Annotated in this window: 90 protein-coding genes, 1 tRNA gene and 2 pseudogenes (1 of these 93 running past the window's edge); 48 read left to right on the top strand and 45 right to left on the bottom strand. The window is 63.9% G+C overall.

Features of this window, described 5'->3' with window-relative positions:
* Window positions 1-289: 289 nt before the first annotated feature.
* From dnaN to rpsT, 3 genes are all read right to left on the bottom strand, one after another.
* On the bottom strand, window positions 290-1,408 hold the full coding sequence (gene dnaN, locus XH88_RS14940) for a DNA polymerase III subunit beta (RefSeq protein ID WP_271669045.1): 1,119 nt from the start codon (window positions 1,406-1,408) through the stop codon (window positions 290-292).
* A gap of 259 nt (window positions 1,409-1,667) precedes the next feature.
* A complete protein-coding gene (dnaA, locus tag XH88_RS14935) occupies window positions 1,668-3,080 on the bottom strand; it encodes a chromosomal replication initiator protein DnaA (protein ID WP_271669069.1) in 1,413 nt (470 codons plus the stop codon).
* A gap of 1,293 nt (window positions 3,081-4,373) precedes the next feature.
* Entirely contained in the window at window positions 4,374-4,640 is a 267-nt protein-coding gene (gene rpsT, locus XH88_RS14930; RefSeq protein WP_271669044.1) for a 30S ribosomal protein S20, read from the bottom strand.
* Between the two features lie 386 nt (window positions 4,641-5,026).
* On the opposite strand from rpsT, the gene XH88_RS14925 reads away from it, so the two are divergent.
* The 3 genes from XH88_RS14925 to XH88_RS14915 all read left to right on the top strand — a co-directional run bounded on the left by XH88_RS14925 (window position 5,027) and on the right by XH88_RS14915 (window position 7,011).
* The gene (locus XH88_RS14925) at window positions 5,027-5,344 is read left to right on the top strand and encodes a hypothetical protein (protein WP_271669043.1); all 318 of its coding nucleotides are present in this window, start codon (window positions 5,027-5,029) and stop codon (window positions 5,342-5,344) included.
* 156 nt (window positions 5,345-5,500) lie between these two features.
* Window positions 5,501-6,157, top strand: coding sequence for a peptide-methionine (S)-S-oxide reductase MsrA (gene msrA / locus XH88_RS14920; RefSeq protein ID WP_271669042.1), 657 nt, complete (start codon window positions 5,501-5,503; stop codon window positions 6,155-6,157).
* A 116-nt stretch (window positions 6,158-6,273) separates the two neighbouring features.
* The gene (locus tag XH88_RS14915; protein WP_271669041.1) at window positions 6,274-7,011 is read left to right on the top strand and encodes a polysaccharide biosynthesis/export family protein; all 738 of its coding nucleotides are present in this window, start codon (window positions 6,274-6,276) and stop codon (window positions 7,009-7,011) included.
* 95 nt (window positions 7,012-7,106) lie between these two features.
* On the opposite strand, the gene XH88_RS14910 is transcribed toward XH88_RS14915, so the two are convergent.
* From XH88_RS14910 to XH88_RS14895, 4 genes are all read right to left on the bottom strand, one after another.
* The gene (locus XH88_RS14910; protein ID WP_271669040.1) at window positions 7,107-7,589 is read right to left on the bottom strand and encodes a hypothetical protein; all 483 of its coding nucleotides are present in this window, start codon (window positions 7,587-7,589) and stop codon (window positions 7,107-7,109) included.
* Window positions 7,590-7,819: 230 nt separating this feature from the next.
* Window positions 7,820-8,494: a dienelactone hydrolase family protein gene (locus XH88_RS14905; protein ID WP_271669039.1), complete on the bottom strand. Its 675-nt coding sequence runs from the start codon at window positions 8,492-8,494 to the stop codon at window positions 7,820-7,822.
* Window positions 8,495-8,545: 51 nt separating this feature from the next.
* Window positions 8,546-8,887: a hypothetical protein gene (locus XH88_RS14900; protein WP_271669038.1), complete on the bottom strand. Its 342-nt coding sequence runs from the start codon at window positions 8,885-8,887 to the stop codon at window positions 8,546-8,548.
* Between the two features lie 23 nt (window positions 8,888-8,910).
* A complete protein-coding gene (locus XH88_RS14895) occupies window positions 8,911-9,675 on the bottom strand; it encodes an alpha/beta fold hydrolase (RefSeq protein WP_271669037.1) in 765 nt (254 codons plus the stop codon).
* A 320-nt stretch (window positions 9,676-9,995) separates the two neighbouring features.
* Here XH88_RS14895 and XH88_RS14890 point away from each other — a divergent pair, with 320 nt between their 5' ends.
* The 3 genes from XH88_RS14890 (at window position 9,996) to XH88_RS14880 (ending at window position 14,277) form a co-directional block, all read left to right on the top strand.
* Complete coding sequence (locus XH88_RS14890) at window positions 9,996-10,487, top strand: (2Fe-2S)-binding protein (protein WP_057754010.1); 492 nt, start codon at window positions 9,996-9,998, stop codon at window positions 10,485-10,487.
* Window positions 10,484-12,778: a xanthine dehydrogenase family protein molybdopterin-binding subunit gene (locus XH88_RS14885; protein ID WP_271669036.1), complete on the top strand. Its 2,295-nt coding sequence runs from the start codon at window positions 10,484-10,486 to the stop codon at window positions 12,776-12,778. The genes XH88_RS14890 and XH88_RS14885 overlap by 4 nt, the downstream gene beginning before the upstream one ends.
* A gap of 404 nt (window positions 12,779-13,182) precedes the next feature.
* Complete coding sequence (locus XH88_RS14880) at window positions 13,183-14,277, top strand: HD-GYP domain-containing protein (RefSeq protein ID WP_271669035.1); 1,095 nt, start codon at window positions 13,183-13,185, stop codon at window positions 14,275-14,277.
* Between the two features lie 13 nt (window positions 14,278-14,290).
* Here the strand turns inward: XH88_RS14880 and XH88_RS14875 are convergent, their stop codons facing one another.
* Together XH88_RS14875 and XH88_RS14870 are read right to left on the bottom strand one after the other, a co-directional pair.
* Window positions 14,291-15,871: an AMP-binding protein gene (locus XH88_RS14875; RefSeq protein ID WP_271669034.1), complete on the bottom strand. Its 1,581-nt coding sequence runs from the start codon at window positions 15,869-15,871 to the stop codon at window positions 14,291-14,293.
* A 251-nt stretch (window positions 15,872-16,122) separates the two neighbouring features.
* Complete coding sequence (locus tag XH88_RS14870) at window positions 16,123-16,533, bottom strand: VOC family protein (RefSeq protein WP_271669033.1); 411 nt, start codon at window positions 16,531-16,533, stop codon at window positions 16,123-16,125.
* A 108-nt stretch (window positions 16,534-16,641) separates the two neighbouring features.
* Between XH88_RS14870 and XH88_RS14865 the strand changes: the two genes are divergently transcribed.
* The 5 genes from XH88_RS14865 to XH88_RS14845 all read left to right on the top strand — a co-directional run bounded on the left by XH88_RS14865 (window position 16,642) and on the right by XH88_RS14845 (window position 19,680).
* Entirely contained in the window at window positions 16,642-17,616 is a 975-nt protein-coding gene (locus XH88_RS14865; protein ID WP_271669032.1) for a Bug family tripartite tricarboxylate transporter substrate binding protein, read from the top strand.
* Between the two features lie 148 nt (window positions 17,617-17,764).
* Complete coding sequence (locus XH88_RS14860; protein WP_271669031.1) at window positions 17,765-18,037, top strand: DUF3551 domain-containing protein; 273 nt, start codon at window positions 17,765-17,767, stop codon at window positions 18,035-18,037.
* 87 nt (window positions 18,038-18,124) lie between these two features.
* Window positions 18,125-18,577, top strand: coding sequence for an ArsR/SmtB family transcription factor (locus XH88_RS14855; protein ID WP_271669030.1), 453 nt, complete (start codon window positions 18,125-18,127; stop codon window positions 18,575-18,577).
* Window positions 18,577-18,921 carry an SRPBCC family protein gene (locus tag XH88_RS14850; protein WP_271669029.1) on the top strand — a complete coding sequence of 115 codons (345 nt, stop codon included), beginning with the start codon at window positions 18,577-18,579 and terminating at the stop codon, window positions 18,919-18,921. The genes XH88_RS14855 and XH88_RS14850 overlap by 1 nt, the downstream gene beginning before the upstream one ends.
* Window positions 18,922-18,945: 24 nt before the next feature.
* Window positions 18,946-19,680, top strand: coding sequence for a DUF899 domain-containing protein (locus tag XH88_RS14845; RefSeq protein WP_271669028.1), 735 nt, complete (start codon window positions 18,946-18,948; stop codon window positions 19,678-19,680).
* Between the two features lie 46 nt (window positions 19,681-19,726).
* On the opposite strand, the gene XH88_RS14840 is transcribed toward XH88_RS14845, so the two are convergent.
* Window positions 19,727-20,977: a S1C family serine protease gene (locus XH88_RS14840; RefSeq protein WP_271669027.1), complete on the bottom strand. Its 1,251-nt coding sequence runs from the start codon at window positions 20,975-20,977 to the stop codon at window positions 19,727-19,729.
* A 200-nt stretch (window positions 20,978-21,177) separates the two neighbouring features.
* Here XH88_RS14840 and XH88_RS14835 point away from each other — a divergent pair, with 200 nt between their 5' ends.
* The 8 genes and pseudogenes from XH88_RS14835 to XH88_RS14800 all read left to right on the top strand — a co-directional run bounded on the left by XH88_RS14835 (window position 21,178) and on the right by XH88_RS14800 (window position 28,187).
* Window positions 21,178-21,795: a hypothetical protein gene (locus tag XH88_RS14835; RefSeq protein WP_271669026.1), complete on the top strand. Its 618-nt coding sequence runs from the start codon at window positions 21,178-21,180 to the stop codon at window positions 21,793-21,795.
* Window positions 21,782-22,156, top strand: a complete 375-nt coding sequence (locus tag XH88_RS14830; RefSeq protein WP_271669025.1) for a transcriptional regulator — start codon at window positions 21,782-21,784, stop codon at window positions 22,154-22,156. Before XH88_RS14835 ends, XH88_RS14830 begins: the two co-directional genes overlap by 14 nt.
* Window positions 22,157-22,185: 29 nt before the next feature.
* Window positions 22,186-22,926 (top strand): di-trans,poly-cis-decaprenylcistransferase, encoded by a 741-nt coding sequence (locus XH88_RS14825; RefSeq protein WP_271669024.1) that lies wholly within the window; start codon window positions 22,186-22,188, stop codon window positions 22,924-22,926.
* Between the two features lie 79 nt (window positions 22,927-23,005).
* A complete protein-coding gene (locus tag XH88_RS14820; protein WP_271669023.1) occupies window positions 23,006-23,692 on the top strand; it encodes a DNA-3-methyladenine glycosylase I in 687 nt (228 codons plus the stop codon).
* A 202-nt stretch (window positions 23,693-23,894) separates the two neighbouring features.
* On the top strand, window positions 23,895-24,188 hold the full coding sequence (locus XH88_RS14815; protein WP_209964758.1) for a hypothetical protein: 294 nt from the start codon (window positions 23,895-23,897) through the stop codon (window positions 24,186-24,188).
* Between the two features lie 591 nt (window positions 24,189-24,779).
* Window positions 24,780-26,687 (top strand): autotransporter outer membrane beta-barrel domain-containing protein, encoded by a 1,908-nt coding sequence (locus tag XH88_RS14810; RefSeq protein WP_271669068.1) that lies wholly within the window; start codon window positions 24,780-24,782, stop codon window positions 26,685-26,687.
* A 51-nt stretch (window positions 26,688-26,738) separates the two neighbouring features.
* Window positions 26,739-26,965, top strand: a pseudogene (locus XH88_RS14805) (IS66 family transposase); the annotation flags it as partial.
* 139 nt (window positions 26,966-27,104) lie between these two features.
* A complete protein-coding gene (locus XH88_RS14800; RefSeq protein ID WP_271669022.1) occupies window positions 27,105-28,187 on the top strand; it encodes a helix-turn-helix transcriptional regulator in 1,083 nt (360 codons plus the stop codon).
* 290 nt (window positions 28,188-28,477) lie between these two features.
* Here XH88_RS14800 and XH88_RS14795 read toward each other — a convergent pair whose 3' ends face one another.
* Window positions 28,478-28,738, bottom strand: coding sequence for a (2Fe-2S)-binding protein (locus tag XH88_RS14795; RefSeq protein ID WP_271669021.1), 261 nt, complete (start codon window positions 28,736-28,738; stop codon window positions 28,478-28,480).
* Entirely contained in the window at window positions 28,735-29,571 is an 837-nt protein-coding gene (locus XH88_RS14790) for a xanthine dehydrogenase (RefSeq protein WP_271669020.1), read from the bottom strand. The genes XH88_RS14795 and XH88_RS14790 overlap by 4 nt, the downstream gene beginning before the upstream one ends.
* Before the next feature lie 301 nt (window positions 29,572-29,872).
* Here XH88_RS14790 and XH88_RS14785 point away from each other — a divergent pair, with 301 nt between their 5' ends.
* Window positions 29,873-30,712, top strand: coding sequence for an SDR family NAD(P)-dependent oxidoreductase (locus XH88_RS14785; RefSeq protein ID WP_442868441.1), 840 nt, complete (start codon window positions 29,873-29,875; stop codon window positions 30,710-30,712).
* 49 nt (window positions 30,713-30,761) lie between these two features.
* On the opposite strand, the gene XH88_RS14780 is transcribed toward XH88_RS14785, so the two are convergent.
* Window positions 30,762-31,100, bottom strand: coding sequence for a hypothetical protein (locus XH88_RS14780; protein WP_271669019.1), 339 nt, complete (start codon window positions 31,098-31,100; stop codon window positions 30,762-30,764).
* A gap of 174 nt (window positions 31,101-31,274) precedes the next feature.
* Here XH88_RS14780 and modD point away from each other — a divergent pair, with 174 nt between their 5' ends.
* Both modD and XH88_RS14770 read left to right on the top strand, forming a co-directional pair.
* Entirely contained in the window at window positions 31,275-32,144 is an 870-nt protein-coding gene (gene modD, locus XH88_RS14775; RefSeq protein WP_271669018.1) for a ModD protein, read from the top strand.
* Window positions 32,145-32,333: 189 nt separating this feature from the next.
* Window positions 32,334-32,525, top strand: a complete 192-nt coding sequence (locus XH88_RS14770; RefSeq protein ID WP_271669017.1) for a hypothetical protein — start codon at window positions 32,334-32,336, stop codon at window positions 32,523-32,525.
* Between the two features lie 164 nt (window positions 32,526-32,689).
* Here the strand turns inward: XH88_RS14770 and XH88_RS14765 are convergent.
* The 15 genes from XH88_RS14765 to XH88_RS14695 form a co-directional block, all read right to left on the bottom strand.
* Window positions 32,690-32,766 (bottom strand) — tRNA-Arg (locus tag XH88_RS14765).
* A 67-nt stretch (window positions 32,767-32,833) separates the two neighbouring features.
* Window positions 32,834-33,895 (bottom strand): sensor domain-containing diguanylate cyclase, encoded by a 1,062-nt coding sequence (locus tag XH88_RS14760; protein WP_271669016.1) that lies wholly within the window; start codon window positions 33,893-33,895, stop codon window positions 32,834-32,836.
* A 1-nt stretch (window position 33,896) separates the two neighbouring features.
* The gene (locus XH88_RS14755; RefSeq protein ID WP_271669015.1) at window positions 33,897-37,007 is read right to left on the bottom strand and encodes a bifunctional diguanylate cyclase/phosphodiesterase; all 3,111 of its coding nucleotides are present in this window, start codon (window positions 37,005-37,007) and stop codon (window positions 33,897-33,899) included.
* Between the two features lie 169 nt (window positions 37,008-37,176).
* Window positions 37,177-38,262 (bottom strand): branched-chain amino acid ABC transporter permease, encoded by a 1,086-nt coding sequence (locus tag XH88_RS14750; protein ID WP_271669014.1) that lies wholly within the window; start codon window positions 38,260-38,262, stop codon window positions 37,177-37,179.
* Window positions 38,259-39,269, bottom strand: coding sequence for a branched-chain amino acid ABC transporter permease (locus XH88_RS14745; RefSeq protein ID WP_271669013.1), 1,011 nt, complete (start codon window positions 39,267-39,269; stop codon window positions 38,259-38,261). The genes XH88_RS14750 and XH88_RS14745 overlap by 4 nt, the downstream gene beginning before the upstream one ends.
* Window positions 39,266-39,988, bottom strand: coding sequence for an ABC transporter ATP-binding protein (locus tag XH88_RS14740; RefSeq protein ID WP_271669012.1), 723 nt, complete (start codon window positions 39,986-39,988; stop codon window positions 39,266-39,268). Before XH88_RS14740 ends, XH88_RS14745 begins: the two co-directional genes overlap by 4 nt.
* Complete coding sequence (locus XH88_RS14735) at window positions 39,985-40,761, bottom strand: ABC transporter ATP-binding protein (RefSeq protein WP_271669011.1); 777 nt, start codon at window positions 40,759-40,761, stop codon at window positions 39,985-39,987. The genes XH88_RS14740 and XH88_RS14735 overlap by 4 nt, the downstream gene beginning before the upstream one ends.
* A 171-nt stretch (window positions 40,762-40,932) precedes the next feature.
* Window positions 40,933-42,117: a substrate-binding domain-containing protein gene (locus tag XH88_RS14730; protein ID WP_271669010.1), complete on the bottom strand. Its 1,185-nt coding sequence runs from the start codon at window positions 42,115-42,117 to the stop codon at window positions 40,933-40,935.
* Between the two features lie 111 nt (window positions 42,118-42,228).
* Window positions 42,229-44,277, bottom strand: coding sequence for an acyl CoA:acetate/3-ketoacid CoA transferase (locus XH88_RS14725; protein WP_271669009.1), 2,049 nt, complete (start codon window positions 44,275-44,277; stop codon window positions 42,229-42,231).
* A 108-nt stretch (window positions 44,278-44,385) separates the two neighbouring features.
* Complete coding sequence (locus XH88_RS14720) at window positions 44,386-45,696, bottom strand: MFS transporter (protein WP_271669008.1); 1,311 nt, start codon at window positions 45,694-45,696, stop codon at window positions 44,386-44,388.
* 195 nt (window positions 45,697-45,891) lie between these two features.
* A complete protein-coding gene (locus XH88_RS14715; RefSeq protein WP_271669007.1) occupies window positions 45,892-47,334 on the bottom strand; it encodes a sigma-54 interaction domain-containing protein in 1,443 nt (480 codons plus the stop codon).
* Window positions 47,335-47,557: 223 nt separating this feature from the next.
* Window positions 47,558-49,294: a putative bifunctional diguanylate cyclase/phosphodiesterase gene (locus XH88_RS14710; RefSeq protein WP_271669006.1), complete on the bottom strand. Its 1,737-nt coding sequence runs from the start codon at window positions 49,292-49,294 to the stop codon at window positions 47,558-47,560.
* Window positions 49,295-49,555: 261 nt separating this feature from the next.
* Window positions 49,556-50,521: a sensor histidine kinase gene (locus XH88_RS14705; RefSeq protein ID WP_271669005.1), complete on the bottom strand. Its 966-nt coding sequence runs from the start codon at window positions 50,519-50,521 to the stop codon at window positions 49,556-49,558.
* Between the two features lie 505 nt (window positions 50,522-51,026).
* Complete coding sequence (locus XH88_RS14700) at window positions 51,027-52,385, bottom strand: cytochrome P450 (protein WP_271669004.1); 1,359 nt, start codon at window positions 52,383-52,385, stop codon at window positions 51,027-51,029.
* Between the two features lie 131 nt (window positions 52,386-52,516).
* Window positions 52,517-53,752 (bottom strand): LLM class flavin-dependent oxidoreductase, encoded by a 1,236-nt coding sequence (locus tag XH88_RS14695; RefSeq protein ID WP_271669003.1) that lies wholly within the window; start codon window positions 53,750-53,752, stop codon window positions 52,517-52,519.
* Window positions 53,753-54,007: 255 nt separating this feature from the next.
* Here XH88_RS14695 and XH88_RS14690 point away from each other — a divergent pair, with 255 nt between their 5' ends.
* Window positions 54,008-55,420, top strand: a complete 1,413-nt coding sequence (locus XH88_RS14690; RefSeq protein WP_271669002.1) for an MFS transporter — start codon at window positions 54,008-54,010, stop codon at window positions 55,418-55,420.
* A gap of 141 nt (window positions 55,421-55,561) precedes the next feature.
* The gene (locus XH88_RS14685; protein WP_271669001.1) at window positions 55,562-56,716 is read left to right on the top strand and encodes an extracellular catalytic domain type 1 short-chain-length polyhydroxyalkanoate depolymerase; all 1,155 of its coding nucleotides are present in this window, start codon (window positions 55,562-55,564) and stop codon (window positions 56,714-56,716) included.
* Between the two features lie 2 nt (window positions 56,717-56,718).
* Here the strand turns inward: XH88_RS14685 and XH88_RS14680 are convergent, their stop codons facing one another.
* The gene (locus XH88_RS14680; RefSeq protein ID WP_271669000.1) at window positions 56,719-57,021 is read right to left on the bottom strand and encodes a hypothetical protein; all 303 of its coding nucleotides are present in this window, start codon (window positions 57,019-57,021) and stop codon (window positions 56,719-56,721) included.
* A 129-nt stretch (window positions 57,022-57,150) separates the two neighbouring features.
* Here XH88_RS14680 and XH88_RS14675 point away from each other — a divergent pair, with 129 nt between their 5' ends.
* Window positions 57,151-57,516, top strand: coding sequence for a winged helix-turn-helix transcriptional regulator (locus XH88_RS14675; RefSeq protein WP_271668999.1), 366 nt, complete (start codon window positions 57,151-57,153; stop codon window positions 57,514-57,516).
* A gap of 3 nt (window positions 57,517-57,519) precedes the next feature.
* Here the strand turns inward: XH88_RS14675 and XH88_RS14670 are convergent, their stop codons facing one another.
* Window positions 57,520-58,188, bottom strand: coding sequence for an MBL fold metallo-hydrolase (locus XH88_RS14670; RefSeq protein WP_271668998.1), 669 nt, complete (start codon window positions 58,186-58,188; stop codon window positions 57,520-57,522).
* A gap of 169 nt (window positions 58,189-58,357) precedes the next feature.
* On the opposite strand from XH88_RS14670, the gene XH88_RS14665 reads away from it, so the two are divergent.
* Window positions 58,358-59,959 carry an alpha-amylase family glycosyl hydrolase gene (locus XH88_RS14665; RefSeq protein WP_271668997.1) on the top strand — a complete coding sequence of 534 codons (1,602 nt, stop codon included), beginning with the start codon at window positions 58,358-58,360 and terminating at the stop codon, window positions 59,957-59,959.
* A 166-nt stretch (window positions 59,960-60,125) separates the two neighbouring features.
* Here XH88_RS14665 and XH88_RS14660 read toward each other — a convergent pair whose 3' ends face one another.
* Entirely contained in the window at window positions 60,126-61,823 is a 1,698-nt protein-coding gene (locus tag XH88_RS14660) for an alpha-amylase family protein (protein ID WP_271668996.1), read from the bottom strand.
* Window positions 61,824-61,969: 146 nt separating this feature from the next.
* Here XH88_RS14660 and XH88_RS14655 point away from each other — a divergent pair, with 146 nt between their 5' ends.
* The gene (locus tag XH88_RS14655) at window positions 61,970-62,458 is read left to right on the top strand and encodes an MmcB family DNA repair protein (protein WP_271668995.1); all 489 of its coding nucleotides are present in this window, start codon (window positions 61,970-61,972) and stop codon (window positions 62,456-62,458) included.
* Between the two features lie 146 nt (window positions 62,459-62,604).
* On the opposite strand, the gene XH88_RS14650 is transcribed toward XH88_RS14655, so the two are convergent.
* A complete protein-coding gene (locus XH88_RS14650) occupies window positions 62,605-63,159 on the bottom strand; it encodes an ActR/PrrA/RegA family redox response regulator transcription factor (protein ID WP_271668994.1) in 555 nt (184 codons plus the stop codon).
* Window positions 63,160-63,261: 102 nt separating this feature from the next.
* The gene (locus XH88_RS14645) at window positions 63,262-64,572 is read right to left on the bottom strand and encodes an ActS/PrrB/RegB family redox-sensitive histidine kinase (RefSeq protein ID WP_271668993.1); all 1,311 of its coding nucleotides are present in this window, start codon (window positions 64,570-64,572) and stop codon (window positions 63,262-63,264) included.
* A 140-nt stretch (window positions 64,573-64,712) separates the two neighbouring features.
* Here XH88_RS14645 and XH88_RS14640 point away from each other — a divergent pair, with 140 nt between their 5' ends.
* The 4 genes from XH88_RS14640 (at window position 64,713) to XH88_RS14625 (ending at window position 68,952) form a co-directional block, all read left to right on the top strand.
* Window positions 64,713-65,516: an ABC transporter ATP-binding protein gene (locus XH88_RS14640; protein WP_271668992.1), complete on the top strand. Its 804-nt coding sequence runs from the start codon at window positions 64,713-64,715 to the stop codon at window positions 65,514-65,516.
* Between the two features lie 109 nt (window positions 65,517-65,625).
* Complete coding sequence (locus XH88_RS14635; protein ID WP_271668991.1) at window positions 65,626-66,444, top strand: ABC transporter permease; 819 nt, start codon at window positions 65,626-65,628, stop codon at window positions 66,442-66,444.
* 121 nt (window positions 66,445-66,565) lie between these two features.
* Window positions 66,566-67,894 (top strand): polyhydroxyalkanoate depolymerase, encoded by a 1,329-nt coding sequence (locus XH88_RS14630; RefSeq protein ID WP_271668990.1) that lies wholly within the window; start codon window positions 66,566-66,568, stop codon window positions 67,892-67,894.
* 218 nt (window positions 67,895-68,112) lie between these two features.
* On the top strand, window positions 68,113-68,952 hold the full coding sequence (locus tag XH88_RS14625) for a M48 family metallopeptidase (RefSeq protein WP_271668989.1): 840 nt from the start codon (window positions 68,113-68,115) through the stop codon (window positions 68,950-68,952).
* Window positions 68,953-69,097: 145 nt separating this feature from the next.
* Here XH88_RS14625 and XH88_RS14620 read toward each other — a convergent pair whose 3' ends face one another.
* Window positions 69,098-71,320 (bottom strand): transglycosylase domain-containing protein, encoded by a 2,223-nt coding sequence (locus XH88_RS14620; RefSeq protein WP_271668988.1) that lies wholly within the window; start codon window positions 71,318-71,320, stop codon window positions 69,098-69,100.
* A 165-nt stretch (window positions 71,321-71,485) separates the two neighbouring features.
* On the opposite strand from XH88_RS14620, the gene XH88_RS14615 reads away from it, so the two are divergent.
* The gene (locus tag XH88_RS14615) at window positions 71,486-71,911 is read left to right on the top strand and encodes a DUF1330 domain-containing protein (protein WP_271668987.1); all 426 of its coding nucleotides are present in this window, start codon (window positions 71,486-71,488) and stop codon (window positions 71,909-71,911) included.
* 47 nt (window positions 71,912-71,958) lie between these two features.
* On the opposite strand, the gene XH88_RS14610 is transcribed toward XH88_RS14615, so the two are convergent.
* The gene (locus XH88_RS14610; RefSeq protein WP_271668986.1) at window positions 71,959-74,064 is read right to left on the bottom strand and encodes a WD40 repeat domain-containing protein; all 2,106 of its coding nucleotides are present in this window, start codon (window positions 74,062-74,064) and stop codon (window positions 71,959-71,961) included.
* Between the two features lie 83 nt (window positions 74,065-74,147).
* The gene (locus XH88_RS14605; protein WP_271668985.1) at window positions 74,148-74,960 is read right to left on the bottom strand and encodes a DUF4189 domain-containing protein; all 813 of its coding nucleotides are present in this window, start codon (window positions 74,958-74,960) and stop codon (window positions 74,148-74,150) included.
* Window positions 74,961-75,096: 136 nt separating this feature from the next.
* Here XH88_RS14605 and XH88_RS14600 point away from each other — a divergent pair, with 136 nt between their 5' ends.
* Window positions 75,097-76,554, top strand: a complete 1,458-nt coding sequence (locus XH88_RS14600) for a tetratricopeptide repeat protein (RefSeq protein ID WP_271668984.1) — start codon at window positions 75,097-75,099, stop codon at window positions 76,552-76,554.
* Window positions 76,555-76,724: 170 nt separating this feature from the next.
* On the top strand, window positions 76,725-77,837 hold the full coding sequence (locus tag XH88_RS14595) for a helix-turn-helix transcriptional regulator (protein ID WP_271668983.1): 1,113 nt from the start codon (window positions 76,725-76,727) through the stop codon (window positions 77,835-77,837).
* Between the two features lie 62 nt (window positions 77,838-77,899).
* Here XH88_RS14595 and XH88_RS14590 read toward each other — a convergent pair whose 3' ends face one another.
* Both XH88_RS14590 and XH88_RS14585 read right to left on the bottom strand, forming a co-directional pair.
* Window positions 77,900-79,126, bottom strand: a complete 1,227-nt coding sequence (locus XH88_RS14590; RefSeq protein ID WP_271668982.1) for an ABC transporter substrate-binding protein — start codon at window positions 79,124-79,126, stop codon at window positions 77,900-77,902.
* A 146-nt stretch (window positions 79,127-79,272) separates the two neighbouring features.
* The gene (locus tag XH88_RS14585; RefSeq protein ID WP_271668981.1) at window positions 79,273-79,680 is read right to left on the bottom strand and encodes a DUF1304 domain-containing protein; all 408 of its coding nucleotides are present in this window, start codon (window positions 79,678-79,680) and stop codon (window positions 79,273-79,275) included.
* Window positions 79,681-79,728: 48 nt separating this feature from the next.
* On the opposite strand from XH88_RS14585, the gene XH88_RS14580 reads away from it, so the two are divergent.
* Window positions 79,729-80,259: a methylated-DNA--[protein]-cysteine S-methyltransferase gene (locus tag XH88_RS14580; protein ID WP_271668980.1), complete on the top strand. Its 531-nt coding sequence runs from the start codon at window positions 79,729-79,731 to the stop codon at window positions 80,257-80,259.
* A 116-nt stretch (window positions 80,260-80,375) separates the two neighbouring features.
* Here the strand turns inward: XH88_RS14580 and XH88_RS14575 are convergent, their stop codons facing one another.
* Entirely contained in the window at window positions 80,376-83,165 is a 2,790-nt protein-coding gene (locus XH88_RS14575) for a [protein-PII] uridylyltransferase (protein WP_271668979.1), read from the bottom strand.
* A gap of 244 nt (window positions 83,166-83,409) precedes the next feature.
* On the opposite strand from XH88_RS14575, the gene XH88_RS14570 reads away from it, so the two are divergent.
* From XH88_RS14570 to XH88_RS14560, 3 genes and pseudogenes are all read left to right on the top strand, one after another.
* The gene (locus XH88_RS14570) at window positions 83,410-83,919 is read left to right on the top strand and encodes an OsmC family protein (RefSeq protein WP_271668978.1); all 510 of its coding nucleotides are present in this window, start codon (window positions 83,410-83,412) and stop codon (window positions 83,917-83,919) included.
* A 178-nt stretch (window positions 83,920-84,097) separates the two neighbouring features.
* Window positions 84,098-84,898, top strand: a complete 801-nt coding sequence (locus XH88_RS14565; protein ID WP_271668977.1) for a hypothetical protein — start codon at window positions 84,098-84,100, stop codon at window positions 84,896-84,898.
* Between the two features lie 118 nt (window positions 84,899-85,016).
* Window positions 85,017-85,238 (top strand): annotated as a pseudogene (locus XH88_RS14560) (histidine kinase); the annotation flags it as partial.
* 57 nt (window positions 85,239-85,295) lie between these two features.
* On the opposite strand, the gene mutS reads toward XH88_RS14560, so the two are convergent.
* Window positions 85,296-88,034 carry a DNA mismatch repair protein MutS gene (mutS, locus tag XH88_RS14555; protein ID WP_271668976.1) on the bottom strand — a complete coding sequence of 913 codons (2,739 nt, stop codon included), beginning with the start codon at window positions 88,032-88,034 and terminating at the stop codon, window positions 85,296-85,298.
* 216 nt (window positions 88,035-88,250) lie between these two features.
* On the opposite strand from mutS, the gene pcaF reads away from it, so the two are divergent.
* The 5 genes from pcaF to XH88_RS14530 all read left to right on the top strand — a co-directional run bounded on the left by pcaF (window position 88,251) and on the right by XH88_RS14530 (window position 92,999).
* Window positions 88,251-89,459, top strand: coding sequence for a 3-oxoadipyl-CoA thiolase (pcaF, locus tag XH88_RS14550; RefSeq protein ID WP_271668975.1), 1,209 nt, complete (start codon window positions 88,251-88,253; stop codon window positions 89,457-89,459).
* Window positions 89,460-89,526: 67 nt separating this feature from the next.
* Window positions 89,527-90,420 (top strand): dioxygenase family protein, encoded by an 894-nt coding sequence (locus XH88_RS14545; RefSeq protein ID WP_271668974.1) that lies wholly within the window; start codon window positions 89,527-89,529, stop codon window positions 90,418-90,420.
* Between the two features lie 120 nt (window positions 90,421-90,540).
* Entirely contained in the window at window positions 90,541-91,242 is a 702-nt protein-coding gene (pcaH, locus tag XH88_RS14540; RefSeq protein ID WP_271668973.1) for a protocatechuate 3,4-dioxygenase subunit beta, read from the top strand.
* A gap of 1 nt (window position 91,243) precedes the next feature.
* Complete coding sequence (gene pcaG / locus XH88_RS14535) at window positions 91,244-91,846, top strand: protocatechuate 3,4-dioxygenase subunit alpha (RefSeq protein WP_271668972.1); 603 nt, start codon at window positions 91,244-91,246, stop codon at window positions 91,844-91,846.
* Window positions 91,847-91,937: 91 nt separating this feature from the next.
* Window positions 91,938-92,999, top strand: coding sequence for a phosphotransferase family protein (locus XH88_RS14530; RefSeq protein WP_271668971.1), 1,062 nt, complete (start codon window positions 91,938-91,940; stop codon window positions 92,997-92,999).
* A gap of 131 nt (window positions 93,000-93,130) precedes the next feature.
* Here XH88_RS14530 and XH88_RS14525 read toward each other — a convergent pair whose 3' ends face one another.
* Genes XH88_RS14525 through XH88_RS14515 form a run of 3 tightly spaced genes read right to left on the bottom strand, consistent with a single transcriptional unit; the run spans window position 93,131 to window position 96,340 of the window.
* The gene (locus XH88_RS14525) at window positions 93,131-94,687 is read right to left on the bottom strand and encodes an MDR family MFS transporter (RefSeq protein WP_271668970.1); all 1,557 of its coding nucleotides are present in this window, start codon (window positions 94,685-94,687) and stop codon (window positions 93,131-93,133) included.
* 14 nt (window positions 94,688-94,701) lie between these two features.
* On the bottom strand, window positions 94,702-95,865 hold the full coding sequence (locus tag XH88_RS14520) for an HlyD family secretion protein (RefSeq protein ID WP_271668969.1): 1,164 nt from the start codon (window positions 95,863-95,865) through the stop codon (window positions 94,702-94,704).
* Complete coding sequence (locus tag XH88_RS14515; protein WP_271668968.1) at window positions 95,858-96,340, bottom strand: MarR family winged helix-turn-helix transcriptional regulator; 483 nt, start codon at window positions 96,338-96,340, stop codon at window positions 95,858-95,860. Before XH88_RS14515 ends, XH88_RS14520 begins: the two co-directional genes overlap by 8 nt.
* A 157-nt stretch (window positions 96,341-96,497) precedes the next feature.
* Here XH88_RS14515 and XH88_RS14510 point away from each other — a divergent pair, with 157 nt between their 5' ends.
* From XH88_RS14510 to XH88_RS14490, 5 genes are all read left to right on the top strand, one after another.
* Window positions 96,498-96,992 (top strand): Fur family transcriptional regulator, encoded by a 495-nt coding sequence (locus XH88_RS14510; RefSeq protein WP_271668967.1) that lies wholly within the window; start codon window positions 96,498-96,500, stop codon window positions 96,990-96,992.
* A 34-nt stretch (window positions 96,993-97,026) separates the two neighbouring features.
* A complete protein-coding gene (locus XH88_RS14505; protein WP_271669066.1) occupies window positions 97,027-97,980 on the top strand; it encodes a DMT family transporter in 954 nt (317 codons plus the stop codon).
* A gap of 12 nt (window positions 97,981-97,992) precedes the next feature.
* A complete protein-coding gene (gene ispG / locus XH88_RS14500; RefSeq protein ID WP_271668966.1) occupies window positions 97,993-99,276 on the top strand; it encodes a flavodoxin-dependent (E)-4-hydroxy-3-methylbut-2-enyl-diphosphate synthase in 1,284 nt (427 codons plus the stop codon).
* Window positions 99,277-99,416: 140 nt separating this feature from the next.
* Window positions 99,417-100,313: a TauD/TfdA dioxygenase family protein gene (locus tag XH88_RS14495; protein ID WP_271668965.1), complete on the top strand. Its 897-nt coding sequence runs from the start codon at window positions 99,417-99,419 to the stop codon at window positions 100,311-100,313.
* The gene (locus tag XH88_RS14490; protein WP_271668964.1) at window positions 100,310-101,182 is read left to right on the top strand and encodes an N-acetylmuramoyl-L-alanine amidase; all 873 of its coding nucleotides are present in this window, start codon (window positions 100,310-100,312) and stop codon (window positions 101,180-101,182) included. The genes XH88_RS14495 and XH88_RS14490 overlap by 4 nt, the downstream gene beginning before the upstream one ends.
* Here the strand turns inward: XH88_RS14490 and XH88_RS14485 are convergent.
* Window positions 101,164-102,774 (bottom strand): Na+/H+ antiporter, encoded by a 1,611-nt coding sequence (locus XH88_RS14485; RefSeq protein WP_442868440.1) that lies wholly within the window; start codon window positions 102,772-102,774, stop codon window positions 101,164-101,166. The genes XH88_RS14490 and XH88_RS14485 overlap by 19 nt on opposite strands.
* Before the next feature lie 46 nt (window positions 102,775-102,820).
* On the bottom strand, window positions 102,821-103,332 hold the 3' portion of the coding sequence (gene bla, locus XH88_RS14480; RefSeq protein ID WP_271668963.1) for a class A beta-lactamase. It continues 346 nt past the right edge of the window; 512 of the gene's 858 nt are visible here — the last part of the coding sequence; the start codon falls outside the window, past its right edge; the stop codon is at window positions 102,821-102,823.

The following is a 103,332-nucleotide window of genomic DNA, read 5'->3' as shown; positions in this document are numbered from 1 at the left end:
CCGAAAGCTTCTCGTTCGCCTCAACGCCAAAGCTCGCGATGCGCGTACCACCTACGCTAATGCAACTTGACAACAGAGATAGTCGCTCACCCGACCTAGTGCGTATCCGCTGGTGGAGATGCCCTCTCCCACAAGGGGAGAGGGCACAGCAACGTGCATCGCGCTTGTTTCAACAGGGAAAGCTGTCGCCTTACCCTCTCCCCTTGTGGGAGAGGGTCGCTTCGCGCAGCGAAGCCGGGTGAGGGGTTGTCTCCACGCAGAAAGTGTCGCGAGAGGAGGACCAAGTCCCTCACACCCGCATCGGCATCAGCACGTAGAGTGCGCTCTTGTCGTCCTTGTCTTGCACCAGGGTGGGCGAGCCGGGGTCGGCGAGGCGGAGCACTGCGACGTCGCCTTCGATCTGCGCGGCGATGTCGAGCAGGTAGCGGGAGTTGAAGCCGATATCGAGCGCGTCGGAGGCATATTCGACCTCGAGCTCTTCGGTCGCGCTGCCGGAATCGGGATTGGTCACCGACAACATCAGCTTGCCCGGCGACAGCGACAATTTCACCGCGCGGCCGCGCTCGCTGGAGATGGTGGAGACGCGGTCGACCGCGTTCTCGAAATCCTTCTTGTCGACGACGAGCTCCTTGTCATTGCCCTGCGGGATGACGCGGCCGTAATCGGGGAAGGTGCCGTCGATCAGTTTTGAGGTCAGCACGACGTTGCCGATCGTAAAGCGGATTTTCGCCTGCGACAGCTCGATCGTCATTTCGGCTTCGGCGTCCTCGATCAGGCGCTGCACCTCGCCGACGGTCTTGCGCGGCACGATCACGCCCGGCATGCCCTCGGCGCCTTTGGGCTGCACCAGGTCGAGCTGGGCAAGGCGGTGGCCGTCGGTGGCGACGCCGCGCAGGGTCGCGGCCTTCGCGGTGCCCGCGGCATGCAGATAGATGCCGTTGAGGTAATAGCGCGTCTCTTCGGTCGAGATCGCGAACTGGGTGCGGTCGATCAGCCGCTTGACGTCCTTGGCGGCGAGATTGAACGCGTGCGACAGATCGCCGGCGGCGAGGTCGGGGAAATCATTCTCCGGCAGGGTCTGCAGCGTAAAGCGCGAGCGGCCGGCGCGGATCGCCAGCACGGCGCGGTCGCCGTCGGCTTCCAGCACGATCTGCGAACCATCAGGCAGCTTGCGCACGATGTCGTAGAACATGTGCGCCGGCACGGTGGTCGAGCCGGCCGTGGCGGTTTCCGCCGGCAGCGTCTCGGTCACCTCGAGGTCGAGGTCGGTCGCCTTCAGCGACAATTTCGCGTTCTCGGCGCGGACCAGCACGTTGCCCAGGATCGGAATCGTGTTGCGGCGCTCGACCACGCGGTGAACATGGCCCAGCGATTTCAGGAGTTGCGCGCGTTCGACCGTAACCTTCATTGCACTACTCGCCCGATCCCCAAAGATGGAAAAAGCCGGGCGGAGGACAGCGCGCCGCGGCACCGAAGACCCCGGAAGGCCGGGGTCATCGAGCCGATATGACCAAAGCCGTCAGGGTCGCGCAAGGTGGCGCGGAAAGCCATCCGGTTCAAGGGATTGACGGCCGGTTCCGCACGATTCCCACGATTTACCGCCCAGACGAAAGCCGCCGCCCGGGCGAGGCCGGGCGGCGGCAGGATGGCAGGAGAGCCTTAGGCGTTTATTCCTGAAGCTGGCGCTTCAGCGACTCCACTTCCTCGGACAGCGCGTTGTCCCTGGAGACCAGGGCCTCGATCTTGCGCACGGCGTGCAGCACCGTGGTGTGGTCGCGGCCACCGAAGCGGCGGCCGATCTCGGGGAGCGAGCGCAGGGTCAGGGTCTTGGCGAGATACATCGCGACCTGGCGCGGGCGCACCACGTTCGCGGTGCGGCGCGAGGACAAGAGGTCGGAGCGGCTGACATTATACTGCCGCGCCACCACGCGCTGGATATCCTCGATCTTGATCCGCTTCGGCTCCGAGGGGCGGATCAAATCGCGTACCTCGCGCTCGGCCATCTCCAGCGTCACCGGCTGGTTGTTCAGTTTGGAATGCGCCAACAGGCGATTGATTGCGCCCTCGAGGTCGCGGCCGTTATGGGTGATGGCGCGCGCCAGATACTGCAGCACGTCTTCCGGTACGTCGAAAGTCGCATGATGGGTGCGGGCCGCTGCAACGCGCGACTTGAGAATGCCGTGGCGCAGCTCCTCGCCGAGCGAGCCCATCTCGACCACGAGGCCGCCGGCGAGCCGCGAGCGGACACGGTCGTCGAGGCTTTCGAGATCGGACGGGGGACGGTCGGCCGCGATCACGACCTGACGGCCGGCGTCGATCAGCGCATTCAGCGTGTGACAAAACTCGGCCTGTGTCGACTTGCCCTGCAGGAACTGGAGATCGTCGATCACGAGCACGTCGATGCCGCGCAGCGCTTCCTTGAAGGCCAGCGCCGTCTGCGTCTTCAGCGCGGCGACGAAGCCGTACATGAATTTTTCTGCGGTGAGATACAGCACCTTGCGCTCGTTGCCGGAATTGCCGGCCCAGGTCACCGCCTGGAGCAGATGCGTCTTGCCGAGGCCAACGCCGGCGTGGATGTAGAGCGGGTTGAACATGACGGGATCGCCGCGGCGTCCTTCGGCGACCTGACGCGCGGCCGCATGGGCCAGCGTGTTGGAGCGGCCGACGACGAAGCTCGCAAAGGTCAGGCGCGGATCGAGCGGCGAGCCGCCGAGTGCGTCATGATTGGCAGAGACCGGCGCGGTCGCGGTCGAGCGCAATTCCGGCGCAGGGGCGCGGCGGACTTCGACCGGCACGGGCGCTTCCTTCGCCTGCACCACGGGGCGCACCGCGGAGCGAACGGTGAGGTCGATGCGATGTACTTCCGGCATCTCGGCCTGCCAGCACGACAGCACGCGCTCGGCATAATGGGCCTGGATCCAGCTCTTCAGGAAGCGCGTGGGGACCGAGAGCCGCACGCTCTCGTCCTGCACGCCTTCGAGATCCATGCGCGCAAACCAGCTCGTATAGACGTCTTCGCCAACGTTCGAGCGCAAGCGATTCTTCACACGTGACCAGCGATCCTGTTCCGGGTTCGTCATCATTTGAAAACTTTTCTTGAGAGATAAGGTTGCGTGGTGAGCGCCATGCGGAGTTCCTCCAGGATCTCGGCCATGGCGCGACCTCAAGCGAGTCCATCTTTTCAGGCACAGCTCGACCGTTCGGCGCCAGCGCCGCGGGTCAGATCAGCGATGTCGAAGATGGAGGGTTCGCGAGGTCAGCGCGTACTCGATGCGCTCTCACACGGAGGATGGTCACAGGACGGATTGGAAACGGCATCGTTGCACGATGTAGCCACAGTCAATACCGCGTTGAATCCGTAGGACATGATACCTCCCCGTCCTGCCGTGATCGCTCACGGCAAGGTCCTGCGTAAAAGAACTCCCGCGCTATCCTTAAGTCGCGGATGTCCTGCCCGTCTGCTCGTGTCGTCCGCTCGGCTTCGTCTTCGCGTATGTCGGGGCAGCCTCGATGTGTCTCTCATTGCCGTCTGGCGCGAACGGGATCGCTAAAATCCCGTTTGGAGACATCAAGACAAAGACCTGCCGTTCCCATATTGCTATGGGCTTGATCCGACAATCGCTTGTTGAAGCGTCGCCTACGTGCTCACCGCCGCCGATTTGCACGCTCGCCCCGTTTCTTAAACCGCGCTGGTCTCAAGATCGTGGGCGCCGCGAACGACTTAAGGAATACACTAAGCGGAAAGACTCGCAACGAAATTGATTCACACTTGAGGCATCAAAAAACTTGACCAGCGTTAACGCCGCGCACGAGTTGTGCACAGGCTCGAGACCAAGTTTTTGGATTCGTGCACAGATTCGAAAACGCGGTGCGTCATGTGACAAAGACTCCCCCATCGCCAAAAAATTTTTACAAAATCGTCACGCGCGCGAGTTGTGGGCGAATTTTCCAAATGCTTGTCCGCGCTATGTCGATAAGTGATTAGCGAGACACCGTTTTTCGAGTCTCGTTTTGCAGGGTAACCCGTGTTCCGGGAAAACTACGGTGTGCAGAACTTCAGCGCCTGCAAATTCAACTTAAGCCCGTGCCGCAGCGGTTTTTCGCAGCGCAGTGAAAGTTTCCGCTGTTGCAAAAACACTGGCTGGTAGAACTACGGACGCAGCTTGGCGCAGGGGACGAGACTCTCCCAACGCAAGCTTGTCGCTCGGAGACCGCAAGCGTGAATTGTGACAGGCAACAAAAAAGCCCGGCGTGAAAGCCGGGCTGATTGACGTGTGCGATGTCCGATTGCTTCAACCGCGATCGAATGAGGCGACCGGGCCGCGCTGCGAACTTTACTTCGCGAAATGATCTCGCGAAGTTGCTTCGCAGACTTACTTGGCGAGCTTGGCGATCTGCGCGGTGAGGCGCGAGACTTTGCGGCTGGCGTTGTTCTTGTGAATGATGTTGCGCTGGGCGGCGCGCATCAGGGCGGGCTCGGCAGTGGCCAGCGCCTTGACGGCGGCGGCGCGATCGCCGGTCTTGATCGCTTCTTCGACGTTACGGACGGCGCCGCGCATCTGGGTACGGCGCGACTTGTTGACGGCGGTGCGGCGGGCGATCTTGCGCGTCGCTTTCTTGGCGGAAGTGGTATTGGCCATGGTCTCAATGTCCTTTGCGGGTACCGGTCGCGTCTTGGTCGGGTAGCGCCGGCAGCTTGACCGCGGAATCGACGCTCTGATTTAGGGTGTTCGGTTGCTGGGCCGTTCCCGGAACATGAGCGATAGGCCTTGCGGCTATCTCTGAGGCTCAAAAGAGCCTGCAACTGCTCAAAGAACAGCGGCGGCAGGATTGCGCCTGCCGCCAGTTGGCGCCCTTATAGAGGGGGTCTTTGGCACCGTCAACGCTTTAGGGGCTGGAAAAGCGGGCTCCCGGCGCGCCAGGGAGGGCCGTAACGCCCTGATGAGGTTGAATTTCTGCCGTCTCCCGGCTATTGGCTGGCGGCGTTTCGAAGATCGTCCGATCGGACGATCATCTGGGGTGGGCTATGATCCGCGGCTTTTTCCGACTGATTGGCTTGCTGCTGCTGGCCGGCGGGTTCTTCTTCATGGTCTATGACGGCGCCCGCTGGGTGGCCGACCAGACCCTGCGCTTCACCCGGTTCGGCCAGTTCTGGAACGACATCAACCAGGCCAGCCAATCGGCCTTCCGGACTTGGGTCGAGGCCAAGGCGCCCTGGCTCTGGACCTCGGTGATCCGCATCGTGCTGGACCAGCCGGTTTTTGCCGTCCTCGGCCTCCTCGGCATTGTGTTGATGATCCTGTTCCGTCCGCGCAAGCCGCTGATCGGCTATTCCCGGGATTGATCCTTCAGTTCCCGCCGGGATTGAGCGCCCGAACGAGGCCGCTGTAACAAGCCTGTCCCTTGCTGCGTAAAGACCTATATTCCCACTCGATCGCGAGCATGCCGCCTGAGCGCCTGGTTCAGGCGATGCACAGCTCGTTTTCCCGGAGATCCGATCATGCTGTTCACGCGCAAGCCCACCGCACTGCCTGATGCAGCCGACGCGCTGCCCGGCCGCTCCCAAGCCATTCCCACCGCGAGCACCCATTTCGTCAACGGCGCAAAATTGCAGCCGCCTTATCCGGCTGGCCTCGAGCAGGCCGTGTTCGGGCTCGGTTGCTTCTGGGGCGCCGAGCGCAAATTCTGGGAGCTTGGCGAAGGCATCTATACGACCGCGGTCGGCTATGCCGGCGGCCACACGCCGAACCCGACCTATGAAGAGACCTGTTCGGGACGCACCGGCCACACCGAAGTGGTGCTGGTCGTGTTCGACCCGACCAAGATCTCCTACGAGAAGCTCCTGAAGACGTTCTGGGAGAACCACAACCCGACGCAGGGCATGCGCCAAGGCAACGATGTCGGCACGCAGTACCGAAGCGCGATCTATACTTACTCCGATGCGCAGAAGAAGGCCGCCGAGGAGTCGAAGGCGCTCTATCAGAAGGCGCTCGCTGCAAGAGGCTTGGGGGCCATCACCACCGAAATCGCGCCCGCGGGTCCGTTCTATTTCGCCGAGGACTACCATCAGCAATATCTGGCGAAGAACCCCGCCGGCTATTGCGGCTTAGGTGGCACCGGCGTGTCGTGTCCGATCGGCGTCGGTGTGAGCGCGTAGTAAGTCGAAGCGACCCGCGTGCTTACCCTCCCCTCCAGGGGAGGGTGCCCCCTCAACCCTTTGTTAACCATAACCAGTGCATCACTGGAGCTGTCTCGTTTGTAGGGATGCTCCAAGTGCGGGTTCTGCGCGCGTTTCGATGGTCGATCCTGGCAGCGTCCGCCGCGCTGACCCTGGGCGGCTGCATGCAGACCGCGGGTCCCGTCGCCTACGGACAGCCCCGTCCCGATCTCGACGCCATGGCCTATGGCCAGCCCTATGGCGCGCCGCAGCCGGTTGTCGTTGCCAATGGCGGCGGCGCGATCGATGCGCTCACCAATTCCTTTGCCTCGGGTCCCGCGCCCGTGCCGGTCGCCTATGCGGGGCCGGCGGTGGTCGCGCCCATGCGCTACGATTCCTCCTATCACCTCGATGCCGGCGACAAGCTGCGCGTCGTGGTCTATGGCCAGGAAGGTCTCACCAACAGCTACGCCATCGATGCCGGCGGCTCCATCACCATGCCGTTGATCGGCACGGTGCCGGCGCGTGGCCGCACCACCGCCGGGCTGGCCGGCGAGATCGCCGCGCGGCTTCGCAACGGCTATATCCGCGAGCCTTCGGTCGCCGTGGAGATCGAATCCTATCGTCCGTTCTTCATTCTCGGTGAAGTCGCCGCCCCCGGCCAATATCCCTTTGTACCGAACATGACGGTCGAAAGCGCGGTGGCGATCGCCGGCGGCTTCTCGCCGCGCGCCAAGCGCGACATGGTCACCGTGACCCACACCGAAGCCGGCGGCGCCATGCGTGCCGTCGTGCCGCTCGGCACGCCCGTCAGCCCCGGCGACACCGTGTTCGTCGGCGAGCGCTGGTTCTAGACGTCAGCGCCCATCTCTCTCCTCGTCATTCCGGGCCCGCGCCTGCGGGCGCATCCCGGAATGACGAGAGCGGAGCGTGGGGCGCCGGGCCTTCCTCACCTCCTGAAATCAAGCCGTCCGTTCGGAAAGCATCCGTCGATGCGCGTGGTGTCGACCACGAGGCCGATCCACGGCCGCGTGATCGCGGGATCGGTCAGGTTGATGTACTTCCCGATCAGACGATTGCCGCTCTCGCTGATAGCATCGATCAGTCCGTGGCGTCGGCCGCCGTCCCAGTCGAAGCGCAGATAGATTCGGTCGCTCACCACACGAACCTCCGCGCGGCCTTGCTTCCATGTGTCGGGCGTATCGCCTGGTATGGTCGGATCGGCGCCGCCGTTCCAGCGGCTCGCCCAGGCGCCCTCGAGTGGATCGGATGCTGCGGGAATGGATGCCCAATGCGCCGCATTGCTATCGGCGGCATCGCCGGCGAGCGCGGCTGATATGGCATAGTGCAAGACTTCGGAATCATCAGGCGCCGGCACATCCATGGTGCCGAACGGGTTGCGAATGACGATATCCGTGTTGGCCTGCTGCATGACGCTCTCCCGGCGTGACCTCGCTTGATCAACCAGCTCTATCGCCGCGCGCGGTGATGCAGCCACCCGATTTCTGTTTCTGTCCGTCATTCCGGGCCGCGACGAAGTCGCGAGCTACGATGCGCAAATTGCGCATCTGAGAATCCATAACCCCGGCCCCGTGTTATGGATTCCGGGTCTGCACCGCTTCGCGGTGCATCCCGGAATGACGGTGGAGGGGGAGTTGTCCGCTACTTCGTCAAATGCTTGGTCAAGAACGCCATGCTGCGCGGCCAGGCGATATCCGAGCTGGTCTTGTCGTAGCTCGGCCGCTCGTCGCAATGGAACCCGTGCTGGGCGCCGGGATAGATGAACACTTCGACGTCAGGCCGTTTCGCCTTGACGGTCTCGACGTCGGAAAGGGGAATGCCGGCATCCTTCTCGCCGAAATGCAATTGCGTCGGCACCCTGGGCTTCTCGTCCGCAAAGCGCACGACGGCGCCGCCGTAATAGCCGATCGCGGCCTTCAGGCCGGTCAGGCGCGTTGCCGCGACATAGGCGATGCTGCCGCCAAGACAAAAGCCGATGATGCCGACCGGGCCGACGCTTCTGACCGCGTCGATCGCAGCCTGCGTGTCGCGCAGCATCGCCTCCCAGTCGGGATTGGCGACGAATTTGCGCGCTTGCGCGATCTCGTCGGGCGTGTAGCCCGACTGGAAGTTCGGCGTGGTGCGGTCGAAGATCGACGGCGCGATCGCGACATAGCCTTCGCCGGCGAGGCGGTCGCAGACCGAGCGGATGTGATGATTGACGCCGAAAATCTCCTGGATCACCACCACCGCGCCCTTCGCCCTGCCCGAGGGATCGGCGCGATAGGCGCCGAGCTGGAAATTGTCGGAGGCCGTCAGTTTGATGTCTTGTCCCACGCGGGTTGTCCTTCTTGGTTGATCGTCAATGCGAGAGCTCGCTCTTGCCCCTCACTCCCACATCCAGTTCTCGCCGTAATCCTCCTTCCATCCTGCCAGCCGTCCATGACGGAATTGCAGGAACAGGCGGTGACGTTGCGGCACCAATCCGCCACCGCCGATGTCGCGAAGGGCGAGATAGACCTCGTTGCCTGGGCGGCCCCGGACATATTGCAGGGGCTGACCGAGCGCATGCGCGGTCTGCTCCGCATCCATCCCGAATGCCAGCGGCGTGTTGTTGGACAGGGTGTCGACGAAGGGACGGCGCAGCGGCACCGTGCCCAACGGCTCGGCCTGCGCGGACGCCGCCATTGCGAGAAGCGCTGCGCTCGCTGCCAGGATTGCCCGTTTCATGGCCGTGACCCTCGTCTCGCCGTTTATTCCGGCAAGTTCTTCAGGAAAGGCACCACGGCGTCAACAAGAGCCTTGGGCTGATCGATGTTGACGGCGTGTCCGGCCGCGGGGATCACGACCTTTTGTGCGCCGGGGATCTTGGCCGCCATGTAGTCGGACGCCGCCAGGAACGGCGTGTCGTCGGCGCCGACCACGATCAGCGACGGCACTGTGATGTTGGGCAGCAGCTCCATCACCTTGGCATCGCGCTGGGTCAGCATGCCGCGCGCGGCCAGCGCCAATCCCTTCGCGTTGCGATGACTGGCGGTGGCACGCTCCCGCGTCGCCGCCTTCAGCACCTCGAGGCCTTCGCGATCGAGCCTGTCGGCGGTGGCGAGCGCCCGCGCATTCCAGGCCTCGCGCGCGTCGTCCTTCTTGAAGCCGGGGCCGGTGTCGATGATCAGCAGCGCGCGCGTGCGCGACGGATGGGCGCGATAGAACGCGAGCGACATGTAGCCGCCGAGCGACAATCCGCCGATGATGGCGCGCTTCGCGCCGACCGCGTCGAGGATCGCCGCCATGTCGCCGACGGTCAGCGTCTCGCTATAGGCTTCGGGGTCGTCAGGATAATCGGACTGGCCGTGACCGCGCATGTCCCACAGGATCAGCCTGTGGTCGCGCGCGAGCGCATCGACCTGGCCATGCCACATCGCCGAGGTCGAGGAATAGCCATGCGTGAGCAGCAGCGGCGGCCCATCGCCATGAATCTCGTAATAGATCCCGACGCCGTCCCGATCGATCCTCGGCATTGCTTTTGCCCTTTCGTGTTCTTTCATTCTAGTGACGCGGATGCACCTTACTCCGCCAAGTTACCTCGAAGAAACTGCCTGAGCGCTGTGGCACGCATGTCTGAATGCGCCAATTGTTGCGTTCACGCGCTAACGTCGGCACCGTTGTCGCAACGCAAAACATCCAGATGCCGAGATAGTTTCGATCGCTTCCAAATTGCATTTGCCTCCGCGCGTGAACGCGATCATTCTTCCGCGCAAGGTGGGCGCCGGCCCGGTGGGCGTCCGCTGTCCAAGTTGCCGCCGTAAGCGGCTTCATGCACCGGCAGGGGAAGACGCCTATGCCAACGCTCACGATCAACGGGCGGAGTATGTCCGTGGATGCGGCGAACGACACGCCGCTCCTTTGGGCCATCCGCGAACAATTGCAGATGACCGGCACGAAGTTCGGCTGCGGTGCCGGCCTGTGCGGTGCCTGCACCGTGCACGTCAACGGCGAAGCCGTGCGCTCGTGCCAGACCATGGTCGGCGACGTCGCCGGCAAGAAGATCACCACCATCGAAGGTCTGTCCGCCAAGGGTGATCATCCCTTGCAGAAGGCGTGGATCGCCGAGCAGGTGCCGCAATGCGGCTACTGCCAGTCCGGTCAGATCATGCAGGCGGCTTCGCTGCTGGCGAAGAATTCCAACCCGACCAAGGAAGAGGTCGTCGCGCATATGGACGGCAATCTCTGCCGTTGCATGACTTATTCGCGGATCCAGAAGGCAATCATGCGCGCCGCCACCGAGATGCGCACCGCATCCGCCGCCGGCAACGAGCGGAGGCCCACATGAACCAGCACGTGAAGAACGTCACCCCTGAGCCGACCGATCTCAGCCGCCGCTCCTTCCTGGTCGGCACCGCCGCGACCGGCCTCGTGCTCGGCTATGCCGGCGTGCCCGGTGTCGGTGAGGCGCTCGCTGCGGCGCCCGCCAATTTCGAGCCGAGCGTCTGGTACTCGATCTCGCCTGACGGCCTCGTCACCGTGACCTGCGGCAAGGCCGACATGGGCCAGCACATCGCCTCCACCATGGCGCAGATCGTCTGCGAGGAGCTCGGCGCGAAGTGGAGCGACATGCGGGTCAATCTCGCCTCCAACGACCCGAAGTTCAACGACCCCGTGCTGGGTGCGCAGATCACCGGCGGCAGCTGGTCGACCATGATGAACTTCGAGGCGATGAGCCGCGCAGGCGCCGCCGGCCGCATCGCGCTCGCCGAGGCGGCTGCCGCGGCGATGGGCCTGCCGCCTTATTTCAAGGACCAGCTCATCGTTCGCGATTCCATGGTCTCGCATCCGAAGTCGAAGAAGCAGATGTCGTTTGCCGACATCGTCAAGAGCGGCAAGGCGACAAAGACCTTCACACCTGACGAGCTCAAGGCCATCAAGCTTAAGACGCCGGATCAATACACCATGATCGGCGTGTCGGTGCCGCAGCTCGACATCCCCTCCAAGACCAACGGCACGGCCAAGTACGGTATCGACGTGATGCTTCCGGGCATGGTCTACGGCGCCATCGTGACGCCGCCGGTGCGCTTCGGCGCCACAGTGAAATCGGTCGACGATGCGGCCGCAAAGTCCGTGCCGGGATTCATCAAGGCCGTCATCCTCGACGACAAGACGCAGACGACTTCGGGCTGGGTGGTTGCGGTCGCAAACACCTATGCCAACGCCAAGAAGGCGGCGGCCGCGCTGAAGATCGCCTACGACGGTGGTCCGAATGCGAAACTGTCGAGCCAGTCGCTGCTCGACGAGGCCAAGCGGCTTCAGGGTCTCGATGATTCCGGTCAGTTCTTCGTCAAGGACGGCGATCCCGCAGCCGCCCTCGGCACCGCGGCCAAGGTGCTGGAGGCGGAGTACACCACCAGCATCAACATCCATGCGCCGATGGAGCCGATGAACGCCACTGCGGAGTTCAAGGGCGACATCCTCCACATCTATTCCGGCAACCAGTTCGCGACGCGCTCCGGCGCGATCGCGGCAGGGGCGGCCGGAATCGATCCGAAGTTCGTGGTGATGCACCAGATGTGGCTGGGCGGCGGCTTCGGCCGCAGGCTCGATGCCGACATGATGGTGCCGGCGGTGCAGGCGGCGAAGGCCGTCGGCAAGCCTGTGAAGGTGATCTACACGCGCGAGAACGACATGACGATGGATTTCTCGCGTCCGCTCACCTACCAGAAGGTGAAAGCCGGCGTGGACGGCGACGGCAAGCTCGTTGCGCTCAGCCACGATGTGGTGTCGGCCTGGCCGACCGCGCGCTGGGGAATTCCTGATTTCCTCACGCCCTCGGTCGACAAGAAGGGACCGCTCGACAGCTTCACGGTGAACGGATCGGACTTCTTCTACACCGTGCCGAACCATCACGTGCGGGCGATCAAGAACGAGATGGCGCACAACGCCACCCCGTCGGGTCAGCTCCGTTCGGTGGCGCCGGGTTGGACCTTCTGGGCGGTCGAGAGCATGATCGACGAGATTGCGGCTGCGACCGGCAAGGATCCGGCGCAGTTCCGCATCTCGCTGCTCGACGGTGCCGGCAAGAACGATGGCGGCGCGCAGCGGCTGCGCAACACCCTGCTCGCGGCGATGGGCCTTGCCGGTTATGGCACCAAGAAGCTGCCCAAGGGAGAAGGCATGGGCGTCGCCTGCGTGTCGTCGCAGGAACGTGCGACTGCAAGCTGGACCGCTTGCGTCGCGCACGTCGCCGTCGCGCCTTCGGGCGAGGTGACCGTGAAGAAGCTCACGGTCGCAACCGACGTCGGCACCCAGGTGCATCCCGACAACATCCGCGCCCAGGTCGAGGGCGCGGTGCTGTGGGGCCTGTCGCTGGCCTTGTATGAGAAGGCGACACTGAAGGACGGTGGCATCGAGCAGACCAATTTCGATAGCTACAGGCCCTTGCGGATGAGCCAGATGCCGGAGGTCGCGGTCGCCGTGATCGCCAATGGCGAGAAGGCCACCGGCGTCGGCGAGCCCGCGGTGACCGTCGTCGCCCCGGCCATCGGCAACGCCATCTTCAATGCCTCCGGCGCCCGCGTCCGGGCGCTGCCGATCACGGCGGAAGCCGTGAAGGGGGCGATGAAGGCGTAGGGCCGGGCTTCAGCGCAAGAACAACTGATCCGCCGGAGGGCCACCTCCGGCGGATTTGCTTTGGGCGTTTACACCCACACACTCGGTGTCATGCCCCGGCTTGACCGGGGCATCCAGCATGCCGCGGCTTCTCGGCCCCGGCCGCGCCGCCTCGGCCCCGGCCGCGCCGCCTCGGCGGACTGGGTCGCCCGGTCAAGCCGGGCGACGACAGCGGGGCAAAAATCCCCTTTGTTTTCAATGGCCGTTCTACTGTGCGTGGGGTTGTTTTCGCCGTCCGACGGGAACCATGATCCCTAAAATTGCGCTCAATTCCGACAGGTTCCATTGAGCACGCCTCTTAAGGGCCGGAGAACCTGATCCGGCTTAGGCTGATGCTGAAGACACTCCCGTGCTTTGGGGAAGCCATGAACGCGCCAGCCAAATCCGCCGCCAAACGCCGGCTTCTGCTCGCCTCCGACCGCAGCGATGCGAGCACCGAGCTTGCCGGCATCCTGAAGGCCGTCGGCGAGGTCTCGACGGTGACGACGGAGGGCATCCCCGAGCAGCCGTCGCGCGATCTCTCCGGCCTCGTGGTCGATATCAACCTGCGCTCGCCCGAGAGCGTGCAGCGGGTGCGCAACAAGCTGCGTGGCGACGCCTATCGTTCGATGCCGCGGCTGTTCGTGCTGGCCGACGCGCTGCATCACGGCACCATGCAGGCCTGGGCGCTTGGCGCGACCGACACCATCTCGCGGCCGCTGCAGGCGGAGGCGATCCTGCAGCGCATTCGCGCCGCGTTTCCCGATACTGCAAGCTATGACGCGACCGATCGCGGCAAGACGCTCAACCGCGGCGTCGAGGCGGCGCATGCGGTGCTCGCGAAGATGTTCGAGAAGCTGCCACTCGGCGTCCCCCTGACCTTCGACGACGTCATCGCCGCCGAGAACAGGATCCTGAAGGCGATCAAGCACTCCTCGCTGCGCGAGTGGCTCACCACGGTCGGCTGCCACCATGTCGGCAGCTATCGCCACTGCCTGTTCGTCACCGGCTTCGCGGTTGCCTTCGCGCAGCATCTCGGCATGCGCGAGGATGACCAGCGCCGCCTGACCCGCGCCGCGCTGCTGCACGATGTCGGCAAGGCCTTCGTTCCCTCCGCGCTGCTCGACAAGCCGGGCAAGCTTACCGACGAGGAGATGGAAGAAGTCCGCCAGCATCCGCGCCGCGGCTATGACGCGCTCGCAGCCCAGGGCGGCTTCCCGCCGGAGATGCTGGACGTGGTGCTGCATCACCACGAATTCCTCGACGGCAGCGGCTATCCCAACGGCCTGTCGTCGAACCAGATCAGCGACATCGTGCGGCTGACGACAATCGTCGATATCTATGCCGCCCTGGTGGAGAAGCGGGCCTACCGCATGCCCTTCACCCACGCGCGTGCGTTCACGATGATGGAAGGCATGGGCGGCAAGCTTGATCAGCAGCTGCTGCAGGCGTTCCGTCCCGTGGCGCTGGGCTCGTTCTGATCCGGCGCCGCTGCTACTCGATCATTTTCCGCAGCTCCGCCTTCGCCACCTTCTCCAGCGTCGAGCGCGGCATGTCGTCGACGAGCCTGATCTCGCGCGGCACCTTGAAATCGGCGAGGCTGTTGCGGCAAGCCGCCATGATGCGCTCGTGAAAATCAGGAGGAGCACCCGCGACCCCGCCATGTGGGATGACGAAGACGACCGGCACCTCGTCCAGCATCGGATGCTTCTTCGCCACCACCGCGGCCTCGCGCACGCCCGGCACCATCGCGATCACCTGCTCGATCTCGGAGGCCGCGACGTTCTCGCCGCCGACCTTCAGCATGTCCTTGGCGCGGTCGCCGAACTTGATGAAACCGTTCGCCAGCCGCTCGACGCGGTCGCCGGTGAGGAAGAAGCCGTGCTCGTCGAAGCTCTCGCGCGTCGCCGTCTCGTTGTGCAGATATTCGGCGAACAATGACAGGCCGCGGATGCCCCTGATCGCGAGATTGCCGGTGTCGCCGACTGCGGTCGGCTTTCCGTCATCATCGGTAATGCGGATCTGGTACTCGGGCGCGGCGCGGCCGATCGACATCGGGATATTGGGTTGGTCGATCTCGCCGACGATGCCGTGGGTGATGGTCTCGGTCATGCCCCACCAGCCGATGATCTTGACACCGAACGCGGCAAACGCCGGCGGCTCATTGATCGCGGTGCCCCAGAGGCGGAATTTGTGGTCCTTCGGGATCCCCTGCTCGAGCAGCGCTTTCATGCAGAACGGTATCGTCGAGGTCCAGGTCGAGCCGTGCTCGCGCGCAACGCTCCAGAACCTGCTGGCCGAGAATCGCGGCTGGATCACGCAGGTCGCCCCGACCCACAGCGTCGCCAGCATCGAATAGGCCAGCGCATTGGTGTGGAACAGCGGCAGATAGGTCTGGTGCACGTCGCTGGCGTGCAGGTCCTCATGTGCGGCATTGATCTTGGCGCCCCACAGAGCGTTGGCGTGAGTCCAGAGCACCGCCTTCGGGCGCGATGTCGTTCCCGACGTGTACTGCACGCTGCACGGCGCCAGCGGATCGCTTGCGCGCTTCGGGCGGTCCGCGCTGTCGGCGAACAGCGATTCAAAACGATCACCGCGCGAAACGCTCTGCGTGGGGGCGGCGCCGGCATCATGTGACGTCACTGCCATCCAGCGGATGTTGCGGCAGTTCTGCGCGACTGCTTCCGCATAGGCCGGCTGCGTGATCGCGGCGATCGCGCCGCAATGATCGGCAAAATATTCGATCTCCGCCGGCGCCGAGCGGGTATTGGTGGTCACCGCGATCGCTCCGCATTCGACGCAGGCGAACCAGGCCAGCAGCGCCTCGATGCAATTGTCCAGGTGAATGAGCACATACTCGCCCGGCTTCACGCCGCGCCGGGTGAGTCCCGCCGCAAGCGCGCCGACCCGCTCGTGAAATTCGCCATAGCTCCAATGCCGCGCCGCCGCGTCGAACGGCGCCCAGATCAGGAACGGATGATCGCGGCGCAGCTCGGCGCGCAGCTTGAGCAGCCACGGCACGTCAAGCCCGTCGAACGGGCCCACGATTCCGGCGGCGGTCTGTTGAATGGCCATGCATCCTCCCGTGCAGCTGCAATCTGACGTTGACTGCCCTTTAATGATTGCGTCTTCCTGCCACTACATGGCGCCACGCGCAAATCGGGGAGGAGGACGGCATGCTCTCTCCTTTGTCATTGCGAGCGCAGCGAAGCAATCCAGAATCCGTCTGCGAAGATAGTCTTGATTGCTTCGTCGCATCAGCACAAAATTGCTACGCAACCTTGTCGCGAGCTCCTCGCAATGAGGGTGTGGCTGGCGCCGTCGCGTCAATCCTCATAGGAGGAAATCTCGATCAGGCTCCCATCCGGATCCCGGCAATAGACCGAGCGCAGCGTGCCACGGGCGCCCTGCCGGAGCGAGGGGCCATCCTCGATCGCGACGCCGTGTGCTCTCAAATGCGCCACGACCTCGTCGGGAGTCGAAGCGGTGAGAAAGCACAGATCCTCGCTGCCGGGAGTCTCGTGCTTGGCGGTGAACCACTCCACCTTGTCGGCGTCGCGCGGCCGGACGTTGATCTTCTGTTGACCAAAATGAAGCGAGGTCCGCGGCGCTTTGCCGCCGCCGGGGTCGAACACCTTGACTTCCATGCCGAGGATCTTGCGATACCACTCGGCGGCGACAGCGACATCGGCGACGTTGATCACGAGGTGATCGAGGGCCTGAACCTTGACTGGCATGCCTTGTCCTTTCGTCACCATGGAACTTGCGCACTTTCCGCAGCAGGCGGGCTTTGTTACAACGCCGCCGACGCGACTATCAAGAACACACCTGGGAGAACCCTTGAGATGATCACCCGCCGTTCCGCGCTCGGCCTGCTCGCCGCCACCCCACTTGCAGCCGGCCCGCTGTCGAAAGCTTTTGCAGCGGATTATCCGTCCCGGCCGGTGAAGTTCGTGGTCGGCTATCCCCCCGGCGGCGCCACCGACATCCTGGCGCGTCTGGTCGGCCAACGTCTGTCGGAGCGGGTCGGTCAGCAGTTCGTGGTCGAGAACAAGCCGGGCGCCGGCAACAATATCGGTACCGAATCCGTCGTGAACGCGGAGCCCGACGGCTACACCGTGCTGCTGATCAATCCGGCGAACTACATCAACGCAACACTCTATGCCAACCTCAAGTTCAACTTCGTCCGCGACATCGCGCCGATCGCCGCATTCCAGCGCGTACCGAACGTGATGACCGTCAACAAGGACGTACCGGCCAAGACCGTTGCCGAGTTCATCGACTATGCGAAGGCCAATCCCGGCAAGGTGAACATGGCGTCCTCCGGTAACGGCACGTCGGTGCATCTGTCCGGTGAGATGTTCATGGCGATGACCGGCTGCAAGATGCAGCACGTACCCTATCGCGGCGCTGCGCCAGCGATCACCGACATGCTCGGCGGCCAGGTGCAGGTGATCTTCGACAACATGCCCTCGATCATCCAGCACATCCGCTCCGGCTCGCTTCGCGCGCTCGGAGTTACCACGGCGCAGCGCTCGCCGCAGCTGCCGGACGTGCCTGCGATAGGCGAGACCGTGAAGGACTACGAAGCGAGCGCGCTGTTCGGCATTGGTGCGCCGAAAAACATGCCCAAGGATTTGATCGCCAAGCTCAATAACGAGATCAACACGTTGATGAAAGAGCCCGACATGACCAAGCGCCTGGTCGAGCTCGGCGGCGATCCGCTGGTCGAGACGCCGGAAGCGTTCGGCAAGGAGATCGAGGCAGAGACCGCCAAATGGAAAAAGGTCGTCGAGTTCGCCGGCCTCAAGGTCGAGTAGCGATCTTGTGATCGCCGGGAATGGAGCCCTGCCGAATGGCCGGGCTTTTTCCTGCGTAGTCTTGTGCGGTGATCTGGAATAAGACGGCGCGGCGAAACCTAATGCTACATGGTGCGCATCTCGCGCCCTGAAGAGAGGAGTTGGGATCATGCGCACGACGCAATTGGCGCTGTTGACCCTGGGCGCGACGGTCCTTGCCGGCTTCGTCTCCGCGACACCTGCTGCGGCGCGGGACTACCCCTGGTGCGCGCAGGGCGGGGAATTCGATTATCCCGGCGAATGTGCCTACAGCACTTACGAGCAATGCCAGGCCAGCGTCTCCGGGCGGCTGCTGTATTGCGGTCCGAATCCGCGCTTCGCTTATGGACTGACGCCGCAGCCGCGACCGCCTCGTCGTGTGCGGCCTGTCACGCCGTATTGATCGCGCTCCGCTGAATTCGGCCTGACCGCGCAGCCGTCGTGCAGGTTCCTGCTTGACGCCGTGGCGTTCGGGTCTATACTAAACCTTATGGTTAAGTATCAGGACCAGGCGCTCGATCGCACCTTTGCTGCCCTGTCCGACCCGACGCGGCGAGCACTGCTCGCACGTCTCGGCGAGCGGGACAGCCTGTCGGTGAGCGAGCTGGCTGCGCCGTTTTCGATCTCGCTCCCGGCGATCATGAAGCATCTCGACGTGCTCACGGATGCCGGCCTGATCGTGCGCGAGAAGACCGGGCGCACCGTCTCCTGCCGGCTGACCGCGCAGCCGATGGAGCGGGCGATGAACTGGCTCAATCGCTACGCGCAATTCTGGTCCGAGAGCTTCGACCGCCTTGCCGCCTTTGTGGAGGACAATCCGTGGCCAACGCAGCCGTCAACGCCGCCGGACGACCAATCGAGGGCCCAAGCCTCACGCTCACGCGCCGGCTCCGCGCGCGGCCGGAAAAGGTCTTCGCCGCCTGGACGCAAGCCGAGCAGCTAGTGCAGTGGTTTGGACCGCCGAATATGAAGCCGGCGACGCTGAACGCCGAGCTCGACGTTCGCTCGGGCGGCCGCTACCGCATCTCGTTCACCCGTGACGACGGCGAATATTTCGAGGCTGGCGGCATCTACCGCGAGGTGGTGCCGAACGAGCGGCTGGTCTTCACCTGGGCCTGGCATTCGACGCCGGAGCGGGAATCGCTGGTGACGATCACGTTGAAGCCGGACAGCGCCGGCACGCTGATGATCTTCCATCACGCCCAGTTCTTCGACGAGATCGCGCGCGACAACCACCAGCGCGGATGGAGCTCGTTCTTCGACAAGCTCGATACCTTCGTCGCCTGACGCCATGTAGAAAAGGAGGATATCATGCAGCAACATCAGATCGTCTCGCGCGAGCAATGGATCGCAGCACGCAAAGTCCATCTGGCGCACGAGAAGGAGCTTTCGCAGGCGCGCGAGCGCCTCGCCGAGGAACGCCGCGCATTGCCCTGGGTGAAGGTCGACGAAAACTACGTATTCGACGGGCCTGACGGCAAGGTGACGCTCGGCGATCTCTTCAGGGGGCGGCCGCAGCTCGTGGTTCAGCACATCATGTTCGCGCCGGACTGGGAAGCAGCCTGCAAGAGCTGCTCGTTCTGGGCTGATGGTTTCGAGCGCATGGTGCCGCATCTGGCAGCTCGCGACACCACCATGGTGGCGATCTCGCTGGCGCCAGTCGCAAAGCTCGAGGCCTTCAAGAAGCGGATGGGCTGGACCTTCGATTGGGTGTCTTCAGGCGGCAACGACTTCAACTACGACTACGGAGTCTCGTTCACGCGCGAGCAGATCGAAGAGGGGGTGCCGAAATACAATTTCGGCACCACGCCGTTCTATGGGCCCGAGCTGCCCGGCATCAGCGTGTTCTATCGCAACGAGGCTGGTGAGATCTTCCACAGCTATTCCTGCTACGCCCGCGGCCTCGACATGATGAACGCGGCGTATCAGTATCTCGACCTCACCCCGCTCGGTCGTCACGAGGAGGACCTGCCCTATCCAATGGACTGGGTCCGCCTGCGCGATCAGTACGAGCCGCAGGCGAAGGGCGCGTGCTGCCACGGGTAAGGGGGCGTCCTTTTGTCAGGGCGGTGGGGAGACGCCGGTGGCGGCCTCACTTCTTCGCGTCGGCCTGCACCGTGCCGTTGCACGAGATCAGCATCGTGTAGGCGCGGGCGTTGCCGGCGATGTCGGTGGTCTTGAGCTCGCCCTTCGGCTCGGCCGTCTGGTACGGTACCACCGAATTGTCGAGGAAATCGCGCAGCGCGCCTGTTTTGATGGCAAAATTGATGTTTTCGGGGATGCTGCCGGTGGCGACTGCAATCCGCAATCCGTCCAGCTTGCCGGTGACCACGCCGACGACCTGCCCGGAGGTGTCGAACAGCGGGCCCCCGCTGTTGCCAGGCTGCACCGGCGCGCTGATTTGCAGAAAGCGCGAATCATTGTGCATGCCGCTGAGCGAGCTCACGATCCCGGTCGTCACGGTGAAGTCCGACGTCAGCAGCCCGTGAAAGGGAAAACCGATCGCGACAACGGAATCGCCTGAGCGGATGGAGCGGTCGCGGATTCGGGCGAACTCCCTGAACGTCGCCGTCGACGGTGCCTGCAAGAGAGCCAGGTCGTTGTTCGCATCGGTAGACACGACGCGCAACACCATGGCGGCTTCGCCTGTGAGATTGCCTTTGAGCTCGCTGCAACCGTCGACCACATGGTTGTTGGTGACGATGTGCCCGCTGGCGCTGACCACGAAGCCGGTGCCAAAGCCACTCTTGGTCCCTCTGCTGGATTTGGCGGGAGGCGGTGAGCCTTGCTTGTCCGCCGCAGCCGCCGGCTTCGCCGCGCCTTTGGTGAAGTCGCCGGCCTTGTCGAGCCCGTCGGCTTTCACGCGGGTCACGCAATTGGCCAAGGCGGAGATCGCTGGGCCGGTCGACCTGAGATCGAAGTTCAGGACAGCGTGGCCGGCCGTCGCGACCATCAGGCTCGCCTTCTGAAACGTATGCACGACATTCAGCGGCATGACGGCCGTGAGCATGTCGGGCCGGTACGCCGTGGCGTACAGCCTGGCTTGCTCCCGCCCGTCGAAGGTCACGTCAATCGCGGCGTTCTCGTCCTTGTTGAAGTGATAGCTGGGACTGGCAAAGGCGAGCGACCATATGCCGGCCGCGTTTTGGCTCACGACGAGGATGACGCCGTTCGCATAAGGCGCCGTCGCCGCGCAATGGGAGAAGGCGCCTGTCTCGTCGTTGCTGAAGGCGCCGCCGACCCAGCCGCCGACATTGACCGTGCCAAATGGTCCTTTCGCATCCGCTGCCCCAACAAGACACACCTGCAGCAGAGCTGCAGCGACGAATGACCTTAACCACATGACTTTCCCCCAAGGGCACTTTGGTCGCATCTTAGCTGGGATGGCGGCCGAGACGCAACCGACAGTTGTCTGCTTGGGCCTCGTGCGCGACAGGCGATTTCCCTGCTTGCCTTTACTTTGTAGCGCGGTATACTTTGCGATACAAAGTGACTGGGCAAGCGGGTCCGTGACTCGGGTGGAGCGGAGTTTTGGCGTTGCCGATGCGGGATCTCGACAAGGCGCTGGCCGACATCGTGGCGATCCGCAGCCAGATCGCGGCGGGCACCGCGTTCCGCGGATACGGTCCGGCGACGATGGTTGCCACCGGCGCGGTCGCGCTCGTTACTGCGATCCTGCAATTCTGGCTGCTCGGCGATCCCACGGGCGAGCCGCTCGGTTTCTTTTTCGGCTGGCTCGTCGCGGCTGCGCTGTCCGGCCTGATGATCTGGATCGAGATGCGCGCGCGTTCGCGGCGTCATCATTCCGGCCTTGCCGACGCCATGATCCACCAGGCGGTCGAGCAGTTCCTGCCCGCGGGCGTCGCCGGCGTGCTGCTTGCGGTGGTGATGTGGAAGTTCGCCGCCGAGACGCTGTGGCTGCTGCCGGGCTTGTGGCAGATCCTGGTGTCGCTCGGCATCTTTGCGTCCGTCCGCTCGCTGCCGCGCAGCGTGGCCTTCGCCGGAGCTTGGTACTTCATCTCCGGCTTTGTTGTGGTGGTGCTGGCGAGTCGGACCCACATGCTGTCGCCATGGACCATGGGACTGCCTTTCGTGGTTGGCCAGTCGATGATGGCGGCCATTCTATATTTCGCGTCCGGAGACAATGATGTCGAAGACTGACAGCGCGCCTTTCTCCTATGAGGGGCTCGACCGTGTAATCCACGAGAAGGCAAGGCTCGGGCTTCTGACCTCGCTGATGGCTCACCCGAAGGGTCTTGCCTTTGCCCATCTGAAACAGCTCTGCGGCCTTACTGACGGCAATCTCAGTCGGCACCTCGCCGTGCTCCAGGAGGCCGGCCTCGTCGAGGTGACCAAGGGCTACGAGGGCAACCGCCCGCACACCACCTGCCGTCTGACCAGGAGCGGCCGGCGCCGCTTCCTCGACTATCTCGCGGTGCTCGAGCGGCTGGTGCGCGATGCCGCCAGGGCCGCCGGCCGTGAGGCAGCGCCGCTCGGTCAGCTCGGCATTCTCCCGACTTGACCGCCCCCCTTTTGACTGGAGACTTTGCAATGCAAAGTGACGTCACGTTCCAAAATGACAAGCTTCATGTCGGCATCATCATGGACGGCAATGGACGATGGGCGACACGGCGAGGCCTCTCGCGCGTCCGCGGCCACGAGGCCGGCGTCGAGACGATCCGCCGCATCGTCGAGGCCGCACCCAAGCAGGGCATCGGCACACTGACGCTCTACGCGTTCTCGACCGACAATTGGCGCAGGCCGAAGGCCGAGGTCGCCGCGCTGATGACGCTGCTCCGCTTCTATCTCGCCAATGAAGTGCAGAGCCTGGTGAAGAATGGCGTGAAGCTCAACGTGATCGGGCGCCGTGACCGCCTGCCGGATGGTATCGCCACTGCCATCGCGCGCGCAGAGGACGCCACCGCACACGGCACCACGCTGCATTTGCGGATCGCCGTCGACTATTCTGCGCGCGATGCCATCCTGAACGCGGCGGCAAAGGCGGCCGCGCTGACCAGCTTGACCCGCGAAGCCTTCTCGCAGCTCGTCACCGGCGAGGCCGGCTTGCGCGATGTCGATCTCATCATCCGCACCTCAGGCGAAAAGCGGCTGTCGGACTTCCTGCTCTGGGAAGGCGCCTATGCGGAGCTGCATTTCACCGAGCGGATGTGGCCCGAATTCGATGCGGGCGATCTTGCGGCGGCGCTGGCCTCCTTCCACGGCCGCGAGCGCCGTTTCGGCGGTCTTCAGGCCATTCTGCCGGACGAGGTGCCGTCACTGTCGCGGGCGTGAGGCCGCCGCGTGAGACTGCGGGACTGGACCGGATTCTCGAATTCTGGTGTCATGGCGGTCCCTCAACGCGGGTGCCGGCATGATTTCCTTCAAGACCATTCGTGCTCGCGCCGAGAAGCGCAAGGGCGGTCCCAAGGCGCTCGACAGACTGATGCCGGAGAAGCCGGACCTGAAACGCCTGGCCAGGCTCGGCGATGATCGCATCCTCGCCGAGATGACGAAGCGGGTGTTTTGCGCAGGGTTCGCCTGGAGCGCGATCGACGCCAAATGGGACGGTTTCGAAGACGCCTTCCTGCGCTTCAAGCCGGCCAAGCTCAGCTTCCAGCCCGAGGATTATTGGGAAGGCCTGCTGCGCGACGCGCGGATCGTGCGCAACGGCGCCAAGATCATGTCGGTACGCGACAATGCTGCCTTCGTGCAGGAGATTGCAAAGGAGCACGGTAGCTTCGGCAAGTTTCTGGCGGCATGGCCGCCGTCCAACGAGACCGGCCTGCTCGATCTCCTCACCAAACGCGGCAGCCGGCTCGGCGGCAACACCGGCCAGATGCTGCTGCGTTTCGTCGGCTGGGATGGCTTTGTCACCTCGAAGGACGTCGTTGTCTGCCTGCGCGATGCCGGCCTCGACATCGCCGAAGAGGTCAAGTCGAAGGGCGATCTTGCCAAGGTGCAGGCGCAGTTCAACGCCTGGGCCGAGGAGACCGGCCTGCCCTACACCTATCTGTCACGCATCTGCGCGCTTTCGGTTGGCGAAAACCGGAGCGAGTAGCGAAGCCCGGCGGATCGTGGAGATCCTGCGGCGATCCCGCGACGTGACCGCGGCAGTTGCGGCGCGCGATCACGAAATGCATTTCGCAGGAACATTTGTGCGCAGCACCCGTTCGGGAGGTTGGGCCAGGCGAAAACAGGCGCGGGAACACGCGCGCTCCGGCTCAGTTCCATGAAACGCGAATGACAGAACGGAGCAGCTCATGAAGCTCACATCCGAACAGGTGAAGCAGACCGTCAACCAGCTCGGTGCGCAGGTGCTGCCCGACGAGCATCCGGCCATGCCGCAGCTCAACAGCATGTTCGGCGAACATACCTTCTTCGTCGACGAAATGGGACTGAAAGTCCTGGAGCCGACCCCGTCGCTCGGCGCCGACCGCGAGACCGGCGAAGTCGTCAGCCTCGCCGACTGGAGCGACGCGGATTTGACGCGCCTGATGGCGCACGAGCCCGAGCCGACCGGCGTGATCGTCGTGTTCGAGCATGTGAGGCATTGAATCCAGCAAGGACGAGGGCCGCATGCGGCCCTCCTCCGGATGCTGCGATGAGTTGAGATCGCGCGGTCATCAAGTCCCGCCAGCTCAGCTCTCTGAAGCCCGGAATGGAACTGGTCGCCGAACCATCGATCATCGGCCAAAGGAAAGGACCCAAGGTCGAAGCAGCCTGCTCATCCACGGCTTAGCCAAGCAAAGAAGGTGAAACGCGCAAAGCCAAATGGCGCGCCACCGCCGATGAAGATATTCGCCGTGGCGCTATGATGCTGCGGCCGCCCAAGCGATCCGGCCGGATAACCCGCGACGGACTGCGATGTTGCGCTATGCCTCACAGGCGGCTGTGTCCCGATTTCGCAGGTGGTCCGGTTACCCTTCGATACCGGTCCTTTTCGATCCACTGTAGCAGGACGCGTCGCTAGGCGCGGCTGGTCTCGCACCTCAGAGTAACTCGCCAAAGCCACCCATTTGGGGGATGCGGCACGAGGAGCGAAGCCGCATGCTAACTGAGTTGAATTTGGGGATTTGGAATGCGGGGCACTAAGTGTGGGTTGTCGATCGCCTTTTCGTTGATCGCGACGGCGGCGAGCGCGCAGAATTTTTCGAAGACCTTTTTTTTTCGGAGACAGCCTGACCGATAGCGGTTGGTTTTTGTACAAACCGTTGGGTGGGCCCCCATTCGGTCTTGCGCCGCCCGGTGCGGGAACGTGGACGACCAATCCGGATCCCGGCTGGGCCCAGATTTTCGCGAGCAGGTTCGGAGGATCGGCGACGCCTTCCGACACGCCCGGCGTCGGCGGAAACAATTACGCAATTGGCGGCGCGCGCGTCGTAGCGCAGAACGGCAACATTCTGTCGACGCAAACGCAGATCGCGACCTATTTGGCGGGCACCGGTGGCGTTGCTGATCCGAATGCATTCTACACCTACTGGGCCGGTAGCAACGATCTGAAGACCACGACGGTTGCCAGCGGCTCTTCGCCCGGCAATATCGTGAACCCACAAAACGTGCCCCAACTCCTTGCCGTAGCAGGGCAGGCGGCAAGCCAGGTCACCCAGCTCTGGAACGCGGGTGCCCGATACATTCTGGTGCCGAATACGCCGGCCTTGAATGCGGCAGCCTCGGCTGCAGCCGCTAGAGGTTATAGCTCCGTGCTTGTCGACTCGCGCTCCATCTACGACCATGCACTGTGGAATGACCTCTCGGCCGCGGGCATCAAGTTCATACCGGCGGATATTGCAAGTCTCTACAATTACGTCCTCACCAATCCCGGGTCGTTCGGAATCACGGTGACGAGCGCGTTGACCGCTGCCTGCGGCAACGTGAACTCCTATCAATGCACCCCGGCAAACTATGTCGCTCCGAATGCGAACAAGACCCATTTCTGGGCCGATGGCGCCGGGGCTCCTGACGGTGGCGGACATACGACCGGGGCCGTTCAGCAGATCGTGGCCGACTACTTCTACGGCCTCGTCGTTGCCCCCAGCGAGATATCGTTTCTCGCCGAAGCGCCCTTGAAGACGCGGCTCGGGGTCATCAGTTCGATCCAGAATCAGATCCCGCTTTCGTCTGACCAGGCTGGCGCATTCCACGGTTGGGTGAGTGGAGATGTGTCGTGGCTGAAGATGACAAACAACGTCAACGGATTTCCCGACGACCCGGGTACGCCGCTCGCAACCACGGCGGGCTTCGACTACGCGATCACGTCCAATTGGCTGGTTGGCGCAGCGTTCTCCGGCCAGGCGACCAAACAGTCCTTCAGCCTGGGCGGCGACTACAGGCAGCAAGAGTTCGCGGTCAGCCTCTACACGGCCTTTCGCCACAATGCCCTCTGGGCGGATGCGATCGGGAGCTGGGGAGCGCTGCGCGATACCGTCAATCGGCAGGTCCCGTTGGGAACGTCGATACAATCGAACCAGGGCAGCACGAACGGGAGCAACATCTCGTTCGCTGGTGAGGTTGGATACGATTTCCGCATGCCGTTTGGCCCGGCACCGGCCAACGCTGGCATCTCCTACAAGGCGCCCGTTGCGGCCGCCGCGCCTATCGTGCTGATGCACGGCCCGGTGGCCGGTATCATTCTCCAGCAGGTCTACGTTGACGGCTTCACCGAAGCCAATACAAGTGGGGCGCCAACCGCGCTCTCATTCACTTCGCAGACGCGCAACTCAGCGGTGACGGAACTTGGCTATCGGGCGAGCCTCAGGTTCGGGATTTGGGAGCCCTACGCAAAGCTGACGTGGGATCACGAATTCGCCGATCTCAATCGTCTGGTTGGTGCGTCCTTGACGTCAATCGTGGCGCCGGCTTTCTCGATGCCTGCAGTCGTCCTTGGACGCGACTGGGCGGCAGGAACGATCGGGACGAGGTTGAAACTGGCGAGTGACGTCAGTGGATATGTGGCCTTGACCGGTCAGTTGGGCCAGAACAACGCGATGACTTATGGCGGACAGGTCGGCTTGAATGTCGCCTTCAACCCACCTGGTGTTGTCGCGAAATTCTAGGACGTACTTGCCCTGACTTCCTCGTGGCCGTTGTTCCGGATCGACGATGACGACGAGCGCCGCCGCGTCCGCCAGCAGAAGAGCCGGCCGCTGGCGGAAGCCTTCGAACGATGGCTCCGCGCAAAGCTCACGTGATCAGCCAAAAGAGCAAGGTGGCCAACGCCCTCCGCTAAGCGCTCTCACGCTGGGAGGGCCTGACGCGCTTCATCGAGGATGGCCGGATCGAGCTCGACAACAATAACGGGTCGAGCGCTCCGTCCGATTTCGGCTCCGATCACACCTGCCGGCCATTGCGAGGTCTTCACCCGTTTGGGTTAAGGAGGGAGCGCAATTTCGAGATGGTTTATTGCCTTCCGGTTGACCCAAGGTTATTTTGTAAAGATGCTACGGATCTAAGTTCGTTGTGCGGGAGATTCCTTGCCGGCCCGGAATTTCGAACCTGTCGAGCAGGAGTTCGTCGAGGCAGGCGTTGACCCCGCGCGCTGGGTGAAGGCGCTCGATTCCATAGCCTTGGCCACCGGGAGCCGCGGCGCGATCCTGGTGCCCATTACGGGCGGCGTCCTTTCGAATGTTCCATTTACCGAAACGGTTTCGGGAGCGATGGACGAGTATTTTCGGGACGGATGGCATCTGCGCGATGAGCGAATGCGCGCCATTCCGATCATTACGAAACGCGGGGTCGCGGATGACTTCGACGGCCATAGCGCGGATACGATAGCTAAACATCCATTCTACCAGGAGTTCCTCGCACCGCATCGCCTGCGCTGGTACGCCGGCGTCAAGGTCGCTTGCGGCGATGATCTGTGGGCTGTGGCAATCCAGCGAACGATCGATCAAGGACCATTTTCGGCAGAGGAGAAGGACGAGTTGGCGCGATTATCAAGCCGGCTTTCGACCGGCGCCGCAATCGCTCGCGCTATGGGCGCTTCCGCCGCCGCCGGCGCGTTGGAAGCCTTTGAGATGAGCGGCACTGCGGTGGTTCTGGTCAACCGCCATGGCAACGTCTTCAAGGCCAATCGGTCGGCTGAACTCCTTTTGGTCGATGACGTCAAGATTGTAAGGGGCAAGCTGGTTGCAAAAGATACGCGGGCGACGACGGCCCTGGACGGTGCCATTCAGAGTCTGTTGTGGCGTTCGACAGGCGGGCTTTCCGCTCCGATCGCGTTGCCTCGTGCGTCACGCCGGCCCTTGCTGGCGTACCCCGCGAGGCTTTCAAACTCGACTGCCAATGCCCTGGCCGATTGCCAGGCCATGGTTATTCTGATCGATCCCGACTCCAGGCCTCGAACGCCTGAAATGACCCTGCGGTCGGCATTTCGCCTGACCGGCGCGGAAGCCAGGCTTGCGACCCAACTGGCTTTCGGCGAGCCTTTGGAAAAAGTCGCCGACCAATTCGGGATCGCAAAGGAAACCGCGCGGAGCCAGCTCCGCAGCATCTTCGCCAAGACCGGCGTGCACCGGCAGGCGGAACTGGTCGCGGTGCTGACAAAGCTGCTGTGAGCCATATGCCGGAAAGCGAGGCTTCAGTATTCCTCGGAATATCCGCTAATGGGATGGTCCGGCCGTGCTCCTGCCCCGCCAGCAAGCGAAGCTGGCAAGGGGGCGCCAAAAGACAAGGAGCACGCCATGCGCGATTTTCTACGCCAGACTGCTTTTTTGAACGATCGCGCGCGATAGCATTCGCGGATCCCCTGGCGCTCGATCCGGCCGCCGACGATGAAGGGGGCAACCTCAGAAAAATTGTCGGTTCAAGTGTGCACGGATAAAAGACACTCTGTCCGAGAGTCGGACTATATCCGAGAATCGATCATAGCCGGGATGACCGAGGAGTTTGATATCAGCGGGTCCGCGCCTGGGTACTTCGTGTATTCGACTCCACGAGGCGGCAACTCCTCGATGATCCGTCTCACGGATTGCGAGCATCGTCCGCAACTGACGGTGCATCCCAGGCAGTCGTAGACCTGAGCGGGCGAAAACAGTGCGTCGTCCGTCGCGACGACTACACCCCTGATGTCGTGATCGCTGATGATGTTGCAGGAACAGACAATCATGCCGGATCCCGTTGCGTGATACGTCGTGCGGCGTGGAGTCTGACGGCGACGATGGTGGCGTTGGCGATGGCGCGTCCGCGGTCGTCCGTTCCGGTCCATTGGGCATCACGGCCGCGCGGATCGACCTCCACCAGCTTGACGCCGGCCGGCACATCGGTGCCGTCGCGGGCGATGCCGCGCAGCATGCCGTCGCGCGGCGCGAGCACCGGAACGCCGGAGAGATGGCCGAGCACGAGGTCGCGATAGACGCGGGTGCCGATCTCGATCGGCGTGTGCCAGCGTCCCGAAAGCCGCGAGTAGACGAAGCGTTCCGCACCTACCTCGCCCAGCGAACTTGCGACGCCGTCGGCCGCATCGGTCCAGCGCGTGTCTGTGATGAGCCCGATCTTGCCGGGCCTTGTCTCCACTGCGACGTCGCAATTGAAGTTCGTCGAGAAGCCGGGGCCGAGCCCGATCGTCAAGCGAGCGAGCCGCCGAAGGTCGGGCGTGATCCGACGCTTCTGCAGGCGCGCATCGACCAGAAGGTCGATGTGACGTACCGGCAGCAGATCAAGCAGCCCGAGCCAGGTGACCATGACGTGCGGCGGCCGGCCCAGTGCCTGATAGACCTGCACGCCGTCGTCCACGCGTTCCGCCACGAACTCCTCGAGCTGTGCGGTGTCGGTGTAGAGCGCGTCGTGAAAGGCCATCTTGCGTCGGATTACAGGTGGATCGGGATCGTGGGACAGCACCACACAATATCCCGCGCGGACGAGTTGAATGCCGATCGCGGAGGCGATCTCGTTGGTGCCGAGGATAACAACAAAGAGTCGTTGGTCGTTCGGCTGGGACATTTGAAACCACGGTTGCAGAGAATTGTGCAGCAAGGCGCGAGCCGGCTCGGAACAGGAAGAGCAAGAGCCGGGCCATTTGGAACGATTGAAAAAGAGCTCTCAACTGCCGATCAACATTCACGAAGCCGTCGGGCGTCGATCTGGTCCGAAAGCACACGCGAGCGTGTTGCAAACCTTGCATCGTGTCGAAAAGCCGACATCAAGCTGGAAAAGCCTCAACGATTGGAGCATGGCCCAATTCCTGCAAAGTTGGCCCTGTCGTAATTGTCGGGCGTCCGATCGGACGCAGTGAGGAGCTGACGTGACGCTCGATCTGCTGGATCGCGATGCTGCGCCGGGCGGTAGGTCCGCGCCCGATGTTGCCCTGTGCCCGTTTCACGGCGACAAGTCGCGCGCACGAGGCAGCGAGCGGAAGACGCTCGTACTGACCGGTGCATCCCGGGGCATCGGCCATGCGACGGGAAAGCTCTTCTCCGAGGCCGGCTGGCGGATCATCACCTGCTCCCGGCAGCCCTTCGATGGCGAGCGATGTCCTTGGGATTCCGGGACGGACAACCATGTGCAGGTTGAATTGAGCGACCATCGCGCGCTGCCGCTCGCGGTGGCGGAGATCAAGGAGCGGCTCGAGGGCGGACCGCTGCATGCGTTGATCAACAACGCCGGCATCTCGCCCAAGTCCGCCGATGGCTCGCGGCTCAATTCGCTGACGACGCCGGTGGAAACCTGGATGAGCGTGTTCCACGTCAACCTGCTCGCACCGATCCTGTTTGCGCAGGGCCTCGTGGAGGAGTTGAAGCGCGCCGCCGGATCGATCGTCAACGTCACCTCGATCGTGGGATCGCGGGTGCATCCGTTTGCCGGCACCGCCTATGCGACGTCGAAAGCCGCCCTCGCGTGCCTCACTCGCGAGATGGCGCACGACTACGCGCCGTTCGGGATTCGCGTCAACGCCATTGCGCCCGGCGAGATCAAGACCGATATCCTGTCGCCGGAGACCGAGGCTCAACTGGCGCCGATCATCCCGCTGCATCGTGTCGGTACGCCGGACGAGGTTGCCAAGGTGATCTTCTTCCTGTGCTCGGATGCGGCCAGCTACGTCACAGGTGCGGAAGTACCGATCAACGGAGGGCAGCACGTGTGATCAGCGGCAGGTGCCGATCGCCAAAGAAACTTTGCCGATTTGCGCTGGATCAATGCGGTAATTCCACTTTCGTGCGTGACGCCCATTCCGAAGCCAAATTCCGCGAACCGGATGACAAAGCGTGCAAGTGCGACGGAATCTTTTTGCAGCGATGCTGACAAGTTGAGCGCGACTCGTGTCCCATCTTCTGCCTGAAGACGGCGGCGATCTCCTTCGCGGCATCGGTGAAGTTGGCGGCCACGGCGACGTTCGTCTGCGCGGCCTGCGCCTCGGCGCACGCGAGGAGCAACCCTGCGGCGGCGGTGATCGTACGAAACCGTTTCATGATGAACTCCAGCGGACGGTAACCACCTCCGCGCGAGCCCAATTGCCGCGAGGCGCCGATCATCATTGGCTCAGCAATCTGCGTGCCGGATAGGGCAGGCGGAGTCTGGTGTGCGCCTTGCAGAAATGATCGTCAAAAAGCGCAACTCCCTGTCCCTTGCGACGGCAGGGCCGACGATCCGTGTCGGGTTTGCGACAAATGGGTTGGCTAGCTGACACCAATGAAAGGAAGAGCGACATGACAACCGTCGCATCGCGTGCCGAGCTGGAACGCCTGCTGGAGGACGACGTCCCTTACGGCGATCTGACCACCGAAGCACTCGGAATCGGCGGGGCCATCGGCGTCATGCAATTTGCCGCACGCTCGCCCATGGTGCTGGCGCTCGCCGAGGATGCTGCCGCGATCATCGCGCTCGCCGGCTGCGAGGTCGAGCTGTTCGCCGCATCCGGTGCGACATTGGAGCAGGGTGCGCCGATCCTCGATGCCCACGGTCCGGCCGCTGGCCTGCTGCGGAGCTGGAAGGTCGCGCAGACCCTGATCGAAATCTGGTCGGGTGTCGCCAGCGAGACCCGCGCCATCGTCAACGCGGCGAGGACGGTCGCGCCGCAGATTGCGGTCGCTTGCACGCGCAAGAACGTGCCCGGCACCAAGCGCCTTGCCGTCGCGGCGGTGAAGGCCGGCGGCGCCGTAATGCATCGGCTCGGCCTGTCCGAGACCGTTCTGGTGTTTCCCGAGCACCGCGCGTTTCTCGGCGAGCTGCCGCTGTTTCAGGCGGTCGAACGTTTGCGCCAGGCCGCGCCGGAGAAGAAGCTCGTGATCGAGGTGAAGACGGCCGATGCCGCGCTTGCTGCGGCGGTCGCCGGTTTCGACGTGATCCAGGCGGAGAAGTTTTCACCGGCCGAGGTCGCTGCGTTGGTCAAGCGCATGGCGTCCATGGCCTATGCGCGCGAGCGCCCTGTCATCGCTGCTGCCGGCGGCGTCAATGCGGCGAATGCTGCAGCCTATGCCGCGGCCGGCGCCGATGTCCTGGTGACCTCAGCGCCTTATCTGGCCAAGCCAAGGGACGTGCAGGTACGGATTGCGGTCGCGGATGAAAGAGGTGCCTGACAGGCACTCGAACCGCCGGCCGTCCATACCGCATCCCGAAAAAACACAGCGACGGCAGGGATATACGCGAGAACAATGTCTGGCTCGTAGACGACAAATTCCTGTCCTACTCCAGCATCTACAGCGACGAGACCCTAGCGAAGATCGTCCGCGAGGTCGGCGTCGAGACGGAGGTCGCTAAGCGAACGGGTGGTCTATGACGACTTCGTCATTGGCTCAGACGACAATATCCCGTTGCACCTCCATGTGTTGCCGGCCGCCTCGCTGATTACCGACGCGAAGGCGCGCAACCGCGTTTTCGAGGAAGTGCTGCGGTTCAACATGATCCAAGCCGCATCGGCGGTCGTGGTTCCCGTGCCAGATCCCATGCCAGCCAAATAATCGCGCGGCAGCGTTCAGTATCGTCGTCAAAGGCGTCAGATTGGCTAGATTTGGCGTATGGGTGCCAAGGACGCCGATCGGCAAACGACAGATTACGGTGCACTCAATTGACAGGATCAAATCGAAGAAGCGACCGATTTAGGCTGCAATAGCATGTACCGAAGTGGCGCGCCCGACACGATTCGAACGTGTGACCTTTGCCTTCGGAGGGCAACGCTCTATCCAGCTGAGCTACGGGCGCAACGAGGCCTCATTTAGCCTAATGGCGAGGGGCGGGCAACCGGTCTTGCCGCGGGATGAGCCGTGCTTCAGGCCGATTTGCGCGGAGCAGAGCCAGGAACCTGACCGCTGACGGGCACATCGGCCCGTCCGAGGTCCGCGAATTCGGCCAAGGCCCGCTCGGAGCAGACGACGCGGTTGCGGCCGAGCCGCTTGGCGGCATAGAGCGCCTGGTCGGCCGCGCCCAATAATCGGTCGGGAGCGCTGTCGGTCTCGCGGGGGACGTGGCTGGCGACGCCGACACTGAGGGTGACGTGGCTGCCGGCCCCATGGGCGCCGTGGACGATCCCCAAGGCCATGACGGCACGGCGGATCTCTTCGGCGATGGCACAGGCACCCTCGTAGCTCATGTCGGGCAGGATCAGCGCGAATTCCTCGCCGCCATAGCGGCTGGCAAGATCGAGCGGGCGTCCCGCATGCCGGCTGACGACGCCGGCGACCGCGCGCAGGCATTCGTCGCCGGTCTGGTGGCCGTGCTCGTCGTTGAACAGCTTGAAATGATCGACGTCGGCGAACAGCAGCGCCAGCGGCTTCTGCGTCCGCTGCGCGCGCGTCCATTCGCTCATCAGCGTCTGGTCGAACGAGCGGCGGTTTGACAGCCCCGTCAGCCCGTCCTTGGTCGCGAGCTCCTTCAGCGCCGTCTCGGCGCGCTTCTGGTCGGTGAGGTCGCGCAGCGTCTCCACCACCGCGATCAGGTTGCCGGCCTCGTCATGGATCGGGCCCGCATCGATCGCGAGATAAAGCTGGTTGCCGAGCTTCGGCATCACGCACCAGTTCTCCGCGGAAAAGCCGAGGCCGTTGTGGCCGCGCGCGGCATATTCCGGATAGAATTCCGGCAACTGCTCGGGCCGGTCCAGCGCGACCAGATCGGCGAGGCAGGGGCGCTTGGTCTCGTAGAAGGCCTGCCAGTGCTTGCTGGTGCCGATCACCTCGGAGGCTGCAACCCCGGTCAGCCGCTCGCACGCCCTGTTCCAGATCACGACGCGCCGCGTCGGGTCGATCACGAAGGTCGGCACCACCAGATGCTGCATCAGCCGCACCGCGTAGGAATCCGCCACGTCGACGGCAGCAGTCCTGTTGAGCTTTGCCATCTCAGGCCACCGCCGCCACTGGCATCGCCTCACGGGGCCCGAACAGCTCGCGCACTTCCGCGGCCGGCCTCGGCTTGCTGAACAGATAGCCCTGCATTTCCGTGCAGCCGAGCGTGCGCAGCATCTCGCGCTGCGCCTCGGTCTCGACGCCTTCGGCGACCGTGGTCATGTTGCTGGCGGAGGCGATGTTCACCACGGCCTGCACGATCACGGGTGATCCGCCGGAATCGGCGATGTCGGCCACGAAGCAGCGGTCGATCTTGATCTTGTCGAACGGGAAGCGTTTCAGATAGCTCAGCGAGGAATAGCCGGTCCCGAAATCGTCGAGCGCGATGCGCACGCCGATCGAGCGGAGCTGGTGCAGGATCGAGAGTGCCGCCTCGTCGTCGCGGATCAGCACCGCCTCGGTGATCTCGAGCTCGAGCCGGCGCGGATCAAGCCCGGAGGCAGCCAGCGCTCCGGCGATCCGGAGCGCCAGCGTGTCGCATTTGAGCTGCACCGGCGAGACGTTGACGGCGAGGCGGACATGGGCGGGCCAGGTCGCGGCCTCGTTGCAGGCCGTGCGCAACACCCAGTCGCCGAGCTCGTTGATCAGGCCGGTGTCCTCGGCGATCGGAATGAACTCGGCCGGCGATACCATGCCGCGTTGCGGATGGCGCCAGCGCAGCAGCGCCTCGCAGCCGGAGACCACGCCAGAGTGCAGATTGACCAGCGGCTGGTAATGGATCTCGAAGCCGCCATCGACCAGCGCCTGGCGCAGGTCCTGCTCCAGCGTGAGGCGGGCCTTGGCGCTCGCGTCCATTTCCGGCACGAAGAAGCGATAGGTGCGCCGCCCTTGTGCCTTGGCACCATACATTGCGAGGTCGGCATTCTTGACGAGCTGGTCGAGATCGGTGCCGTCCTGCGGTGCCAGCGCGATGCCGATGCTGGCGTCGGTCGAGAGCTGATGCCCGAGACAATGATAGGGGCGGCGGATCGCTTCGTGAATCCGCGTCACGAAGGCCAGCACGTCGGCGGACGATTCGATTCCGCTCTGGATCACGGCGAATTCGTCGCCGCCGAGCCGTGCGATCAGATCGCCCGGCTTGAGACACGCGCGAATACGGCCGGCGATAGCCTGCAACAGTTCGTCGCCGACATGGTGGCCGAGTGAATCATTGATGCCCTTGAACTCGTCGACGTCGATATAGAGCAGCGCGAACTGCCCGCCGCCTGCGACCTTCTCGAGCTCGCGCTCGATCTGCTCGCGGAATAGCGCGCGATTGGGCAGGTCGGTCAACGGGTCATAATGCGCCATATGGGCGATTTTCTCCGCGGCCTTGCGCTGTTCGGTAACGTCCTCGATGACGTTGATGATGTAGCGGGGGTCGCCAGCCTTGTCGCAGATGCCGATGCGTTTTGAAATGGTATGGCGTTGGCTGCCGGTCAACGTTTTCCAGCTTTGCTCCCTTTGCAGCAATCGGTCCGGCGACTGCAGCACGGCGTCATCGTCGCGCGTAACGACATCGGCGTCCGGTTCGGGCAGAATATCGGTCGCCGTCTTGCCGACGATCGTCTTGCCTGCCTTGCCAAAGATGTCCTCTGCGATCCGGTTGACCAGGAGGTAGCGCCGCGTCTGGGCGTCCTTCACCGTGATCTGCGATGGGATGTGGTCGATGATCTCGCGGAGGAACGTGTAATTGCGATCGCGTTCCTGCTCCAGGCTGCGCCGCTCGGTAATTTCCTCGATCGTGGCGACCCATCCCCCCTGCGCCAGCGGAGTGTTGATGACCTGGAACGCGCGGCCGTTCGGCAGCAGATGGGTTCTGGCGGACACTGTGCCTTCGGCCACGACCCGCATCACATCGGTACAGAATTCCTCGACGTCGCCATCAAAGGCGCCGCGCTCCTTGCGATGATACATCGCCTCGAGGATATGACAGCCGGGCTTGATCACGTCATGAGAGAGACCGAACATGTCGGCGTAGCGGCGGTTGCAGGTGACGATGGTGCCGTTCGCATCGTACAGGATCAGCCCTTGCGACATGTTGTTCAAGGCGGTGTCGAGCCGCAGCCGCTCCGCTTCAAGCCGCTGCTGGGCGTCGCGGTTCTGCCGGTTGATCTGGCGAATGATGAGATAGAGGATCAGCGCGATCACGGTCGCCGAAAGCGCCGCGGTCGTGATCATGAAGCCGGTCTGCTGCCGCCAGTCTGCAAGCGCGGCCGCCGTGGTGTTGGTGGCGGCGATGATCAAAGGGAAATGCGACAGCGATGCCGCCGAGCCGAGACGTTCCCCGCCATCGAGCACACTTTTGATACGAAGCGTCTGCCGGCCACCCTTGGCCAGCACCTTCTGTACCAGGGGCGCATCCTTGAAGCTCCTGCCGATCAGTTGCTCATTGTTCGGATAGCGGGCGAGCATCTTGCCTTCGCGGTCGAACAGCGAAATCGCAGTCCCCTCGGCCAGAGTCACGGATGCGAAATACAGCTGATAGCTGTCCGGGTCGATCCGCCGGACCATCGCCCCGACGAACGTGCCGTCAGGCAGGCTCAGCCTGCGCGCGACGATCGTGGTCCACTTGCCGATGATAAAGCTGCGCACCGATTCCAGCAGTACGGGCTCTGCCATCGGATCGGTCTTGAAGGTCTGGAAGTAGGCCCGCGCCGAGATGTTGATCTTGGGCAGCGGCTGGGCGCGTGACCAGTTGATCAGGTCGCCGTTGACGTCGTAGATCGCGATGTCGCCAAGGTAGGAGATAGCGCTGATCTTGCTCCTCAGCATCCGGTTGGCCTCGGGCCCCGACATGCGCTCGCGGAACATCTGCGGCGAGGTGATGTCGGGCAGGCGCATCTGTCCGATCAAATCGGCCGCGACGACGTCGGAATCTTCAAACTGCTGATCGAAGTGCCGCGCGATCAGTTGCACGGTGTTCTCAAGCTCGCGCTCGCGATTGGTTAGCGTGCGCTCGCGAAACTCGCCGACGGCCATCGCGGTCACGGCGAAGATGCCGGCGACCAGCAATGCGCCCGAGAGCGTCAGCCACAGCACCGGGCCACGCCGCGTGGCGGCGTCCCAACCACCCTTTGCGGCTTGCGACAGTCTGGATGCCATGCCTGAAAATAGCTCGCGCATTTCCTCGCCCCTGCGGGAACAGAAATACACCGCACAAATGGCGCAAAGCTTAGGAAAGCCAGTTACCTAAGCATTAATCCGGTTGCGTAAGCGCATTCGTGTGCAGCGCAGCGCGAATCGTGCAACGATTGTGTCATCACACTCGTTGCGCTGCATCGTTAATCAAAGCTTAATGCGACGTGCCCGCGCCCTTGTCGCCGCCGCCATGGCGCAGCCGTCCGACCACGCCGCTCGGGAAGAAATAGACGCTGGCAATGAACAGCAGCCCGAGCCAGAGCAGCCAGCGGTCGGGGTGAAGCAGCCCCGGGAGCACTGGCAGACCGGCCTCCGACGCGGCCTTGGAGGCGACGCCCATCAGCGATTGCAGATAGTTCTGCGCGAGGATGAAGATGGTGGCGCCGATGATCGCGCCGTAGATCGTCCCCATCCCGCCGATCACGACCATGAGCAGGATGTCGAGCATGATCGAGAAGCTGAGCGAGGTGTCCGGGCCGGCATAGCGCAGCCACAACGCGTTCAGGATGCCGGCGCCGGCGGCGACCAGCGCGGCGAGGCAGTTGGCGTAGGTCAGGTGAAAGACGGTGCGAAAGCCGAGCGCCTCGGCGCGAAAGCGGTTCTCGCGGATCGCCTGCAGCACGCGCCCGAACGGGGAGTTCACCACGCGCAGCAGGACGAGGATCATCAGGGCCGAAATCGCGAACACCAGGTAGAAGGTCAGGATGCGGCCGTTGATCTCGAAGCCGAACAGGTTCTTCGAAATCAGCACCGTGCCGGGCCGCAGCAGCTCGGGGAGCTGGAAGCTGCGCCCGTCTTCGCCGCCGGTCAGCCAAGAGAGTTGCGAGGCCAGCACCTGGAAGGCGGAGGCGACCGCGAGCGTGATCATGGCAAAGAAGATCGCCGCGACCCGCAGCGAGAACAGGCCGATGGCGAGTGCGAGCAGCGCGGCGAGCGGCAGGCCGACCACGATGCCGGTTGCGACCGCGGCCCAGTTCGGGCCCATGCCGTACAGCGCGATCGCGATCGCATAGCTGCCGATGCCGTAGAACATCGTGTGCGCGAACGACACCGTGCCGGTATAGCCGAGCAGCAAATCGTAGGAGGCAACGAGTGCCGCGAACACGCAGATCTTGGCCGCGACGTTCAGCGCCTTTGCGCCGGGAAACAGGAACGGCGTCGCCGCCAGCGCAAGGATGACGACGACGAGAATGAGCGTGAGCACACGGCTGCGCGGCGGGTCGCCTGACAGGATCATCATCGGCTGGTCACCGCATAGAGGCCGCGCGGCCGCCACATCAGAATGGCGACCATCAGCAGGATGTTGGAGACGAGGGCGAGTTTCGGCACCAGGAAGCCACCGTAATTGGCGACCATTGCCACCAGGATCGCGCCGATGAAGCAGCCGCCGATCGACCCCAGCCCGCCGATGATGACGACGACGAAGATCAGCACCGTGAGCTCGTCGCTCATGGAGGCGTGGACCTGCTCGCGATAGAGCGCCCACATCACCCCGCCGAGGCCAGCGAGCGCCGATCCCGCCATGAATACGCCGAGAAACAGTCGGCGGATGCGATAGCCGAGCGCTTCCACCATCTCGCGATTCTCGACGCCGGCGCGGATCAGGAGGCCGAGCTTGGTACGATTGAGCACGAGCTGGATCGCGATGAAAACGGCGAGCCCGATCAGCATCGCCAGCACACGGTATTTGGCGATGGCGACGTCCCCGAGGATGAAGGAGCCTCGGAGCGAGGCCGGCAGCGGCATCGGGATGATCTGCGGTCCCCACAGTGCATAGAGCGTCTGTTCCGCGACGATCAGCCCGCCCGTCGTCATCAGGATCTGTTTCAGGTGCTGGCCGTAAACTGGCAGGATCAGCACGCGCTCGACCATGAGGCCGAGGGCGCCGGAGACAGCCATCGACAGCAGCGCCGCCGGCGCCAGCACCGCGAGATTCACTAGAAGCGAATCTGCCTGCGCGGAGGCCGCAAACGGTGCGAACACGAGCGTTGCGACATAGGCGCCGACGGCGATGAAGGCGCCGTGACCGAAATTCAGCACGTCCATCAGGCCGAATACCAGTGTCAGGCCCGAGGCCATGATGAAGATCATCATGCCCATGGCGAGGCTCGCGGCCGTCAGCGTCAGCCAGGTGCTGGCTGAACCGACCAGCGGGATCATGAGAAGCGCGAGCGCGATCGGCAGCAGGATCGGCGCGATGTCGCGCTTCGGTTTCGGCAGCGGATCCGACGCGGCAAGTTCAGTCACTGATGTGCCTCCAGGCTCAGGCCGAGCAGCCGCTCCTGCAGCGGCACGTCGGCGGCAAGCGCCGCCATCTCGCCGCGATGAACGATGGTGCCGTTATCCATCACCAGCACGCTGTCGCCGAGCTCGCGGGCGGCAAAGAAATTCTGTTCGACCAGCAGGATCGTCGCACCCTTGCGCTTGATCTCCTTCAGGCACTCGATCAGCGCCATGACGATCGCGGGCGCGAGGCCCTTGGTCGGCTCGTCGATCAGCAGCAGCTTTCGCGGCTCGATGATGGCGCGCGCGATGGACAACATTTGTTTTTGTCCACCCGAGAGGCTCCCGGCGCGCGACAGCCAGAACCGGCGCAGCGCCGGGAAGAAGCCGAAGATCCAATCCAGCTGCTTGTCGTCCATCGGCCCGTCGCGCGCCGCGAGAACCAGATTTTCCTTCACGGTGAGATCGGAAAAGACCGCCATGCTTTCCGGCACGTAGCCTACGCCGAGCCTGGCGATGTCGGGCGTGGCGCGGCTCTCGATGCGCTCGCTGCCGAGCGCGATCTCGCCGGAAGAAGCCGGCCACAGGCCCATGATGGTGCGCAGCGTCGTGGTCTTGCCGGCGCCGTTGCGGCCGAGCAGCATCGTGACCTGCCCCTGCGGCACGGCGAGGTCGATGCCCTGGAGGATGTGGTAGCGGCCGATATGGGTGTGCACGCCCGAAAGTTTGAGCAGATCGGTCATGCTGCGCTCTCTGCAGAGTTCTTGGGTGCGACGCCGAGATAGGCTTCCTGCACGATCGGCGAGGCGATCACCTCGGCAGGTACGCCGTCGGCGACGAGCTGGCCGTTATGCAGCACGATGATGCGGTCGGCGAGCGAACGCACCACGTCCATCTTGTGCTCGACCAGCAGGATGATCTTGCTCCTGTCCTGCTTGAGCTGTGCGATGAGATTCAGCACCACCGGCACCTCGTCGATGCTCATGCCGGCGGTCGGCTCGTCGAACATGAACACTTTCGGCTCCAGCGCCATCATCAGCGCGACCTCGAGCTTGCGCTGGTCGCCATGCGACAGCGCGGTCGCGGCGACGCTGCGGCGGCCGCCGAGCGCGACCTGGTCGAGGATGGCGTCAGCGCGGGCGATCAGGTCGCGGCGAACCATCCAGGGCCGCAGCATGTCGTAGTGCGTGCCATCGGCGGCCTGCACCGCGAGGCGGACGTTCTCTTCCACGCTCAGATTTGGAAAGAGATTGGTGAGCTGGAACGCGCGGCCGAGACCGGCACGGGTCCGCAGCGGCGCGGAGTGCTGGGTGATGTCGGTGCCGTTGAACAGGATGCTGCCGCTCGTGGCACGCAGCTGGCCCGAGATCAGGTTGAAATACGTGGTCTTGCCGGCGCCATTCGGCCCGACGATCGCGGTGAGCTCGCCCGGGCGGAACGTGCAGCTGACATTGTTGACCGCGACATGGCCGCCGAAGCGAATGGTGAGATCGCGGGTTTCGAGGGAGAGCGTCATGGACCGTCTAGCAAATGATGAAACGAGATATATCCGCGGCCGGCGGTGCACTCCCTCCCCCGCTTGCGGGGGAGGGCAGGGGAGAAGAGGTGTTTCCGCAGGCGAGAACCGCCAAGGGGTGAGAGCCCTCTCCCGGCCTCTCCCGCAAGCGGGGGAGGTGAAGTAAGGCGCCTACCGCTTGTTGCGGATCGGAACGTCCATGTCCTCGATCTTCAGCTCGCGCACCGGCTCGAGAATGGCCCAGGCGACGTTCGGATCGACCTTGACCTTGAAGTGATACATGCTCTGCAGTGCCTGATGGTCCTCTTTGCGGAACACCATCTTGCCCTTCGGCGTGTCGAACGCCATGCCTTCCATCGCGGTGATCAGTTTTTCGGTGTCGGTCGACTTCGCCTTGGTGACGGCGGTGACGACGGCCATGGCGGCGGCGAAGCCGCCGGCGGTGAAGAAGTCCGGTGGCGACTTGAAGCGCTTCTGGTGCTCGGCGACCAGCCAGTCGTTCACCGGGTTCTTCGGGATGTCATAGTAGTAATAGGTCGCGCCTTCCATGCCGGGCAGGCCCTTATAGGCGGCGAGCGCCGGCAGGATATTGCCTCCGGTGGAGAGCTCGATCCCATAACGCTTCGGATCCATGTCCTGGAGTTTCGCCAGCGGATTGCCGGCGCCGGCCCAGATCACCCAGATCACCTTGCGGCCGGGCTTGTCCTTCAGCGCATCGAACAGGCGCTGGCCGACGGCGGTGAAATCGGTGGTGTTGGTCGGGGCGTATTCCTCGGCGGCGAGGGTCGCGCCGGTCTTGGCCAGCGCTTCCTTGAAGGCGGCGACGCCGTCGCGGCCGAAGGCGTAGTCCTGGGCCAGCGTCGCAACCGTGACGCCCTGCTTGCCGATCGCCACCGCGTTCGAGATCGCGTCCTGCGACGAATTGCGCGCGGTGCGGAAGATGTAGCGATTCCATTTCTCGCCGGTAATCTGGTCCGCGACTGCGGGCTCGACGATCAGGATCTTCTTGTTCTCCTCGGCAACGGGGAGAATGGCGAGTGCTGCGGCCGATGAGGTCGTGCCGATGGCGATGTCGGCCTTGTCGTCCTGATAGGCTTCCGCGAGCGCAGCCTTCGACAGGTCCGGCTTGCCCTGGTCGTCCTTGGTGATGATGACGATCTTGCGACCGTCGAGCGTCATCGTGCCCTTGGTGGCGTATTCGAAGCCCATCTGCAGGCCGGTCTCGGTCTGCTTGGCATAGGCTTCGAGCGGACCGGTCTTGCCGTAGATCAGCGCGACCTTGAGGTCGTCCGCCCGTGCGGAGGCGCTCGCGGCAAGGGCGAGGATGGTTGTTGTTATGATGAATGATCGACGCAAGATGGTCCCTCCTGATTTAAAGTTTCTCGGCAATAGCGAATCGCACAACAGTACTAACATTGCAATTCAACCTTCCGGTTGACGGTATCGGTAGACGAGCATGCATCATCTTTAGGCCTGCCGAGCAGTGGGCGCCTCGCGGGACACCGGAGCAGCACCCGCGCCCTCGACCTGACGCCAGTCGGACTGCGCCTCGTCCGCGCTCTCGAAAATATGCGGCGCGACACCGCGGCGCTCCAGCGCCTCGCCGAGCTTGATGCGCAGGAAGCCCGACGTGGTGTAGCGCGACACGCCGACATAGAACCGGTCGACCAGGCTGCGGACCATGGCCGAATAGTCGTCCAGCAGCTCGGGTAGAATCGAGAAGTTGTCATAATTGACGATGGCGTAAACCTTGCGGCCGAGCGGGGTGAGCCGCGCCGCGACAATCCGCGCGATCTCGTCGATCTCGGCCTTGCTGCGCAGGGGATAGCGTTCCAGGTTGACGAAGAACAGGTTCTGCTGCTCGTCGAGGGTGAAGCGCTGGTCGAGCGGAATGGTCAGCAGCCGTTCGCGCAGGTCCATGGGACCGTTGCGGAAGATGCGCGCATCCATCAGCGCCGGATCGCGCGGGATCAGCGGCTTGAAATCCATCAGGCGCAGGATGTCGCGTTCGATGTCGATGCCGGGCGCGACTTCCGTGAGCTCGAGCCCGTCGGGCCGCAACATGAAGATGCAGCGCTCGGTGACATAGAGCACGCGCTGTCCGCGCGCGGCGGCGAAGGGCCCGCTGAAGGTCACGTGCTCGACATGATCGACGAATTTGCGGGATTTCGCCTCCTCGAGAATGGACAGCTTGCCGTCGCTGACCGCGATCCGCTGCTTGCCCGCGGCAAAGGTGCCGACGAACACCACCTCCTTGGCATTCTGGCTGATGTTGATGAAGCCGCCGGCGCCGGCAAGCTTCGGCCCGAACTTGCTGACATTGAGGTTGCCGGCGCGATCGACCTGCGCGAGCCCGAGGAAGGCGGCATCGAGACCGCCACCGTCGTAGAAGTCGAACTGATAGGGCTGGTCGATCACGGCCTGGGTGTTGATGGCCGCGCCGAAATCGATGCCGCTCGCGGGGATGCCGCCGATCACCCCGGGTTCAGCCGTCAGCGTGATCAGGTCGATGATCCGCTCCTCGTTGGCGACGGAGGCGATGCCCTCGGGCATTCCGATGCCGAGATTGACGACGCTGTTGGCCTTGAGTTCGAAGGCTCCGCGGCGGGCGATGATCTTGCGCTCGCTCATCGGCATTTCGGGAAGCGAGGCCGCACGCACCCGGATCTCGCTCGCATAGGCGGGATTGTATTGCGTGCCGAACGTCTGCCAGTGGTGCTCGGGTTTTGCGATGACGACGCAATCGACGAGAATGCCGGGAATCTTGACCTGGCGCGGATTGAGGCTGCCGCTCTCGGCAACGCGCTCGACCTGGGCGATGACGATGCCGCCGGAATTGTGCGCGGCCATGGCAATCGCAAGCGCTTCCAGCGTCAGCGCCTCCTTCTCCATGGTGAGGTTGCCGTCAGGATCGCCTGTCGTGGCGCGGATGATCCCGACATTGATCGGGAACGTCCGATACAGCAGGCAGTCCTCGCCGCGCAGCGTGATCAGCTCCACCATGTCCTCGGTGGTGCGCGCATTCAGCTTGCCGCCGCCGTGCCGCGGATCGACGAAAGTGCCCATGCCGACGCGGGTGATATGGCCCGGCCGGTGTGCCGCGATGTCGCGGAACAGATGCGTGATCACGCCCTGCGGCAGATTGTAGGCCTCGATCTGATTCGCGATCGCCAGCTGCTGCAGCTTGGGCGCCAGGCCCCAGTGCCCGCCGATGACGCGGCGGACCAGGCCTTCATGCGCGAAATGGTTGAGGCCGCGATGCTTGCCGTCGCCCTGGCCCGCGGCATAGACCAGCGTCAGGTTGCGCGGCTTGCCCTGCGTGTACGGTGCATCACCCTCATGGGACAGATAGAGCTCCTCCAGGGCGATCGCGATCTCCTCGGCAAAGCCGATGCCGACGAAGCCGCCGGTCGCGACCGTGTCGCCGTCGCGGATCAGCATGACGGCCTCGGCCGCCGTGACGACCTTTCCTTTCTCCGAGTTCGGCAAATAGGGCAACGCGGGATGCTGGCTCACGGCATTCCTCCCGATCTCTTTCGATCGCACGCGATCGTTCTTGCTTTGAATGAAGTCTAGCGCGCGGGGCGACCTTGGAACAGGTCGCTCCGCGGCAAGAGCCAATTTTCAGGACTGAACTATCTTGCGTGTTTCGGTGGCGAAGTAGACCGACACCACCGTGATCAGGGCCAGCGCGATCATGTAGAGCGAGATCGGCCAGGTTGCCGGCGCATAGGCCGTCATCAGCCCCGTCGCGATCAACGGCGACAATGCGCCGGCAAAGATCGAGGCGAGGTTGTAACCGAGCGAGACGCCGCTATAGCGCACCTTGGTGCCGAACAGCTCCGACAGGAAGCTCGCCTGCGGGCCGTACATTGCGGCATGCCCGACGGCAAGGCCCAGTACGATCGCGATCCAGGCGAGTTGCGGGTTCTTGGTCGACAGCAGCATGAACAGCGGGAACGACATCAGTGCGGAAAACACCGCGCCGAAGATGTAGATCGGCCGCCGCCCGATCCGGTCCGACAGCGCGCCGAAGGCGGGGATGGTGAAGGTCTCGATCGCGGCCGCGATCAAGACGCCGTTCAGCATGTCCTGCTTGTTCATGCCGAGCGATTGCGTGGCATAGGCGAGCACGAATGTCGCGTAGATGTAGAAGAAGCCGTTCTCCGCAAAGCGCGCGCCCATCGCGAGCAGGATGTTCTTGGGATACATCCTGATCGCCTCGAGGATCGGCATCTTCACGTCCTGCTTGGTGTCCTTGACCTTCTGGAACTCAGGCGATTCGGCGATGGTGAAGCGGATCCACAGGCCGACCAGCACCAGCGCGATCGAGAACAGGAACGGGATGCGCCAGCCCCAGGCATAGAGCTGGGCATCCGTCAGCAGCGCCGAGACCACCGAGAACACCAGCGTGCCGAGGACGAGGCCGAGCGGCGCGCCGAGCTGCGGCCAGCTGCCATAAAATCCCTTCTTGTCGGCCGGTGCGTGCTCGACCGCCATCAGCACCGCGCCGCCCCATTCGCCGCCCAGGCCAAAGCCCTGGACCAGGCGGCAGGCGACGAGCAGGATCGCAGCGCCGATGCCGGCGGTCTCGTAGGTCGGCAGGAAGCCGATCGCGGCGGTCGCCGCCCCCATGATCAGCAGCGTCAGATACAGCATGGTCTTGCGGCCGATCTTGTCGCCGTAATGGCCGAATACGACCCCGCCGAGCGGGCGCGCGATGAAGCCGAGCGCATAGGTCGCGAACGCCAGCAGCGTGCCCATCATCGGGTCGAAGGTCGGAAAGAACAGCTTGTTGAAGATCAGCGCCGCGGCGGTGCCGTAGAGGAAGAAATCGTACCACTCGATGGCGGTGCCGATCAGGCTCGCGGTGGCGACCGTGACGTGCGAGGGCTGTCTCGCCTGAAGTTGATGGACTGAGATCGCGTCACTCATCTTGCGTCCTCCCTGGTTGCGAATGCGCATGTGCAGCATGCGTCATTGTGCAAAGCGAAGAGCAAGGTCCGCGCCAGATGCCATGGCCCTGTGCAAAGTGGCTGAAAAGCCGGCAATTTCTACGCCTGGCCGACGAACGCGGCCCTCCGCAACCTGTCCGGATTCCGAGACTCCAGACAGAATGAGTCTCGAAACTCAGACGGCGGCCGGTCCGGCGGCGAGGCCGAATTTGGCGAGCTTCTTGTAGAAGGTCGCGCGCGAGATGCGCAGCATCTTGGCGGCTTCGGAGATCTGGCCGTTGCTGGCGGCGAGCGCCTGCTCGAGCGTGTGCTTCTCGAACTCCGCCTCGGCTTCGGCATAAGGCACCACGATGCCGGCCGCCCGCAGCGTCGAAGCCGGCCTCGCATCCGTGCCGACGGGGAGGATGCGGGTGAAGTCGTCGCTGGTGAGCCGTCCGGAATCGCTCAGGATCAGCGCGCGCTCCAGGACGTTGCGAAGCTCGCGGACATTGCCCGGCCAGTCGTAGCGGGCGAGCGCCGACAGCGCGCTCGGCGTGATCTTGGCGCTGACATAGTCGCCGGTGGCGCTGATGTCCTCGAGCAGCCGGGCGCTGATCTCGGGGAGATCGTCGAGGCAGTCGCGCAGCGGCGGCAGGTCGATCGAGAGCACGTTGAGGCGGTAATAGAGGTCGGGCCGGAACGCACCGTCGCTGACGCGCTTGCGCAGATCGACATTGGTGGCGGCGACCACGCGCACATCGACCTTCGAGATCTTGTCCGATCCGAGCGGCTCGATCTCGCGCTCCTGCAACACCCGGAGCAGCTTGGCCTGCAATTGCAGCGGCATCTCGCCGATCTCGTCGAGGAACAGCGTGCCGCCGTCCGCGACCCGGAACTTCCCCTCGCGGCCCTTGCGATCGGCGCCGGTATAGGCGCCGGGCGCGGTGCCGAAAAACTCCGATTCGATCAGTGTGTCGGGAATAGCCGCGACGTTGACGCTGACGAACGGCTTCTCGGCGCGGGATGAGGCATTGTGGATGGCCTGCGCCAGCATCTCCTTGCCCGTACCCGTCTCGCCGGTGAGCAGGACGGTGACGTTCTGCCGGGCGGCGCGGCCCGCGAGCTCCTTGGCCTGCACGATCCCTGAGGTCTTGCCGACGAAGTCGGCAAAGGTGAAGCGCGCCGCGCGGGCGTTCGACAATTGCCGCCGTGCCAGCCGCAGATCGTTTTCGAGCTGAGTGACGCGGGCGAGCAGCGGCTTCAGGCCTTCGAGGCGATCGTAAAGCACGAAACCGATCGCGCCGATGACATTCCCCTTCTCGTCCTCGATCGGCATGCGGGTGACGACGAGCTGTTGGCCACCGAGCTCCATGATGTCGAGGATGATCGGTTCGCCAGTCTCCACGACCCTGCGCATCAGGCTGTTGGGGATGACCTCCTCGATCGGGCGGCCGAGCGCCTCGGATTCATGCGAGAGGCCGATCGCGGTGACGTATTTTTCGTTGACATAGACCACCCGTCCGCTGCGATCGATCGCGATGGCGCCCTCGCAGAGATGCTCCAGCCGCTCGAACAGCGTCTCCATGGCGCGTGCGCGGATATAGGCGGGATCGCTGACGACGGAGCTGGGGGTGGACATGGCGCGCCTCGGGGAGGTCCGCCTGTGTATTACCAAAAGGGCAGCAATTTCAAAGGAGGAAATGGACCGGGGGGACTGAGGCCGCTCCCACTCCTGTCATGCCCGGCTTGACCGGGGCATCCGGTACGCCGCGGCCTATCGATTCAATCATAACCGTCCCGGCGTACAGGGTCGCCAGGTCAAGCCGGGCGACGACATCGAGATGGTCCCGCCGCTGCCGGCCTTATCGCCGGTACCCGCTCGCCCGGGAATAGCCCTGACGGTTCTGCTGCATCGGGCGGGCGGATACGCTGCCGCGAGACTCGCTCGAGGCGGGGGTGGCGAGCTTCAGCTCCTCCAGGAAGATGGGCCGCGCGAAATAATAGCCCTGCGCGTAACGGATCTTGGTCGCGGCCTGGAGGTAGGCGAGCTCCTCGAAGGATTCGAGACCTTCGGCGATCACGGTCATGCCGAGGGCTTCGCTCAGGGATTCGATTGCGCGCAGGATGCCCTGGCTGCGCGGACGTTTGTGGATGTCGGTGATGAAGGAGCGGTCGATCTTGATCTCGTCGGCGGTGATGTCGGCGAGCGCCGAGAGCGAGGAATAGCCGATGCCGAAATCGTCGATGGAGATGCCGACACCGAGTTTGCGGAACATCGGCAGGATCTCGGCCTGGAAGTGATTCTTGGCGACGAAGGCGTCTTCCGTCACCTCGATCATGAAGCGCTGTGGAAAGCCGGTGTCCTCCAGTGCTTGCGCAAAACTGCGCATGAATTCGGGGTTTCCGGCCTGCTTGGCGGCGACGTTGATGCTGATGGTCGCGTCCGCGCCGAACGAGGCGTTGATCGGGTCGATCGATTTGACGATCTCGGCGAGCACCAGGTGCGTGAGCTCGTCGATCAGCCCGAGCTCGCTGGCAAGATCGATGAACGAGCCGGGCGCCTGGATCACGCCTTCGTCGTCGCGCAGACGCACCAAGGCCTCGATGCCCTTCACGGCTTGTGTGCGGATGTCGACCTTGGATTGGAACGCACAGCAAAAGCGCTTCTCGAGAATGGCGAGCCGCAGCGATTGCTCGATCTTCATCCGCGCCAGCGCTTCGCGCTCCATGCTGGAATTGAAGAACGTTGCCGAACCCTTGCCGTCGTTCTTGATGCGGTACATCGCGATGTCGGCATTCTGGCGCAGTGTCTCGAAGCTGCGGCCGTGATCGGGATAGAGGCTGATGCCGACCGAGGTCGAGGCGAACACCTCCGAATGATCGATGAAGAACGGGGCGGTCAGCCGTTCCAGCATCGATTGCATGAATTCGGCGACCTCCTCCTGGCTCTGGACCGGCGAGAGCAGCAGCAGGAACTCGTCGCCGGAAATGCGCGACAGCATGTCGGAATCGCGCAAGTCGCGCCCGAGCCGCTTCGATAGCTCCACCAGCAGCGCATCGCCCACGGCGTGGCCGTAATAATCGTTGATGTGCTTGAAATTGTCGACGTCGAGAAAGGCCAGCGCGAAACGATCGCCAGCCTGCTCGCGCGCCAAGAGGCTGTTGGCGCGATGCTCGATCACGCGCCGCGAGGGCAGGCCGGTCAGCTCGTCGAAATAGGCCGAACGGAACAGCTGGTCCTCAAAATTCTTCTGCTCGGTGATGTCGGAGGAGGCCGAGATCAACAGCTCGCGTCCGGCGAGGCGGACGGGGCGATGGGTGGTCAACAGCACCTGGCGTGCGGCGCCGTCGTGGAGCGCTTCCTCGGAGGTGACAGGTTGACCGGACCTCAGTGCCTGCTGGCAAGCCTCGCGGCGCGACGCGAGATCGGGCGAGGGACGGCTGCCGTCCATGCCGAGCTGGGAGGCCGCGACATCGTTAACCAGCAGAAGCTTGCCTTGCGCATCCTGCACGGTCAGGCCGGCAGGCAGCATTCTAACGATTTCCTTGAGAAATCCGAGTTCGGCTTCGCTCGCGCCGTTATATGCGTTGTCGTTCATAGAAGTCATGAATCTTGTTGTTTCAGCGCGCCTTTGCAATGGGCGCGATCATGCGCAGTTCCCTCTTAGGTTTGGTTAAGGGGTCCGCAGAAATACGGGTGTGTTTTGCGAGAAACTTGCGACGACGTGAGGCGCGCCATCCATCGTCATTAACAGGAGGTCAACGCTGCTTGCGAAACTGCGGGCGTAGCGCGCGGTTCGCAAGCGGGAGAGGGAGCATACCTCCTACATCGCGACGCTTGAACCTAGTCGCACTGAGTTCTACTCGCCCTTGGGGATGCGACATTGCATGATGCAATGCAGCCCGGTCTTCAAATAGGAGACCTCGGTCTTGCCGTCGAAGGCGGACAGTGCCGATTTCAGCAGCTTGGTGCCGAAACCGGGCGCTGAGATTTCGCCAATGGTCGGTCCCTCGGTTTCGTCCCACGTGATGGTCAGGCGATCATCGCTGACGGTCCATGACACCTGCAACAAGCCGCGCGGCGAGGAGAACGCGCCGTATTTGCCGGCATTGGTGGCGAGTTCGTGAAACATCAAGGACAGTGTGACCGCCAGCTTCGGCGGCAGGAACACCCGCTCGCCGTTGAGGGTGAAGCGGACATGGCCGTAGGGGCCGAGCTCGGAGATCAGGAGGTCGCGGATGTCGCAGCCGGCCTTGTCGATCCGGGAGATCAGGTCGTCGGTTGCGGCCAGCGATCGCAGCCGCGGGTCGATCCGGGCCCAGACCTGCGGCTCGTCGTGCAGCACCTGGTGCAGTACGGCGTGCACGGTCGACAGCTTGTTCTTCAGCCGGTGCTGCAGCTCGTCGACCAGAACCTTGCGATAGTCCTCCTCCTCGATCAGGCGCCTGGATATCCGTCGCTGCTCGGCCAGCATTGTGCGGTAGTGCTCGACACCCCAAATGGTGAGCGCCGAAACGCCCCAATAGAGTGCCAGCAGCGCGAACCGCGCGTGGTCGACGGAGGCATCGCTGAAGTTCACGATGACGCCGAGCACGCCGCCGACCAGTGCCGTCACCACGCCGATCCGGGGACCTCCGAAGGCGGCCGCAAAAAACACGGCCGGAAAGTACGGCGTAAAGTAGACGTCGGGGCGCACATGCGCGAGTGCCCAGCGGGCCAGGGTCGAAACCAGCAGGCAGGCCACCGCAAACGCAATGCTCAGGCCGAACGATGGCGGCGCTACGCCCTGCCAGCCCTTGCGGAATTCGTCGATCAGCTTCCTCATGCGCAGCCTGGTGACGATATGCGTTCGAAAATCGAGTGGCGGTCGAGGATGTTACGCATCTCGCAGGCGCAAGCATAGCTGGCCTTATCAGGAGCCGGCAGAAATAGCGATCGCGGTACCGGCTGTCGCGGCGGCGTCATCGATCGGCGTCCGCCATTGGCATCAAGTGGTTCGAAAAGAGGAACATTCCATCAGCAGGCTTGCGGTGATCACGGGCGCGACGAGGGGGATTGGGTGCGCATAACGGAAGTCTTCGTTGCCGAAGGTGCCAAAATTGTGATCGCGGGGCGCCGCAACTGGAGCCAGCAGCTATAGGGCTTGAGCGCCTTGTGCTCGGCGTTCGATCAAGGAGCGTAGCGGGTTCAGAGCAGGTCCGTAGGGTGGGCAAAGGCGCGCTCTTGGCGCGCCGTGCCCACCAATTGCATCGAGAGAAAGATTGGGCACGGCGCTCTGCGCCTTAGCCCAACCTACGAAGCTCGCGCTTCGCGCGTCCGGGACACGATAATCACACCGCCTTCATCCGCACCCTCAATCCATCCTTCGGCTTCGGGATCGGCCACATCTGCCAGTCCGGCTTGTAGCCCTCTTGCAGCGACACCTCGATATTCTGCAGGAAGTGCCGCGCAAAGCACTTGGCCTGCATGTAGGCGAAGTGCAGGCCGAGGCACATATGCGCGCCGCCGCCGAACGGGACCCAGGCGAAGCGATGCCGATTGCGCTGGGCTTCCTCGCTGAAGCGCAAGGGATCGAACTGGTCCGGCTCCGGCCAGATGTCCTTCATGTGGTGCGTGTAGAGCGGATTGACGCCGACCGAGGTACCGGCCGGAATATCGTATCCCCTGAAGGTGAAGTCGCGTACCGCGCGGCGTGGCATGGACGGCACCGGCGGCTTGATCCGCAGCGCCTCCTTGAAGGCCATCTCCGTCAGCGGCAGCTTGTCGAGATCGTCGAAGCTCGTCGGCGCATCGGCCGAAAGGCCAAGCGCAAAAACTTCCTCGCGCAGCGTCTGCTGCCAGTCCGGGTGCGCCGCAAGCTCGCCGACGAAGGAGGTCAGCGACGAAGTCAGCGTGTCGTGCGCGGCCATCATCAGGAAGCTCATGTGGTCGATGATGTCCTGGTCGGACAAGAGCGCGCCATCCTCATGGGTGGCGCGGCAGAGATGTGAAAACAGATCATCGCCGCCGTGATTGCCGCGTCGCAACGGAATCTGCTCGCGGAAGTAGGCGATGATACGTTTGCGTCCCTTCACCCCTCGCGCCATCTGAGTGCCGGGCAGGGGGCGGCGGATCGGGGCGACCGCAGCCGCCACCATATCGACGAAGGCGCGGTTGATCTCGTCGACCTCGGGTCCGATATCGGCGCCGAGAAAGGACGTCGCGGCGAGATCGAGCGTGAGCTGCTTCATCGCCGGATAAAGCTGCAATTCGCCGGGATTCGCCTTCCACTGCGCAACACGGGCGGAGATGCCGCGGTCGAGATTGTCGAGATAGGATTTCATCGGCCCGGACTTGAACGCGACCGACAGCGCCTTGCGATGCAGCCGGTGCTCGTCGAAATCGAGCAGCATCAAACCGCGCGGAAACAGCCGTCCCAGCACCGGGTTCCAGCCGTGCTCGGACGAAAACTGCTTCTGCTGATCGAACATCACGAGCTCGTTGGCCTCGGGCCCGAGCAGCACGATGCTGGTCTCGCCGAATACGTGGGTGCGATAGACCGGTCCGTATTTCCGCCCGTTCGCCTCGATATGGCCTTTTGGATCGGCCAGCACCTGGAGCGTCTTGCCGATGATCGGCCAGCCCTCATCTCCCGGAATGTGCTTCAACTGATTGCGCTTGGGTGGGGTCGGCCCGGCCTGCATCGACATGAGTTGCTCCGCTTGGTTTGCCGACGATGCCGCGGACGGCGGTACGGCTTGAGCAGACATCGTCAGCATAGCACAGGCCGGGCGCGATCCTGCGGCGGATTTCGCCGCTCCAGCGGCCGGCAGACCTGGCCCTACCGCTTCGCCGCTTCCTTCTGCAGATCCGGCGCGTTGACGGCGGGAATCGCGACACGGCCGGGGCCGGTCACCTTCAGCGCCTCGGCCGCTTTCTCGTTCTCCATGATCTTGGCCATCACGGCCTGGCCCGCACGCTCGAAGATCGCGCGGTTCTCGATCACGAATTTCTGCGACCTGCGCAGGCCGTCGATGTAGCCGTTGATCTCGGGCACGACGTAGCGCGCCACCATGTCCCAGCTCCGGCGCGTCGCTTCCGGATTGGCCCAGTCGTGGACGAAACCGATGATGGCCCCGACGCCGCCGGAGACCTCCATGACGTTCTTGATGGTTTTGACGAGATCGTCGGGCGTGCCGATGGTGGACGCAGCGCCTTCGACGAACGCGGTCTTGTCGACGGCCTCGTCCGGCGAGGAGAATGCAGTCAGGCCCGGCCGCTGCAGCGTGCCGACATTATATTCGTTGTGCCAGCGCATCAGCCCGGCGCCGGCTTCCTTGCGGGCCTGCTCGCGGCCCTCGGCGATGTGGAAGGTCAAAAGCACGCGCCAGTCGGCGCGGCTGACCGTGGTGCCGTGCTTCCTGGCGGCGTCCTCGGCGAACTGCCATTGCTGTTGCAGCGACATCAGGCCCTGCGTCGTCATCGAGCCCAGTGAGATGATGCCGATGCCGTATTTGCCGGCGAGCGTCATGCCCGATGGCGAGATCTGCGAGGCCACCACGAATGGCATCTGCTCCTGCAACGGCAGGATCTGCAGCGCCGCGTCATTCATGGTGAACCAGTCGCTCTTTGCGGTGACACGCTCGCCGTTGAAGAGGCGGCGGATCACGCCGATCGCCTCGTCCTGGCGGTCGCGCTGCGTCATCGGGTCGATGCCGAGCGTGTGCGCGTCGGAGGCGAGCGCGCCCGGACCGGAACCGAAGATGGCGCGGCCACCGGTCATGTGGTCGAGCTGCACCATGCGCTGGGCGACGTTGAAGGGATGGTGATAGGGCAGCGACACCACGCCGGTGCCGAGCCTGATCCGCTTGGTGCGCTCGCCGGCCGCGGCCAGGAACATCTCGGGCGAGGCGATCATCTCCCAGCCGGAGGAATGATGCTCGCCGCACCAGAACTCGTCATAGCCGAGCGCGTCGAGCTGCTCGACCAGGTCGAGATCGCGCCGGAACTGGAGCATCGGATGCTCCCCGATCGGGTGATGCGGGGCAAGGAAGGCTCCGAATTTCAGGCGCGCCATGGCGTTCTCTCCGGCTGTCATTTTCTGTTTGTTGAGATGGCGAGGCTACGTGCTGGTCGACGCGAACGCAATCGCGCGATGTCCCGCACGGTGGAATGCAGGCATGCGCGGAGACGAGGCGAGGTGCTTCGTCTTCCTCTCCCCGTTCTTACGGGGGAGAGGTGAGAGGCGCCCGAAACCTACCTCCGAGGTAATCGCGCCGGCGCGCGCGGCCTGAAATCATCGGGGACACGATTGTCCGGGGATCGCGCGCCAATGCACCAGATCGTCACAAAGCCTGTCGATTCGACCCGCCGCTGGTGGGTGCTGGCGATCGTCGTCGCCGCGCAGTTCATGTTCGGCGTCGATGCGTTTGTGGTCAACGTCGCCATTCCCACCATTGCGGTCGAGCTGAAGGCCACGCCCGCGCAGATCGAATCCGTCATCGCGATCTACCTGATCGCGTATGCGACCCTGGTCGTCACCGGCGGCCGCCTGGGTGACATCCACGGCACGAAGAACGTGTTTCTCGCCGGCGTAGTCGGATTCACCGTGACCTCGCTCTGGTGCGGCCTCGCACAATCCGGAATGGAGCTGATTGTCGCGCGGCTGGCACAGGGCGCGACCGCGGCGCTGATGGTGCCGCAGGTGCTGGCGACGCTGCATCTGCTTTTCACGGACGAATCGCGCAGCCGCGCCTTCGGCATCTACGGCATCGTGCTCGGGCTTGCGGGCGCCGCGGGCTTCCTGCTCGGTGGTCTCCTCGTCACGATCGACCTGGCCCACACCGGCTGGCGCGCGGTGTTCTTCGTCAACGTGCCCTGTGGCTTCGTCATTGCGATCGCCGCCTGGCGCATCATGCCGAGGGTGCCGCGGCGATCAGGCACCAGGCTGGACATCAAAGGCAGCGTCGTCCTGTTCGCCGGGTTGTTGTGCCTGATCGGCCCGCTGCTGTTCGGTCATGATCTCGGCTGGACGCCGTGGTTGTGGGCCGCGATGGGAAGCGGCGGCGCGATCCTGTTCGCGTTGCTGCGGCTCGAGCACGCGGTGGCGCGCGCCGGCGGCATGCCGCTGATCGATCTGACGCTGCTCTCCGATGCCGCGTTCCTGCGCGGGCTCGGCGCCACCTTGTTCTTCTTCCTCGCCAATCTCTCGTTCTATCTGGTAATGACGCTGTTCATGCAGCGCGGCTTGAAGATTGCCCCGCTCGCCGCGGGGCTTGCCTTCATTCCGCTCGCGCTGGCTTTCGTCGTGGCCTCGCGCCACAGCAGCGCCCGCGCGAAGCATCGCGGCACCAAGGTGTTGATCGAAGGTTGCGCGCTGCAGATCGCAGGCCTCGCCGCGCTTGCGCTGGTCGCATTTGACATCGATGCGCCGAGGCCGGTCATGCTCGCGCTCATCATGATCGTCTTCGGCTATGGCCAGGGGCTGGTGATGGCGCCGCTGTCGGGGGCGGTGCTCTCCACTGTGAGGCCTGCCGCGGCCGGTTCTGCCTCTGGCATGTATGGCACCGTTGCGCAGATCGGAAATGCGGCCGGAGTGGCCGCAATCGGCGCGGTGTTCTTCGCGATCGAAACGCTGCAATCAGCGCGCGCAGCTTTTCTCGCTTCGCTTGCGCTGTTTGCGGCGTTAATCATGGTCTGCGTCGCATTTCTGTCGTGGATGCGCCGCGCCGCTGCACCAAGTTGAGGCAGTGCGGTTAATTCATGCGGATTTCTGCGTGGATTCTGCGTGATTCCGCACGACCGGCAGCACACGGTCTTTTCATTTTGCACTGCAGCAACTATCTGGTCTGGGTAAACGTTGAACGTCGCCCACCAGGAATTTGCCGTGTCGCTTGCCCGTAATGTCGACCTCTTGAGACGTCTGCCAAGGCTGGACCCAAGGCTGGGCGGCCTGCGCCTGCCCGATTTTGGCGCGAGCGCGGGCGCCTCCAGTCCGCTGCAGGAAGTTACTGATTTCGGCGACAATCCCGGAGCCTTGCGCATGTTCGCGTTCGTGCCGGCGCAATTGCAGACGCCGCACGCCCTCGTCGTCGTGCTGCATGGCTGCGGCCAGACCGCAGCGGCTTACGACCTCGGCGCGGGCTGGTCGACGCTGGCGCGTCACTACGGCTTTGCGCTTGTCATGCCCGAGCAGCAGCGCATCAACAACGCCAACACCTGCTTCAACTGGTTCAATCCCGAGGACACCGCGCGCGACAGCGGGGAGGCGCGATCGATCCGCGAGATGATCGCGCATATGGCCGAGGCGCATCGCATCGATCCCAGCCGTGTCTTCATCACCGGCCTCTCCGCCGGCGGCGGCATGACCTCGGTGATGCTCGCGACGTATCCTGAGGTGTTCGCGGCGGGTGCGGTGATTGCCGGATTGCCCTACGGCATCGCCTCGAACCTGCGTGAAGCGCTGGACGGCATGTTCCATTCCCCTGAACGACCCGAGCGCGAGCTCGGTGATCTCGTGCGGCGGGCCTCGAGCCATCGCGGGCCATGGCCCAAGATTTCGGTGTGGCACGGCAGCGCCGATCGCACCGTCAATCCCGGCAACGCCAACGAAATCGTCAAGCAGTGGCTTGATCTGCACGATCTGCCGGCGACACCGATGGCCGAGACCAATGTCGATGGCTATCCGCGGCAGGCCTGGTGGAACAGGGACGGCGAGACGCTGGTCGAGTCCTACGCCATTACAGGCATGGCCCACGGCACGCCGCTCGGGCTTGCCGACAACGACCAGCGCTACGGCGTCGAAGGCGCGTTCCTGATCGAGGCCGGCATCTCCTCGTCCTATCACATCGCAAAGTTCTTCGGCCTCACGGGATGGATCCATGATGCGAAGAAGCCGGCGCGCTCGCCCGCGCCGCACCTTGCCCGCTCGATCCGTACGAAGGTCGCCGAAGAGAAGGCCGCGCCGAAACGCGAGCCTCGCAGCTTCGATCTCGGCCAGATCATCACCCGCGCGCTGACCGCCGCGGGCTTGATGAAGTAGGATCAAGCGGTCGCGTCGATCATCTCGATCGGCGTCGCCGTGACTTCACCGCCGGAGACTTGCCGCGTCATCGCAGAATAGTGCTTGAAGAAGTCGCGTGATCGCAGCGTCTTCTGCGCATCCTCGTCGGCGACGCTGGCGAGGTGGAAATAGTTGTTGTCGTCGCGGTTCTTCAGGACGCGATAGCCGATCCGTCCCTTCAGCTCCGGATCGGCGTCGATCGCGTTGATGAAGCGGCCGACCTCGCGGTGCCATTCTTCCGTGGTGCCGTTCTTGAATTGATACTTGATCATGAAGTGCTTCATGTGACGCTCCCTGTTCGTCATGTGCACCATCATCTGCGGCTTGTGCGCCATCCTGCAAGTATGGACAAAATTGATAGTATGGACTTCCGCTGTTGCACGTATCTTCGTCGCGCACATGGAGGAGACGGCATGGCAAAAGCTTCCACACGAGCCTGCCCGGTCGCGGCCTTCCAGAAAATGATCAGCGGCAAGTACAAGCTGCGCATCGTCTGGGACTTGAAGCATGGTCCGCGCCGCTATGGCGAGATCCGCAGTGGCCTGCTGCGCGGCGCGACCGGCAGCGCCGAGATCACCCCGCGCGTGCTCAGCCGAGAGTTGAAGGCACTGACCGCGAGCGGTCTGATCGATCGCAAGGATTTCGTCGAGGTGCCGCCCAAGGTCGAGCATCGCCGAACCCGCAAGGGCAAGAGCTTTGTGCCTGTGATCGCGGCGATCCGGGAATGGGGCGAGCGTAACCTGAGCGAGACGGCGGTGCTCGCGGACGCCGCCGAGTGAACCCTACATCTCGCCGGTGATGAACGGGTTGGTCATCCGCTCCTGGCCGATGCTCGAGCCGGCACCGTGGCCGCAGATGAAGCCGACATCGTCGCCGAGCGGCAACAGCTTGGTCTTGATCGAGTTGATCAGCGTGGCGTGGCTGCCGCCGGGCAGGTCGGTGCGCCCGACCGAGCCCGCGAACAGCACGTCGCCGACATGGGCAAAACGCAGATCCCCGTTGAAGAACACCACGCTGCCCGGCGAGTGGCCGGGGCAGTGCAGGATGTCGAAGCTCAGCGCGCCGATCGACACGCTGTCGCCTTCCTCGAGCCAGCGGTCCGGCTCGAAATTGCGCACGCCGGTCATGCCGAAGCGCGCGCCGCTTTCCACGACGTTGTCGAGCAGGAATTTGTCGGCGACATGCGGACCCTCGATCGGCACCTTCAGCGCGTCGCGCAAATCGGCCGCGCCGCCGACGTGATCGATATGGCCGTGGGTCAGCCAGATCTTCTCCACGGTGACGCCGGTCTTCTTGATCGCTTCCAGGATCTTCGGCACGTCGCCGCCGGGGTCGATCACCACGGCCTTCTTGCCGGGTTCGTCCCAGATGATGGTGCAGTTCTGCTCGAACAGCGTCACGGGGACGATGATCGCGCCGGCCTTGGCTTTCGTGTCATTTTGCTCGGTCATGGCGCCACATTGCCGATTTTTGCCATGTCGCCAAGCAAAAGATTCGGCGCCGGGCCCGGAACAGCCGCCCCTCCGGTCACACCGCAGTCCCAATTGGCACGCCAATTTGAACCGGGGCGTGGCTGTGGCGTTCTCTCGCGCAGGGCAGATGATTGGTGGGACCTCCGGCATGGCTCAGAGCGGCGACAATTGGTGGCGCGACGGAATCTTCTATCAGGTCTATCCGCGCTCCTTTCAGGACAGCGATGGTGACGGCGTCGGCGATCTCGCCGGCATCTTGCGACGACTGCCTTACGTGAGGTCGCTGGGCGTCGACGCGATCTGGCTGTCGCCGATCTTTCCCTCGCCAATGGCCGATTTCGGCTACGACATCTCCGACTATACCGGCATCGATCCGTCGTTCGGCACGATGGCGGATTTCGATGGGCTGCTTGCCGCAGCACATGAGGCCGGCTTGAAGCTGATCCTCGATCTCGTGCCGAACCACACCTCCGATCAGCATCCATGGTTCATCGAGAGCCGCTCTTCGCGCGACAACCCCAAGCGCGACTGGTACATCTGGCGCGATCCCGCGGCGGGTGGCGGGGTGCCCAACAACTGGCTGTCCGAATTTGGCGGCAGCGCGTGGGCTTTCGACGAGACCACGGGCCAGTACTATTATCACGCCTTTCTCGCCCAGCAGCCGGACCTCAACTGGCGCAATCCGCAAGTCCGCGCCGCGATCTACGACGTGATGCGGTTCTGGCTGGAAAAGGGCGTCGACGGCTTTCGCGTCGACGTGATCTGGCACCTGGTCAAGGACGCCGAATTCCGCGACAATCCGCCCAATCCGCATTACGTCGAGGGCCGGCCGCCAAACGAAAGGATCCTGACCCAATACTCCACCGACCAGCCTGAGGTGCATGATGTCATCGCCGAGATGCGGCGCGTGACGGATGCTTATTCAGCGCGCGTTCTGATCGGCGAGATCTATCTGCCGCTGCATCGTCTGGTGGCCTATTACGGCAACGACCTCACCGGTGCACAGATGCCGTTCAATTTCGCGTTGCTGTCGACCTTCTGGAGCGCGCGCTCGATCGAGAAGATCGTTGAAGAGTACGAGAAGGCGCTCCCCAGGGGCGCCTGGCCGAACTGGGTGCTCGGCAATCACGACCGTCCGCGCGTGGCGAGTCGCGTCGGGCCGGAACAGGCACGCGTCGCCGCCATGCTGTTGCTGACTTTGCGCGGCACGCCGACGCTCTATTACGGCGACGAGATCGGCATGCATCAGCTCGCGATCGCGCCGGAGGATGTCCGCGATCCCTTCGAGAAGAACGTGCCCGGCATCGGCGTCGGCCGGGACGGTTGCCGTACGCCGATGCAATGGGATTGCTCCGAATTCTCCGGCTTCTCGGAGGCGAGGCCCTGGCTGCCGCTGCCCGAGGATCACGTCCATGAGAATGTGGTCAACCTCGAATCCGACACGCGCTCGATTCTCAGCCTCTACAAGCGCCTGATCGCGTTGCGGAGGAGTTCACCGCCGCTGGTCGCCGGCGATTATCATCCGATCGCCGCGCAAGGTGATCTCCTGATCTATCGCCGCGAGGCCGAGGCCAGGGCGGTCATCGTCGCCCTGAATCTCGGCCCCGAGCCGATCGCGGTGACGACCAGCGCGATCAAGTTCGGCAGCGAGATATTGCTGTCGACATTTCTGGATCGTGAGGGCGAACGGCTGGAAGGCGTGCTTGATCTGCGCGGGAATGAAGGGGTGATCGTCCGGCCGCCGGCTTAACCATCGCTTTCGCCGGGACAAAGGCGGCAGAGATGGTCAGCGCTTTCTCCCCGTCATTGCGAGCGCAGCGAAGCAATCCAGAATCTTTTCGCGCCGGCAGTCTGGATTGCTTCGCTGCGCTCGCAATGACGATCGTTGAAGCAGCGGAACAAACGGCGAAGCGACATCACCCCGGATGCTTGTTGCCCGCGCCAGTCTCATCCACATCGCTCCGCTTCAGCAGATAATCGAGCCCGCCGACGCGATACCAGCGATAGCCATACGGCTCCAGCACGACGCGGTGCTGGCCGCGCTTGTCGGCGTGGCTGTGGTCCTCCGCGAGCAGATTGATCAGGTGTTTGCCGGCTTCGCCCGGCAGCCCCGCCGAGAACGCGATCTCGCGCGGCTTCTCGTTGAGGTTATGCATGAACAGCACGGAATTGTTGCGCCAGTCATAGCGGATGATGAATACGGCAGGATCGCGGGTCGGGATCACCGTGAAATCGCCCCAGCCGACCTCCGGCACCTCCTTGCGCATGCGGATGATGCGTTCGGTCCAGTTCAGCATGGAGTTGGGATCGCGCCGCTGCTTGGCGACGTTGACGTGCGGATAGCCGTAAGGCCCCTTGTCGATGACGGGCATCGCCGGCCTGTCGTTCTTGGTGAAGCCGCCATGCGGCTCTGTCGACCACTGCATCGGCGTCCGTGCGCAGTTGCGTTCGGGCAGCGAGAGATCATCGCCCATCGCGATCTCGTCGCCATAGCGGATCACGGGCGTTCCCGGCAGCGTGCACATCAGGCTGTAGGCGAGCTCGAGCCGCCTGCGGTCGCCGCCCAGCATCGGTGCAAGCCGGCGGCGGATGCCGCGGTCATAGAGCTGCATGTTCTTGTCGGGACCGAAGCATTTGAACACAGTGTCGCGCTGGCCCTCGGTCAGGCGCCCAAGATCCAGCTCGTCGTGATTGCGCAGGAACAGGCCCCATTGCGCCGAGGCCGGCCGCGGCTTGGTCGCTTTCAGCGCCTTCGCCAAGGGGCGCGAGTCGCTCGATGCCAGCGCATAGAACAGATGCTGGTTGACCTGGAAGTTGAACATCATGTGCATGCGGTCGGCATCGCGGCCGAAATAGTCGAGGTCGGTTTCGGGCAGCACGTTGGCTTCGGCCAGGATGATGGCGTCGCCCTCCCGCCATTGCAGGAATTCGCGGAAGATGCGCAGCATGTCGTATTGCTCGACGGGCTTTCTCACCTTCGCGCCCTTGGCGGCGATCACGAATGGAACGGCGTCCATCCGGAAGCCTGATACGCCGAGCTGGATCCAGAAGCCCATGATCTTCAGGATCTCCGCCTGTACAAGCGGATTCGACGTGTTGAGATCGGGCTGGAAGTCGTAGAAGCGGTGGAAGTACCAGGCACCTGCTTCCTTGTCGCGGGTCCAGGTCGATTTCTGCACGCCGGGAAACACCATGCCCTTGTTGGCGCCTGCGGGCTTCTTGTCGGACCAGACATACCAGTCGCGATAGGGTGAGTTCTTGTCGCGACGCGCCTCCTTGAACCAGTGATGCTGGTCCGAGGTGTGATTGACGACGAGGTCGATGATGACGCGGATGCCGCGCTGTTTGCAGCCATGGGTGAACTCGACGAAATCGCCGAGCGTGCCGTAACGGGAATCGACGCTGTAGTAATCGGCGACGTCATAACCGTCGTCGCGGCCCGGCGAGGTCTGGAACGGCATCAGCCAGATCGTGGTGATGCCGAGACCATGCAGATAATCGAGCCGGCGTTGCAGTCCCTTGAAATCGCCGATGCCGTCGCCGTTGGCATCCATATAGGTGCCGACCGACAGGCAATAGATGATGGCGTTCTTGTACCAGAGATCGTCGATCATGCTCCGCAGCCTCGATGCTCCCGCCGAGGGTAGCGGCGGCTGCGTGATAAGTGATTGGGGAAGGGGAGGTTCCGCATTCCGCCGTCGTCCTGGGTCCTGGCCTTCGCCGGGACGACAGCGGGGGTGGAATCGGCTAATCTCCACCCATGGATAACCACGCCCGCATTACCCTCGTTCCGCCCCCCGACCGCCGCCAATCGGAAACGGCGCTCGCGGTCGCGCGCGGCACGGCGCGGCTGTTACGTTCGCTCGGTTTCTCCTGCATCAGCGAATTGCCGCTGCCGTCAGGCCGGCGCGCCGATCTCGTGGCGTTGAACGAGCGCGGCGAAATCTGGATCGTCGAGATCAAATCATCGGTGGAAGATCTGCGCGCCGACCAGAAATGGCACGAATACCGCGCCCACTGCGACCGGCTGTTCTTCGCCTTCACGCAGGATCTGCCGTGCGAGATCTTTCCTGAAGGTACCGGCCTGATCATCGCCGACGCCTATGGCGCGCACATGCATTGCGAAGCGCCCGAGCACAAGCTGGCAGCCGCCACGCGCAAGCAGATAACGGTGTGGTTCGGCATGGCGGCGGCCTTGCGGATCAACCGCCTGGTCGATCCGCAAGGGCACGCGGATTTCTGGGAGTGATTGTTTCGTGTCCCGGACGCGCTGCAGCGTGAAAACGCTGCTGCGCAGAACCGGGACCCACAAGGCCGCACGGTTTGCTGATAGATGGGCCCCGGATCTGCAGCGCATCACTTCGTGCTGCGCAGCGTCCGGGGCACGAGAGGGAATTACCGCGGCGCGCGCTTGGCCAGGATCCGCTGCAGCGTGCGGCGGTGCATGTTGAGCCTTCGCGCGGTTTCCGAGACGTTGCGGTTGCACATCTCGTAGATGCGCTGGATGTGTTCCCAGCGGACGCGGTCGGCGGACATCGGATTCGCCGGCAGTTCGGACTTTTCAGCGTTGGTCGAGAGCAGCGCGGCGACGACGTCGTCGGCGTCCGCGGGCTTCGAGAGATAGTCGATTGCGCCCATCTTCACCGCGGTGACGGCGGTAGCGATGTTGCCATAGCCGGTGAGCACGATGGCGCGGGCTTCGGGGCGCTTCTTCTTCAGCGCGGAGACGACGTCGAGGCCGTTGCCGTCGCCGAGTCTGAGATCGACCACGGCGAAGGCGGGCGCGGACTTGCCGATTTGCGCAAGGCCGTCCGAAACCGTGTCACATGACGTCACCGCAAAGCCGCGTGTCTCCATCGCGCGCGACAGGCGCTCCAGGAACGGCTTGTCGTCTTCCACGATCAGAAGCGAGCGGTCGGTCTGTTCATTCAGTTCGGCGATGGCGTTCAAGGTTTTGTCCTCTCTCCTGCGCATCTACATATGGCGTCACGATCAGGCGGTGCCAAGGTCGCCAATAGTCGATCGGGTCTCACGTGCGGCGGAACGTCGCGCCTATCCTATTGTTTCCTCCAGGCTCTCGATAGCCTCGAATCGTTCGCGCGGCCACGCGATCTGCACCACTGCACCGTGTTCCGGGAAGATCCGGTTGGTGAACGAGACCTTGGCGCCGGTGCGCTCGAGCAGCGTACGGGCGATGAACACGCCTAATCCCAGGCCGCCGCCGGCGTCCTGGGAACGCCGCCGCGACAGATAGGGCTCGCCGATCCGTTTCATGAGGTCGGGCGGTATGCCGGGGCCGTCGTCGGAGATCACGATCTCGATGGTTTCGTTGTTCCACCACGCATTCACTTCCACGGTGGTGCGCGCGAAATCGACGGCATTCTCGACGATGTTGCCGACACCGTAGAGCACCGCCGGATTGCGCGATCCGACGGGCTCGGCTGCGGCGGTCACCGCGATCCGCACCTTGATCTCGACGCCGAAATCGCGGTGTGGCGCCACCACCTCCTCGATCAGCTCGGACAGTTTCATGCGGTCGAATGGCGCGCCGGTCGAGGAGAGCTGGGTGATCTTGCCCAAGATGTCGCGGCAGCGCTGCGTCTGTTCGCGCAAGGTCTTAATGTCGCCGGCGAAGCTCGGGTCCTTCACCGTCTTCTCCAGCTCGCGCGCGATCAGGAAGATGGTGGCGAGCGGCGTGCCGAGCTCGTGCGCCGCGGCGGCGGCGAGGCCGTCGAGCTGGGTCAGATGCTGTTCGCGCGTCAGTACCAGCTCCGTGGCCGCGAGCGCGTCGGCAAGCTTGCGCGCCTCCTCGGTCACCTGGAACGAATAGAGGCTGGTGACGCCGATCGCGAGCACGATCGAAAGCCAGACGCCGACGAGATAGATCGGCGGCAGCACCACGGGATCTTCCGCGTCCCATGGCAGCGGGAAATGAACGAAGAACAGGATCGAGGCGCAGGCCACGGCCAGGATGCCGAGGCCGAACGTCAGCCGTGCCGGCAATGCGGTCGCCGAGATCAGGACCGGCGCCAGGAACAGGAAAGAGAACGGATTCTGCAGTCCGCCGGTAAAGAACAACAGCCCGGCCAGTTCCACGATGTTCAGCGCCAGCAGTCCGGCCGCCTGAATCGGCTCCAGGCGCCGCATCGGGTTCACCGCGGTCTGGAGCACCAGGTTGAGCACAGCCGACAGGCCGATGATGCTGACGCAGGGAACGATCTCGACGTCGAACTCGAGCCCTTGCGCCACGACGAAGATCGCAGCTAACTGGCCCAGCACAGCGAGCCAGCGCAGCCGCAGGATCGTATCCAGGCGGATGTGTCGCTGCGAAGGGCGGAAGTTGGAAGCCGCGGTCTCGGTCATGGCAGGCCAATCTAGCGGTGCGCGTGTCCGATCACAAACACGCGGGCCCGCACCTTCGGTCTAATTGCGAGCCATAGAAATCGAGTCTTGCACATCAAGTCTTGCGCTCCACCGCGCAATGGCAGAAGAACGCCTCTAGCATGACCGGGAATGACAACGCTTCAAGCCGGCCGACTGTCGCGGATGGCATTTCATCCGCGGCCATCGAGGTCGATCGCCTGGTCAAGGTCTACAAGCAGACCCGTGCGGTGGACGGCATCTCCTTTTCGCTTCCCCGCGGCAGCATCACCGGGCTCCTGGGCGGCAACGGCGCCGGCAAGACCACCACCATCGCCATGATCATGGGGCTGGTGCTGCCGACCTCCGGCCGCGTCCGCGTGCTCGGGCATCAAATGCCGGACGAGAGCGCCGAGGTGCTGGGGCGGATGAACTTCGAGAGCCCCTATGTCGACATGCCGATGCGGCTCACGGTGCGACAGAATCTCACCATTTTCGGCAAGCTCTACGCCGTGAAAGGCCTCGCCGACCGCATCGCCAAACTGGCCGACGAACTCGATCTCAACGACTTCATCGACCGCGCCAACGGCAAGCTCTCCGCCGGGCAGAAGACCCGCGTCGCGCTGGCCAAGGCGCTGATCAACCAGCCCGAGCTGCTCCTGCTGGACGAGCCGACTGCCTCGCTCGATCCTGATACGGCCGACTGGGTGCGGGCGCATCTGGAGCGCTATCGCAAGGACAACAACGCCTCCATCCTCTTGGCCTCGCACAACATGCTCGAGGTCGAGCGGTTGTGCGACCGCGTCATCATCATGAAGCGCGGGCGCATCGAGGACGATGACACGCCTGATGCCATCATGGCCCGCTACAACCGCACCACGCTGGAGGAAGTGTTTCTGGATGTCGCGCGCGGGCGGGCAAATGGTGCGGAGGAGGCGGCAAGATGAGATGCTGCGTTTGTAGCCCGGATGGAGCGAAGCGCAATCCGGGATTCTCGCACCTGGCTCGACCGGCCCCGGATTGCGCTTCGCTCCATCCGGGCTACGGGTCACAGCCATGACCGACCTCTCCCTCCACCGTGGCATCTCGGCTCACCGCATCGGCGCGATGATCCTGCGCTACTGGTACCTGCTGCTGTCGTCCTGGCCGCGGTTGCTCGAGCTGTTGTACTGGCCGGCGCTCCAGGTCATCACCTGGGGCTTCATCCAGTATTACATCGCGCAAAATGCCAGCTTCTTCGCGCGTGCCGGCGGCACGCTGATCGGCGCCGTCATCCTCTGGGACATCCTGTTCCGCGGCCAGCTCGGCTTCTCCATCTCATTCCTGGAAGAGATGTGGGCGCGCAATCTCGGCAACCTCATGATGAGCCCCTTGAGGCCGATCGAGTTTCTGCTCTCGCTGACGGTCATGAGCCTGATCCGGCTTGCGATCGGAATCATCCCGATGACGCTGCTTGCGCTGATCTTCTTTCACTTCAATGTCTACAGCCTCGGCCTGCCGCTGATCGCGTTCTTCTGCAACCTGATCTTCACCAGTTGGTCGGTCGGCATCTTCGTCTCCGGCCTGGTGTTGCGAAACGGCCTTGGCGCCGAGAGCATCGTCTGGACGTTGATGTTCGCGATCATGCCGCTCGCCTGCATCTATTACCCGGTCAGCGTGCTGCCGGTCTGGCTGCAATACGTCGCCTGGGCGCTGCCGCCGACCTATGTGTTCGAGGGAATGCGCGCGCTGCTGATCGAGAACAGCTTCAGGACCGATCTGATGCTGGAGGCGTTGGCGATCAACGCTTGTCTCCTGGCTGCTTCGTTCTGGGCATTCCTTGCCCTTTTGCGCAGCGCCAAAATGCACGGCTCGCTGCTGTCGAGCGGCGAATAACGTCACTTTCTCGTGGATTCAGGCTGATTTGTCGGTCTTGGCTACGTAGATGTACGGAACCATGCATTGACGCAATATTACGCATTCGGCAGTATGTTGCGATGCGAAGAGGGTTATAGAGATGCCTATTGGTGAGTTTGGCGGCGCGCCGCCCCTGGCAGCAGAAGGCAGCCCGGTTCTGACCACGCCGATGTACTGGATGTACGAGATGGCGCACGCCTCTCTCAATCCGGCACGTGCGGTCACCGACGCGACCAAGCTCCTGTTTCAGAATCCCCTCAATCCCTGGGCGCGCACCGAGGTCGGCAAGTCGGTCGCGGCGGCCTGCGAATTGTTCGAGCGCACCACGCGCCGCTACGGCAAGCCGGAATGGGGCCTCGACGATACCGAGGTCAACGGCATCCGCGTCCCCGTCGAGGTCCGCTCGGTCTGGGAAAAGCCGTTCTGCCGGCTGCTCTATTTCGATCGCAAGTTCGCGCGCCCCTTGCGCAGCCCGCAGCCGCGCGTGCTGATCGTCGCGCCGATGTCCGGTCATTACGCGACGCTGCTCCGTGGCACGGTCGAAGCGTTCCTGCCGGCGCATGAGGTCTACATCACCGATTGGGCCGATGCGCGGATGGTGCCCTTGAGCGAGGGCCGCTTCGACCTCGACGATTACATCGATTACGTCATCGAGATGCTACACGTCCTCGGCGGCAACACCCACGTGATGGCGGTGTGCCAGCCCTCCGTGCCCGTCGTCGCGGCCGTCTCGATCATGGAAGCGCGGCGCGATCCCTTCGTGCCGACTTCGATGACGTTGATGGGCGGTCCGATCGACACGCGCCGCAATCCGACCGCGGTGAACGACCTCGCGCAGGAGCGCGGCATCGACTGGTTCCGCAATCACGTCATCACCAAGGTGCCGTTCCCGCATCCGGGCATGATGCGCGACGTCTATCCGGGCTTCCTGCAGCTCAACGGGTTCATCAGCATGAATCTCGACCGGCACATGGATGCCCACAAGCAGCTGTTCGCCAATCTGGTGAAGGGCGACGGCGACCTCGTCGACAAGCATCGCGAATTCTACGACGAATATCTCGCGGTGATGGACCTCTCGGCCGAATATTACCTGCAAACGGTCGATACCGTGTTCGTGAAACACTCGCTGCCGAAGGGCGAGATGACCCATCGCGGAACACGCGTCGATCCTTCCAAGGTGACGCGCGTCGCGTTGATGACTGTCGAAGGCGAGAAAGACGACATCTCGGGGCTCGGTCAGACCGAAGCCACGCACTCGCTATGCAGTGCAATTCCCGATCATCGCCGCGTTCATTACGTGCAGAAGGGCGTCGGACATTACGGCGTGTTCAACGGATCCCGCTTCAAATCGGAAATCGTGCCGCGCATCCATGACTTCATGGTCTCGGCGGCGAATCCGAGCTCGTTGCAGGCTCGCGCGGCTGAATAGCGATCGCATTTCGGCTTTCCCGTCGAAAATCCGACCCCGGCCGAAGCCTCCGGCAGGGGTTCATTCCCTCCAGCTTCGCGGTATTTAGGTAGCTTTATAGGAGTGAGTCTTCCCTCAGCCCTTGGGGGTGTCGCATGCGTCCAGAGAGGGCGAAAAAACCCGGTTCCAACCCCAGTCTGTAGGGTCTCCCGGACGTCAGACCGCTGTATATTGGGCAAATGATTTGTTTTTGCGCCGAGCGCTTTCCATGGCGGCGGTTATGGCAGAATCCGGGCGCTCTCCTGCCCCCCGGACTGACAGACATGGCCACCCGCGCACTTCTCTATCGTCGGCCCCACGAACCGAAGACCCTCGTCATCACCCATGGATCGCAGTTTTTTGCCATCCGATTGCGCCGGCACAGACGTGCGCGCCGCTACACTCTCAGAATTCATCCAAGCGACCGCGAAGCCATTCTCACCATGCCTCCGCGCGGCACGCTCGCCGACGCCAAGGACTTCGCGCAGCGTCACGGCGCGTGGATTGCCGCGCGTCTCGGTCGCTTGCCGAAGGCTGCGCCGTTCCAACCTGGCACAGTGATACCGCTGCGTGGCGTCCCCCATCGCATCGTGCATCGCGCCGGGCAGCGCGGGACGGTTTGGACCGAGACGCGCGAGTCCGGTGAACGCATTCTCTGCGTCGCTGGTGGGCTCGAGTATGTCGATCGACGCGTCGGCGACTTCCTCAAGCGTGAGGCGCGCCGTGATCTGCAGCGTTCCGCCGAGACCCATGCCGCCGAGCTCGGCGTCAAGGTGAAGCGGCTCTCGATCCGCGATCAATCCAGCCGCTGGGGCTCCTGCACCTCGGCCGGCTCGCTGTCATTCTCCTGGCGCCTGATCCTCGCGCCGCCCTTCGTGCTCGACTATCTCGCCGCCCACGAGGTCGCTCATCTCGTCGAGATGAACCACTCGGCCCGCTTCTGGCGGGTCTGCGGCAAGATCTGTCCCTCCATGGAGCGCGCCAAGAAGTGGCTCGACACCCATGGGAATGATCTGCACCGGTATGGGGTCGAGGATTAGCCCAGCAAATGCTGTCATCGCCCGCGAAGGCGGGCGATCGCATTTTGTACTATCATAACAAGGCTTTCGACTGACCCACCGCGTGTCACGCCGCAACCCACCGCCTACTGTGCATGGGGTTGTTTTCGCGTTCTTGTTCTGGCGCCTACCGATTCCCGCCGAACAGCCGGTCCATCAGCCAGCCATCAAGTCCCGCAGCCGCTTCGGGCCGCACATTGGCGCGCGTCGGTGGCGGGGCGCGATAGCCGCCATTGCTGACCGGTGCAGGTCCAGAGCCAGATCCAGGCGCCGCCTGTGTCGGCGGCGAGACCTGCGATGAGACCTGCACGAGATTCGACGGCCCCCAATTGGTTTGCAGATTGGGCAGGGCCGCCACGGGCACGCCTTCGTGCGCCGCGCGCATGAAGCGGGTCCAGACTTCCACCGGCAGGCCGCCGCCGGTCGTCTTCCTGGTCGGCGAGTTGTCGTCATTGCCGAGCCAGACGCCGGTGACGAGGTTGGCGGTGTAGCCGATGAACCAGGCGTCGCGATAATCCTGGCTGGTGCCGGTCTTTCCGGCCGCCTGCCAGCCGGGGATCTCGGCCTTCTTGGCGGTGCCCGATATCAGCGTCTCGCGCATCATCGTGTTCATCATGCCGACATAGCGCGGCTCGATCACCTGATTATGCTCGTCGGGCTGACGCATGTAGAGCAGCTTGCCGTCGAGCGTCTTGATCCGCGTCACCACATGCGGCACGGCGGCGAAGCCGCCATTGGCGAATGGTGCATAGGCGCCGACCAGCTCGACCACCGAGACTTCCGAGGTACCGAGCGCGATCGAAGCGTTGGGCTCGAGCTTGGAGGAGATGCCGAGCCGGTGCGCGGTGCGCACCACGTTCTTCGGCCCGACCTCGAGGCCAAGGCGGATGGCGACGGTGTTGAGCGACATCGCCAGCGCCTGCGTCAGCGTCACCGCGCCGAAATATTCATGCGTATAGTTCTCGGGCTTCCAGCCCTTGACCTCGATCGGCGCGTCCTGGCGAACGGTGTCGGGCGTGAGCCCTTGCTCGAGGGCGGTCAGGTACACGAACGGCTTGAACGAGGAGCCTGGCTGGCGCTTGGCGGTCACGGCGCGGTTGAACTGGCTCTCGGAATAGTTCCGGCCGCCGACCATGGCGCGCACCGCACCGTCCGGCGTCATCGCCACCAGCGCGCCCTGGCTGACATTGAACTTCACGCTCTTGGCCGCGAGCTCGTCGATGATGGCGGCCTCCGCCACCGCCTGGAGCTTCGGATCGATCGTGGTCTCGACCTTGATGCTGTCGTCGATCTGGCCGACCAGATCGTCCAGCACTTCGCCGATCCAGTCGGCGACGTAGTTGATGGTGCCGGCGCCGACCGGCTTCACATTGAAGGAGGGATGGCCGATCGAGGCCTGGGCCTGCGCCTCGGTGATGAATTTGGCGTCGGCCATCGCCGCGAGCACGACCTGTGCGCGCGCTTCCGCGCCTTCCGGGTTGCGGTTCGGCGCGAGGCGTGAGGGCGATTTGACGAGGCCCGCCAGCATCGCGGCTTCCGCGATCGTCACGTTCTTCGCCGACTTGCCGAAATACTTTTGCGCAGCAGCTTCGACGCCATAGGCGCCGGAGCCGAAATAGACGCGGTTGAGATAGAGCTCCAGAATCTCGTTCTTGGAGTGCTTGCGCTCGAGCCAGATCGCGAGTTCCGCCTCCTGCAGCTTGCGCTGCATGGTGCGCTCCTGGGTCAGGAACAGATTTTTCGCGAGCTGCTGCGTCAGCGTCGAGCCGCCCTGCGACACGCCGCGATGGAGCAAATTGGTGACGAGGGCGCGCAGAATGCCGACGGGATCGATGCCGAAATGGGAATAGAAGCGGCGGTCCTCGATCGCGATGAAGGCCTTGGGCAGATAAGGCGGCAGATCCTTCAGCGACACGTTGGCGCCGGCCATCTCGCCGCGCTGCGCCAGCAGGCTGCCGTCGATGCCGACGATCTGGATCGTCGGCGGACGTTTGGGAATCTCCAGCGACTGGATCGGCGGCAGATGGGCGCCGACCCAGATCACGACGCCCATCACGGCGATGACGCCCCACAGACTCAGCACCGCGCCCCAATAGACGAAACGGCCGAGGCCGGCGCCGATGGATGATTTAGACCGACGCTTGGCACCGCTGCTCTTGGCCGGCGCCTTGCGCTCGCGCGGCGGCTCGTCGTCGGACGTATCACTCTTGCGCTTGCTGGAAGTTTTTTTCGGCTTGTCCTCGCCGCCGCCGGGAATGCGGTCTGCCGCCGTCAGGCGCAGATCGGCGAGCGCCGCGGGCAAGCCGAACAGCGGCTCTTTCCGCCCACCCTTTTTCTTCGCCGATCCCATACGCAAAACGCCCGCTCACCCCGCCCGCCGCACGCTACCGGTCGCTGTTTAAGGCCCGGTTACCCCGTGCTTAACGACTGATTAGGAGATGCGGCATTCCCAAGCCGCAGTTCCGCTCATGGGCCGGCAGCGCTAGGATCGTGGCCATAAACAGAGGGAGCTCGCATGGGCCACATCGATCCGACCAAGGAGATCTTCGCGCAATTCCGGGAGAACGACCGCCCGGGTCCGATCCACATGCTCAATCTGGTGCGCCTGCGGAAGGAGGCGGCCTATCCCGACGGCCGCAAGGCCAGCGGGGCGGAAGCCTATGCCGCCTACGGCCGAGAGAGCGGGCCGGTGTTCGAGCGCCTCGGCGGCCGCATCGTCTGGCAGGGCCGGTTCGAACTGATGCTGATCGGTCCGCAGGACGAGCGCTGGGACCATTGCTTCATCGCCGAATACCCGAGCGTCGCCGCCTTCGTCGAGATGATCCGCGACCCCGTCTATCGCGAGGCGGTGAAGCATCGTCAGGCCGCGGTGGAGGATTCGCGGCTGATTCGGCACGCGGTGCTGCCGGTGGGCAAGAATTTCGGGGAGGTGCCGAAATAGACGGTTCCAAGGAGTGAGGCGAAGCATCTCCAGCCGGCGCGGCCGGTCTATTTCGCGAGTCCGACTTCCCCCGCCGCCGCCCTGACGAGGCCGTTGGGATCTCCCGCGAGCTTTTCGCGCACGAGGTCCGGGCGATTGAGCGTGCTGTAGAGCTTGCTCAAAGCACCCCCGCGAATGACCGTGAGATATTGAGCAGCCTTGCGTGATGAAACCTCGAAGAAACCCTCAGGCGTCAAGACCGCCCATTCCCCTTCGAAGAAGGCAATCAAGGTTGCATATTGCTGGCCGGAAGCCGCGTCCCAGACCCGGACAGTCCCGTCGCGCCCTCCGCTGATGACGCGTCTGCCGTCCGGCGAAAACGCCACCGATGTCACTGAACCGATGTGACCGACGTATTGCTGCAATTGCTGGCCGGTCGATAGGTCCCACATCCGCAACGTGCTGTCGGCGCTGCCGGTCAGCGCCTTCTTTCCGTCGGGCGAGAATGCGACGGCAAGCACGCGGTCGAGATGTCCCCTCAACAGCCGCAGCTCGTGACCGCTCTTGACGTCCCACGCGCGCGCCGTTCGATCCTCGCTTCCCGTCAAGGCCCGGGCGCCGTCCGGAGAGAAGGCGACGGACGTCACGCTGCGCATGTGGCCGGTGAGCGCACGCAGCCTACGTCCGGACGCAACCTCCCAAAGTAGCGCCTGGTGGTCATAACCTCCCGTCAGCATGGTCCCGCCGTCCGAAGAGATCGCAACGGCCTGCACCATGCTCTCGTGTCCCTTGAATTGGCGTACCTCCTGGCCGGAGGCGAGACTGAGCATGTGAATCGTGTCGTCGCTGCTCGCGATCGCGGCGGCTTGTCCGTCCGGCAACATGGCCAGCGCATGATCAGAATCAGTCCCCGATGGACTCTTCCATGCATGCAGCTCTTGCCCCGAGGCGACGTCCCACTGCCTCAGCATCTTGTCATAGCTGGCGGTCACGGCCGTCTTCCCGTCCGGCGCGAACACCGCGGAGGTCAGTTGGTTTTCGTGCCCGCGAAACTGCCGCAGCTGGATACCTGAATTGAGATCCCAAAGCCGGGCCAGATGGTCGTAATTCGCCGTGAGAACCGTGCTTCCATCGGGCGCGATTGCGATGGACGACACGACAGTCGAACGGCTGGACAGCCGCTGCACTACCTTGCCCGAGGCAAGATCCCATATCCGCGCGATCGCGTCGCCGCTTGCCGTCAGAGCCGACTTGCCATCCGGAGAATAGGCGACCGCCCACACATTGTCTCGATGACCGGCGAGCAGCAGGAGCTGATTTCCGGTGGCCACGTCCCAGACCCGCGCGGTCTTGTCGGAATCCGATCCGCCCGTCAGCACGGTCTTGCCGTCCGGTGAGAACGCCACCGAGACGACATAGCCGTCGTGTCCCTTCAACTGTCGCAGCTCCTGCGCCGAGGCGACGTCCCAGAGCCGCGCCGTGCGGTCGTCGCTTCCGGTCAAGATGGTCTTGCCGTCGGGCGAGAAGACCACGCCTCTCACGCTGTCGCTGTGACCCTTGAATTGCTTCAATTCCCGTCCCGATCCTGTCTCCCACAGGCGAACCGCACCGTCGGCGCTCGCCGTCAGGAAGTTCAGGCCGTCCGGCGACCACGCCACGGCGAAAATCGCGCTCCGCCCCTGCATCTGGCGAACCTCCCGGCCTGTCCCGACGTCCCAGAGCCGCGCCGTCTGGTCCACGCTGCCGGTCAGGATCGTCTTGCCGTCCGGAGAGAAGGCGAGAGAGGCGACGGGTGCGGCATGCCCCTCCAAGCGCCGGAGTTCGCGCCCGCTCGTCAGATCCCAGAGCCTGACGGTGAGATCGATTCCGCTCGTGACGGCGAGCTCCCCGTCCGACGACACTGCAATTGCGACCACTGCGCCGACATGGCCGCGCAACACACGAATGGCGCGGCCGGTCGTCAGGCTCCATCCTTGCGCGGTGGAGTCGAAGCTTGCGGTGAGCACATATTTGCCGTCCGGCGTGAACACCGCACCTCGAATATCCTCGCTATGGCCGAGGTGTGGAGCGATTTCCACCTGGGCCGTCTGCGCCGAAGCCGGTTGCCGTGCGGCGACGGCGCTCATGATCGCGAACATGCACATCGCGATCCACCGCGTGCGGCGTCCTGTCATTTCGGGTGTTTCCTTCTCCGATCGAACCGGGGACCGGGACCGCTCGCGCGCCGGCATCGCGCTTGCCAAACGCTCTTCCGTCCTCAGTCGACGCATCCGCCAATCGGGGACCTGCAGGAATAGCCTTGATTGCTGCACTTTTCGTAGACTTGGTCGCTGCTCGCCCCCGAGACCCAGGTGACGTTGCCCCGCTTACGTCCGATGATGATGAAGTAGCAACCTTGGTTTGAGGCCTGGCTGACGTCGCATTCGCGAGTGTCGGAGTTCTGTTCGCAACTGCGTTTCGCCGCGCGCTGCGCCTCGATCGCCGAGGGTTGAGGACCGGAATATCCGATTGCGACGCGGACCGACCCGCGGACCCGGTAGATCACATGGGCAACGGCATTCCAGGTTTCGCTGGAAGGCGACCCCGCCGTGTCGGTCGGCGGCGACGCGACGGACGAAGGCTGACGGGAAGGTGGGGCAGATGGCGCAGGGACTGCGGTCGAGAGCGTGGAATTTCGCAACAGCTTCTCGGCCGGCTCCCGGTAGGCGCACGCAACGCACTGTGCCAGATAGGCACGATAGTCTGCCTCGGTTTGGGCATTGGAAAACTGCTCCCGTTCCTTCACGACGGCTGCAAGCCTCGCCTGGATCGCAGCGTAGAGGTCGGAGGCGCAGAAACCGCGGTCGCAGATGTCGATCAGCCGCTTCAGTTTCCGTTCGTCGTATCTTGCTTCCTCCAGCTTTGCGACGCTGGCGAACTCCGGCTCGGAGCCGGCCCGGGCCGGCTGCAATGGAGCGCTGCAAGCCAGCAAGCCGCCCGCCGCCGTCACGGCAAGCAGCGCGCACCTCGCAGCCGCAATCCGGGGGAGCTTGGCGCCGGGAGGCCTTGCCCGGTGTTCTGAGATCCACATCACGCGCTTCGTATTGCTGTCCCTGTTCGACGCGCTGCCATTGTGGTCGAAACTTCCCGGGCTGCATCACCCATCCGGGTGATGGAGCCATCGGACAAGCATGTAGGTTGGCCGGCTCATAACCAAGGCGACTTCGATGTCCGGATTCCTGCCGATTGCGCGTTCGTTGGGGTGGATGGCCACCGCCCTTGCCCTCTTCGCCGGCCTCACTCGCGCGACGGCGGCGTCCAGCGAGGACGATCTGCGCCATTGTCAGTATTCCAGGGACACGGCGGCCGCGATCGATATCTGCACGAGGCTCATAGAAGACGCCGCTCAAACGGCGGACGTTCGGGCGAGAGCCTATCTTGAACGTGCAAAGCACTACTATGAAAAGAACATGGGCGACGAGGATGACGCCCAGACTGCCGCTCGTATGAAGCTGCCGCTCGATGACCTTGGCCGCGCCATGAAGCTGGCTCCGAGCAACCTCGACCTCTATCTCGAGCGTGCGCGGATTTACCAGGCCTTGGAGCGAAATGACGAGGCGATCGCAGACTTGACGACCGTCCTGAATGCCAATCCAAAGAACAAGTGGGCGCTCAGAAACAGGGCTGAAGTCTTCGAGCTCAAGAACGATTTCGATCGCGCCCTCGCTGATTTGAACTCGCTGGTCCAGCTCGATCCGTCTGCCGCCGATCCTTATGAATTGCGGAGCAGGTTCTGGGACAGGAAGGGAGACACGGCGAAGGCCGAAGCGGATGCTCGCGAATTCCAGGCCAGGAAGGCGGTCGCGGACCAGCTCGCGATCCGTGCCGATAATTTCAGCATCGAGCCGATCCAGACATCCAAGTCGACCTACTATGCGGTCCGGTCCAACGTGCCCGTACAAACCGAGCCACGGCGTGATGCGCCGACGGAATCGACCCTGTCCCAGGGCACCAAAGTCACGGTGACGGGCCGCACCCGCAACAGTTACAAGGGCGAGGAGCGCTGGTTCGTGGTCGACTACGCCGACAAGAAGCCGCGCTATGTTCTTGGCGAGGATCTGCTCGATGAGGCATCCCGGAACGAGATGCAAGCTTGGAGCGATGAGGCGAAGCTCGTGCCCGACCGTCTCGACAAGGCCGCCAGATCCCGAGGGCCGCTAGCCGGCTTCATGGGCGCCTATTTCGCGGCGGACACCTGCCCCGTGTCCGCAGGCGCCGAAGTCGGCCCCAAGGCGATGTCGTCCGAACGAGCGTTGGCTGCCCAAAATGCGCTCCTGACGCTGGTCCAGTATTTCGTTCTCTGGTCGGACGAGCGCTTCATCTACGTGTCGAATCTGGGACGTCATTCGGTCGACCAATTCGGCGTGGCGGACTCGAAGCGGGTTAGCCTTCAGTCGCTGGGCAATGTGACGGTCTACACCATGAAGAATGTCTCCCCGGCCAGCGGCGAGAATTCGTCCCTGACGATCGCCTTTACGTCCGACGGCCGCCGGGCCTTGTTCAATTTCAGGCAGGCAGGAAATTCATTTTCATTCACGCGGACTTCGAAATGCGACATCGAGGGCGTTCGAGACGTTTCGCGCATTTTGGTCCAGCGCATGCTCGCCGATGTCCATGTGCGTTGATCAGTCTCCCAAAGTGCTGAAATGGTAACTTCCGGTGGACGGGCCAGTCTGGCCGCAGACGATCAGCCAACGGCCCCCCTCGTCGCCAATTCAGATTGGTGATGGAACCGATACGAGAATCACACTAAATCCTCTGCTGGTAACGCTCTTCCTTGGACGCCAGCCAACGCATGGTCCCCGCTGACGAATTTCAGCTCCTGATAGATCTGATTTATGAGGCCGCCGTCGTGCCCGAGCTGTGGCCGACGCTTCTCGGTCGCCTCTCCGGCCTCGCGGACGGGGCCGGCGGGCTGTTGTTCACCGCCAATCTCGACCGCATGCGATGGGCGGCATCGCCCGACATTTACCCGACGATGATCGAATTCATTCGGGATGGCTGGGCTGCGATCAATCCGCGCCCACAACGAATGGGGGCGGTTCCGCCGGTCGGTTTCATCTCTGACCATGACTACTTCTCCCAGGAGGAGATCGACACCGATCCGGTTTATGACTTCTACCGCAGGCGTGGCCTCGGGTGGGCCACCGGCACCATGTTCAATGTGCCGAGCGGCGACTCCATCATTTTCTCCTTTGAGAAGGCCTACGCGAAAGGCCCGATCGAACGGAAGGTGATCGACTTCTTCGACCAACTCCGGCCTCACCTTGGACGTGCCTCGCTCCTTGCCGCGCGCCTGGGCCTGGAGAAGGCGCGAGCCATGACGGAGGCGCTCGCCGAAGTCGGCTTGCCAGGTGCCGTATTGCGCGGGCCCGGCCGCCTCTACGCTGCCAATCCGCTCTTCGAAGCCCTGATACCGGAGCTCTGTTACGATCGGCCGGCGCGGCTGACGTTTAGCGATCCGATCATCGACCGTCTGTTTGCCGATGGAATTGATCTACTCGCGCGCGCGGTCGTCCGCCCCGGTCCGCAGCAAGTTTGTTCGATTCCGATTCCAGCGCGCGACGACAAGGTGCCGATGATCGTTCACCTGCTCCCGGTGCGCCGTGCTGCACAGGACCTTTTCTCGCAAGCATCCGCGCTCGTGATTCTCACGCCGGTTGATCGGGGCGCCGTGCCGACCGCCGAGCTGATCGCAGGACTTTTCGACCTGACGCCCGCGGAAGCCCGCGTCGCCCGCGAGCTTTCCGGTGGAGCGACGATCGATCAGATTGCGGATCGCTCTGGATTGTCGCGCGAAACCGTGCGCACGCAATTGAAGAACGTGTTCGCCAAGACAGGCCTGACACGCCAAGTTGATCTGGTCGCGCTGTTGAGCAACGCCGGACTACCACGTCAGCCGCGATGATCGGCTGACGTGGTCCCGATCCGCCGTCTCGCTTCGGCGATGTCGAGACGGCTGGCTCGGGCCTAGCCCGCCGGGCCTGAGCCCTCGATGATCGGGCCGAACAGTTCCCAGCGTTCGCCGTTGAACTTCATCATCTGCATCTGCTTGTTGACGCGGTAGTCGTCGGCGCCCGTGTTGATCTTGATGCCGGGGAGCGCGAGGCTGGGAGTGAAGTCCTTGATGCTGGCGGCCTGCTTCATGACGTTTTCGCGTGTCAGGTCGTCGCTGCACTGTTTCAGCACCTGAACCAGCAACTCCGCCACCGAATAGGCGTAGGTGTTGACGGTGTTGAGCTTGTCGCCTTCAGGGAAGTATTTGTCCATGAACGCGAAGAACGCCTTCACGCCGGGGTCGTCCTTCCACTGTGGGTCGCCCGGCTCCTTGCCGTACTGGGTCGAGATGATGCCCTTGGAGATGTCGAGGCCGGCCGGCTTCAGCGTGGCCGAGATCGGGCTCGCATTGATGTCGAGGATGTGCACCGGCGTCCAGCCGAGGTCGGCGAGCTTCTTGATTGCCTGTGCCGCGAATTTCGGTGTCGATGCATCAAAGAACACGTCGACACCCATCGACTTCAGCTTGACCACCTGTGAATCCACCGTCGGATCGGTGACCTCGTAGGACACCTCGCCGACGATCATGCTGGCGGCCTTGTCGCCGAGGCCGCTCTTCAGGCCCGCGAGATAGTCGCGACCCATGTCGTCGTTCTGGTAGAGCACGCCGATCTTGGCGTTCGGATGCTCCTTGAGAATGTACTTCGCGTAGATGCGTCCCTCGGACACGTAGTTGGGATTGTAGGCGATGGTCCAGGGATAGTTCTTCGGATCGTTGAAGCGCTCGGCGCCGGTCGAAGCGAGCAGTTGCGGCACCTTCTTGCTGTTGAGATATTTTTGCACGGCGGCGTTCGCGGCAGTGCCGATCAGCTGGAAGGTGAAGAGGACCTCATCGCCCTCGACGAGCTTGCGCACCTGCTCGACCGTCTTCGGCGGCGAATAGGCGTCGTCGTACTGGATCAGATTGATCTTGCGGCCGTTGATGCCGCCCTGGTCGTTGATCATCTTGAAATAGGCGGCCTGGGTCTTGCCGATATTGGCGTAGACCGAATACGGGCCGGAGAACGGCACGGTCTGGCCGATCTTGATCTCGGTGTCGCTCGCACCGGTGTCGTATTTCTTCTGAGCGAAGGCCTGGCTGGCGGAGAAGGTGACGGCGAGCGCCGTGGTGGCAGCTAGGAAGGCTCTGCGACTGGTCATATTGGGTAGTTCCTCCTGACGGAATTTTCGGCCGATGGTCTTTTTCCGTTGATTGCAACGGTCGCCATCGCTGTCGAAGATTGTGGAGGAACGTTCGCCGCCGCGCAAGGATCGCGCACTGCGCCGTAGCGTTTCAGACCAAGGTCTCAGGCCAGGAACAAGGCGACCAGTGCGATCGCGGCCGGCAGCGCCTGCACGATCAGGATGCGCGTGCTGACGGTCGCCGCACCATAGACGCCGGCCACGATCACGCAGAGCAGGAAGAACACCTTGATCTGAAACGCGAGGGCCGGATTGCCATGCATCAGGCCCCAGGTCAGGCCGGCGGCGAGGAAGCCGTTGTAGAGGCCTTGATTGGCGGCCAGCACCTTCGTGATCTCGGCCTTCTCGGGCGAATTGCGGAATGTCTTCAAGCCCAAGGGCTTGTTCCAGAGAAACATCTCCAGGATCAGTAAATAGGTGTGCAGCGCGGCGACCAGCGCCACCAGGATATTGGCGATGAGAATCAAGTTGAGCTCCCCCAAAAGCGTCAGCTTTCGGGTGGACGTTAGCATGGCCTGCATGGCAAGTGCGATGGCGTGTTTCGACGTGATGGTGCCGCAATGCCCGCCCGATCAACCAGGACGCCTGAACGCTTCGGCCTCGACCGGTTGGCCACGCCGATCGGGATCGCGCTGCTCGTCACCGATGCCGACGGTGCGCTGCGCGCGCTCGATTGGGACGACTACGAGCCCCGCATGCGCGAGCTGTTGCGCCTGCATCATGGTGCTGTGAATCTGGTCGATCGGTCCGCGCCGATCGCGATGAAGACCGCGCTGTCGGCCTATTTTGAAGGTGATCTCGACCAGCTCACACGCATCGAATGGCGGATCGCCGGCACGCCGTTCCAGCAAAAGGTCTGGACGGCGTTGGCGAAGATTCCGGCGGGCACCACGATGAGCTACGGCGCGCTCGCGGCAAAGATCGACATGCCAAAAGCCATCCGTGCGGTCGGCCATGCCAACGGCTCAAATCCGATCAGCGTGGTGTTACCGTGTCACCGCCTGATCGGCGCCGACGGCTCGATGGTGAAATATGGCGGCGGCCTGGAGCGCAAGCGGTGGCTGCTGCGGCATGAGGGCGTGGAGGTTTAGTCTCTATCCACTGTCATTCCGGGGCGCGCGAAGCGCGAGCCCGGAATCCGTCGGGCCGCAGCGACGGTGCCGACGAATAGATTCCGGGCTCGACGCCCCGGAATGACGAAAGAGAATCACGCCGCCGGCTGGACCGCCTTGTCGCCGGCCATGACGTGCGTCAGCGCGCTCTTGATCGCGGCCTGGCGGGTCGGCGCGTTGATCTGCGCGCCCAGCAAATCGGTGACGTAGAACACATCGCGCGCGCGCTCGCCGAAGGTCGCGACATGGGCCGAGGCGATGTTGAGATTGAGCTTCGAGATGGCGGTGGTCAGCTCGTAGAGCAGGCCTGGGCGGTCGAGGCCGGAGACCTCGATCACGGTGTAGCGGTCGGACCACTGGTTGTTGATGGTCACCTCCGGCTCGATCACGAAGGGCTTCGCCTTGCTGCGCACCGTGCGCCGCGCCACCACTTCGGGCAGGCGCAGCTTGCCTTCCAGCACGTCCTCGATCATCTCGCCGATGCGGGTGGCGCGCCGGCCCTCGTCCTCGTCGCGGTCGTATTCCCTCGAGATCGAGATGGTGTCGAGCGCGCGTCCGTCGGTCGTGGTGTAGATCTGGGCGTCGACGATGTTGGCACCCGCCGAAGCGCAGGCACCGGCGATGATCGACAGCAGCCAGGGATGGTCGGCGGCGAAGATCGTCAGCTCGGTGACGCCGCGCACCTCGTCGAAGCCGACATTGATCGCGAGCTTGTGGCCGGCCTGCTCGCTCGATCGCACGAAGCGGGCGTGGCGGATCTTTCGCGGCAGCTCGACCTTGAGCCAGTAGGCCGGATAGTGCCGGCCGATATAGGCATCGAGCTCGTCGTCTGGCCATTCGGCGAAGGCGGTGCGGAATTCGGCGTGCGCGGCGATGAGACGCTTGCCGCGATCGACCTCCGAAAAGCCGCCGGTCAGCACCGGCTCGGTCTCATAATAGAGCGAGCGCAGGAGCTGCGCCTTCCAGCCATTCCACACGCCCGGACCGACGCCGCGGATGTCCGCAGTGGTGAGGATCGTCAGTAGCTTCATCTGCTCGACCGACTGCACCACGGCGGCAAAATTCTCGATGGTCTTGCGGTCCGACAGGTCGCGCGACTGCGCGACCGTCGACATCGTCAGATGTTCCTCGATCAGCCAGGCCACGAGCTCGGTGTCGGCGGCGCTGAAGCCGAGCCGCGGGCACAGCCGCCGCGCGACCTTGGCGCCGGCGATCGAGTGATCCTCCGGCCGTCCCTTGGCGATGTCGTGCAGCAGCGTCGTGATGTAGATCACCGCGCGGTGCTCGGGCCGGATCTTGCGCATCAGGTCGCTGGCCAGCGCGAACTCCTCGATGCCGCCGCGCTCGATGTCCTGGAGGAAGCCGACGCAGCGGATCAGATGCTCGTCGACGGTGTAGTGATGATACATGTTGAACTGCATCATCGAAACGATCTTGCCGAAGGCGCGGATGAAATGGCCAAGCACGCCGGTCTCGTTCATCCGTCGCAGCACGATCTCCGCGTTGTCGGAGGTCAGGATCTCCATGAACAGCCGGTTGGCCTCGGGATTCTCGCGCATGTGCGCGTTGATCAGGCCGAGCGAGCGCGTCACGTCGCGCATCGCATCCGGATGGAAGGCGAGGTTGTTCTTCTGCGCCAGGCGGAAGATGCGGATCAGATTGACCGGATCGTGCTTGAAGACGTCGGGCGCGGCGACGTTGATGCGGTTGTTGTCGACGATGAAGTCGTCGCTCTCCGGGACACGCCGCTTCGCCTGGGTCGGGCGCAGCCGCGCCATCATCCGGCTCAGCACCGGCGCGGGCTTGGCCTGCTGGTCCTCGAGCTTGGCGCAAAGGATGGCGGTGAGATTGCCGACTTCCTTGGCGACCAGGAAGTAGTGCTTCATGAAGCGCTCGACGTCCTGCATGCCGGGGTGCGAGGTGTAGCCGAGTCTGACGGCGATTTCGCGCTGGAGGTCGAAGGAGAGGCGTTCCTCGGCGCGATTGCAGTAGAAATGCAGATTGCAGCGCACAGACCAGAGGAAATCGGCACAGCGGCGGAAGCTGCGATACTCCTGCGCGTCGAACACGCCGCGCTCGACCAGTTCGTCGGTGTCGCGGACGCGATAGACGTATTTGGCGATCCAGAACAGCGTGTGCAGGTCGCGCAGCGCGCCCTTGCCGTCCTTGACGTTGGGCTCGACCAGATAGCGTGACTGGCCGCCGCGGCGATGGCGTTCTTCGCGCTCGGCGAGCTTTGCCGTGACGAACTCGGAGGCGGTGCCCTGCACCACCTCTCTGTCGAAGCGTTCGACCAGCTCGTCATAGAGCGGCTTGTCGCCGGTGAGGAAGCGCGTCTCCAGGATGGCGGTGCGGATGGTCATGTCGCCGCGCGCCTGCCGGATCGATTCGTCGACCGAGCGGGTGGCGTGGCCGACCTTCAGGCCCATGTCCCAGAGGCAATAGAGAATGGCCTCGGCGACCTGCTCGCCCCAGGCGGTCTGCTTGTAGGGCAGGATGAACAAGAGATCGATGTCGGATTCGGGAGCCATCAGGCCGCGGCCATAGCCGCCGGTCGCCACCACCGCCATGCGCTCGGCGCCGCTCGGGATCGGGGAGCGATAGAGATGACGGGTCGCGGCCGAATAGAGGATGCGGATGATCTCGTCCTGGACGTGGCATAGCCGCTCGGCGCAGCGCCGGCCATGACGGTCTTTCAGGAGAATTTTTTGCGCGGCGGCGCGTGCTGCGATCAGCTCGGCCTTGAGCAGTTGCGCGGTCGCCGTACGGAATGCGTCCTCGCGGCCGTGATGCTTCTCGGCGAGCGCATCGATCGCGGCGGTGATTCGCGGGGTGTCGAAGCGATCGTCCACCTCTGGTTTGTGCTCAGTCGCAACGCTGTCCATGTCTCACCGGATATAAGAGGTGACGGGCGCTGTCACGAGACATTCGTGGACGGACCACGGGCAAGTTCGGCCATGGAGGCCGGCCGGCCCCCATGTTGATCCCGGCCTCCGAGGTAACATAATGAATATGTTTGGCTTTTTCTGTTGCGCTCCCAGCTGCTCATGACAGCTTCCACCAATCATGGGCTGACACGAGACCGATCGCCTTCTATACCGCTCGCCGGTACGTCAGGGAGAGAACAAGATGGACGCCGCAGAGCTGCGCCAGATGCAGGCCCCGATCAAGGAGCGCTACAAGACCGATCCCAAGACCGCGATGATCACGCTGAAGGCGAAGGGCTCGACCGACAGCGAAGGCATCGCCTGCAAGGTCGAGACCGGCCGGGCCATCGCGATGGCCGGGCTGCATCCCGGGACCGGCGGCTCCGGTCTCGAACTTTGCTCCGGCGACATGCTGCTCGAGGCGCTGGTCGCCTGCGCCGGCGTCACGCTGAAATCGGTCGCGACCGCGATCGAGGTGCCGTTGAAGACCGGTAATATCTACGCCGAAGGCGATCTCGATTTCCGCGGCACACTCGGCATCGACAAGGAAACCCCGGTCGGCTTCGCCGAGATCCGCCTGCGCTTCGAGGTCGATACCGATGCACCGCAGGACAAGCTCGATCTCCTGCTCAAGCTCACCGAGCGCTATTGCGTGGTCTATCAGACCATCAAGAACGGCCCGAAGGTTTCGGTGTCGATGCAACGGATGTGAGACGAAGACCGAAGCCTGATAATCGGTGTCGTCCTGGCGAATGCCAGGACCTGTTACCCCCCACGGCCGATTGTCTTACTCTACCGGCAACTACGACCGCTTAACACGGCGAAGCCTGTGGCTATGGGTCCTGGATCGGCGCTCACTTCGTTCGCCTGTCCAGAACGACGAATGAAAAATGCCCCTCGACCTCCACTTCATCGTTTTTCTCGTCCTACGCATGGCGATCGCAGCGGCGTTCGTCGTGTCGGCATCAATCATCACCGAGCGCGCGGGCCCCGTGATCGGCGCGCTGATCGCGACCTTGCCGGTCTCCGCCGGTCCTTCTTACGTCTTCCTCGCCATTGACCATGACGCTGCCTTCATCGCCCAGGGTGCACTGTCGAGCCTTCCGGTCAACGCCGCGACGATCTTCATGGGTCTCACCTATGTCGTGCTGGCGCAGCGGCAAAGCCTCCTTGTGAGTTGCGGCAGCGCAGTCGCGCTCTGGATTGCGATGGCCTCGGTCATCCGCATGTTCGACTGGACCCTGGTCGGCGGGCTCGCCGTGAATTTCGTTGCGTTCGGCATCTGCATTCCCCTGCTTGCAGGCTATCGCCACGTGAAGATGCCGCTGGTGACGCGCCGCTGGTACGACATTCCGATGCGGGCCTCGCTCGTCGCGACCCTTGTCGCCATCGTCGTTTCGACCTCGGGCTGGGTCGGGCCGCGCATCAGCGGCGTCATCGCGCTCTATCCGGTGGTGTTCTCCAGCATCATGCTGATCCTGCATCCGCGTATCGGCGGGCCGCCGACCGCCGCCGTGCTCGCCAACTCCGCCTGGGGGCTGCTCGGATTCGGCATGGCGATCGCAGTCATGCACGTTGCGGTCGTGGAATTTGGATCGCTGATAGGCCTTTGTCTTGCGCTTGCAACCTGCGTGGTGTGGAATCTGACGCTGTGGTGGGGCGGACGCAGAAAATTGCGCGTCGAGGCGTGATCATTCCCCATGCGATCTCGCGCTCAGCCGCCGTAGTTCTCCGGAGTTGGACTGCGCGTTTCTGACATGGTCGTTAATTTAATCTTTGCTCCTCGACGGTAATTTGCCCGTCACATGTCAGGCGACCGACAAGATCGGCCAGGAGATCGGCAGCCTCAACGGCATTTCCGGCGATGTCGTCAGCGCGCTGAGCTCGATCAAGCAGGCGATCAACAACGTCGGCGAATATGTCACCTCGACCGCTGCCGCGATCGAGGAGCAGAGCACGGTCACCAACGAGATGTCGACCAGCATGCAGCGCGCTGCCGCGGAAGCGGCCGCAATGGTGGCACGGGCGTAGCAAAGCGCCCGAAATCGTAGGGTGGGTAAGCTGCGCTAACCCTCCCCGCGGCACCTCTCACTGCTTCGCCAGCTTGGCCTTCAGCGCATAGAGCGCATCCAGCGCTTCGCGCGGCGACATCTCGTCCGGGTGCAGCGCCTTCACCGCGTCCATCAACAACTCGGCTTCGCTTGGTGGCGCAGCCTCGGCGGCGGCGCGTGAGGGCACGGCGAACAGCGGCAGATCGTCGGCCAGCGCGCGTGCGGTCTGGCCACGGTCCTGGGCTTCGAGTTTTGCCAGCACCGATTTCGCGCGATTGATCACGGCCGGCGGCAGACCTGCAAGCTTGGCCACCTGGATGCCGTAGGAACGGTCGGCCGAGCCCGGCAGCACCTCGTGCAGGAACACGACATTGCCCTGCCACTCCTTCACCCGCACCGTCGCGTTGAACATGCGCGGCAGCTTGGCCGAGAGCGCGGTGAGCTCGTGATAATGCGTCGCGAACAGCGTGCGGCAGCGATTGCTTTCGTGCAGATGCTCGATCGCGGCCCAGGCAATGGAGAGGCCGTCGAAGGTCGCGGTGCCGCGGCCAATCTCGTCGAGGATGACGAGCGAACGCTCGCCGGCCTGGTTCAGGATCGCCGCGGTCTCGACCATTTCCACCATGAAAGTGGAGCGGCCGCGGGCCAGATCGTCGGCGGCGCCGACGCGCGAGAACAGGCGGTCGATGATCCCGATCCGCGCGCGCGCGGCCGGCACGTAGCTGCCGATCTGAGCCAGCAAGGCAATCAGTGCGTTCTGGCGCAGGAAGGTCGACTTACCCGCCATGTTCGGGCCGGTCAGCAGCCAGAGCTGGCCGGACTTTTGTGCTGGTGCCGGCGAGAGGTCGCAGGCATTGGCGATAAACGGCTCGCCATTGCGCTTCAGGGCCTGCTCCACCACGGGGTGGCGGCCGGCTTCGATGGCAAAGCCAAGGGAGCCGTCGACCTCCGGGCGGACATAGTTCTCGTCGACGGCGAGCTTGGCCAGCGAGGTCGCAACATCGAGGAGAGCAAAGCCCTGCGCCGCTGCGCGCAGATCGTCGCTGATCTCGATCGCCCTGGCGCAGAGCCGTTCGAAGATCTCGAGCTCGAGGCCCAGCGCGCGGTCGCCGGCATTGGCGATCTTGGCTTCGATCTCGCCCAGCTCCGAGGTCGTGAAGCGCACCTGGCCGGCCAGCGTCTGGCGGTGGATGAAGGTCGCATTCAGCGGCGCCGACATCAGCTTGTCGCCGTGCTGCGCGGTCACCTCGACGAAATAACCGAGCACGTTGTTGTGCCGGATCTTGAGCGCCTTGACGCCGGTGTCGTCGGCATAGCGCGCCTGCATCGAGGCTACGACAAGGCGTGAGGCGTCGCGCAGGTTTCGCGCTTTGTCGAGCGCCGGCTCGTACCCGGCGCGAACGAAGCCGCCATCGCGCTTGATCAGCGGCAATTGCTCGTCGAGCGCACGGGCGAATTCGGCCGCAAGCTCGCGCGACGGCCGCTTCAGCGCCGCCATCACCGCGGCGATCTCCTGTGGTGGCTGGTCGAGTTCACCGAGCCGCGCCAGCACCTGGTCGGCGGCGACGATGCCGTCGCGGATGCCAGCGAGATCGCGCGGGCCGCCGCGGCCGACCGAGAGACGAGCGAGCGCCCGCGACATGTCGGGCGCGCCGCGCAGAATGCTGCGGATGTCCTCGCGCGTGGCCGAATCCGCGACGAAGGTGCTGACGGCATCGAGCCGCCGCGCGATCGCCGGCGCATCCGTCAACGGCGCGGCGAGGCGTTGGGCCAACAGGCGCGAGCCGGCCGAGGTCACCGTGCAGTCGATCGCATCGAGCAGCGAGCCGCGGCGCTCGCCAGCAAGCGTTCGCGTCAGCTCAAGATTGGCGCGGGTGGCCGGATCGATCGCCATGGTTGCGCCGGAGGCTTCGCGCGATGGCGGTGACAGCGGCGGATGCTTGCCGACCTGGGTGCGGTCGACATAGGTGACGGCGGCGGCTGCGGCGGTGGCCTCGAGCCGTGTCAGCTGCGCCAGCCCGTCCATGGTCGCGACGGCAAAATAGTCGCACAGCCGCTTCTCGGCGGTCGCGCCATCGAAGACGTCGCGGGTCACCGGCGTCACTGCCGGCAGCTCGCGCAAGGTCTGAGCGATTTCGTTGTCGCCAAAGAGCGCATCGGTGACGATGGCCTCGTTCGGGTTGATGCGCGCCAGCGTTGCGGCGAGTTCGCCGCTGGAGCATTCCGTCACCATGAATTCGGCGGTCGAGATGTCGATCCAGGCTAGCCCGAAGCGGTCGCCGCCGGCGGAGGAGCGGGCGCGCGCGATCGCCAGCAGGTAATTGTTGGCGCGCGCATCCAGCAGCGTGTCCTCGGTCAGCGTGCCCGGCGTCACCAGCCGCACCACGCCGCGGCGCACGACGCTCTTGTTGCCGCGCGCTTTGGCCGCCGCGGGATCCTCGGTCTGCTCGCACACTGCGACGCGGTGTCCGGCGCTGATCAGGCGATGCAGGTAATCCTCGGAGCGCTCGACCGGCACGCCGCACATCGGGATATCGGCGCCCTGATGCTTGCCGCGCTTGGTCAGCACGATGCCGAGCGTCTTGGACGCAATTTCGGCGTCCTCGAAGAACAGCTCGTAGAAATCGCCCATCCGGTAGAACAGCAGGAGGCCGTGATGCGCGGCCTTGATCTCCAGATACTGTTCCATCATCGGCGTGACGCGCGCAGCGGCTTCCGCCGGCTGTGCGGGGATGTCGTCGGGAAGTGGCGCTTGTATCGGCTGTTGCATCGTCATGGGCGGCGCAACCTACAAAATTTCGCCATCAGCTCCTATCGCTTTGGCCTGACAGGGGAGGTTTTCCACGTTGTCCGCATTGCGGCATGCGCTGCGGGCCGCAGGCCCCTGCAAATGGCACGCGAAACCGTCAATTGACCTGCCGCGGGCGCCCTCCTAAAACTCCGCCGACATTGAAGAATTTGGGCCGGACCGCGGCATTCAGGGAGAACAGCGATGCGAGACGTCTTTATCTGCGATGCCGTGCGGACCCCGATCGGCCGTTTCGGCGGCTCGCTCGCCAAGGTGCGTGCCGACGACCTCGCCGCCGCCCCGATCAAGGCGCTGATGGCCAAGCATCCCAATTTCGACTGGGCGCAGGTCGATGAGGTCTTCTTCGGCTGCGCCAACCAGGCCGGCGAGGACAACCGCAACGTCGCGCGCATGGCGCTCTTGCTCGCCGGCCTTCCGGATTCGGTTCCCGGCCAGACCCTGAACCGGCTCTGCGCCTCCGGCCTCGACGCGGTCGGCGCCGCGGGCCGCGCCATCCGCTCCGGCGAGGTCGAGCTGGCGATCGCCGGCGGCGTCGAATCCATGACCCGCGCGCCCTTCGTGATGGGCAAGGCCCAGGAAGCCTTCTCGCGCTCGGCTGAGATCTTCGACACCACCATCGGCTGGCGCTTCATCAATCCGCTGCTGAAAGCGCAGTATGGCGTCGATGCGATGCCGGAGACCGGCGAGAACGTCGCCGAGGAATTCCAGGTCTCGCGCGCCGACCAGGACGCCTTCGCCATCCGCTCGCAGCAGCGCGCCGGCAAGGCGATCGCATCAGGCTATTTCGCCGAAGAAATCACTCCGATCACCATTCCCGGCGGCAAAGCCGGCCCCATCACGGTCGACAAGGACGAGCATCCGCGTCCCGAGACCACGCTGGAGGGTCTCGCCAAGCTGAAGCCGATCGTGCGCAATCCCGGCACCGTCACCGCCGGCAACGCCTCGGGCGTCAATGACGGCGCGGCGGCGATGATCCTCGCGTCCGAGCTAGCTGTGAAGAAGCATGGCCTCACGCCCCGCGCGCGCATTCTCGGTCTCGCTTCGGCCGGCGTGCCGCCGCGCATCATGGGCATCGGCCCGGTGCCGGCGACCCGCAAGCTGATGGAGCGGCTCGGCAAGAAGATCAGTGACTTTGACCTGATCGAACTCAACGAAGCCTTCGCCTCGCAGGGCATCGCGTGCATGCGCCAGCTCGGCGTTGCCGATGATGCCGATTTCGTCAATCCGCATGGCGGCGCCATCGCGCTCGGCCATCCCCTCGGCATGAGCGGCGCGCGCCTCGCGCTCACCGCCGTGCACGGCATGGAGAAGCGCGGCGGCAAGCTCGCGCTCGCCACCATGTGCGTCGGCGTCGGCCAGGGCGTCGCCGTCGCGATCGAGAAGGTGAGCTAAGACTCTGTCCTTTCCCTCTCCCCCGTGCGGGGAGAGGGAAAGTGTCCCCCCGGGTGAGAGACGAAGCATGATCATCGCGCGCGAGCAGGACGTCACGGCCGCCGCCCTGGCGGTGATGGAGCGAACCTCCGATCCGCGGCTGCGGCAGATCATGGTCTCGCTGGTGAAGCACCTGCACGGCTTCGTTCGCGACGTCCGCCTGACCGAGAAGGAATTCCGCGACGCCGCGGCTGTGATCGCGGAGCTCGGCAAGCTGAGCACCGACACGCATAACGAAGTCGTGCTGATGGCGGGCTCGCTCGGCGTCTCGTCGCTGGTGTGCCTGCTCAACAATGGCGATCAGGGCAATACGGAAACCGATCAATCGCTGCTCGGCCCGTTCTGGCGGTTGAACTCGCCGCGCGTGGAGAACGGCGGATCGATCGTCCGCTCCGAAACTCCGGGCGCGCCGCTGTTCGTCACCGGCCGCGTCATCGACAAGGACGGCCGTCCGGTCGCCGGCGCCGAGGTCGATGTCTGGCACGCTTCGCCGGTCGGCCTTTACGAGAACCAGGACCCCGAGCAAGCCGACATGAACCTGCGCGGCAAGTTCACCACCGATGTCGACGGGTGCTTCGCGTTCCGCTCGGTGATGATGATCGGCTATCCGATTCCGACCGACGGCGTCGTCGGCCGCCTCCTGAAGGCGCAGGACCGGCACCCCTATCGCCCGGCGCATCTGCACGCCCTGATCGTCAAGCCGGGATTCAAGGTGCTGATCTCGCAGGTCTATGATCCCAACGACCCTCATATCGACAGCGACGTGCAGTTCGGCGTGACGCAGGCGCTGATCGGCAAGTTCGTGCGCCACGAGACGCCGCATCCGACCGCGCGTGACGTCCCCATGCCCTGGTATTCGCTCGACCACACCTACCGGCTCGAAGCCGGGGAGGCCGTGCTGCCGCGTGCGCCGATCAAATAGGAGAGCCGTCCATCCGGGTGGGGAGCAGCAAAAGCGGCTTCCCTAAATTAGTTATATTCTATAATGATTGGCGCAAATGGTGTCCGGCCGGACCGAAAATGGCCGGGGAGGAGTTCGCCAATGACGTTCATCTATCCCACTGACAGCAACAGGGCGCATCCGCTGCCGCTGTCGCCCGAGTACAAGAGTTCGATCAAGCGCGCGCCGAGCAAGCCTTTGACCCCGATGCGCCACACGCTGTCGGAACTCACCGGCCCGGTCTATGGCCACGAAACCGTGCGCGAGGGCGACAACGACCTCACCACCCAGCACAAGGGCGAGCCGCTCGGCGAGCGCATCATCGTCCACGGCCATGTCCGTGACGAGGACGGGCGCGGCGTGGCCAATACGCTGGTCGAGATCTGGCAGGCCAATGCCTGCGGCCGCTACGTCCATGTCCGCGACCAGCATCCGGCGCCGCTCGATCCGAATTTCACCGGCGCGGGCCGCACCGTGAGCGATGCCGACGGCTATTATCGCTTTGTCAGCATCAAGCCCGGCGCCTACCCCTGGGGCAATCACCACAATGCCTGGCGCCCTGCCCACATCCATCTCTCGGTGTTCGGCCATTCCTTCGTCTCGCGCCTGGTGACGCAGATGTACTTCCCGGGCGATCCGCTGTTCCCGTTCGATCCGATCTTCAACTCGGTGCCGGACGAGAAGGCGCGGATGCGCATGGTCTCGTCATTCGACCTGGAGAATACCAAACCCGAATGGGCGCTGTGCTACCGTTTCGACATCGTGCTGCGCGGCAAGAACGCCACCCCCATGGAGACCCACTAACGTGCAGAATTCCGCGAAGCCCGATGGGATCACGCCGTCGCAGACGGTCGGCCCGTTCTTCAAATACGGCCTGACACCGACTGGCGAGTACGCCTGGAATGACGCCTTCACCAACTCGACGTTGACGCCAGACGTCTCCGGCGACCGCATCCGCATCGAGGGCCGGGTGCTCGACGGCGATGGCATCCCCGTGCCCGACGCCATGCTGGAGATCTGGCAGGCGGATGCGCAGGGGCGCTACAATGATCCGCAGGACAAGCGCGCGCTGCCGAACGCGAGCTTCCGCGGCTTTGCCCGCTGCGGCACCGACAAGGACGGCAATTACTCCTTCGACACCGTCAAGCCGGGCACGGTCCCCGATCCCGATGGCAAGCCGCAGGCGCCGCACATCGTTCTGGCGGTGTTCGCCCGCGGGATGCTGCGGCATCTCTACACCCGCATCTATTTCAGCGACGAAGCCGGCAACGCCGCCGATCCCGTGCTGGGATTGGTCCCGGCCGATCGTCGCGCCACTCTGATCGCGATGCGGGAGGCCGACAAGCCGGTCTATCGCCTCGACCTGCGCCTGCAGGGCGACGGCGAGACGGTGTTCTTCGACGTTTGACGTCGCCGCCTTCCTGTGAAGGCGGTTGTCGCGCACTGGCACTTCCCCGTGAGATCATGCAGTATGGCTGCGGCACCGGGGGGCGCGATTCATGACATCCTCACAATTGCCGGCGGTTGCTGAACCCGGTTACCTGACGGCTGCGCTGCGCAAAGCCGGCGCACTGGACGCCGGCGCCGTGCGCGAAGTGAAAGTGCTGAATCAGCGCGACACGGTCGTGTCGCAGATCATCCGTCTCAGCCTGCGCTATGTCGGCGAATCCGCCGGTGCCCCGCAAACGCTGATTTTGAAGATGGCGCATGCTGCGTTCGCCGGAACACTTGCCGATCGCGGCGAGCACGAAGTCGCTTTCTACACGCAACTCGCGCCCAACATGCCGCCGGGAATCGTGCCGCGCTGCTTCGACGGACAGTTCGTCGCCGAAAGCGGCAGCTGGCATCTCCTGCTCGAAGACCTCACTGATAGCCATGAACTTGCGACTGTACCGACGCTGCCGCCCTCGCGAGATCAGTCGATCGCCATCGTCACCACCCTGGCGCGCATGCACGCGGCGTGGTGGAATCATCCCGCCCTCGGCGAGACCGTCGGCACCTGGGCGAGCATCGAGGATAGCACCGCGCGCATGGAGACCTTCGCCGGTCACTACGATCGCTTCGCCGATCAGCTCGGCGATCGCCTGAGCGAGGAACGACGCATCCTCTATCGGCGCCTCATCGAACAATCGGCCCGGCTGTCGCAGCGCTATCATTCGCACCGTCACCTCAGCATCGTCCATGGCGACGCCCATACGTGGAACTTCCTGCTGCCGCGTACCGGGGTGGCCGACACCGTGCGCATCTTCGATTTCGACCTGTGGGGCATCAACGTGCCCACCCACGACCTCGCCTACATGATGGCGATCCAATGGTATCCGGAGCGCCGGCAGACCCTCGAGCGCGCGCTGCTCAATCGCTACCACGAGACGCTGCTCGCACGTGGTGTCGCCGGCTACACGCGCGGCGCGCTCGACCAGGATTATCGCTGGTCGGTGCTCTGGCACATCACCAAGCCGGTCTGGCAATGGGCGATCGACCTCCCGCCGGGCATCTGGTGGAACAATCTGGAGCGGGTGATGATGGCCGTCGAGGATCTGGGCTGCGAGGAGCTGTTGTAGGGAGCGCGCTACACACTCGCTGTCGTCGCCCGGCTTGACCGGGCGACCTGGTATTCCAGAGACGTTTGTGGGATGCGGAGAAGCCGCGGCGTCCTGGATGCCCCGGTCAAGCCGGGGCATGACAGCTGTAGCTACTCCATCACCGCATGTTCCGGTCCCGCCGCCTGCTTGCGCAGCGCGGCCTTGGTCGAGCCGATCAGCAGCGCCAGCGGGATGGTGCAGAGGATGAAGAACATCACGAGCTGGTAGTCGTGCGAAAACGCGATGATCTGTGCCTGCACGCCGACCATCCTGTCCGCCATGGCGCGGCCGGCGCTGGTGGTGAGATCGATCATGCGGCTGACGTCAGGCATCTGCAGCGCCTGGTTGAACGGGTTGATGTGCTCGGACAGGATCGCATAGGTCCGCCGCGTTCCCTGCGTCAGCTGCGCGATCACCACGGAGATGCCGACCGAGCTTGCGACGTTGCGCATCAGGGTCAGCATCGCGGTGCCGTCGGTGCGCAGATCGTTCGACAGCGTCAGGAACGCCACGGTCGAGAGCGGCACGAACACGAGGCCGAAGCCGAAGCCCTGGATGACGCTGACGGTCACGATCTCCGGCACCTGGGTCAAATCGGTCCAGCCGGTCATCTGGAACAGCGAGCCCGCGGTCAGCGTCAGGCCCGAAATGATCAGCGTGCGCGCCTCGAAGTAGCGCATCATGCGGCCGACCAGCATCATGGCAAAGAAGGTGCCGAAGCCGCGGCTCGCCAGCAACAGGCCGGCGGTGATGATGGGATAGCCGATCACGTTCTGCATGTAGGGCGAGGCCAGCGCCATGGTCGAGAACAGCACGAGCCCCATCACGATCATGAACACGCAGCCGGTGACGAAGTTGCGATCCTTGAACAGGGCGAAGCGGATGAACGGCGCCGAGGTCGTGAAGGAGTGGGCGAGGAAGAAGTAGAAGGCGACGGCCGAGACGATGAACTCCGCAACGATCTCGTTTGATTCGAGCCAGCCCAGCTGCTCGCCGCGATCCAATGCGAGCTGCAGCGCGCCGATCGCGATCGCCAGCGCGGCGAAGCCGAACCAGTCGAATTTGAGACTGAGGTCCTTCCTGGTCTCATCCATGAAGATGATGAGCCCGATCACCGTGATCGCGCCGAACGGCAGATTGACGAAGAACACCCAGTGCCAGGAATAGGTTTCGGTCAGCCAGGCACCCAACGAGGGCCCCATGATTGGGCCCATCATCACGCCCATGCCCCAGATCGACATCGCCTTGGCGCGTTCCTGCAGCGTGTAATAGTCCAGCATGACCGATTGTGACAGCGGCACCAGCGCGGCGCCGAACACGCCCTGCAGCAGGCGGAACAGCACCATCTGGTTGATGTCCTGGGCAAGGCCGCACAGCACCGAGGCCATGGTGAAACCGGCCGAGCAGATGATGAAGATGCGCTTGCGGCCGTAGCGATTGGCGATCCATCCCACCGGGGCCGTCATGATCGCAGCGGCGACGATATAGGAGGTCAACACCCAGTTGATCTGGTCCTGCGAGGCCGACAGCGTGCCCTGCATGTAGGGCAGCGCGACGTTGGCGATCGTGGTGTCCAGCGCCTGCATGATGGTCGCGGTCATGGCGCAGATCGTCACCATGTTCCGGCGCAGGCCGGGGACCATCAGGTTGGCGTGGGGGCCCGACATCGGATCAGTCCTTCTTAGTCTTTATCCTGACCGGCCGTCGCCGACAGGCCGATCAGACCGGCGAGCGAACGCTTATGGCCGGTGTCGATGGTGGCATAGACGCTCATGCCGGCCTTGAGCTTCTTCACGTATTTGTCGCTCTCGTCGAAATAGATCCTGACAGGCACGCGCTGCACCACCTTGACGAAATTGCCGGTGGCGTTCTGCGGCGGCAGGATCGCGAATTGCGCGCCGGTGCCGGGCGACAGCGAGCCGATCTTGCCCTTGAAGACATGGTTCGGGAACGCATCGACCTCGAGCGTGACGGGCTGACCCTCTGCGACGTAGGTGAGGTCGCTCTCCTTCGGGTTGGCGTCGACCCAGGGATGGGCGACATCGATGATCGAGAACACCGGCGTGCCGGCCGCGACGAAACGTCCAAGCTGGATCTGCTCGACCTGCGTCGCGACGCCATCCATGGGCGCGCGCAGCACGGCGTGGTCGAGATTGCGTTGCGCATCGTCGAGTTTGGCCTTTGCTTGCGCGTAGGGCGGGAACTGCTCCAGCGGCAAGGAGGGATCGCCGAGCAATTGTGTCTTGGCGTTCGAGAGCTGCTGCTTGATGAACTGGGTTTGCGCGGCCGCGGTTACCAGCGCATTCGACGCATTGTCGAGATCGAGCTGCGAGCCGAAATTGTTCTTGACCAGCGCCTGCTTGCGCTCGACGTCGCGTTGCTTGAGATCGACGCCCTGCTGGGCCAGGTTGAGCATGTCTCCATAAATCTTGATGTTGGCGACGAGATTCTCATAGGTCGTCCGGGCCTGCGCGAGCTGAGCCTTGGCTTCATCCACTGCGAGGCGGAACGGCACGGGGTCAATCTCGAACAGCTCGTCGCCCTTTTTGACCGACTGGCCTTCCTTCACGACCACCTTCTGGATCTTGCCGGAGATATCCGGCGTCACCAGCACTTTCTGCGCGCCGACATAGGCGTCGTCGGTGCCGACATAGCGGCCGCCGTTCAGGTAGAAGGTCAGGCCGGCGATCACGGCGACGATCGGAAGCACCACCATCAGCAGGAAACGGCGATAGCGGCGCAGGCCGGCAGTGATGCGGCGGCGCGGATCGGTGCCGGCCTTCTTGGTCGGCTTGCCGCTGTCCAGTTTCTGCTCGGGCTGGAATTTGAGAACCTGATCAGCCATAGCGCTGCTCCTTACGTGCTTGTTCCGCTCCGGATGTCTGGATCGCGTTCCGCACGTTTTCTTTCATGGTTTCGAGTTGGGTGAGGAGACGGTGGGCGTCCGCGGGACTGATGCCGTCGAGCGCATTCGCGGTCAGCTCGGATTTGAGGCCGCTCATCTTGCCGAGCAATTGCCGCCCGGCCTTCTTGAGGTACAGGCGCTTGACGCGGCGGTCCGAGGCGTCGCTGCGGCGCTCGATCCAGTCGCTGTCGCAGAGCTTGTCGATCAGCCGTGTCAGCGTGATCGGCTGCATCTCCAGGAGCTCGGCAAGTTCCGACTGCTTCATGCCCTCGCTGCGCTCGACCTTGGACAGCACCGCCCATTGCGCGCGGGTGATGCCGAAGCGCGAGGCCTCCTTGTCGGCATAGACGCGCAACAGCCGGTAGAGCTCGCCGAGCGTGAACAGGAAATTCTGGTCGACAGACCCGCGGGTCATGAGCTTGGTCTCCAATAAGCTTAGAATATTATAAGCAAGCTTATGAAATTTTCATGGCGGCGCGACGCGACGCTGTCCCGCCGCAAAAGCATGGCTGACCGCCGCCGCGCCGGTCGCGCTTTGGGTTCCCCCGCCGAAATGTTAGAAAGCAGGCCGGATGACCCTCGCAAAGCCGGCATTTCCGACCCCTGACCATGATCACGGCCGCTGCACCGCGGACGCGCTGGCGCATGCGGAAGCGGTTTGCGAGGCTCGCGCGCAGAAATTCACGCCGATCCGCCGCCATGTGCTGGGGGCCCTGCTTTCCAGCCACCGCCCGCTCGGGGCCTACGAGGTCATCGACGAACTCGCCAAGTCGATGCCCCGGCCGGCGCCGATCACGATCTACCGTGCTCTCGATTTCTTGATGGCGAACGGCCTCGTGCACCGCATCGAAAGCCGCAATGCTTATCTCGCCTGCGCCGCCCACGACCACGATGCCACCTCGGCGGTGGCGTTCCTGATCTGCGAGCGCTGCGGCCTGGTTGGCGAGATTCCATCCGGATCCTTTGCCGGAGATCTCAATGCTGCGGCGCGCGCGTCAGGCTTCGCGCCGAAATTGTCCGTGGTGGAGATCACGGGCATCTGCACCCATTGTCAGAAAGTCTCTTAAAGCAACAACGGCGCTAAAGCCGGCCCAGGAAGACATGTCCGCACCTCAAACGCTTCCCTCCGCCGCGCGCCCTCTGAGTGCCGGCGCCATCGCCCTGATGCTGATGCTGTGCCTGACTTGGGGCTTCAACCAGATCGCAGTGAAGCTGGTGCTGCCGGACGTCCCACCGATGCTCCAGGCGATGATTCGCTCGATGGGCGCGCTGCCGGTGCTGTTCCTCATCGGCACGTTTCGTGGTGTCAAATTCTTCGAGAATGACGACACATGGAAGCCCGGCCTGATCGCCGGGCTGATGTTCGGCATCGAGTTCGTGCTGATCTTCCAGGGCTTGCGGCTCACCACCGCCTCCCGCGCGGTGGTGTTTCTCTACACCGCGCCGTTCTTCGTCGCGCTCGGCTCTTATCAGATGCTCGGCGAGCGGCTTGGCGGCACGCAATGGCTGGGCCTCGCCGTGAGCTTTGCCGGCGTCGCGCTCGCGATCGGCGTGCCGCAGGCCAATGTGGATTCGCATGTCCTGCTTGGCGATCTCATGATCGTCCTCGGGGCGTCGCTGTGGGCCGCGACCACGCTGGTCGCCAAGGGCACACGGCTGCGCTTCGCCGCGCCCGAGAAGGCGCTGGGCTATCAGGTCGCGACCTCGATCCCGATCCTGGGAACGGCTGCCTTGCTCTCAGGGGAATCCATCACCCACACCCCGTCGCCGCTCTCGATTGGTCTTCTGGCCTTCCAGGCGATCTGGGTCGTTGGAACCACGTTCACGCTTTGGTTCGCGCTGGTGAAGGCCTATTCGGCCAGCAAATTGTCGGCTTTTACCTTCATCACCCCTTTGTTTGGCGTGGTGGGTAGCTATTTCATCATGCACGACACCCTGAGTCTGGCCTTTGGGGCGGCAGCCGTCCTTGTAATTGCTGGACTTTTTCTGGTTAACCGTCCGAGCCAAAGTGCTGCGGCGCCTCGCGATGCATTGCTGAACGTCACCAAAACCTGATATTTGGACCCCATGAACAAGCTCGAAAATCCCCTCGATTCCGACCTCGCGGGCCCCGCGCCGCGGCACAAGACCACGCAGGTGAAGGTGGGCAACGTTGCCGTCGGCGGCGGCGCACCGATCGTCGTGCAGTCGATGACCAACACCGACACCGCCGATATCGACGGCACCATCGCCCAGGTCGCAGCGCTCGCGCGCGCCGGCTCCGAAATGGTCCGCATCACCGTGGACCGCGAGGAGGCCGCTGCCGCCGTTCCTCACATCCGTGATGGCCTCGCCAAGCGCGGCATCACCACGCCCCTGATCGGCGACTTCCACTATATCGGCCACAAACTGCTGGCGGCCTATCCGGCCTGCGCCGAGGCGCTGGCCAAGTACCGCATCAATCCCGGCAATGTCGGCTTCAAGGACAAGCGCGATACCCAGTTCGCCGACATCATCGAGATCGCCAACAAGAACAACAAGCCGGTGCGCATCGGCGCCAATTGGGGCTCGCTCGACCAGGAGCTTTTGACCAAGCTGATGGACGAGAACGCCGCCTCCGCCAATCCGCGTGACGTGCGCGCGGTGACGCGCGAAGCCATGGTGCAGTCCGCGCTGCTCTCGGCCGCGCGCGCCGAGGAACTCGGCATGCCCAAGGACCGCATCATCCTCTCCGCCAAGGTCTCGGCAGTGCAGGATCTCATCGCGGTCTATCAGGATCTCGCGGCGCGTTCGGACTACGCCATCCATCTCGGCCTGACCGAGGCCGGCATGGGCTCGAAGGGAATCGTCGCGTCCTCGGCCGCGCTCGGCATCCTCTTGCAGCAGGGTATTGGCGACACCATCCGCATCTCGCTGACGCCGGAGCCCGGCGGCGACCGCACCCGGGAGGTGCAGGTCGGCCAGGAGCTGTTGCAGACCATGGGCTTCCGCACTTTCGTGCCGCTGGTTGCGGCGTGTCCCGGTTGCGGCCGCACCACATCGACCACGTTCCAGGAGCTGGCGCGCTCGATCCAGGACTTCATCCGCGACGAGATGCCGAACTGGAAGAGCAAATATCCCGGCGTCGAGGAGCTCAACGTCGCCGTGATGGGCTGCATCGTTAACGGCCCCGGCGAATCCAAGCATGCCAATATCGGCATCTCCTTGCCCGGCACCGGCGAAGCGCCGGCTGCGCCCGTCTTCGTCGACGGCAAGAAGTTCCGCACGTTGCGCGGTCCGACCATTTCCGCCGACTTCAAGGCGCTGGTGATCGACTACATCGACCAGCGCTACGGCCAGGGCGCCAAGGTGCCCGCGCCAGCGGCGGAGTAGCCATCTCCTGATTATCGTTAGGATGGGGCGGGTCCGCGAAGAGCGGCCCGCCCTGTTTCTTTTGCGCGGCCATTCCCGGATTGCGCTCGGCTCCGTCCGCGCTACGATGACTCCCAATCAGAACGATCGGGAGAACCGCCATGAGCTCACTCGCCGGCAAGCAGGGCCCGCGCTATCGCCACATGGCCGAGGACGGTGCGCCTTACGAGACCATTGCGGTCGAAAAGCTCACCCCCATCATCGGCGCTGAAATATCCGGCGTCGACATCGGCAAGCTGGTCGATGGCGATACCGGCTCCAACCGGCAGATGGACGAGATCCATCGCGCGCTCGCCGAAAACCTCGTCATCTTTTTCCGCGACCAGGCCATCACGCCGAAGCAGCATCTCGCCTTCGGCCGCAGGTTCGGCGAGCTGCATGTCCATCCGGCCGCGCCGCACGAGGACGAAGATCCGGCCTTGATGAAGATCCATGCCGACAAGAACTCGCCGCGCGCCAACGGTGAAGGCTGGCATTCCGATGTCTCCTGCGATCTCGAGCCGCCGATGGGCTCGATCCTCTACATCAAGCAGTGCCCGCCGCGCGGCGGCGACACGCTGTTCGCCAACATGTACGCGGCCTATGAGGCGCTGTCCGATCGCATGAAGGCCTATCTCGACGGCCTCACCGCACTGCACGATGGCGAGCCGATCTATCGCGGCCTTTACGCGAACTATGGCGTCGCGGACAGGCCGAGCTATCCGCACGCGGAGCATCCGATCGTGCGCACCCATCCGGTCACCGGCAAGAAGGGGCTCTACGTCAACAGGGGCTTCACCCGCCACATCAACGGCATCCCGCGCGACGAGAGCGATGCGATGCTGGCCTATCTCTACCAGCATGCCGAGAACCCGCTGTTCCAGTGCCGCTTCCGCTGGACCGAGAACGCCGTCGCCTTCTGGGACAACCGCTGCACCCAGCACCGCGCGATGTGGGACTACTGGCCGCACACGCGCTCGGGCACGCGCGTGACGGTGAGGGGGGAGCGGCCGGTGTGAAAATATCGTGGCGGATCACTGCCGCTGTTGCTGTTTCGCTCATCCCGCTTTTGGCCTCGCCAACTGACCATGGCGAAGCGGCCGCGGCTCATAAGCTCGCGAAAGCGAAGGCCAAAACCGCGCCCAAGCCCTCGGTCGCGCCGCAGGCATGCGATCCCCGCAATTTCAAGATCGTCCTCGACGTCGGACACACCTCCGAATCGCAGGGGGCGACCAGCGCCCGCAACGACGTCGAATTCGGCTTCAACCTGAATTTGACGCGGCGGATCGGAACGCATCTGAAGTCGGCGGGCTTCGCCGCGACCCGCGTGCTGGTGACCGATGGCAAGGCGAAGCCGAGCTTGCTCAAGCGCGTCGGCACCGCCAACGCCGCGCATGCCGATTTCTTCCTGTCGATCCATCATGATTCCGTGCCGGACAAGATGCTCGAGGAGTGGGAATTCGACGGCGCCAAGAGCTATTTCAGTGACCGCTTCAGCGGCCATTCGCTGTTCGTATCGGAGCGCAATCCGCACTTCACCGACAGTCTCTCGTTTGCCCGGCTGCTCGGCAAGGAGCTGAAAGCGGACGGGCTGCACTATGCGAGCCAATACACGCTGCCGCTGATGGGGCGTTACCAGCATCCGCTGCTCGACAAGGAGGTCGGCGTCTACCGCTATGACGGGCTGGTCGTGCTGTCGCAGACCCGCAGCGCCGCGGTCCTGCTGGAAGCCGGCTCCATCATCAACCGCGACGAGGAGATGGCCATGAACTCGCCGGAGCGGCAGGAGTTGATCGCGTCGGCCGTGACGACGGCAATGCGGGAATATTGCGGCAAGCGGCAGGTTGCCGCGCCCGCAACGACGGAACGCTACAGCGGCGCCCGCTGATACTCCCGGTTCGCCAGGCTCGCCTCCTCCAGATCGAGGTCGCGCTCGATCCTGCGCCGCGTCTCGTCCGTGATCTGCCCGTCGCGCAGGAGGTCGTGAATGAATTTGCGCTCGGCTTCGATCAGCTCGCGGGTCAATGCGGTGCCGGCGGCGGAGACGTCGTGGTGGGCGGGATCGAGCGAATCGGGAAGCTGGTTGACGCGGATCTCATGGCGGGCGCGCAGGAGCCGCACCACCTCGTCGGAGACTTCCTTCTCCGCGGTCAGCGCATCCAGCGATTTCAGCGCGGCGTCGAGCGCCTGGCGCCGTGCCGCAATCTCGGCCGCGTGCTCGGCGACATGCTCGCTGCGGCCAGCTTCCGCGATGCCGAGCCAGCGCACAACCTGCGGCAGCGTCAGGCCGACGCCGATCAACGTGATGAAGATGACACCGAAGGCGACGAACAGGATCAGGTCGCGATACGGGAAGGCGTCGCCGTCAGGCAGCGCGAACGGCAGGGCCAGCGCGGCCGCCAGTGACACCGCGCCGCGCACGCCGGTGAAGGCGAGCGCAAACGGCCATTGCCACGGCGGCGACGGATCGCGCGTCCGCAGCGATTTGCTGAGCATCCGCGGCAGATAGGTCGCGGGGTAGAGCCAGGCGAAGCGCGCCACCACGATGATGGCCACGACGACAGCGGTCGCGATCATGATGTCGTCGAGCGGGAACGTCTTCGATTTCTCGTAGAGCGCACGCATCTGGAAACCGGTGAGCAGGAACAGCAAGCCCTCGATCAGGTAGATGATGAGGTCCCAGAAGAAGATGCCTTGCAGGCGTGTCGACGCCGAAATCAGCAGCGGCCCGTTCCAGCTCACATAAAGGCCGCAGGCGACGGTGGCGATCACGCCGGAGCCGCCGACATGCTCGGGCAGCCAGTAGGAGACGTAGGGCGTGATCAGCGACAATGTCAGCTCGACCTGCGGATCCCGGGACCATTTGCGCAAGCGCAGCGACAGCCAGCCGACGCCGATGCCGAAGGCGATCTCGCCGGCGACGATGAGAGAAAATTCGCCTGTTGCCAGCGGCATTGAGAAGTGCCCGACCATGATCGCCGCGAGCGCGAAGCGGTAGAGGATCAGGGCGGTGGCGTCGTTGGCGAGCCCTTCGCCTTCGAGGATGACCACGAGCCGGCGCGGCATGTTCAGCCGGCGCGCGATCGCGAGCGGCGCCACCACGTCGGGCGGCGCGACGATGGCGCCCAGCAGGAAGCCGATGCTCCAGGGCAGGCCGATCACGTAATGGGTGGCCGTCGCCACCATCGCCGCGGTGAAGATCACCGCGCCGACCGCGAGCAGCACGATCGGGCGCAAATTGTTCCTGAACTCGCGCCAGCTCATGGCGACGCTCGCCGAATAGATCAGCGGCGGCAACACCATCAGCAGGACCAGCTCCGGCGGCAGTTCCACCGGCGGCATGCCGGGCACGAAGGCGAGGCCGACCCCGGACAGCATCAGCAGAATGGCAGGCGCCATGTTGAAGCGCCGCGCGACCAGCGCCGTGCCCGCCAGCACGGCCAGCAGGATGAGAAAGGTCTGGAATTGCGCTACGATCATGACCTGTCTTGGCCCGGAAGCGGCCGACAGGTCAATGCAGGGCGGCCTACATCAGTCGGTCGGCCACCATACGCCCGATGCGCGCGAACACCGCCTCGAGCTGCGCCGGGCTTGGCGTGCCGCCCTGGGTGTAGGCTGCAATCAGGATCGGTGCATCAGGTTTGGGCCAGGCGACTGCGATGTCGCCCGACGCATCCTTGCCGTTGTTGCCGGTCTTGTCAGCTATTTTCCAGGCTGCCGGCAGGCCGCCGCGCAGCCGGTTCGCCCCGGTCTTGCAGTTCACCATCCATTCGGTGAGCTGGGCCTTTGAGGCCGGCGACAGCACCTCGCCGGTGACCAGTCGCTTCAGAGTGCCGGCCATCGCCCTCGGCGTGGTGGTGTCATGGGGATTGCCTGGCGGCGAGCGATTGAGCTCGGGCTCGTTGTGGTCGAGCCGCGTGGTTGTGTCGCCGATGGACCGCCAGAACTTGGTGACCGCGGCGGGGCCGCCGACACGTGCCAGCAGCAGATTGGCGCAGGTGTTGTCGCTGAGTTCGACGATTGCCTTGCACATGTCCG

It is taken from the genome of Bradyrhizobium sp. CCBAU 51627, from assembly GCF_028128765.1.
In the GTDB taxonomy this organism is placed as follows: Bacteria; Pseudomonadota; Alphaproteobacteria; order Rhizobiales; family Xanthobacteraceae; genus Bradyrhizobium.
Note: the sequence above shows the minus strand (reverse complement) of the source record. Positions and strands in the feature narration are given on the sequence as shown.

Excerpts from the sequence above, each read along its gene's own strand:
- dnaN (WP_271669045.1), bottom strand. The coding sequence starts at position 1,408 with ATGAAGGTTACGGTCGAACGCGCGCAACTCCTGAAATCGCTGGGCCAT.
- dnaA (WP_271669069.1), bottom strand. The coding sequence starts at position 3,080 with ATGACGAACCCGGAACAGGATCGCTGGTCACGTGTGAAGAATCGCTTG.
- rpsT (WP_271669044.1), bottom strand. The coding sequence starts at position 4,640 with ATGGCCAATACCACTTCCGCCAAGAAAGCGACGCGCAAGATCGCCCGC.
- XH88_RS14925 (WP_271669043.1), top strand. The coding sequence starts at position 5,027 with ATGATCCGCGGCTTTTTCCGACTGATTGGCTTGCTGCTGCTGGCCGGC.
- msrA (WP_271669042.1), top strand. The coding sequence starts at position 5,501 with ATGCTGTTCACGCGCAAGCCCACCGCACTGCCTGATGCAGCCGACGCG.
- XH88_RS14910 (WP_271669040.1), bottom strand. The coding sequence starts at position 7,589 with ATGCAGCAGGCCAACACGGATATCGTCATTCGCAACCCGTTCGGCACC.
- XH88_RS14900 (WP_271669038.1), bottom strand. The coding sequence starts at position 8,887 with ATGAAACGGGCAATCCTGGCAGCGAGCGCAGCGCTTCTCGCAATGGCG.
- XH88_RS14895 (WP_271669037.1), bottom strand. The coding sequence starts at position 9,675 with ATGCCGAGGATCGATCGGGACGGCGTCGGGATCTATTACGAGATTCAT.
- XH88_RS14890 (WP_057754010.1), top strand. The coding sequence starts at position 9,996 with ATGCCAACGCTCACGATCAACGGGCGGAGTATGTCCGTGGATGCGGCG.
- XH88_RS14885 (WP_271669036.1), top strand. The coding sequence starts at position 10,484 with ATGAACCAGCACGTGAAGAACGTCACCCCTGAGCCGACCGATCTCAGC.
- XH88_RS14880 (WP_271669035.1), top strand. The coding sequence starts at position 13,183 with ATGAACGCGCCAGCCAAATCCGCCGCCAAACGCCGGCTTCTGCTCGCC.
- XH88_RS14875 (WP_271669034.1), bottom strand. The coding sequence starts at position 15,871 with ATGGCCATTCAACAGACCGCCGCCGGAATCGTGGGCCCGTTCGACGGG.
- XH88_RS14870 (WP_271669033.1), bottom strand. The coding sequence starts at position 16,533 with ATGCCAGTCAAGGTTCAGGCCCTCGATCACCTCGTGATCAACGTCGCC.
- XH88_RS14865 (WP_271669032.1), top strand. The coding sequence starts at position 16,642 with ATGATCACCCGCCGTTCCGCGCTCGGCCTGCTCGCCGCCACCCCACTT.
- XH88_RS14860 (WP_271669031.1), top strand. The coding sequence starts at position 17,765 with ATGCGCACGACGCAATTGGCGCTGTTGACCCTGGGCGCGACGGTCCTT.
- XH88_RS14855 (WP_271669030.1), top strand. The coding sequence starts at position 18,125 with ATGGTTAAGTATCAGGACCAGGCGCTCGATCGCACCTTTGCTGCCCTG.
- XH88_RS14845 (WP_271669028.1), top strand. The coding sequence starts at position 18,946 with ATGCAGCAACATCAGATCGTCTCGCGCGAGCAATGGATCGCAGCACGC.
- XH88_RS14840 (WP_271669027.1), bottom strand. The coding sequence starts at position 20,977 with ATGTGGTTAAGGTCATTCGTCGCTGCAGCTCTGCTGCAGGTGTGTCTT.
- XH88_RS14835 (WP_271669026.1), top strand. The coding sequence starts at position 21,178 with ATGCGGGATCTCGACAAGGCGCTGGCCGACATCGTGGCGATCCGCAGC.
- XH88_RS14830 (WP_271669025.1), top strand. The coding sequence starts at position 21,782 with ATGTCGAAGACTGACAGCGCGCCTTTCTCCTATGAGGGGCTCGACCGT.
- XH88_RS14825 (WP_271669024.1), top strand. The coding sequence starts at position 22,186 with ATGCAAAGTGACGTCACGTTCCAAAATGACAAGCTTCATGTCGGCATC.
- XH88_RS14820 (WP_271669023.1), top strand. The coding sequence starts at position 23,006 with ATGATTTCCTTCAAGACCATTCGTGCTCGCGCCGAGAAGCGCAAGGGC.
- XH88_RS14815 (WP_209964758.1), top strand. The coding sequence starts at position 23,895 with ATGAAGCTCACATCCGAACAGGTGAAGCAGACCGTCAACCAGCTCGGT.
- XH88_RS14795 (WP_271669021.1), bottom strand. The coding sequence starts at position 28,738 with ATGATTGTCTGTTCCTGCAACATCATCAGCGATCACGACATCAGGGGT.
- XH88_RS14790 (WP_271669020.1), bottom strand. The coding sequence starts at position 29,571 with ATGTCCCAGCCGAACGACCAACGACTCTTTGTTGTTATCCTCGGCACC.
- XH88_RS14780 (WP_271669019.1), bottom strand. The coding sequence starts at position 31,100 with ATGATCGGCGCCTCGCGGCAATTGGGCTCGCGCGGAGGTGGTTACCGT.
- modD (WP_271669018.1), top strand. The coding sequence starts at position 31,275 with ATGACAACCGTCGCATCGCGTGCCGAGCTGGAACGCCTGCTGGAGGAC.
- XH88_RS14760 (WP_271669016.1), bottom strand. The coding sequence starts at position 33,895 with ATGGCAAAGCTCAACAGGACTGCTGCCGTCGACGTGGCGGATTCCTAC.
- XH88_RS14755 (WP_271669015.1), bottom strand. The coding sequence starts at position 37,007 with ATGCGCGAGCTATTTTCAGGCATGGCATCCAGACTGTCGCAAGCCGCA.
- XH88_RS14750 (WP_271669014.1), bottom strand. The coding sequence starts at position 38,262 with ATGATGATCCTGTCAGGCGACCCGCCGCGCAGCCGTGTGCTCACGCTC.
- XH88_RS14740 (WP_271669012.1), bottom strand. The coding sequence starts at position 39,988 with ATGACCGATCTGCTCAAACTTTCGGGCGTGCACACCCATATCGGCCGC.
- XH88_RS14735 (WP_271669011.1), bottom strand. The coding sequence starts at position 40,761 with ATGACGCTCTCCCTCGAAACCCGCGATCTCACCATTCGCTTCGGCGGC.
- XH88_RS14720 (WP_271669008.1), bottom strand. The coding sequence starts at position 45,696 with ATGAGTGACGCGATCTCAGTCCATCAACTTCAGGCGAGACAGCCCTCG.
- XH88_RS14715 (WP_271669007.1), bottom strand. The coding sequence starts at position 47,334 with ATGTCCACCCCCAGCTCCGTCGTCAGCGATCCCGCCTATATCCGCGCA.
- XH88_RS14710 (WP_271669006.1), bottom strand. The coding sequence starts at position 49,294 with ATGAACGACAACGCATATAACGGCGCGAGCGAAGCCGAACTCGGATTT.
- XH88_RS14705 (WP_271669005.1), bottom strand. The coding sequence starts at position 50,521 with ATGAGGAAGCTGATCGACGAATTCCGCAAGGGCTGGCAGGGCGTAGCG.
- XH88_RS14700 (WP_271669004.1), bottom strand. The coding sequence starts at position 52,385 with ATGTCGATGCAGGCCGGGCCGACCCCACCCAAGCGCAATCAGTTGAAG.
- XH88_RS14695 (WP_271669003.1), bottom strand. The coding sequence starts at position 53,752 with ATGGCGCGCCTGAAATTCGGAGCCTTCCTTGCCCCGCATCACCCGATC.
- XH88_RS14690 (WP_271669002.1), top strand. The coding sequence starts at position 54,008 with ATGCACCAGATCGTCACAAAGCCTGTCGATTCGACCCGCCGCTGGTGG.
- XH88_RS14680 (WP_271669000.1), bottom strand. The coding sequence starts at position 57,021 with ATGAAGCACTTCATGATCAAGTATCAATTCAAGAACGGCACCACGGAA.
- XH88_RS14675 (WP_271668999.1), top strand. The coding sequence starts at position 57,151 with ATGGCAAAAGCTTCCACACGAGCCTGCCCGGTCGCGGCCTTCCAGAAA.
- XH88_RS14670 (WP_271668998.1), bottom strand. The coding sequence starts at position 58,188 with ATGACCGAGCAAAATGACACGAAAGCCAAGGCCGGCGCGATCATCGTC.
- XH88_RS14665 (WP_271668997.1), top strand. The coding sequence starts at position 58,358 with ATGGCTCAGAGCGGCGACAATTGGTGGCGCGACGGAATCTTCTATCAG.
- XH88_RS14660 (WP_271668996.1), bottom strand. The coding sequence starts at position 61,823 with ATGATCGACGATCTCTGGTACAAGAACGCCATCATCTATTGCCTGTCG.
- XH88_RS14655 (WP_271668995.1), top strand. The coding sequence starts at position 61,970 with ATGGATAACCACGCCCGCATTACCCTCGTTCCGCCCCCCGACCGCCGC.
- XH88_RS14645 (WP_271668993.1), bottom strand. The coding sequence starts at position 64,572 with ATGACCGAGACCGCGGCTTCCAACTTCCGCCCTTCGCAGCGACACATC.
- XH88_RS14640 (WP_271668992.1), top strand. The coding sequence starts at position 64,713 with ATGACCGGGAATGACAACGCTTCAAGCCGGCCGACTGTCGCGGATGGC.
- XH88_RS14635 (WP_271668991.1), top strand. The coding sequence starts at position 65,626 with ATGACCGACCTCTCCCTCCACCGTGGCATCTCGGCTCACCGCATCGGC.
- XH88_RS14630 (WP_271668990.1), top strand. The coding sequence starts at position 66,566 with ATGCCTATTGGTGAGTTTGGCGGCGCGCCGCCCCTGGCAGCAGAAGGC.
- XH88_RS14625 (WP_271668989.1), top strand. The coding sequence starts at position 68,113 with ATGATTTGTTTTTGCGCCGAGCGCTTTCCATGGCGGCGGTTATGGCAG.
- XH88_RS14620 (WP_271668988.1), bottom strand. The coding sequence starts at position 71,320 with ATGGGATCGGCGAAGAAAAAGGGTGGGCGGAAAGAGCCGCTGTTCGGC.
- XH88_RS14615 (WP_271668987.1), top strand. The coding sequence starts at position 71,486 with ATGGGCCACATCGATCCGACCAAGGAGATCTTCGCGCAATTCCGGGAG.
- XH88_RS14610 (WP_271668986.1), bottom strand. The coding sequence starts at position 74,064 with ATGACAGGACGCCGCACGCGGTGGATCGCGATGTGCATGTTCGCGATC.
- XH88_RS14605 (WP_271668985.1), bottom strand. The coding sequence starts at position 74,960 with ATGTGGATCTCAGAACACCGGGCAAGGCCTCCCGGCGCCAAGCTCCCC.
- XH88_RS14600 (WP_271668984.1), top strand. The coding sequence starts at position 75,097 with ATGTCCGGATTCCTGCCGATTGCGCGTTCGTTGGGGTGGATGGCCACC.
- XH88_RS14595 (WP_271668983.1), top strand. The coding sequence starts at position 76,725 with ATGGTCCCCGCTGACGAATTTCAGCTCCTGATAGATCTGATTTATGAG.
- XH88_RS14590 (WP_271668982.1), bottom strand. The coding sequence starts at position 79,126 with ATGACCAGTCGCAGAGCCTTCCTAGCTGCCACCACGGCGCTCGCCGTC.
- XH88_RS14585 (WP_271668981.1), bottom strand. The coding sequence starts at position 79,680 with ATGCTAACGTCCACCCGAAAGCTGACGCTTTTGGGGGAGCTCAACTTG.
- XH88_RS14580 (WP_271668980.1), top strand. The coding sequence starts at position 79,729 with ATGCCCGCCCGATCAACCAGGACGCCTGAACGCTTCGGCCTCGACCGG.
- XH88_RS14575 (WP_271668979.1), bottom strand. The coding sequence starts at position 83,165 with ATGGACAGCGTTGCGACTGAGCACAAACCAGAGGTGGACGATCGCTTC.
- XH88_RS14570 (WP_271668978.1), top strand. The coding sequence starts at position 83,410 with ATGGACGCCGCAGAGCTGCGCCAGATGCAGGCCCCGATCAAGGAGCGC.
- XH88_RS14565 (WP_271668977.1), top strand. The coding sequence starts at position 84,098 with ATGCCCCTCGACCTCCACTTCATCGTTTTTCTCGTCCTACGCATGGCG.
- mutS (WP_271668976.1), bottom strand. The coding sequence starts at position 88,034 with ATGACGATGCAACAGCCGATACAAGCGCCACTTCCCGACGACATCCCC.
- pcaF (WP_271668975.1), top strand. The coding sequence starts at position 88,251 with ATGCGAGACGTCTTTATCTGCGATGCCGTGCGGACCCCGATCGGCCGT.
- XH88_RS14545 (WP_271668974.1), top strand. The coding sequence starts at position 89,527 with ATGATCATCGCGCGCGAGCAGGACGTCACGGCCGCCGCCCTGGCGGTG.
- pcaH (WP_271668973.1), top strand. The coding sequence starts at position 90,541 with ATGACGTTCATCTATCCCACTGACAGCAACAGGGCGCATCCGCTGCCG.
- XH88_RS14530 (WP_271668971.1), top strand. The coding sequence starts at position 91,938 with ATGACATCCTCACAATTGCCGGCGGTTGCTGAACCCGGTTACCTGACG.
- XH88_RS14525 (WP_271668970.1), bottom strand. The coding sequence starts at position 94,687 with ATGTCGGGCCCCCACGCCAACCTGATGGTCCCCGGCCTGCGCCGGAAC.
- XH88_RS14520 (WP_271668969.1), bottom strand. The coding sequence starts at position 95,865 with ATGGCTGATCAGGTTCTCAAATTCCAGCCCGAGCAGAAACTGGACAGC.
- XH88_RS14515 (WP_271668968.1), bottom strand. The coding sequence starts at position 96,340 with ATGACCCGCGGGTCTGTCGACCAGAATTTCCTGTTCACGCTCGGCGAG.
- XH88_RS14510 (WP_271668967.1), top strand. The coding sequence starts at position 96,498 with ATGACCCTCGCAAAGCCGGCATTTCCGACCCCTGACCATGATCACGGC.
- XH88_RS14505 (WP_271669066.1), top strand. The coding sequence starts at position 97,027 with ATGTCCGCACCTCAAACGCTTCCCTCCGCCGCGCGCCCTCTGAGTGCC.
- ispG (WP_271668966.1), top strand. The coding sequence starts at position 97,993 with ATGAACAAGCTCGAAAATCCCCTCGATTCCGACCTCGCGGGCCCCGCG.
- XH88_RS14495 (WP_271668965.1), top strand. The coding sequence starts at position 99,417 with ATGAGCTCACTCGCCGGCAAGCAGGGCCCGCGCTATCGCCACATGGCC.
- XH88_RS14485 (WP_442868440.1), bottom strand. The coding sequence starts at position 102,774 with ATGATCGTAGCGCAATTCCAGACCTTTCTCATCCTGCTGGCCGTGCTG.